Source organism: Rhizobium leguminosarum, assembly GCF_019798305.1.
Taxonomy (GTDB): domain Bacteria; phylum Pseudomonadota; class Alphaproteobacteria; order Rhizobiales; family Rhizobiaceae; genus Rhizobium; species Rhizobium leguminosarum_U.
In genome coordinates this window covers 53,549-164,775 of the sequence record NZ_JAAXDD010000004.1, presented here as the reverse complement: position 1 = coordinate 164,775, position 111,227 = coordinate 53,549, and the positions used below count along the sequence as shown (strand labels likewise).

Genomic DNA, 111,227 nt, shown 5'->3' with positions numbered 1-111,227 from the left:
ATTCGCACGGTGGCCGAGGTCGTCAGCATCCAGACAATCTGGATGTTTTTCATCGCCGTGATCGCCGGTATCGTGCTTGCCTATACGCCGTTCGGGCTGAAGGTCTGCGCGGCCGGCGGCAACGTGCGCGCCGCCGCTTATGCCGGCATCAACACCAACCGCGTACGCTTCATCGCGCTCATGCTGTCGGCGCTCTGCGCCACCATGGCCGGGATCATCAACATTGCCTATTTTCGCAGCTTCAACCCGGTTGCCGGCCAGTTTCGCGAGCTCGATGCGATCGCTTCTGTCATCATCGGCGGCGGATCGATCTTCGGCGGTTACGGCACGATGATCGGTTCGCTTGCCGGTGCCGCCGTCATCACGCTCGTGCGGGCACTGCTTCAACTCAACGTCCAGGGGTTCAGCATGCCGCAGCACTGGATCAACGTCTTTATCGGCGTCATCCTCATCGTCGCGGTGCTGATCGACATATGGGTGCGCCAGGCCAATATTTTCGGGCGCCTGCGCACCCGGCTGAGAAGAGGTGCGCCAACAGGGGACAGCAGTCATGGCTGACGCGACACCATCCGCGCCGATCGTGGAAATGCGGGGCATCGAAAAAGCCTTCGGGGCCGTGCAGGCGCTTCGCAAGGTCGATCTGACACTGTATCCCGGCGAGATTCTCGGCCTGGTCGGCGACAACTCGGCCGGCAAATCGACGCTCATGAAGATCCTGACCGGTGCTTATCAGCGCGATGCGGGCGATATCCTCGTTGCCGGGCAACCGGTGCGATTCAAGAGCCCGCACGAGAGCCGCGACGTCGGCATCGAGATGATCTACCAGGATTTCGCGCTCTGCGGCAATATGGATGTCGGCCAGAACATCTTCCTTGGCCGCTGGCCGCTCAAAGGCCCTTTCGTTAACAGGCGGAAGATGTATGCGGAAGCCGACAGCGTGCTGAAACGGCTCAAGGTCGACGTGAATTCTGTCTATCAGAAGGTCGAAAGCCTGTCGGGCGGCCGCCAGCAGTCCGTCGCGATCGCCCGCGCAATCTCGTTCGAGCCGCGCGTCGTGATCCTCGACGAGCCGACCGCCAACCTTTCCGTGATGGCGACGGAACGACTGCTCGAAACCATGCTGGAACTGAAGAGGCAGGGCGTTGCCCAGATCATCATCTCACACCGCCTTATCGATATTTTCGCCGTGGGCGATCGCGTCATGGTCCTCAAGCGCGGCGAGTATGTCGGCGATCGTTACATCAAGAACACCGACGAGCATGAAGTACTGGAGATTATCGTTTCCGGCACGCGAGAGAATGCGCTGACAGCCGATGAGGCAAGATCCATTTGAATAGCCACTGTGAATCAGAAGCGAAGGTTGACACCGGTCTGGTGAAACGTATCATGTTGATTGTCGATCGTAATTCGACGCGCAGGTGGGGTCACGACCGGCGCCGATGGAGCATCATGTCAGCCCGGAAACGCTCGCGGCCCTGAAGAGTTTCACAGTGCAAAGACCTTCCTGAGCAAGCGCCGGTCAGAAACGGCTTCGGAGAGGCGTGGCTGACGAACGTCGCGAGGAGGATCCTGGAGCTGCACAAGCAGCCGGAATACTGCGGGTTTCGGCGAATGGTGGTGCCAGACTCCCGCCAATTTCCTTGGATTGCCAAGGAGTTTGCTGCGGTGATGGAGCCCCAAACTGAGAGGCTGGTCCAATATCTCGCCCATATGACCAGCCTGGGCATTCTGGATTGCCGCAATCCTTTGCTTGCGGCTCACCAGTTCGTGGGGATGCTGAACGAGCCATCTCTGTGGCCCTGGATGATCGGTCGCGAAGGCCTGCCCTTAGTCTAGCCGCCGAGGACGTTGTAGAGGAGACGCTCCGGACGTTTCTACATCGATATCGCCTCCCACAATCGAAGGGCAACAGTAAGGACGGCGCGCGATAGCGAGTGGGACCACCGCGGCTATCGTCTTTCGCAGTCGGGTCCTCACTTTCGGGAAGGCGCCCGCTTTAGCAGTGTGCTTTTTGTCAGCTCTTGAAATGCAGGGATGTAACCGAGTTGATTGTCCCGCCACGTCGACGACCGGCGCCAACTTGCCGCCTATGCAGGGTTGGCACCGACACCCTGGCAGCAGGAAAGTCGATCACGAGCCGGGAGTGTCAAAATCAGACAACCCGAGGCTGCGCTCGACGCTCGTTCAGATCGCGTCCCCGGCACTCTGCTTTGCTATCTCCCGACCCCTACACCACCTGCCGGGACACGATCCATTCAGGGGCTCAGAACCAGAAAACCCCATCCTCCAGCGCCGTGAACAGACTATCGACGCCGTAAGAGAGCTTGCGGTCGACGATGTGCAGATATTCGGTCCAGCCCGAAATATGCTGCAGTTCGACGGCGCCGTCGGAAATGCCGCGAAGGCCGATCAGCGGCAGCTTGTAGCCCTGGCAGGCCCGCAGTACCGCATAGGTCTCCATATCGACCATGTCGGCGTCGACGCCCGTATAGGCGGCGCCCGAGATGATGTTGCCGCCGGTGGAAAGGCTTGCTTCGGCAATGCCGGGAATGCGCAGCGGCAGCTCGAGCGTTGCCGGCAGGTCGAGAAAGGGTGTCTTGCCCTTTTCGAAGCCGAGCGGCGAGGCGTCCATGTCGCGGTAGGAAACCGAGGTCACCTGATAGATTTCGGTCTGCTCCAGTTTCGCCGAGCCGGCCGAGCCGAGGGAGACGACGAGATCGGGCAGGTCATCGGCTGCATCCAGCCGCGCCAATGTCTTGCTCAGCGCGATGGCCGCCTCGACCGGGCCGACGCCGGTCATCAAAGGTTCGATGCGCGAACGCAGGAAGGGACCGTATTCGGCCTCCGCTGCCATGACGAAAAGGATGGATTTCCCCGCGACCGATTTCAGTTCGAACTTCATCCCGTAATGCCCTCTCTACCGCGGATCACCATCATCGTTCCGGTCATGGAGGCGATGAGTTTCGCCGGCCCGTCGCTGATCGCGTAGCCTCGCCCGTCGGCGACGATGATGGTGGAGCCGGGTTTGGTGATTTCCCCGCGAAACAGGAAACGATCGCCACGCCCCGGCGACATGAGATTGACCTTGAACTCGATCGTCAGGATCGAGGCCTCCGGGCCGATGACGCTGTAGGCGGCAAAGCCGCAGGCCGAATCGAGCGCTGCGGAAATGATGCCCGCATGCAGGATGCCGTGCTGCTGTGTCAGTTTGACGTCGAAGGGAAGCTCGATCTCGACGACGCCGTGCTCGACGCGCGTCAACTCCGCGCCGATCGTCTCCATCGCCGCCTGCCGCGCAAAATTACGGCGGATTCGCGCGCGGAAATCGCCCCTGTCAGTCTCGCTCATGTCTGCCCCTCTTGCAGCCGCGAAAGTGGCATGGCGCGCCGCGTTCGACAAGCTGGACATTGCTGAAATCGGTCCGGGCGCCGATGGAAACCCGGGACCGTGTCGCCGGGGCAACCCTTCACCTTTCCGTCGCCGTACAAGCCGGCACAGCTGGCCGGTACCGCTCGCCAGTATCGCTCGATTATGGCGATCCAATGCGAAGACGATTGCAGCTTCGCGCGGTGCGCGTATTCTTCGCATCGGGTCGCGAAATGATGGAGCGCCGGCATGACGACGATATCGCAATCGGTGCGGAATTTCGAGACTTGGCTGGCCGGCGAACTCGGCGACGATCTCGTCAAGGACGATCTCAGGGAGAAGCACGAGAAGATGCGAAGCGGCGATTTCGTCTTCCTGCGCGCCACCTATTGGCGCTGGTGCGAGATCATCCTCGATATCTGTCCGGAACTCACAGGCGCGCCCGAGGTGCTGGCGATCGGCGATACGCATCTGGAGAATTTCGGCACCTGGCGCGATATCGAGGGCCGGCTTGTCTGGGGCGTCAATGATTTCGACGACGCGGCGGTGATGCCCTATGCATTTGATCTCGTTCGTCTTGCAACAAGCGCCGTCTTGGCGCGCGGTGACGACGGTCCCTCGGTTCGCATGATCGGCGGATTGATCTTGAGCGGCTATCGCAGGGGCCTTGAAAATCCGCTGCCCGTCATCCTCGAGCGCGACCACAAATGGCTGCGCAAGGCGTTGATGCTGCCGAATTCCGGACGCAGGGAATTCTGGGAGAAATACGAAATGTTGCTTCCCGGCGGCAAGCCGCCGCCGCCAGCCTACGCCAAGGCGCTCGCCGCCGCGCTGCCGTCCGGGGCGGAGCCCTTCGTGCCAAAGCCGCGCAGCGGCGGCACCGGCAGTCTCGGCCGGCCGCGTTTCGTCGCCTATGCCGAATGGCAGGGCGGGCCGGTGCTGCGTGAGGCAAAGGCGCTGCTGCCGTCGGCCTGGTCGCTTCGCCACAGGCCACAGGACGTGGCGATCCATGCAAGCGAGATCGCCAATGGGCGGGCGCGCTCAGCCGATCCGCACTACCGGGTTTCCGGCCGCATCCTCGTGCGCCGGCTCTCGCCGAACAGCTGCAAGATCGAAATCGACCGGCGTCCCGAGATCCTGCTTTCGCCGACAATGCTCGAACTGATGGGCTTTGAGATCGCCAATTGCCATTCCGACGATGCGGCAGCGGTTGCGGCGATCCTGAAGGATCTGGCGGTGCGGGGAAACGAATGGCTGCACGAGGCGGCAAGAGCCGCGGCATCGAGCGTCAGCGCCGAGCAGAAAGCCTATTCGCGTTCCGGCTAGAGCGGTTCAGCTTTTAACGGAAGCGCAGGACCGCTCTAGGCTTTTGTTTTTACGCAATTCCGGACGGAAAACCGCTTCACACTTTTCCTGGAATTGCTCTGAAGCTCTGCTTCTGTGATCAGATCCGCACGATGTGCTGATCCCAGGCGACGTCGCTGCTGGTCGACAGGAAATCGCCGTCATAGGAGGAGACGGCAAAGCCGCTCTTTGCCGGCGCGATGCCCGCTGCATCCGGAATGGTCGCTTCGGCCAGCACCTTGCCCCTCCTTGCGTCGATCGTCACCGAGGCGCCGCCCTTCGGTGAGGTGATGCCGACGAGACCTTCGCTGCGATTGACCGCGATCGCTCCGACGTAATTGGCTAGCCGGCGCGTCGTCTCCTCCGGCAGGTCGATGAAGGTAAGGTCCTCCCCCTTGGCGAAATGGCCGACGAGCGGCGGCAAATCCTTGCGGTGGCCTTCATACTGGCAGGCGAACCAGATGCGGCCCTCGCCGCCGAGATCGACGTGGCGGGTGGAGAGTTCCGCCCATTCCGCCGGCAGCACATGTTTTTCGATCAGCGCCCCAGTCGCCGCATCGATCAGCGCCAGCGACGGCTGCATCTCTCCGAGATTGAGCTTGGTGCGGCCGAAATCCGGATGCGTCTCGATGCCGCCATTGGCGACGATGAGCAGGCGTCCGTCGTCGGAAACCGTCATGTCGTGCGGGCCGATGCCGTAGGTCTCGAATTCGCCGATGCGGGTGAAGCGGTTGGTGGCGTCGTAGAGTCCGATCATGCCGCGATTGCCGTCGAAGTCGTTTTCGCTGGCATAGAGCAGACGACCATCGGGAGAGAAAGCGCCATGACCGTAGAAATGCCGGCCCTCTGGCGAACTGATGGCGACCGGCTCGCCCTTGTTCCGGGGATCGAAGATCATCGCAAAGGTGCCCGGCCGGCGCGCGAAGGCGACCGTCTTGCCGGTGCTGGCGCTGAAGGCCATGCCGTGGGCGCGGGCGGGCAGCGCCACCTGATCGACGATCTCGCCGCGCTCGGTCACGGTCGCAATGGCAAAGGAGCCGTCGGCTGCCCGAATGCCCGAGGCATAGACCGCATCAGTCTGCTCCAGCGCCATCAGCGACCTTGGCGTCAAGGTGGCAAGGAAGCCGAGGCCGGCCGCCTTGACGAAGCTGCGTCGGTTGATCGCGGCACTTCGCATCATCGTCTCAATCTCCGTCCGAAAAGGAAAAGCCGGCCGAAAGGCCAATCGCCGCGCCATATTCGTCGCTGATTCGGGTTATCAGGTCGCGGCTGTCGGCAAGCAGCGTATCGAGCTTGGCCTTCTCTGCATCGCTGGTGGCGACGTCGATGTCGGGATTGAGCTTCGGCACGCTGTCGAGCAGCGATTTGAAGTCCTCGTCGATCGCAGCGGCAATCGGCTGTTTGTCCGGCGGCAGAAGCTCGGCCATGCCGGCCTTCTGCCAGAGCGTGCGCAGGCCTTCCAGATTGGCGGCCATCGATTTCCAGGTATTTTTGGAGCGCCAGTAGATCGCCATGCGCGGCCGTGGCGGGGTGTCCTTGCCCTTGTAGAACTGCTCCAGCCGCTGGTCGCGGACATTCTCCGCACCATGGACGAGAATGCCGAGCAGCGCCGTCACCGCTTCCTTGTTGTCCATGAAATCGTTGCTCTGCGGGCCTGGATGTTTCCAGCTCGCCTGCACGCCGTCGGGTTTTTCCCAGGCGGCGACGACTTCGCCGGCTTCACGCTGGATATTGCCGGCGACCGCCTCGCCGTAAAGGCAGCGGAAGCTGCCTTTCTGCCCGACGAGATCGTTGGAGCCATTGCCGTAGAGCACGTATTCCAGCGCCGTCAGGCCTTGCAGCGCAACGCTCTTGCCGGCGATCGCATCGACCGTCGCATCCTTCGGATCGGCCTTGGCGATCAGCGCCTGCACCTGCTTAAGGCCGACGCCCTTGCGGTCGGGATAAAACAGGATGTGCTCGAAGAGATTGTCCTGGATAACCGGTCCGGTCTGGACGACCTCGATGATCGACCAGTAGCGGATCGTATCGTCGAAGGCGGATTTCGCCTTGTCGAGCGTCTGCTGCGTGCCGTCGGCGCAAAGATCCTTCATCGCCGTCGTTAGCCGGGCGGCCGATTGCTGCATGTTGCGATAGCCGGGACGGATCACCTCGTCGACGGCGCGCTGCATGACGGCGGGAACGGCATCCTCGTTCAGCCCTGCCGGGAGCGCTACGGTCTGGGCGGCTGCGGATGTGGCGAGGCCGATCAGAGTCAGGCAGAGCAGGGGGTGCCAAAGGCGCATCAAAGTGACTCCAGGAATGTAATCAGGGCCGCCCTGTCGTCTTTCGGCAGGGAGGAGAAAGCGTTGCGGGCCTTTTCAGCTTCGCCGCCATGCCAGAGGATCGCTTCGGTGAGATCACGCGCACGGCCGTCATGCAGGAAAAAGCTGTGTCCGCTGACAGTCCGGGTCAGTCCTATACCCCATAGCGGCGGCGTGCGCCATTCACGTCCGCTTGCAAGGCCGACCTGCTGTCCGTCGGCAAGCCCGTCACCCATGTCGTGCAGAAGAAAGTCGGAATAGGGCCAGATCAGCTGGAAGGACTGCGCTTTTTCGGGCGTATCCCGCCGGGTGACGAATTTCGGCACATGACAGGAAATGCAGCCGCTTTCGTAGAAGATCCGCTTGCCCCGCAGCGTCTCGGCGAAGCTTGCCTTGCGCCGTGCCGGAACCGCGAGATTTTCGGAATAGAAGGTGACGAGGTCGAGAATGGTACCTGGCGCCTCTTCTGCGCCCAGCCGTTTCTGCACGCCGGTCGGCATATCAATGCATTTCTCTTCGGCCTTGGTGCAATCGCCCTGTGCATCCGGGTGATCGGGCGTCGAGATGCCGATGTCATTGGCGAAGGCATCGGCACTTTGGTCGCGCACCGTGGCGTTCTGCGCCTTCCAGCCGAACCGTCCGAGCGCAATCTTGCCGCTGCCGTGGTCGCGCACCATCGCAGCCTTCCCCGAAATGCCGTCGCCGTCGGCATCATCAGGATCGGCATGGGCCAGGATATCGGCTTCGGGAATGGTCTCGATCAGTCCGAGGCCGATCATCGCCGAGGCGACACGCGGCGAAGTCGTCGTCGCGGGATCGAGCGGTCCATAGGCGGGATTGACAATCGCATAGCTCGGCCGGCGCAGCGACATGGTCTCGCCGTCGCCGAGCGTCACCCTCTCTTCGTGGTAGCTGATCGCCATCTTCCCCTCGGCAGCAAGGCCGGGAACGGCGAGGTCCTGCAGCTGATGGCCGTAGATCGGATCGGGAAAATTGACGACATCAGCACGCGCAACCGCCTTTTCTTCCCCCGGCGTCCTGGCCGCACGGGAAAGCCGCAGCAACATCGAGGTGGCGCTCGGGCCTCCCTCCGGCGGTCTGCCGCGGCCATCATTGACATGGCAGCTCATGCAGGAGCGGGCGTTGAACAGCGGCCCGAGACCATCGGAGGCCTGCGTCGAGGAGGGAGCGGAAACCCAGAGCTTGCGGAAGAGCGCGTTGCCGAGCTTGAAATTCTGCTCTTCCTCGAAGGGGATATTAGCCGAAATATGCGAGAAGCTGTCCTCGGTGACAGGGTCGATCGAGGTCGTCGCCCCTGCCTGCATCGCTTCGTATTGTTCGGCCTTGGAAAAATCCGTCGTCGGCCGGGTGACGCCGGCGACACGTTGCAGATCGGCTTCGGAAAGGTCGGTGCGTTTCGTCGGCAGATCGAAACCGGCGGCGATGCCGGCGGAATAACCGGTAAGTGTGGCGCAGAGCGCTGCGCTGGCGATCAATCGGCGGGCCGGGGCATGCGACATTTCAGCGTCCGGGCCGCTCCGGCTTTCGAAGCGGCCCGCCTTTTTGCTTATTTGAAGACGGCGTTAGGATTATCCAAGCTGTCGGAACCTTCAAGCTGAACCGTGCCGAGATCGAGTGCGGCAATAACGCGCTGCACCGATTTCGTCTGGTCGATCAGCCCGTCGATGGCGGCCTGGACGACGGCGTTGCCGTCCTTGTTGCCCTCGCCGATCATCTGGTCGTATTTCTCGACGGTCTCGCCGCGCTTTGCCATGGCATTCATCGCATCGAGCGTCTTGTTGAGCTTGCCTTCCACTTCGGCATCGAGCGCCTTGTCCTTGGCGGCCACCAGATCGTGCAGCGACGGGCCGCTGAGCTTGGTGCCGTCGGCGCGGGTATAGTTGCCTGTGTAGGCAGCAGCGATACCGATCGCGTCGTTGAGATGCGAGTTGTAGGTATTGTCCGAGAAGCAATCATGTTCTTCTTCCGGATCGTGCAGCAAGAGGCCGAGCTTCATTCGCTCGCCGGCAAGCTCGCCGTAGGAAAGCGAACCCATGCCCGTCAGGATCGCGACGAGGCCGGCCTTCGGATCGGCTTCGATGTTCTTGGTCGCCGCACCGTCCGGCGTCCAGTTGTCGGTCATTTCCTGCAGGTCGGAAACCAGCAGGGTGGAGGCGGACTTCAGATATTCGGCGCGCCGGTCGCAATTGCCGTGCGTGCAATTCTTGAGGTCGTAATCGGTTGCCGGGCGGTCGCCGGCGCCAGGGCCCGTGCCGTTCAGATCCTGACCCCAGAGCAGGAATTCGATGGCGTGATAACCGGTCGCGACATTGGCTTCGATGCCGCCGGCCTCGGCGAGCGTGCCCGAGAGGAATTCCGGCGTCAGCTTGGAGGCGTCAACATCCTTGCCGTCGATCTTGATCGTCTTGTTGGCGATGACATTGGCCACATAGAGAGAGTTTTCGTCGCTCTCGGTGCCGTAGGAGGCATCGACATAGTCGATCAGGCCTTCATCGAGAGGCCATGCGTTGACCTTGCCTTCCCAGTCGTCGACAATCGGATTGCCGAAGCGATAGACTTCCGTCTGCTGGTAGGGAACACGCGCCTTGATCCAGGCCTCCCTGGCGGCCTTGAGCGTCGCGTCGGTCGGCGCCTTCAGGAAGGCGTCGATGGCGGCGTCGAGCGCCTTGGCCGTCGTCAGCGAGTCTTCGTATTTCGCATGCGCCACGTCGGCATAGTGCTTCACGACGCTAGCGGCATCGGTCTCGGCATGCGCGGGAAGGGCGAGCAGGGCGGCGGGGGCGATCGCCAGCACGGCTGCGCGGAATTTGCGGTTGAGCTTCATGATCCTCTCCTGTGACGGATTTTCCGTCTGCCGCATCGGCCCAAAAATCGGAATCGATTTTCGGAAAGCACGATGCGTCGATTCAAAGTGTACAGCGTCCTTTGCGCGTCTGATAAGACGCGCGGCGCTGTCATCGGGCTCCGTCTCTTCGCGCAAAAACAAACTGGTGTCAAACACTCTAGTTTGGAATGATTTTAAGAATGGACAGGCGTAGCTAACCGGTCATTTTTGAACGGCATTTGCTTGAAAAACCGGCAGTTGTGGAGGCCTCCGCTAAGTCGCTTCAGCCGTTCCGCCGCATGCGGCAGAAGAAGAAGCCATCGGTATCGGTGGAGGCGGGGGTCAAAGTCACCGACAGGCCGTCGGAAGAGTGTGGATGCGGGGCGTCCTTGCCGAAGAGTTGATCCCAGGCAGGCAGGGCACTGACGATCTGAAAATCAGGATTATCAGCCGTGAAGCGGCGCGCCTGTTCCTCGTTTTCCCGAGGCAGGACCGAGCAGGTCACATAGATCAGGTCGCCGCCTGATTTGACGAAGCTGCTCGCCTGCGCCAGCGCGTCCTGCTGCTGGGCGGTGCGCTCGTCGAGGTTCTTCGCCGTCAGCCGCCACTTCGTATCGGGGCGGCGGCGCCACGTGCCGGTGCCGGTGCAGGGTGCGTCGACCAGCACCTTGTCGCAGCGTCCGGCAAGGGCGGAGAGCGCCCTGGCGTCGTCATGCACCTGGACATTGCGCGTGCCCGCCCGCTTCAGCCGCTCGATGATCGGCGCCAGCCGTTTGCGATCGGCGTCATAGGCGTGAACCTGTCCCTTGTTCTGCATGGCCGCCGCCATGGCGAGCGTCTTGCCGCCGCCGCCGGCGCAATAGTCGAGAACCTGTTCGCCATCATGGGCGAGCACCAGATCAGCGACGATCTGCGATCCCTCGTCCTGAACTTCGAACCAGCCTTTTTGGAACGAAAGCTCGGCTGTCACGTTGGGGAGACGCGAGGCGCCTTCGCCGGCGGCAATCCGGATGCCGTAGCGGGCGATCTTCGCTGCATGCGCGTCGGCCCTTTCGAGCGCCTTGACGACCTTGTCGCGGGAGGCTTTGAGCAGGTTGGCGCGCAGATCGAGCGTCGGTCGGGCGGCTAGTGCCTGTGCCTCGGCGAGCCAGTCGGCGCCGAAGGCCTGTTCGAAGGAGGATTGCACCCATTCGGGAATATCGCCGCGAATATGCGGCGGCGCATCGTCGAGCGAGCGGCTTTGAAAGGCCGCAACGGCGTCGGCCGAAAGCGGCGCCGGCGCAAACTTGTCATCCGCCAGCTCAGTGGCAAGACTGTCTGGCGTGAAACCCCATTGGCGGAACATGACAGCATGGGCAATGGCCGCAGCACTGTCGTCATCCATCAGCCAGGCATGGGAAAGCCGCATGCGCAGTGCGTCATAGACGATGTTGCCGATCGCCGCACGATCTCCGGAGCCGGCGAAGCGGTGCGCGAGGCCCCAGTCCTTCAGCGCGTCGGCGACGGGCCGCTTGCGGGCGTCAATGTCCGCGAGCACAGAAATCGCCCCTTCGAGGCGGCCGCCCAGACGCATTAAAATGTCTCCTGTTGCCGTGGCGTGTGAACGATCAGCGCAAACGCGAGTGTCACGCAGTCGTTTGTTCACAAGTCTCAACCGGGTGGTAACCGCGATTGACGGCAAGAGCAAGCGCCGCTTCCGGCGCAGTCAATGGCGGCCTCAGCTGACGACCTGGTAGCAGACCTTCGCAGTGCCGGAGCTCACCATGCCGATATTCTGCGCGGCGGCACGCGACAGGTCGATCACGCGACCGCGGATGAACGGACCACGATCGTTGATACGAACGACGACGGTGCGGCCATTGTTGCGGTTGGTGACCTTCACCTTGGTGCCGAAAGCAAGCGAACGATGTGCGGCAGTCAAGATGGCAGGGTTCATACGTTCCCCGGAAGCAGTTTTGGAGCGAAGTGCGTACCATGAAGCACCGCCACAACCATTGCCAGCAAAACCCTCCGCCGGAAGCATGGAAGAACAGGCTGCAATAGTTACAGCGGCGATAATAGAACGACGTATGTTCTTCAAAACAGAGTATCCCTCAACTATTGAACTCACGCCCTTGCAGGCGGCGGGGCTTAAATCTGTGAAAAAGTGGCGAAAAAGTGCCGCAGTTGTTCACGGAATATTACAATCTGTAACATGCGTGAGCGGGATGTCCAGATTCCGGGAATGCACGCCGCGCCAAGGCGTGGAAAAAACCTAATAAAATCAGTTAAAATCTGAACAAATATTCCGGATGGTTAGTTAACGCCTCGGCGTTCACGAAAATCGCGAAAATATTTTTCCGATTTCGCCATATTTGCTGCCACATTTGGGCAAATTCAAAGGCCGTTAACCATAAGATGCGGCGAAAATTGTCCGGCCAAAGCGGGAAAGTAGGAATTTCCTACTCATTTTGGGTGAGTGTATCCGTCGAGACAGGACCGGGTTCTACTCCCGACGCCAGCGTCCGTCCCGCCACAATTGCGCAAGCGACATAGGATAGGTCGGGAAGGAAAATGCGAAGCCGGCGGCCTTCAGTTTCGCATTCGAAACCCGTTTGTTCTCGCCGTAGAAAGTGCGCGCCATCGGCGTCAATTCGGCGGTCTCGAACGCCTGCTCCGGCGGCGGTTCGACGCCCATCAGGCGGGCTGCCTCGACGATCACATCCTGCGGCGGGCCGGGCCGGTCGTCCGTGACATTATAGATGCCGCCGAGGCCGCGCTCCGACAGGAAGCGTGTCGCCGCACCGATATCCTCGACGCGGATGCGGTTGAACACCTGGTCCTTCTTGATCAGCCGTCGCGCCGTGCCCTTGTCCAGATTGCAGAAGGCGTTGCGTCCCGGCCCATAGATGCCGGAAAGGCGCAACACCGCCGCCGGCACGCTGCGCTCCCGGCCCATCGCCAGCCAGCCCTCTTCCGCCTCGAGCCGCTCGGTCGACCGTCCGGAAACGGGCACGCACGGCGTTTCCTCACTCACCCAGGCGCCCTGGTGATCGCCATAGACGCCGACGGTCGAGAGATAACCGATCCATTCGAGCTTCGGCAGCAGGCGTGCGCCGTCTTTACCGAGCAGCCGCAGCAGTGGGTCGGCCTTTCCAGGGGCGATCGACTGCACCAGATGGGTGACGCCTTCCAAGGCTTGGCAGAGCCCCTCTTCCATGCTCTCGCCGTCGAAAAGGAATGCTTCGATGCCGTTCCGGCGGAGCGCTTCCACTTTGTCAGGTGAGCGCGTGGTGCCGGAAACACGCACGCCGTCGCCGGCAAAGGCCCTGGCGATTGCCGTGCCGGAATAACCGCAGCCAAAGATCATCACATGCATCAGCCCACTCCCGCCAATCGCCATTCGTTCAATACGTCGTCATCTCGCTCATCCGCCCTTTGTGCGGCAAAGGCCGCAAATTCGCCAGCCTCCATCAGCCGTGAAAGCGCCCAGACCGCCATGCCGCGCACCACGGGTGAGGGATCCTCCGAAAGCCCGCGACAGCGCCCGATGAGCGCCGTCTCGCCGGAATTGCCGGCGGCGATCAGCACATTGCGGATAAAGCGGTCGCGGCCGATCCGCTTCACCGGCGAGCCGCTGAAAAAGGCACGGAAGGCGGCATCATCGAGTGTCAGCAGAAAGGCGATCGACGGCTCCTTCAGATCATCCCGCGCCTTGAGCTTCATCTCGGAGGCGGAGCTTGCGAACTTGTTCCAGGGACAGGCGGCAAGACAGTCGTCGCACCCATAGATGCGGTTGCCGATCAGCACGCGCAGATCGGCGTCGATCGGCCCCTTGTGCTCGATGGTGAGATAGGAGATGCAGCGCCGCGCGTCGATCTGATAAGGCGCCGGAAAGGCGGCCGTCGGACAGATGTCGAGGCAGGCGCGGCAGGAGCCGCAATGATCGGTCTCGGCTGCGTCGACCACAAGATCGGCGGTGGTGAACATCGTGCCGAGAAACAGCCAGGAACCGTGAACGCGGCTGACGAGATTGGTGTGTTTGCCCTGCCAGCCGAGCCCGGCCGCCTCCGCCAGCGGTTTTTCCATGACCGGCGCCGTATCGACGAAGACTTTCACATCGGCGCCCGCCCGCGCTGCAAAGCGCGTGGCGATCTCCTTCAGCCGGCCCTTGATGACGTCGTGATAATCGCGGTTGCGGGCATAGACCGAAATGGCCGCCTTGTCCGGCTTGTCGAGGATAGAGCTAGGATCTTCATCAGGGGCGTAATTGAGGCCGAAGACAACGACGGAGCGCACCTCGCTCCAGAGTGTGCGGGGATCGCCGCGCCGGTCGCGCGTCTCCGCCATCCAGTCCATCGTCCCGTGGCGTCCGGCATCGATGAACTGACCGAGGCGCTCTTTCGCCTGCGGGATCGCATCCGGACGCGTGATGCGGCAGAGATCGAAGCCCTTGGCGGCAGATTCCGCCCGAACGAACTCGGTCAAATTGTCGCGGCGACGGCGCTCTTTGTCGTCATTGTCAGGTTCGGGCATGAAGAGCCCTCGTCAGAAGTCCAGATCGGCATAGTGTGAAACCGGTGTCAGACCGCGCACGCGCTCGGTCAGCATCGGCCGGAAGGAGGGACGCGACTTCAGCCGCTGGTACCAGTCCTTGACGACCGGCGAATCCGCCCACTCGATTTCGCCGAGATAATCGAGGATCGAGATCGAGGCCGCGGCGGCAAGGTCGGCATAGCTCATCCGCTCGCCCGCCAGCCATTGACGCGAGCCGGCAAGCCAGGTGAGGTAGCGCATATGCTGGCGGATATTCGCGCGAGCCGTGCGCAAAACCTTCGAATCCGGCGCTCCGCCGCCCTGATCGGCGCTCATCTGCAACTTATAGACACGCTCGCGCGCGAGCGGCTTGGTCACGTCGTTTTCCATCTTCTGCATGAACCATTCGGTCAGCCGGCGGATTTCGGCCCGCTGGAAAGGGTCTTCGGCGAGCAGCCGCCGGTCGCGCTTCAAGACGCCGTGCGTCTCGTCCAGATATTCGGAGATGACGCTCGCGCCGCAAAGCGCGCGCATGCTGTCGTCGACATAGACCGGCAGCGTGCCGGCCGGATTGAGCGCCAGGAAATCCCGGCGCTTCTCCCATGTCTGCTCGTCGATCAGATCCGCCTGATAGCCGTATTCCGCCAGGATCAGCCGGACGAAGCGAGATGCGGATGACATGGGATGATGATAAAGCGTGGGCATCGATACTCGGGCGTTGTGATTGCTGTTACAGGACTGTGTGGCAGCTCGAAATAGCGCCCTAGTCATGACTCATTGGTTGAAGCTATAGGAGTTTGACTCCGCCAATACAAGCGAATCGGATTTTTCGGGCCATCTGATAATGGCGAAACACGGTCTAACGAACGAATGGAAGCGGCAGCCTGATCGGCCCAAGCGCTCAGGCACGACCGAACTTTAAACCGGAGACAATGTATGGATTATATAAATGCTGCAATTCTCGGTATCATAGAGGGGATCACCGAGTTCCTGCCGATCTCGAGCACCGGTCATCTGATCATTGCCGAGCAATGGCTTGGACATCGGTCGGACATGTTCAACATCGTCATTCAGGCGGGCGCCATCCTCGCCGTCACCATCATCTACTGGCGTCGTCTGCTGGATCTGGTGCTTGGCTGGCGCGACCCCGCCAACCGCGATTATGCCGCCAAGCTGATCGTCGCCTTTCTCATCACCGCAATTCTCGGACTTATCGTCAAGAAGCTCGGCTTTGAACTGCCGGAGACCGCAACACCGATCGCCTGGGCGCTCATCATCGGCGGTATCTGGATGATCTTTGCCGAGTGGGCCGCCGCCCGCAGGCCGCCGCATAAAGAGATCACCTGGCTTGTCGCCATCCTGGTCGGCATCGCCCAGATCGTTGCCGGCGTCTTCCCGGGAACCTCGCGCTCCGGCGCCACGATTTTCGTCGCCATGCTGGCCGGCACCGGCAACCGCGCTGCGGCGACCGAATTCGCCTTTCTCGTCGGCATACCCACAATGTACGCCGCAAGCGGCTATGAATTGCTGAAGACGTTTAAGGATGGCGGAGCGGCGGGCGAAGACTGGACGGCGCTCGGCATCGCCTTCGTCGTCTCCACGATCGTCGCCTTCATCGCGGTCAAATGGCTGCTGGCCTATATCAGAAGCAACCGGTTTACCCTGTTTGCCATCTACCGCATCATTCTCGGTGTTTTGCTGCTCGGCATGGCCGCGACCGGCTTCATCGCCTGAGACATCCGTCTTGCATTTGCATTCGCGCATCTCCCGGCGCGAATGCAAATGTCCCGTCGGACGGCACAAACGGGCACCCGATTACCGGCAAGCTGCCGATCTCTTAGTTAGTCATTGAGGGGATACACTCCCGTCGCCCTTTTGATGCAGGCGAGACGTAACGTTCACTGTGGAGCGCCCTGTTTCCGGCGTCCGATCGACTGCTTGCTTGGAGCAAGATGCCGGCGCAGGGCCAGGCTTTTCGTCAATGGATGATCGAGGCCGTCGAGCAAGGATCGACGCCGTAGGCCGGCGAGCAATCGCCCTTCACCGCCGCGACCGAACCGGGCGCAACGAAAGAGCCTGCAAGGATAACCAGCGCCGCACACGCAAACAGGAGCGCGATTGACTTGCCCATCGAGAATTGCCTTTCACAGTGATTGCCGCGCGCGACCGCAGGTGTTGAGTCCGTTGGAAGACGCGCGGGTTTGGTAGTCAGTGGAATGGCAAATAGCAATAAACGTTCCTGCTAAATTTGGCGTTAATTCCACAAAATTTCCGATGCGTCTTTTATGCAACGCCGCTGAATATGCCGAGCACCAGAACACTTCAAACTTGCGCCGGGCTTTGCGGGACACGGCAACGCCAAAAGGCCGCCCGCGGGATCCGCAGACGGCCAAATCTCATCGTCTGGAAAAGATGCTCAGGCGGACTTGCCGGTTCCGGTGTACTGGCCGTGCGGACGATAGTGCACCAGATAGGAGCCGAGCACCGATGCCACCATGGTGGGCGCAATGCCCAGACCCTTCAGCGTGCGGCCTTCCTCCTCGGCTTCTCGGGAGACGATATTGTCGCGCTTTAGTAGGCGCACCTGATCCGGCGTGATCGGCGGCGTTATGAGGGGGATCAGCGAGGCGATGCTGCCGATCATCGAAGCGATGCCGAAGGGCAGGGATATCAGCCGGTTCTTGCGGCACGTCACCTTCAGCATTGTCTCGAGACATTCGCGGAAGCTCAGCACCTCAGGCCCGCCAAGCTCATAGACCTTGCCGCCGGCGACCTTGCCGTCAACAGCGCGGGCAACGGCCTCGGCGACATCCTCGACATAGACAGGCTGGAATTTCGTCTTGCCGCCGCCGACGAGCGGCAGGATCGGCGACATGCGTGCCATCTCGGCAAACTTGTTGAAGAAGCTATCTTCCGGTCCGAACACGATCGACGGACGGAAGATTACCGCATCGGGCTTGACCGAGAGGATGGCTGTTTCGGCGCGACCCTTGGTGCGGCCATAGTCGGAATCGGATTTCGCGTCGGCGCCGATCGCCGAAATATGCGTCAGTGTCGCACCTGCGCCGCGCGCCGCCTCAGCAATCGCACGGCCGCCGAATTCCTGCACCGCGTCGAAAGTGTTGCGGCCGGTTTCGTGCAGAATGCCGACGCAGTTGACGACGTGGCTCGCACCGTCGACGGCGCGGTCGATCGAGCTGCGATAGCGCAGGTTCGCCTGGACGAAAGAGATCTGGCCGACATTGCCGAGCGGCTGCAGGAAACCGGCGAGATCGGGACGGCGCACGGCGACGCGGATGCGATAGCCGCGCTTGGCCAGGGCCCGAACCACGTGCCTGCCCACGAAGCCCGACCCTCCGAACACGGTGACGAGCGGCGGCAGGTTGGCAAGGGTCATGGCAGGCTCCTCGAAAGGCTTGGCGGGATGCTTGATTGGCTTCGTCTTAGCCGAATCCCGGCGCGACGGGAAGGCCCATCACGCGGTCAGTTTTTTGCGAATGCGAGGGCGCTCAGACGCCTTCGACGACGACCATTTCCGCGTCTGCCGCTTCCTGGCGGATTTTGGCGGCGATTTGGTATTCCGGCGAATTATAGCAGTCGACGGCATGCTGCATCGACGGGAATTCGATCACCACGTTGCGGACGCGCGCCTTGCCCTCGAGTTCGGTGAAGGCGCCGCCGCGCGCCAGGAAATTCGCCCCATACTTTTCGAAGGCCGGCTTGGCCGCCGTCACGTAATCCTTGTAGCGCTCGGCATCGCGAACGTCGACGCGGGCGATCCAGTATCCTTTGGCCATGGTCTTCTCCCTTTTGTCGTTGAATCTGGTTAGCGATTTGCCGGCCAGAGTGCGCTCACCATTTCGCTGAGGATCGCGCGGGCGGCATCTCGGGGATCCGGCGCCTTGACGACAGGCCGGCCGACGACGAGATGCGTCGCTCCCGCCTTCAGTGCGTCGAAAGGCGTCATCACCCGCTTCTGGTCGCCCTTGTCGCTACCATCAGGGCGAATGCCGGGGGTGACGATCGCCATGTGGGGCCCGACGATCTCGCGCACCGCAGCCGCTTCCTCCGCCGAGCAGACGATACCGCCCATGCCGGCCGCCCGCGCCTGTTCGGCGCGGCGCAGCACCAGGCTGTGCGGATCCTGGCTGTAGCCGGCCTCGGCAAGGTCGTCGGCATCCATCGAGGTCAGCACGGTCACGCCGAGCAGGCAGAGGCCGGAGCCGGCCGCGGCCTCGACCGCCGCCTTCATCGCTTTCGGATAGGCATGCAGCGTCAGCATCGACATGCCCATCTTGGCGATGTTGTCGACGCCCGAGGCCACCGTGTTGTCGATGTCGAGCAGCTTCATGTCGAGAAAGATCTTCTTGCCGCTAGCGGCAAGATCGCGGGCAAATTCCAGGCCGCCGGCAAAGACCAGCTGATAGCCGATCTTGTAGAAGAGAATGTCGTCGCCGAGCGTGGAAACCAGTCTTTCCGCCTCGCCGATCGTTGGAACATCCAGGCCGACGATCAACCGCTCGCGTGCGTCCATCTGAAGTCACCCCTGCCAGTCTTCGATGGGTGTCCAGTCGCATGATAAGCGGCGATCCGCAATACCGAAAGCATAGAGATTGCCGCCGCCGCCGGGCTGGTCGCGGTCGCGCGCGATCGGGCTGCCAGCCAGATGGCATTTGAGCAGCGTGCCGACGCCGCCATGGCCGACAAAGGCGATCGGCGCCGTCGCATCATGCGTGGCAAGAACGGCGTTCACAGCCTCGACGATGCGGGCCTGCGCATCGACGGCACGCTCCCAGCCTTTGAAGCTCTGTTCCGGATGGGCAAAGAACCAGTTTGCTGCTTCTTCGAATTGCGGCGGCGGCAGGAAGCCGGTGGCCGAGCGGTCGTTCTCATGCATCGCGTCGACGATCTCGACGGTCACACCGGAAGCTTCCGCCAGGATTTCGGCCGTTTCGATCGCCTTCGTCTCGTCGCTGCAGACGATGCGCCGCAATTGCCTGGCCCAGCCGCTCTCGGCCGCTTTGCGGGCGCGTGCCGCACCGATATCGGAAAGCCCCCATTTCGGCACCGGCACATTCGGATCGATCCTGACCTGCGGATGGGTGATGTAGATCCCGAACATCTCAGCCGCGCTTGTAGATCCAGAGCTGCGCTGGCGGAATATTGCGCATGACGAAGTCGAAATGCTGGATGTGGTAGCGGTCCGGATTGGCCGCGATCGGCGAGATCGCGCCATAGGAAATCTGCACCATCGGCCGGCCGGTCGGCAGTCGATCGAGCAGACTTTCAAGCAGCGAGATGCGCTTCGTCATTGGAAAATTCAGAAGCGGAATGCCCGAAACGACGGAATCGAAGGTGAGACCGCTGAAATTGCCAAGAGTGGTCTGAAGATCGAAAGCGTCGCCGTTGATGAAGTGCACGCCGGGATAGGTCCGCTGCAGATGTTTATGAAAATCCGTCGAATATTCGATCGCTACGAGATTTTCCGGTCGGACGCCGCGGCCGAGGATGGCCTTGGTGATGGCGCCCGTGCCCGGTCCAAGTTCAAGCACCGGCAGCCCGGAATGGATATCGACGACGCTTGCCATGCGCTTCGCCGTGATCGAGGAGGTCGGCACGATCGAGCCCACCGTCTTCGGCCCCTGCATCATGCCGCGGAAGAAGCGGATCTCGTCGTCGAACCTCTTGCCCAGCCGTTCCTTCACCTTGACCCGTAAGCTCATTCTCCACCCGTCCGCATGTTGATCGAATGCCTTAATATGCCGCTTGTCGCTTAAGGGACAAGGATTTTCGCAACAAGGACATCGACATCAACAGCTCATGCGGCTTTCGGCGCCGAACCCGGCATGAGATCGGCAAGCCTTTCGCTCAAATGATCGGCGTCGACGGGTGCGCGCAGCTTCACGTCGGTATTGTCGAAATAGAGATAGACGTCGCGGCCCTTGTTGCGCGCTGGTACGGGCGCCAGCACCCGCGTCGCATCGTCAGGTTCTTCGCCCGTGGCCCAGGCGCGGATGCGTTGTGCCCATAGGTCGAGCGCTTCGTCCTCGTAGCCGCTGACATAGAGCTTTTCGGAACCATGCAGGCGGCAGTAGATGAAATCGGCGGTGATATCCATCAGCAGCGGCCATTGCACCGTATCGGCGCAGACGAGGGCGACCTTATGGCGCCTGAGCATCTCGATGAAGGCGGGTGAGCGGAAGCTCTCGTGGCGGATTTCGAGCGCATGCCGGATCGGCTGGTGCCCGTCGCATGTAAGCCAGGCCGGTGCCTTGATATGCCAGTCGTGCCGCTTGGCAAGCGCGATCGCTGCGTCGCGGTCGTGCGGCAGCAGCGACAAAAAACTTTCGAAAAGCGATGGGTCGAAGACCATGTTCGGCGGGAATTGCCAGAGGATCGGCCCGAGCTTGGGGCCAAGCCGCAAAACGCCGGAGGCGAGGAAATTGGCGAGCGCCGTCTGGATATCCTGCAGCCGCAGCATATGGGTGATGAAGCGCGGTCCCTTGACTGCGAAGACGAAATCCTCCGGTGTCTCGTCGCGCCAGCGGCCGAAGCTTTCGGGCCGCTGCAATCCGTAGAAGGTGCCATTGATCTCGATCGACCGGAAGTGCCGGGCGGCGTAGGAAAGCTCCTGCTTCTGCGGCAGGTCCTTCGGGTAGAATTGGCCGCGCCAGGGCGCATAGGTCCAGCCGGATATGCCGATGCGCACCGTTCCCGTCTTTTTCACCATGGGATCCTCCATTTTGACAGGAGGAAAAACGGCAATGGGCGGCCTTCGTTCCGCTCAGACGCGCATCGGCATCAGTACGTAGAGCGCATCGTCGCCCGCCGTGTCGCGGATCAGCGTCGGGGAGCCGGCATCGGCCAGCAGGAAGATCGCTTCCTCGCCGGAAAGCTGGGCGGTGATGTCGAGCAGGTATTTGGCATTGAAGCCGATTTCCATCGCATCCGTGTCGTAGCCGACGGCGACTTCCTCAGTCGCGCTGCCGGAATCGGGATTGTTGACTGTCAGCATCAGCTGCCCTTCGGAAAGCGCCAGCTTGACGGCGCGGCCGCGCTCGGAGGAGATGGTCGAGACGCGGTCGACGGCCTGTGCGAAACTCGTGCAGTCGACACGCATTTCCTTGTCGTTGCCTGTCGGGATGACGCGCTGATAGTCCGGGAAGGTGCCGTCGATCAGTTTCGAGGTCATGACGATCGAGCCGATCGTCAGGCGGATCTTGGCGTCCGAGACCTCGACGGTCACCATCACCTCGGGATTGTCGACCAGCTTCTGCAGTTCGCCGACTGTCTTGCGCGGAATGATGATGCCGGGCATGCCCTCGGAGCCGGAGGGCGCATCGACATCGGCGCGCGCCAGCCGGTGGCCGTCGGTCGCAACCGCCCTGAGTTTCAGCTGGCCGTTGCTCTCGATCGTGTGGAAAAAGATGCCGTTCAGATAATAACGCGTCTCTTCCGTCGAGATCGCAAACTGGGTGCGGTCGATCAACATCTTCAGATCGGTCGCCTTCAGCTTGAAGGAATGCGTGAAGGTGCCAGCTGTCAGATCAGGGAAGTCCGATTCCGGCAGGCACTGCAGCGAGAATTTCGAGCGGCCGGACTGCACGGTCATCGCGCCGCCATCGGTGCTGGTGGCAAGCAGCACTTCCGAGCCGTCGGGAAGCTTGCGCACGATATCGTAGAGAAGATGGGCGGGAACGGTGGTGGCGCCGGGCTGCTCGACGCTTGCCGGTGTCGCCTCGGTGATTTCGAGGTCGAGGTCGGTCGCCTTCATGTCGAGCTTCTGGCCGTCGGCCTTGAGCAATACGTTGGACAGGATCGGGATCGTGTTGCGACGTTCGACCACGCGGTGGACGTGGTTCAGCGATTTCAACAGGTTTGACCGCTCAATAGTAATACGCATGGGATGCTACCGCTTTCGACCGTGACTGTCCGGGCGCGTCGAGCACCCGAAGAATGCTGTCCCGGCTTGAGGCCGGGGGAGTGGACGGGCAAAATGGCAGACTTCAGCATTGCTTTGCAAGAGGCATGGACGCACGCGCCCCTGCATTTGCGGTTTTCCAGAGCGATGCTCACAGAAATCCGAACCCTTGCCGAAGCGATGCCGCTCGCCCATAAAGGCTTCGATGCCGGCGACGAGCCGGCGGGACGAAAGCAAATGGCATGAATGAGGAAACGACAGCGGACGCTGCCAGCCGGCGAAGCTTCCGCCTGCACAATATGGCGGTGCCGGCACGGCCGCTGGAGCCGGCGCTCTATCTCGTCGCCACTCCCATCGGCAATCTCGGCGATATCACCCTGCGCGCGCTGGAAACGCTGGCCGGCGCCGATGTGCTCGCCTGCGAAGATACGCGCGTCACCCGCGTGCTGCTCGACCGCTACGGCATCCAGAATCGCCCCTTCGCCTATCATGATCATAATGCCGATGAGGCCGGTCCTAGGCTACTGCAGGCGCTTGAAGCCGGGCGCTCGGTGGCGTTGGTGTCCGATGCCGGCACGCCGCTGGTCTCCGATCCCGGTTATCGGCTGGCGCAGCAGGCAATAACGGCAGGTTACCGCGTCATTCCCATTCCCGGCGCCTCCGCGCCGCTCGCAGCCCTTGTCGGCTCCGGCCTGCCGAACGATGCCTTTCTTTTCGCCGGTTTCCTGCCGGCCAAGGACAAGGCCCGCCGCGACCGCCTCGGTGAACTTGCAACAGTACCCGCGACGCTGATCTTCTTTGAATCGCCGCATCGCATCGGCGCAACGCTTCTGGCTGCCGCCGATGTGCTCGGGGCCACTCGGCTCGCCTCCGTCTGCCGCGAGCTGACCAAGACCTATGAAGAGTTCCGCCGCGGCACGCTTGCCGACCTTGCGGCGCATTATCAGCAGTTGGAAAACGTCAAGGGCGAGATCGTCCTCGTGATCGGTCCGCCGGAGCCGGTCGAGACTGATGAGGCCGATGTCGAAGCCATCCTGGCCGACCTGTCGAAGTCGATGCCGACGGCAGGCGCCGCGACCGAGGCCGCCCGCCTCACCGGCCTGCCGCGCAAGGTGCTCTACCAGCGGCTGCTGGAGATCAAGAACGCCGATGGGCGGTAACGATCTCACCACGATCAGGAGGAAGGCGCTGCGCCGGGGCCGCATGTCGGAATATGTCGCGGCCATCTTCCTGCTGCTGAAGGGCTACCGCATCCTGGCGCTGCGCCACCGCACCCGGCTCGGCGAGATCGACATCATCGCCCGCAAGGGCGATCTCGCCGTCTTCGTCGAGGTCAAGGCCCGCCATGGCGAGGCGGCGGCGGTCGATGCCGTCTCTATCGCCGCGCAAAAGCGGATACGGGCGGCAAGCGATCTCTGGCTCGCCCGCCAGGCCGATCAGGGCCGCCTTTCCCAGCGCTATGATATCGTGGCGATCATGCCGGGCCGGCTGCCGCGGCATTTTATTGATGCTTTCTGACCTCCTTTCGCCCCATCGGATTTCCGGATCGTTAAACTTTTAGTTCCCGCGTGAAACAGATTCTTACGACTCTCTGTTACGTCAAATCTCGGTAGGGATAACAATTGGGGGTTGTTTCATGGCCTGGAAGCTGATGCTTGCAAGTGCGGTCGCCATGGCCGCGCGCTCGGTGCCGCATGTCGTAGCGAAGCCGGCCGGAAAATCCTTCGTCGCGCATGCGAGCGATCTGCTGCCGCTGAAATCCACGCCGATCAATCCGGACTGGATCGTCAGCGGCAATCCGCAGGCCCGCACCGCCGAACATTCGCGCGGCCATGACGAGGCCTCACTGACGGCGATCTGGGACTGCACGGCGGGCGAATTCCGCTGGTATTTCGGCTGGGACGAGACGGTGATGATCCTCGAAGGCGAGGTCCATATCACCGCCGAGGACGGCACCGAACGAACGCTCTGCGGCGGCGACGTCGCCTTTTTTGCCGGCGGAACGTGGGCGAGCTGGCGGGTCGACAATTACGTCCGCAAGGTCGCCTTCCTGCGCAGGCCCTTCCCGAAGCCCTTGGCGATCGCCTACCGCCTCCGCAACATGCTGCGCAACAGTGGCAACCAGGGCATCGCCGCCTGATTTTGCCGCGGGCGCCCGCTGGAAGCCCTTGATTGCCCGTTGCGTTTGATATCTGGCCGACCTACATCTGTCCGGCATTCAGCGAGGGATGGAAATGGCCAAGATCACCAATGTAGCGGTCCAGATGGACCATGTCGAAGGCATCAATATCGCAGGCGATTCCACCTTCGCCATGAGCCTGGAAGCGCAGGCCCGCGGCTACAAGCTGTTCCATTACACCCCCGACCGCCTGAGCTTCCGCGACAACAGGCTCTATGCCAGCGTCGAGCCGATGGCGCTGCGCGACGTCAAGGGCGATCATTTTGAGCTTGGCGCGCCCGAGCGCGTCGATCTCGCGACCATGGACGTCGTGCTGCTGCGCCAGGACCCGCCCTTCGACATGGCCTATATTACCTCGACGCATCTGCTCGAGCGCATCCATCCGAAGACGCTCGTCGTCAACGATCCGGCCTGGGTGCGCAATTCGCCGGAAAAAATCTTCGTCACCGAGTTCTCCGACCTGATGCCGAAGACGTTGATCACCAAGGATGCCGCCGAGATCCGCCGCTTCCGCGATGAGATGGGCGACATCATCCTGAAGCCGCTTTACGGCAATGGCGGCGCTGGCGTCTTCCATTCGACCCGCGACGACCGCAACCTCTCCTCGCTGCTCGAAATGTTCGGCCAGCTTTTCCGCGAGCCCTTCATCGCCCAGCAATATCTGCCCGACGTGCGCAAGGGCGACAAACGTATCATTCTCGTTGACGGCGAATTCGCCGGCGCCATCAACCGCGTGCCGGCCGAACACGACAGCCGCTCCAACATGCATGTCGGCGGCCGCGCCGAGGCGACCGAACTGACGCCGCGCGAACAGGAAATCTGCACCCGCATCGGTCCGGCGCTGAGGGAACGCGGCTTCCTGCTCGTCGGCATCGATGTGATCGGCGATTACATGACCGAGATCAACGTCACTTCGCCCACCGGTATCCGCGAGGTCAAGAAATTCGGCGGCGCCGATATCGCAAGCCTGCTTTGGGATGCGATCGAGCGTAAGCGCGGCTGAGCCTGCCGCTGACCGTTTTGGTCCGGCGAGCGATCGCAACCAAGGTCACAGCGAATGCCTGACTACGTTCTTTGATTGTTCTTGTTTTATTCCTGCGTCCATGCCAGATTGCAACTGTTGGCCTTAATGCATGTCGCCCAAAGTGCGTAGCGGTTCTGGGGACCACGACAAGTATCAAATGAAGGCCGCAGGGCGGTATATAAATTTGCGGCAAGGGATGGGCTTATGGTCGCGCGTGTCAGTACGGTTGCATTTCAGGGCATCGAAGGTGTGCCGGTCGAGGTCCAGGTCATGGTCGCCCCCGGTAAGGTCGGCATGCAGATCGTCGGCCTGCCCGACAAGGCGGTTGCCGAAAGCCGCGAGCGCGTGCAGGCCGCCCTCCACGCCTCCGGTCTGGCGCTGCCGGCCAAGCGGGTGACGGTCAATCTGGCGCCGGCTGACCTGCCGAAGGAAGGTTCGCATTTCGATCTGCCGATCGCGCTCGCCCTGATGGCCGCCCTCGGCGCCATTCCTGCCGATGCGCTGTCGGATTTTGTCGTCGTCGGTGAGCTCAACCTCGACGGCACGATCGCCGCCATATCAGGCGCGCTGCCGGCCGCGATCGGTGCCAATGCGCTCGGCAAGGGGCTGATCTGCCCGGCCGAAAGCGGCGCCGAAGCCGCCTGGGCGGGTGCCGAGGTCGATATCCTCGCACCCCGCAGCTTGATTGCCCTTGCCAATCATTTCCGCGGCACCCAGGTGCTCTCCAGGCCGGAAGCGTCGATCCGCGCCAATGCCGCAAACCTGCCTGACCTTGCCGAAATCAAGGGCCAGGAAAGCGCCAAGCGGGCGCTCGAAGTGGCGGCCGCCGGCGGCCATAATCTGCTGATGGTCGGTCCTCCGGGCTCCGGCAAGTCGATGCTGGCGGCCAGGCTGCCGTCGATTCTGCCGCCGCTTTCGGCCGCCGAGCTGCTTGAGGTGTCGATGGTCCATTCGATCGCCGGCCAGCTCTCCGGCGGCAAGCTTTCCGATCGCCGGCCCTTCCGCACCCCGCATCATTCCGCCACCATGGCAGCCCTCGTCGGCGGCGGCCTGCGCGCCCGTCCGGGCGAAGCCTCGCTTGCCCATCACGGCGTGCTCTTTCTCGACGAATTTCCCGAATTCACGCCGCAGGCGCTGGATGCGCTGCGCCAACCGCTCGAAGGCGGCGAATGCGTCATTGCGCGCGCCAATCACCGCGTCTCCTATCCGGCGAAATTCCAGCTGATCGCGGCGATGAACCCCTGCCGCTGCGGTATGGCCGGCGAACCGGGCCACACCTGCGCCCGCGGCCCGCGCTGCATGAGTGATTACCAGGCCCGCATCTCCGGCCCGCTGATGGATCGCATTGATATCCGCATCGACGTGCCGGCCGTCTCCGCCGCCGATCTGATCCGGCCGATGGCGGCTGAAAGCAGCGCCGAAGTTGCGCGCCGTGTCGCCCGCGCCCGTGAAATCCAGCAGGAGCGCTTTGAAAGCGCAGGCGCAAAGGGCATCGGCACCAATGCCCGCTGCTCCACCGCGATGATCGAAAAACTGGCCGAGCCCGATGCAAGCGGTCTGCAGCTGCTGCGCGACGCCGCCGAAAAGATGAAATTCTCCGCCCGCGGTTACCACCGCGTGCTCAAGGTCGCCCGCACCCTGGCCGATCTCGACGGCAAACCGACCGTCGGCCGCATCCATCTCGCCGAAGCTATCTCCTACCGCATCGCCGGCGAAAGGCTGACAGCGGCGGCGTAGGAAGAGGGGCAATTGTCGGACTGTTTGACAAGGCGGTTGCCGAAAGCCGCGAGCGCGTGCAGGCCGCCCTCCACGCCTCCGGCCTGGCGCTGCCGGCCAAGCGCGTCACGGTCAATCTGGCGCCTGCCGACCTGCCGAAGGAAGGCTCGCATTTCGATCTGCCGATCGCGCTCGCCCTGATGGCTGCCCTCGGCGCCATTCCCGCCGATGCACTGTCGGATTTTGTCGTCGTCGGCGAGCTCAACCTCGACGGAACGATCGCCGCCATATCAGGCGCACTGCCGGCTGCGATCGGCGCCAATGCGCTCGTGGTTGGTTAGCCCAGGACGTGCAGGTCGCCGATCTATCAATTGGAGCGTTCAGAATTTATGGATGTGGGTCGCCGCCACCGGTCGTTTCGCGGCGAGATGATTTGTATGCGGAGATTCAGCGTGGAACCCGAGGAACATGAACTGCTCAAAGCGGCATGCGAAGCCACGGCAGCAAGTCACCCTGATTTACAAAGGAGCCAACGAGAATCCCCAGACGAGAGTGCAAAATCAATTGAAGATGAGATATCGGGTTTCCTCGGAGCGATATGGCAGGATCGTAAAACCGTCTATGATTCCGCTGAACAAGCGCTACAGCCCCTGTGCCTCCTATATGATTTGCAGGTCTGCGACCTCTCACACTTTGGGCTGAAGAATGCACATCATCGAAGCCGAGTGAAATGGCCAGAAGCCCAATTACCAGTCCAGCCATCTCCTAATGCCGTTTTTTATGTTTTGGCCTCTAACCTAGCCCAATCCATGCAGGCCTTTCGCCTATTGGTTCTTCATGGATTCGAAGGGCAGGCCCGAGCAACCTTCAGAGGAGTGATCGAGACTGCGGACTTGCTGATTATGGTCTTGGCAAGTGAAGCGACGTATCGAGAATTCATAAAATCCTTTGAAGACCCTAACGAGAGCTACAAACACTGGAGAAGCCATCTATCTCCATCGAAAATTAGGGCTGCCGTTTCGCTGCTGGAAGACGACGATCCGCTTTCCATCCTAATCGATCAGACGCCGAACGAAGTCAGAAAGGATATGTATCAGTGGCTTTCCAACTTCGTTCATGTGAATTTTGTTGCTCACATTGTTGCAGCTCATCCAGAGGATTTTGCTGGAAACTCTCGACCGCTCGCGATGCTCGGAGACGTAGGTGAGGCGTCGAGAGCGACACTTGCCCACGGCCTGCTATACCTTTGGATTACCTTGCTGAGGATTGAGAAATTGCTTTGGGAACAGCATCGCTGGAAAGGTTTCCGGGGAAAGCGCTCCCGAAAATGGTTCAAATATCGCTGCCGTGCATTGGACGAACTGTTCCTGTCCTATCTGCCGACGTATTGGGAAAAGAACCCTGTAGCTAGCACGCAGTCCATATAGGTGGCCCCTTGAATGTGGGACCCGGTGCTAGTGGTAGTGACCGATTACTGCTTACTTCGTAAGCATCGTTCACTCCGTGCGGGGCCCTCAGCCGGACGATTTCATCGAGAACCCTCCAGGCGAGAGAGACTGACGGCTGCGGCGTAGCAAATAGGGGCGCCAGAGCGCCCCTAGACTCTGCGAAGATGAACGTCCGGGAAACCCCCGGCCAAAGCCAGCCTAGCTCCCGAGCCCCTCGAACAACGCCGTCGAAAGATAGCGCTCGGCGAAGGAGGGGATGATGATGACGATGTTCTTGCCGGCGTTCTCGGGACGGAGGCCGACCTTGATGGCCGCTGTCAGTGCCGCACCCGAGGAGATGCCGACCGGTACGCCTTCGAGCCGGGCGACCAGCCGCGCCTGTTCAAAGGCTTCGTCGTTGGTCACGGTGACGACCTCGTCATAGATGCCGGTATCGAGGATCTTCGGCGCAAAGCCGGCGCCGATGCCCTGGATCTTGTGCGGGCCGGGATTGCCGCCGGAGAGGATCGGCGAATCGGCCGGTTCGACGGCGATGATCTTGATCTCGGGCTTGCGGCTTTTCAACACCTGGCCGACGCCGGTAATCGTGCCGCCGGTGCCGATGCCTGAGACGACGATATCGACGGTGCCTTCGGTGTCGTTCCAGATCTCCTCGGCCGTCGTCTTGCGGTGGATCTCGGGATTGGCCGGGTTTTCAAACTGCTGCGGAATGACGGCATCGGGAAGCGACGACGCCAGTTCCTCGGCCTTGGCGATGGCGCCCTTCATGCCCTTTGGTCCCTCAGTCAGCACCAGCTCGGCGCCGAGCAGCGCCAGCATCTTGCGGCGCTCGACCGACATCGTTTCCGGCATGGTGAGGATCAACCGATAACCCTTGGCGGCGGCGGCAAAGGCGAGCGCGATGCCGGTGTTGCCGGAGGTCGGCTCGATCAACACCGTCTTGCCGGGGGTGATCTTGCCCTGGGCTTCGAGGCTTTCGATCATCGCGACGCCGATGCGGTCCTTGACCGAGGCGATCGGGTTGAAGAATTCGAGCTTGCCGATCAGGTTCGCCACGACGCCCTTTTCCCGCGCCAGCTTGTCGAAGCGCACGAGCGGCGTGTCGCCGATGGTCTCGGTGATCGAGGAATAGATGCGGCCGCGGCCGGGCTTGTGCGACATGGGTGCTCTCCCTTTGAAATCCTGCTCCTGAAATCGATGGGAGAATAGGGTCAAAGGCCCGTCTAGACCAGACCGCGTTCGACCTGGAGAGGCGATCAGGAGAGAAAAAAACCTTTGAAAACCGGTTCTTGTCGAATGTTTATTTCAGGCCGCCCGCGTGGCGATGAAGGCGGCCGTTCCCGCGAGGATGCCGGCCGCAACCCGGTTCAGCGCCTGCAAGGCCCGTGGCTGCTTCAGCATCGTGCGGGCCCGCGAGGCAAGCAGCATATAGGGCACGAGCACGACGATCAGCACCACGAATGTGACGGCGAGCAAGATCGCATAGTCTCGCAGGCCGATATTGCCGATATCGATCAGCGTCGGCACCAGGGCGACATAGAAGAGCATCGTCTTCGGATTGCCGAGCGTCACCAGCAGGCCGGAGAGGAAGGATAGGCCGATATTGGTGGATTTCCGCGCCGCGATATCCTGCGGCAGCAATCCCGCTGTCCAGAGTTTCCAGGCGATGTAGCCGAGATAGAGGGCGCCGGCGATCTTGATGACGATGAAAACCTCGGTGAAGGTCTGCGCCACGAAGGCAAGGCCGAGAATGACCGCTGTGAGATAGGTCATGTCGCCGAGCACCAGGCCGAGGCCCATGAAGAAGGTCTCGCGGAAATTCGAGCCGAGCGCACGCGCGACGATTGCGGTGATTCCGGGTCCCGGAATGGCCGCGGCAATGAACAGCGCTCCGGCATAGGTGATCAGGACGGTGAGGCTCATCTTCTTAACCCTCAGGGGTTCCACCGCCCATCTATAGGCAAGCGCCGCTTCCTCATCAATGCATTGGCGCTGATCGGTCCATGACCATAAGGAATAGGTCTGCTAGACCATGATCTACTTGGAAAGCGACCAGGCCTTGCTATTTCCCTCTCTGCAAATGCGCGATCAGCGCGGCCGCCGCGGTTTCCCGGCCGGTGGCGCTGGAGATTTTCATCACCAAGGAGAGATTAAATGTCCCATACGCCGGCCGAAACCCGCAGACTTTCGCCACTCAAGACGCCGTCCAGCCTGTCGACCAACGCCATTACCGATATTTCGGCAGCGCTGACCGCACTGCTCGCCGATGTCTTTACGCTTTATGTGAAGACCAAGAATTTCCATTGGCACATGTCCGGCCCGCATTTTCGCGACTATCATCTGCTGCTCGACGAACAGGCGGAACAGATCTTCGCCATGACCGACGACATTGCCGAGCGTAGCCGCAAGATCGGCGGCACGACGCTGCGCTCCATCGGCCAGATCGCCCGGCAGCAGCGCCTTTCGGACAATGACGCGGATTTCGTCACGCCCGAAGACATGTTGTCGGAACTGCGCGAGGACAATGCTCAGCTCGTTTCGCTGCTGCGCGAGGTGCATGGCCTCTGCGACGAGCATAATGATGTCGCGAGCGCCAGCCTGATCGAGAACTGGATCGACGAGGGCGAGCGCCGCACCTGGTTCCTGTTCGAAACGACACGCCCGCAGAGGTAATGTCGGCACCGGGCGCCTCAGCCATCCCTATCGGAACGCCCGGTTCAGCTCTCCAGCGCCCGCGGCCGCAGCCAACGCGGCGTCCAGCCGAGATTCATGCCGGCGGCGGCAAGCAGGATGATCGCGGCGCCTGCGATCTGCATCGGCTGCAGCGCATGGCCGAAGGCCAGCCGGTCGACGAGGATCGCAGCGATTGGATAGATGAAGGACAGGGCGCCTGTGAGATGCGTCGGCAGCCTCTGGATCGCGCCGTAGAGCAGCACATACATCAGCCCAGTATGGACGACGCCGACGGTTACCAGGATCGCCCAGGACCCAACATCGCCGGGCGGATGGGAAAAATCCGTCATCGGCGCCAGCATCAGCATGCCGGTTGCGACCTGGATGAGCGCGATCAGATGCGGCGGCGTGCCTTTCAGCCATTTCGCGGCAAGGGCGGCGAGCGCGTAGAAGAAAGCCGCACCGAGTGCCATCAGGATGCCGAGGCCGTAACCGTCAGACGCCGCCCCGCCTGTCCCCGGTTTTGCCTCGACGATGGCAACCATGCCGGCGAAGGCGAGTGTCAGCCAGAACAGCTTGGTGGCGGTGATTTTCTCGCCGAGAAAGAGCGCGCCGAGCACCAGCAGCATGAAGGGCTGGGTGTTATAAACCGTCGTCGCGATCGAGATCGTCGCATGAGAATAGGAGGCAAACAGCAGCAGCCAGTTCAAGACGATGGCGGTGCCGCCTGATATGGCGATGCCGAAGGCGCGCAGCGTGATGATGCCGGGCCGCAGCAGCCCGAGAGCGCCGCAGATGACAAGCAAGGTGAGCCCGCCGAACAGGCAGCGCCAGAAGACCACGCCGCTGACCGGCTGGCCCGACATGACGACGAACCAGCCGATCGTCCCCGAGATCAGCATCGCTGCCGTCATTTCCGCCGTGCCTCTTTTGATGTCGCTGCCCATGATTGCCTCCATTTCGATGGCATAATAATATTGCGACGAGATGCGATTTTATATAAAGATAAGAAGGGAAATGACCGGTATCGCCTAATCGTGCTAGGAGAATAGATCGCTGTGGCTAATGATGTGCAATCGCTCGACGAAATCGATCAGGCCATTCTGGAGGCGCTGGCCGGCAATGCGCGGATCTCGCTGAAGGAACTAGCCCAGCAGGTCGGCCTGTCCTCGCCGAGTGCCGCCGAGCGCCTGCGCCGGCTGGAGGAGCGCGGCGTCATCAAGGCCTTCACCATCGACCTTGATCCGGCCGCCGTCGGTTATCCCCTGCAGGCGATCGTGCGCGTGCGTCCGCTGCCGGGGCAGTTGCACATCGTCGAGCGGATCATCCAGGACATTCCGGAAATCATCGAATGCGACAAGGTGACGGGCGAGGATTGTTTTATCGCCCGCCTGGTCATCCGCTCCATGGCCGACCTCGACGGCATTCTCGACCGGGTCGCCGAAAGGGCGGAGACCAACACGGCGATGATCAAAGCCTCGCCCGTCAAGCGCCGCCTGCCGCCGCTTTCCCGCCGGAAATAGAGAGATCTAGAATTCCGCCATCGGCGACAGCATCGCCGGAAAATCCGGGGTGGCATCGCCGAGCCCGCGCAGCATCAGCCTCGTGCCGTCTCCCAACGGTTGTGGAGCGCCCTCCCAGCCGAGCTTGTCCGGACGGAAAAGCACCTCGACGGAAGCCGGCGTGATCTCCAGCCCGCCGAGGATTACTGCAAGCGGCGGCATCTCCGCCGCCACGATGTCGAGGAGGCTGAAGCGGCCCGCCTCATCGATCTTCCAGGCGATCACCGCCTGCCGGTCTGTCAGGAAGCTGATCCGGACATCGGGATCGAGCTGGGTGTTGATCAGAAACATCGCCGCATTGACTGTGACCGCCAGCGAGGTCGAAACCGGGCTTCGGCCTTTCAGCAGCGATTGCAGCAGCGCAAGATCATCCGCATTCGTCGGTAAAAGCGGCCGGACCGGTGCGGCGGAAGACGAAGGGGCGGGTGCCGCTCCCTCGTATCGGTGCAGCGGTATCGCATGGAAACCATAGGCTTCGTAGAGGGACGGCTTGTCGGTATAGAGGATGACGGCTTCAAAACCCTGCTTCTCGCACCAGTCGAGCGCTTTTACCGTGACGTCGCGATAGAGGCCGCGGCCGCGCCACGGCGGCCGCACGGCGCCCGATTGCAGCCCGGCGGCATGGACGATCCTGCCGTTGAGGGCGAAGGGCAGCGCGAAGGCTGAAATATTGGCCGCAAGCTGACCTTCGGCATCGAACCAGCCGAACGGCATGCTCGTCGGATCGGGTCCGCCAAGCTGTTGCAGCGGCCCGATATCGATGCCGAAAATATCCTTGAGCAGGCAGACCAGCGCCACCCAGCCAGCGGGGTCGCCGAAATAGTCCTGCCGGAAGGTCAGGCCCGCGCTGTCGAGGCGCTGTGCCATCAGACGCCGGTGGAGCCGAAACCGCCTGCGCCGCGCACCGTTTCGCTGGCCGCGGTGATCTCGGCCACCCGCGCCTGGGTTACCGGTGCGATCACCATCTGGGCGATGCGCATGCCGCGCGAGATGATAAAGGGTTCCTCGCCGAGATTGATCAGCAGCACCTTCACCTCGCCGCGGTAGTCGCTGTCGACGGTGCCCGGCGAATTCAGGCAGGTGATGCCGTTTTTGAAGGCGAGGCCCGAGCGCGGCCGTACCTGTCCCTCGAAACCTTCGGGGATCTCGAAGATGAAGCCTGTCGGCACCAACGCCCGTTTGCCGGGCAGAAGCGTCAGTGGTGCTGCCTCGTCGACGGCAGCGCGCAGGTCCATGCCGGCCGCTCCCTTGCTTTCATAAGCGGGCAGGTCGAGGCCTTCGCCATTGGCTAAGCGGATCAGGTTCAGCGTCGGGCGCGTATCGTGATGAATGGTCATGGCCCATTACTTTGCGCCCGAAGGCCCGAGGTCAATTGCATTGCCGGGCTTTAATCGCTAGATACGCGGCAATTCCACAGGATTTACAAGCATGGCCGAAAGTCTCGCCGAGGCGGTCTCCCGCCGCCGCACATTCGCTATTATCGCCCACCCGGACGCGGGTAAGACGACGCTCACCGAAAAGCTGCTGCTGTTCGGCGGCGCCATTCAGCTTGCCGGCGAAGTCAAGGCGAAGAAGGATCGCATGCAGACGCGCTCCGACTGGATGAAGATCGAGCGCGAGCGCGGCATTTCCGTCGTCACTTCGGTGATGACCTTCGAATATAACGATAATGTCTTCAACATCCTCGACACGCCGGGTCACGAGGATTTCGCCGACGACACCTATCGCACGCTGACGGCCGTCGACGCCGCCGTCATGGTCATCGACGCCGCCAAGGGTATCGAGCCGCGCACGCTGAAGCTTTTCGAAGTCTGCCGCATGCGCGATATCCCGATCATCACCTTCATCAACAAGATGGACCGCGAAAGCCGCGATCCCTTCGAGATCCTCGACGAGGTGGAAGAGAAGCTGGCGCTGGATACGGCGCCGATCACCTGGCCGATCGGCCGCTCGAAGACCTTTTGCGGCTCCTACAATATCGCCGCCAACACGGTGCGTGGTTCGGATACCGAAATCGAGGGAACGCCGGTCAACGGCCCGCAAAGCGTGGCCGGCAGGCTGCCGGAAAACGAGCGCCAGGTCTTCGTCGAGGAGACCGAGTTGGCGATCGAGGCCTGCCGTCCCTTCGACCGCGAAGCCTTCCTGGAAGGCCATATGACGCCGGTCTTTTTCGGCTCGGCGCTGCGCAATTACGGCGTTCGCGATCTCATCAACGCGCTCGGCGATTTCGCGCCGCCGCCGCGTGACCAGGTCGCCGATACCAGGACCGTGCATGCGACTGACGACAAGATGACGGCGTTCGTCTTCAAGATCCAGGCCAATATGGACCCCAACCACCGCGACCGCATCGCTTTTGCCCGCATCTGCTCCGGCAAGCTCGAGCGCGGCATGAAGGCAAGGCTCGCCCGCACCGGCAAGCAGCTCGGCCTGACGGCGCCGCAATTCTTCTTCGCCTCGCAGCGCCAGCTCGCCGACACCGCCTATGCCGGCGACGTCGTCGGCATTCCCAACCACGGCACGCTCCGGATCGGCGATACGCTGACCGAGGGTGAATCGCTGGTTTTCCAAGGCGTGCCGAACTTCTCGCCGGAGATCCTGCGCCGCGTGCGCCTGGAAGACGCGATGAAGGCGAAGAAGCTCAAGGAAGCCCTGCAGCAGATGGCCGAGGAAGGCGTCGTCCAGCTGTTTTCGCCGGAAGACGGCTCGCCGGCGATCGTCGGCGTCGTCGGCGCCCTGCAGCTCGACGTCTTGAAGGAGCGGCTGATGGCCGAATACGGCCTGCCGGTCTCCTTCGAAATGTCGCGTTTTTCCGTCTGCCGCTGGATTTCAGCCGATCAGCCGGCCGATCTCGAAAAATTCCTCACCGTCAAACGCGGCGATATCGCCCGCGATCTCGACGGCGACCCGGTCTTCCTCGCCCAGGACGGTTTCTCGCTGCGTTACGAGTCCGAGCGCCATCCGGCGATCAAGATGGTCGCGATTAAGGAATATCACGCCGCCAAGGCGGCGTGATCGGTTGACGGGAGGCGGTCGCGGCGGCGCTGATATTGGCGTGTCAGCAAGCCCGGCCAGATAAAGAGAAGCTCGTTAACCTATGGCTATTTTTCCCGCATCGCTCGGCGGAAGTTCTGCGTGATCGGCTCAGCCAGATAAGAAAGCACGGTGCGAGCGCCCGTCCGGATCATCGTTTCGCTCGACATGCCGGGCATCAGCTTGCGGCCTTTCAGCTTGGCGAGTTCGCTCTTGTCGATCACCACGGTCGCGGCGAAATAAGGTGCACCGCTGCGCTCCTCCGTCATCCGGTCAGCCGACACGACCTCCACGACGCCGTCGAGCGGCGGGAGGTTGTAGCGGGCGAAGGCCGGAAAACTGACGCGCGCGAGCTGTCCGGGGGCGATCGTCTCGACGTCCTCTGGCCTGACCATGGCCTCGACCACGAGTTGCTGTCCGAGCGGCACGACGGTCATCAGTGTCTCGCCAGGTTTTACGACGCCGCCCGCCGTGTGGACCTTCAAATCCATGACGATGCCGTCAACGGGGGCGACGACATTGGTACGGGCAAGCACGTCTTTGGCGGAACGCTCCTCCTGTCTGAGGTCGAACAACTCCGCCTCGACCTTGCTCAACTCCTCGACGGCCTCGTTGAGCCGCACCGTGCCGAGGTTCAAGATCTGCATGTCGATCTCGGCCATGGCGCTTTTGGCGCGAGCGATGGCCGCGACGTTGGTGGCGCGCTCCCCCTCGATCTCCCGCTGTTGTCGTCTGAGCATCAGGTTCCGCTCGCGCGTAACCAGCCCACGCTTGATCAGGCTTTCAAGGTCTTTGGTTTCGCCCTCCAGCGCTTCGATCTGCTTGTCCTCGGTGACGATAAGCCCCTCCAGTCCCGTTATCTCTTCCTCGGTCTGGTGACGGCGCTGGCTGAGAATTTCCCGCTCGTCCTTCAAATTGTCGTGCTTCGCGGCGAACACGTCACGCTGTGAGGCCACCGCGTCATTTGCGGCTTTGGCGGGATTTGCGAGCAATGCCGGATCAAACTCGATCTCGGCCTTGCCGTCACGCTCAGCCCTGAGACGAGCGGCCAGCGACTCACGCGTTGCTATCCGGTTCTGGATCAGATCAAGCCTCGCCTTTGCCGATGTGCTGTCGAGTTGGATAAGGACCTTGCCCGCCTTGACGATATCACCGTTGGCGGCGTGCAGCTCTGCGATGATGCCGCCCTCGAGGTGCTGGATGAGCTTGCGGTCGCCGGCAACCTTGATAACGCCCGGTGCCACGGCGGCGCTATCCAATGGTGCAAGCGTCGCCCAGCCCCCCGCCATGCCGAAGAACAGGAACATGATCGCGAAGCCGGTGAACGTCACGCCGGTGAGACGCAGGGGGACCGGTGCGGCGGGTGGCGAAACGGGTAGCGGAACGACCTTCATATCCGGCATGTCTGCTTTCTTTTCTTGGCTTATTTCGCCACTATGGTCGGCATCTGGCTAACCTTGCGGGCGCGCGCGGCGAGCTCATTGAAGACATAGTCGCGTGGACCGAAGAGGTCCTGTTGGCCCCGGTTGAGGATCAATATCTTGTCAACCGTCTCCATGATGTTCGGTCGGTGCGCGATCAGGATGACAGTCGTGCCTGTCGCCTTGACCGTGCTGAGGGCGGCGATCAATGCCTCCTCACCCTCGCGGTCGAGGTTGGAATTGGGCTCGTCCAGGATAATGAGTGCCGGGTCGCCGTAGAGCGCCCGCGCCAACCCGATGCGTTGGCGCTGCCCGCCTGACAGCACCGCGCCGGATTCGCCGATCTCTGTGAGGTAACCCTTCGGCAATCCTTTGATCAGTTCGTGAACTCCCGCCAGCTGTGCCGCCTTAACCACCTTGTCGAAGACCACCGGGCTGAGCTTTGCGAACCGGCAGATGTTTTCGGAGACGGTACCGGCGAAGAGCTCGATGTCCTGCGGCAGGTAACCGACATAATGACCACGGTCCTCCGCCGCCCATTGGACAACGTCCATGCCATCAAGCAAAGCGCGCCCTCCGGATGGACGCCAGGCACCGGCCAGTATTCGCGCCAGGCTGGTCTTGCCGGCCGCGCTCGGGCCGATCAGCGCCATTGCTTCACCCGGCTCGAGGTGGAAGTTGATCCCTTTCAGGATAGGCTCGCCGCCCTGTCGGGTAAGCACAATATTGTCGGCCTCAAACTTACCTTTCGGCCGCGGGAGTGGCAGAACCGGTGTCGCCTCCGGGTGCTGCCCGGCGACGGCAGTGAGACGCCGGTAAGCGGCACGCGCTCCGACCGTCGCCTTCCATGTGCCGATCGCTTGCTCGACCGGGGACAAGGCGCGACCCATCAGGATAGAGGCGGAGATCATGATCCCGGGTGAAGCCTCGTTGCGCAGGACGAGATAGGCCCCAAGGCCGAGTATCCCCATCTGCAGGGCCAGCCGGTGACAGCGGGCGATGGCGGAGATGATGCCGCCGCGGTTGGCGGCAAGCACCTGGCCCCTGTTTGCCTCGTCCTGCTGCGTCTTCCAGCCCTCCATCAAGGGCTTCAACATCCCCATCGCCTGGACCACCTCGGCGTTGCGGATCGCCGCCTCAGCCTGGACGTATGCCCGTGACTGTGCGCTTGCAGCCTCGGTCAACGGCTTGCGTGTGAGCCATTCGTTGAGCAATGCCAATGCAAACAGGACGATCCCGCCGCAAAGCGCCAGCCAACCCAGCCAAGGGTGCATGAAGAATATCGCGGCAAAAAACAGCGGTGCCCAAGGCGCGTCAAGGATCGGGAAGATGCTCGGGCTGGTGAAGAAATTCCGCACTTGGTCAAGATCCCGAAGCGGACGGGCATTGACCTGGCCGGGCGCTGAGGCGGCATATTCGACTGATGCGGTCAGGAGCACGGGCGCCAGCCGCGCGTTCATCCACGATCCGACGGTTGCCAGAAGACGCCCGCGCACGACCTCCAGCCCCGCCATTGTCGCGAGCGCCGCTGCCGCCATCAGCGACAGCATCACCAACGTCTCCAGGCTGTGGCTGGACAGCACGCGGTGGTAGACTTGGAGCATGTAGAGCGCCCCCGTCAGCATCAGCACGTTGATGCCACCGCTGAACCAGATCATCGGCCGAATGGCGCGTCTGGCTTCTTTCATCACCACCTGAAGAGCCGGAGGCTGTTGGTTTGATTTCATCATCATGTCTCTGGTGTACGAGGTTACACAGCATGCAAAGACAGTCCGGGGGCAGCCTCGGCTGCCCCCGTTTGGTCACGTGTCAGGCGACGTCGACAAGGATGTGCTGCATCGCTGTCTGATCGCCGTCGGCGTCTACTACCTGGAAGGCGAAGTCGAGGTTGGCGTTCGGCGTCTCGGTCACGGTCGAGGTGAAGCCGATGTCGGTGATCTTCAGCACGTCGTTATCGGTGGCGTCGAAGTTCACCAGACCGCCGATCGCATTGCTGCCGCCATTGGCGCCAGTCGCCTTCACCAGGTCGATCGCCGTATTGTTGCCGGTGATCCCGTTGCCCGACTGCATGATCTGCGCGCCCTGCAGCACGTAGTCTTCGCCGGCGGCGTTGTAGTCGTTCTGCTCGACGATCACGAGGCCGTCATTCTGGTCGAGCGTGAACTCGCTGCTGTAGGCGGTCGGGACTTGGCCTGTCTTGTAGATGGCGTCATTCGACACATACATGGCCCGGGTGATCGTCGTGTTGTCGTCCGCGGTGCCGGCGATATTGTCGGCGCCGTTTTTGTCGATCAGATTGAGAATCAGCATCAGGTCCTCGCTGTTGCCGATGCCGTCGAACTTGATGGCCATTGCGCCGGCGGTCGCCGTCGGGGTCGTGGCCTCGCTGGCAATGCCGACATTGCTGCTGAAGAACCGCAAGGTGAGCAGTTCGTCTTTCTGGATGGTGTCGCCGGCAACACCATTGGTGCTCTGCGTCGCAGACACCCATGTTTCATTGGTGTTACTCACCATCTCGTGACCACCGAGGGTGAAGGTGGAGTCGGCGGATGACCCCTGGCCATTGCTCGTCAAGCTGAATGGGTGGGATCTGTCGATCGCGTTGCCCGTGAACTGTACGTAGAAGTCTTCATCATCAGGCGTGTTCGGGTCATCCTTCTGCAGCCCCTCCACCACGATCTGCGGATGGCCGGTATTGCTCGTCGGCTCCTTGGACAGGAGCTCGCTGGTGTGGAGAACGTCGAAGCTGAAGCCTTCCAGCGGGTCGGTCAGGTTGACGGTATAGGTGTCGCCGGCCTTGTCGAAGACAAGGGTGCCGCCCGCCGTGCCCGGCTGGACGCCGGCTGCCGGATCCTTGTCATAGGTGAAGTTGAAGTTGAACGTCGCCGAGGTGAGGCTCTCTGACGCCAGCGTCACATTCGAGGTGACGAGATTGCCGCCGCCACCGCCGGTAATCGCGCCGGTCAGTCCGATCTGGACACCGGCTGTCACGCCATCCTGGTCGACAAAGTCAGAACCGCCGCTCGTGTAGAAAGCCGCCGGGTGGACATCCGCCCCGATATTGTAGCCGAAGGCGCCGCTGGCCGAAGCGTTGAGCACGTTGGCCAGGGTTTCGTGCTGGATGCCTGTGAGAGCCGGGTTGCCGTCAAACGGCACTGTAATCGTCGGCCCATCATCCTTGAAGTAGAGGCTCTGGCCGATATGGGCGGTGGAGGTTGCCTGATCGCCGTCGCCATCGGTGATGGTTGCGGTCAGGGTGATGTCGGCGGCCGCCAGGGTGGTGATGTCGTCCGGGTCGTTGGCATCGGCATGGACGACCGCCCTTGCCTGGTCGAGGGTGATGACGCCGGCAGCGCTGACGCTGACGGTGAAGACGATCGGACCGCCGGCTCCGGCGCGGCCGACCACGCTGCCGCCTTCCAGGAAGAGCAGGACGGACTGGCCGGTTTCGGTATCGGTAAGACCGCTGACATTGTTGTTCGGGTTGATGCCGAGCGCATAGGTGATTCCGTTGCCAACGCCATCGGCCCCGGGGAAGGCGACGAAGGCGGCCCCGAGGGCGCTGACATCGGTCGTCAGGTCGGTCTCGTCGACGATCAGTGGAAGCGGGCCGCCTTTTATCCCGATTATCGGCGCGTCATCCTCGAAGTTGAAATTCTGGCCGATATTGTGGGTGGCTGCGGCGTGATCGCCGTCGCCGTCGGTGATGGTCGCGGTCAGGGTGACGAGGTCGGCGGCGGCCAGAGTGATGCTGTCGTCCGGGTCGCTGGCATCGGCATGGACCACGGCCCGCGCCTGGTCGAGGCTGACGAGGCCGGCAGCGGTGACGCTGACGGTGAAGACGACCGGGCCTCCGGCTCCGGCGCGGCCAACGACACTGCCGCCTTCCAGGAAGAGCAGCACGGACTGGTGGGTTGCGGTGTCGGTGAGGCCGCTGACATTGGTGATTTGGCTGATGCCGAGCGCATAGGTGATGGCGTCGCCGTCGGCCCCCGCATTCGCGGTGAAGGAGGTTGCGAAGTCGCCGCTGGCATTGGTGGTCAGGTTGGTCTCATCGACCGTCAGTACCGGCGGGGTGCCGGTTGCCGTGATCGTCGGCCCGTCGTCGTCGAAGTTGATGAAGGAGCCAACCTCTTCATTGTGAGCGTTGCCGACCTCGCCACCATAATGCACCTCTTTGACATCGAAAAAGTCTTTCTCGGTGTCGATATTCCTAATGGTGAAGCGATCGAAGGTTCCGCCAGCTCCGCCTGCGGTCGTGAAGTCGATCGTCACGCCCTCGCCGACTTTCCCGAGGATCAATCCGGTGCCGGCGAGATTGACCGTGATGCCGAGCTCTGCGGCTGTTTTTGTCACACCGTTCAGCTTGAACGTCACGCCGGTGATGTTGATCTCGGCATCGTTGTCGTCTGTGGGGAAGGCAGCGCCTTCTACGTTGTCGTTATTATTATAGGCGTGGACCTCGATGTCGGCGACGGTGCTGGTCGGCGTCGACTGCGAGATCGAGAAGCCGGCGGTGGAGACGTTCTCGAGGTGCACGCCGTAGTCGGGCGCGGTTGGCGTGTTGGTAAAGTTCTTGCCCGCGCTCTGGGTGCCGCCGGTGATCAGGTCGATCTGGAGCTCGCGGCCGAAGCGCACGTCTTGCGATGCGACACCCAGGCCTTGTGTGCTGACGTTGACTTCCGCCTGCACGCCATTGTCGTGAGCGGTGACGAGGATCTTCTGGGGGCTGGCTGCGTCGGCGTCGAGAATATACCAGTTGTTGTGTCCGGACGGGGCGTCGCCAAGCTGGCTGAAATTGACCACTGAGGTTCCGCTGACCGAGGCGAACACCTTGTTCGTCAGATCGATGCGGTCGTCCGCATTGGTCGCATCGGGATGGAACAACGGCACGTATTGAACTGTGTAGAGGTCGGCATTGGTGGCGGTGGTGCCGACCAGCCCGAGCGAGAAGGCGAGAGCCCCGGTCTCGGCGGGCTCGGCAAGCGGGTCGGAGGTACCAATGACACCGATCACGACTTTTGCATCCGTTGCGCTCTGGAACAGCCAGACATAATTGCCGTCGACCGTGCGGATGCCGCTGTTGACGCCGACCGTGGTGGAATACGGGGTGCCGGATGCGTTTTGCGTGAGAACCACCGACGTGATGGATTCCCCCGCGCTCGCCGAAGCGACGACGAAATTGGACTGGTAGGCGACTTCAGGTGAGGATAGCCCACCCGAGCCATCGAGGCCCAACATGTATTGCAGCGTCGTATTGGTACTATGCGGCGCAAGCAACGGATTGACATCGTCGTCCTGCAAACCGGCGGTTTCGTCAATGATGAGGTCCTGGGTCGTGATGTCGAGTGCCATGGAGATTCTCCCTCGGTTTCAATCGCATTGAGAGGAGGCATCCAGGCCCGATGCCGAAATGCACCCGCCGTGGTCTACCTCCTTGCGCATTGATCTTAAGGCGCTCGATGGACGACTACTGTTTCGTCGATCGAGAGCGCTGGTCCATTCTCAGTTGGAAAGTGGTATTCGGACTAAGGTCGGTAAATGCATTAAGACTAAAGTCCGTACTCACGGCTGAATAATAGCAACCCTGAAGATTATTTTCTCATATTCGCAAGATGGAGTTGGTAAAATCCAGAACAGGTCGTTTCAGACTATGTCGACCTATCGCGCTCCTCACGCGAAGCTCTCCTCAACTACTTCTATACTGCAAATTCGTTTATTATGCACTTAGTCAATTCGAGCTACAATGTGCAGCTGTATTGAAATGCATTAGGATCTTTCTGTCCGCTGGTGGACGAATACATCGAATTTCACACTTTACTGAGTACTGGCGGGGACCTAGGGCGTCGCGGATAGTCACGAAAACGAGGCGGTGGTTGTGATTAGAAGAGGCTAGAGCCGGGCCGGAAGCACGAGCGAGCGCGGCTTGCAGTCTCGCCGGAAGAGCCTCGCCGGTGATCATCGGCCCCCTGCAGCTCGACGTGCTGAAGAAGCGGATCGCCGAATACGGCCCTTCTCCTTCGAAATGTCGTGTTTCTCCGTCTGCTGCGCTATGGGCGGAGCGTTATCCCGCCAGCCGTTCGGCCAGGAAATCGACGACGGCGCGCACCGCCGGCAGCTGGCCGCGCCGGTGCGGCATCAGGATCGTCGTCTCGATACTGCCGGCCGTCCATTCCGGCAGCACCCGCACCAGCCGCCCGTCGGCCAGCGCCTTGCGGCAGACGGATGTCGGCAAGCAGGTGATGCCGAGCCCCGACATGGCCATTTCCATCAAGACATAGGGCTCATCCGCGGCCATGACGGAATGCAGCGTGACGAGGACCTCGTCGCCGCCCGAATAAAGCCGCCACTGGTCCTCTATCAGGCTGGTCATAATCGTCGCATGTTGTGCCAGTTCCTCGGGCCGACGCGGTCGCCCATGGGCATTCACATAATCCGGCGAGGCGAGGATGAAGAAAGGGTGGCTGGCGAGCTTCCGCTGGACTAGCGCCGAATCCGGCAGCGGCGTCCGGTGGCTGCGCAGCGCGATGTCGAAACCTTCCTGAACGATATCGACGAAACGGTCCGTCACATGCACGGAAAGCCGGAGCTTCCGATAGCGCATAGCCAGCGCCGGCAGATGCTCCGTCAAGGTAAACTGCGCCGTCGGCACCGAGGCGGTCAGGCGAACGCCGCCGGTGGGTTCGGCCAGATGCCGCCGCACGATGCCCTCGGCCATCTCCGCCTCGATGATCGAGGCCTGGGCATGCTGAAAGAACTCGCGGCCGAGCTCGGTCAGCGCGAAGCTTCGCGACGTACGCTGGATCAGCCGCACGCCAAGCCGCCCCTCCAGCTCGGCAACCCGCTTGCTCACCGTCGATTTCGGCATGCCGAGATGTCTCGCGGCGGCGGTGAAACTGCCGCTGTCGACGGCCTGCACGAAAAGATGGAGGTCGTTGAGGTTGAAAAGCGCCATCGCCAGCTTCCAGATATGTAGACATTGCGACGCATTTATAGCCTCTACCGCATGATCGTCCACATCTGCACATTCATCGCGTCCAAACGGGTTCAATTCTGAAAGGAACGATTGATGTCACCCATATTATTTTACGGCGTCCCTGAAGGCTGCTCCTTCGGCTCGATCGTCGCGCTGGAATGGTCCGGCCTGCCTTATCGGCTCTGCCGCGTTGAGATGCCGGATATAGTCTCCAGCGAAGAATACAAACGGATCAACGCAGTCGGCGAAACGCCGTCGCTGCTCCTCGAAGATGGCAGGACGATCAGCGAAAGCATGGCGATCCTCCACCATATCGGCGCCCGCACGATCGGCAAAGGTCTGGGTTTTGTGCAGGGGTCGGCGGATTTCGACCGGCTGAACCAGATGCTCGCCTTTCTCAACACCACCTTCTTCAAGGCCTTCGGCCCGCTCTGGTATGCGATCGAGCATCCAATGGAGCCGGAGGAGAAACAGGTCCTCACCGCCTATGGAATCGCCGCGGTCGAAAAGGCGCATCATACGCTGGAGCGTCTACTCGAAGGTCGCGAATGGCTTCTCGGCAGTGGGCCGAGCCTGGCGGACGCCTATTTCGTCGGCATCGCCCGCTGGAACGATTTCCACAAGGTCGTCGACCGCCGGCAGTTTTCCGGCCTGCATCGTCTCTATGAACGCATGCAGCAGGAGCCGGCCGTGCGTTTTGCCCATGCGATCGAGCATCGGCAGGATGCGAAAAGCAGCGGCGGTTTCCGCGGCGAGGTCGATCTGGCCGAGGCGCTCGGCCTGTTGAAACAGGCGGCCTGATCGCCGCAGCCGTCGCATCCCTGCGGATGCGACGGCCAATCTGCCGTCAGCCGGCGGCGATGATTTCGATCTCGACGAGCCAGTCGTCGCGCAGCGTTTCGACGATGATCGCCGTGGTCGGCACGGCGCGGCCGCCAAGCGCCCGAAGACGGGCATTCTGGTTCGCCTCGATAAACGCGCCGTCGCTGAGATAGCTCGTCAGCCGCACGATATTGTCCACCGTCATATCAGCGGAAGCGAGGATGGCGCGCAGATTGGACCAGATGAGGTCCAACTGGCCTTCCAGATCGGCCGCCGCCATTCCCTGTTGATCGAGACCCATGGTGCCGCTGACGAAGAGCAGCCGGGACGGTTGCCTGACCTCCAGCGCATGGATGTAATCAGGGCTGGCCGCATAGATCCCGTTTGCTGGATTGTGCGCGATCATCTCCATGAGATTTCTCTTCCTCCGAATATCCTGTTGAAGAATGCCAGTATCGGCGATTATTCTTCGGCAGAAAGGGGGGTTTGCCGAATGGCGAAAAATACAGACGATCTTCGGCAGAGACGGCCCCAGCAGCCGGTCATCGATGCCTTCGACCGAAGGATATTAGCCGCGCTCGCCGCCGACAGCAGCCAGAGCTATGCCAGGCTTGGCGAAGCGGTCGGCCTGTCGGCGCCGGCCGTGCATGAGCGTGTGCGCCGACTGAGACAATCCGGCGCCATCAAGGGCGTGCATGCCGCGCTGGATGGCGCAGCGCTTGGCAAACCGCTGCTTGCCTTCGTGCATGTGGAGGCGGCCGGCTGGGGCAAGAGCGAGCGGCTGATGCAGCTCCTGCAGTTTCCCGAGGTCGAGGAGATGCATTCGGTCGCAGGCGATGCCAGCGTTCTCTTCAAGGTCCGCACGGCCAGCCCGCAGGCCCTGGAAGCTTTTCTCGCCCAGATCCACGCCGTCCCCGGCGTCACCGGCACCCGCAGCTATATCGTCCTATCCACCTATCTGGAGCGCCCGGTACAGGCCGGCGTCACCGATGGCTGGCCGGACATGCCCCGGCCGGAATAAAGGCGGGATGGTGAGCAGGCGCCAGCCTAGTCCTCGCCCTCGAAACGTGGCAGCGTTTCGATATTCTCCACCCCGGGCAAAGCCGACCGGCACCATATCTGCTTTTTCGGCGCCAGTTCGCGCCGCTGGTCGATGCCGCCGACGCGGATACCGATCGCGCCGCCGTCGCCGTCCGTGCGGTAGAGCGGCGATCCACAATTCGGGCAGAAGAATTGACGGCTGAGACCGCCGCTGTCGCCATATTTCGCGTAGCCTCTTGGCTCGCCTGACGTGAGCGTGAAACTTCCCGGCCGCGCTGGTGCTGTGATGCGATAGGCCGAGCCCGTCAACCGCTGACAATCGGTGCAATGGCAGATCGAGACCCGCTCCGGGTCGATTTCCGCCTGATAGCGGATCGCCCCGCAGTGGCATCCTCCGGTGATATGCATCGGCGATTCCTCAGTCCGCCGGCGGAGCGGCCGGGTGTGTGGCGTAGAAAGCCTTCGCATCCGCCGTGAAGGCGGCGCGCTGATCGGCTTTTGTATAGAACATATGCCCGCCGCGATAAAGTTTCAGGCCGACGCGGCCGCCGGCGAGTGATGGCGGCAGATGGTCGACCACGTAACGGCTGACGCCATAGGGCGTCACCACATCGCTGTAGCCATGCGCAATCAGCAGATGGAAGGCCGGGTTCGCGGCGAGCAGCTGCCGGATGTCGTCGGTGGCGCTGGCCTGGAAGCGCGATCCGCCGCCGCGTCCGCCACCCCATTCCCAGCGTCGGCTGATATCGCCGTCGAGCAGCGAATAGGTCATCTCGGTCTTGAAGCCGAGCTCGTTGCGGGCGTAGTCGGCAAAGGCGCCGCCATAGGCGCGGGTGAAGCCGTCGAGGATGGCGTCGTCGCCGCGATCGTAATCCGATTCCGGATAGGGATCGGGTGCTGCGAAGGAGGCGTCGTAGGTGCTCATCACCTCGCCGCTGCCGGCGTCCGAATGTTTGACGTAGGAATTGCCGAGGAAGCCGCGATTGCGGGTGACGATATCCTCGGGAATGCCGGTCAGCACGGCAATCTTGCCATAGAAAGCGGCGGCGTCGGCACCCGTCGGCGGCGGCCCGGCCAGCGTCGTCAGATAGTCCCCGAGCGCGAAGGTCTCGGCCTCCTTCTGCTTCTCTTCGTCGAAGGCCTTGTGCCGGTCGAGTTCGGCTGCCGCCAGTGACGGCAGCTCCAGCGCCGCGCCGAGCGCGAACTGGTCGGCATTGAACATCAGCTGGCCCTCGAGCAGGGGGGAAAGCATCACCGCGCCGGCGACGATGATGCCCTGGCTCTCCTGCAGCACCGAGGCGACCCTGGCGGCGCGAAAGCCGCCATAACTTTCGCCGAGAAGATATTTCGGCGAGTTGGAACGGTTATTGTGCGCGATATAGAGCGCGATCGCCTTGGCGATGCTCTCAGCATCGGCATTGACGTTATAATAATTGGAGGCGTCGTCGGCCTTCGCCGTCCGGCTCCAGCCGGTGCCGATCGGGTCGATCAGCACGAGGTCGGTGAAATCGAGCCAGCTCTGCGGATTGTCGACGAGTTTCGCATTGGCGCCGTCGCGTCCGTCCGGCCCGAAATCGAGCACCTTCGGCCCGACCAGCCCGAGATGCAGGAAGGCGGACGCAGCACCCGGCCCGCCGTTGAAGGCAAAGGTCAGAGGCCGGTTCGCCCCGCCATCCCGCGCGACATAGGCGGTGTAGAAGATCGCGCCGGTCTGCGCGCCGTCCTGGCCGAAGAGATCCAGCGTGCCGGCGGTTGCGGTATAGGCGAGCTTCCGGTCGCCGATCGTCAGCGCGTGCTCTGTGACGGAATCGGCCGGCAGCAGCTTCAATACGCCGTCGCGCGCGCCGCTCTGGACATTCGCCCTCGGCGGATCGCTTTGCTGTGCATGGGAAAGGGCAGGGGCCAGCGATGCTACAAGCGCGGCGAGCAGAAACAGGGTTCGTATGCGCAAGATGTCTCCTCCGGCGGTGGGGAATGCCAGGCTGAGATAGCGTAGCATCCGCGGCCGACGACCGGCATCAAGAGATGGTGATGGATAGGTGAGCGAAGGGCTCAGCCGTCCTTTTCGACCGCATGGACATTGATCTCGATCGCCCGCCCGGCCTTCCAGCCGTTGATCGCCGCTCCCAGCCCGAGCGCAACGAAGAGAGCCGCGCACCAGGAAAAGCTGCCGGTCCAGCCGCGGATGAGCCCGACGATGAGCGGGCCGATGGCGGCGAGCAGGTAACCGACGCATTGCGCCATGCCGGAAAGATGGGCGGCGACATCGGGATCGCGCGAGCGCAGCACGATCGTCGTCATGGCCGCCGCAATCAGCCCGCCCTGGCCGATGCCCTGCAGCACCGCCCACAGCCAGACCGTCGAAAGCGGCGCAAAGAGCAGGCCGAGCAGGGCAATGACGGCGACGCCGCAGAGGCTCGCATTGATCAGCCGCTGGTCGCGGCCACGCACGGCGATATGCGGCACGATCAGGCAGGATGCTGCCTGCACCATCACCGACAGGGAAACGATCGCCCCGGCGGTGACGCCGTCGAGCCCACGTTCGCGTAAGATCGGAACCAGCCAGCCGAAGACGCAATAGGCAAGCGCCGATTGCAGCCCCATGAACAGCGTCACCTGCCAGGCGAGCCGGTCGCGCCAGAGGCCTTTGACGTGGAAGCCATATCGTCTTGCCTGGGTGCCGCTGCGAAGAACCTCAGGCAGCCAGAGCAGGCTGACGATGAGGGCGGGCAGAGCCCAGACGGCGAGCGCGCCCGCGAGAGAGCCGCCCAATCCATGCTCGATCGGCAGCGTCAGCCCAGCGGCACTTGCGGCCCCGGCGCAGAGCGCCATCGTGTAGAAGCCGGTCATCAGCGCGGCACGCCCGGCGAAATCCCGCTTCACCAGCCCCGGCAGCAGCACATTGCCGACGGCGATGCAGGCGCCTGCAAGGGCCGTGCCGATGAAGAGCAGCGGTATGGAGGAAAGCCCCCGCAATGCAGTGCCGAGGGCCAGAAGCAGGAGAACGCCGAGCAGCGTGCGTTCGGTGCCGAGGCGCTGGGCAAGCCGAGGTGCCAGCGGCGAGAACGCGCCGAGGCAGACGACCGGAAGCGTCGTCAGCAGGCTGGCGCCCAGCGCACTCAGCCCGAGTTCGGAGCGGATTTCCGGCAGCAGCGCCGAGGCGCTGGAGAAGACCGGGCGCAGGTTGAAGGCGATCAGTACCAGGCTTGCGCCGAGCAGAAAACGATCAGCAACTCCCCGCACCGGCGTTGCCTGCGGCGGGGGAAGGCAGCCGGCCTCGGCGTCTACAAGCAGTTCGTCGGCCGCCTCGAGCGTGCTGGCGGCATTGTTGGAAGGCGTGTTCATGACAGGATCATCCGGTCGAGTGCGGCAAGAACCGGTGCCATGAAGCGCCGCACCGCCGCATCCGCCTTGTCGGGATCGCCGGTTTCGATGGCGTCGACGATATCGGCATGCGCCTGCATATCCGGCTCCGGAATATCCTTGCCGAGCGTCGCCGCGATGGTGTCGGCGATCGAGGCCGAGAAGAAATCGTAGATCTCGATCATCGCCCGGTTGCCCGAAGCAGCGATGATGGCTTTGTGAAAGGCGAGGTCGCGTTCGATGAAGGCAGCCTGATTGCCGCCGTTGTAACTGCCGCGTTCGGCAAGCAACCGGCGAAGCCCGGCAACAATCTCCGGCGTCTTGCGGATCGCAGTCAGCCGGGCTGCCTCGACGTCGAGCGCCAAGCGCGCCTCGAACTGGTCGCGCAGGCTGGCGCGCCGCGCCATCGTCAGCGGCCGGCCGGCATCGCTGGTGGCGCGGACATAGGTGCCCGAACCCTGCCTTGTTTCGAGATAACCCTGGGAGACGAGAACCCGCACCGCCTCGCGCACCGTGCCGCGGCTGACGGACAGCATGGCCGACAGCGAGGCTTCATTCGGCAATTTCTCGCCGACCGCCCAGCGTTTGCCGAGAATGTCGCCGCGGATCGCCTCGATCGCCGCGTCCGCGAGATTGGTCTTGCTGAGCGCTCGCATCTCACTACCGATAGTCATCGGATGACTTGATGAATAGTGAGATTTCGATCTTTCGTCAACGCCTGGTCCCCAAGACAATAAAAAAAGGGCCGCCTCAGCGACCCTTTCCATGAGTTTGGCCTGAAACTGGCCTGGACTGTCTATGCAGCCCCAGGAAGGCGGGGATTAGAGCGAGGGCTGCCTCGCCTTCGTCACCTCTTCCATGCCCGTTACGAGGTCCGAAATCTCATTAGACATTGGATCACCTTCCTTTCGTTCTGTTGCTGATGGCTTAAAAGTAGGCCGATTCTTCGCAGATGCAAGAGAGAAATGCGTTCAGTGCGCAGCTTTGATGAAGGTGCCGTTCTGCAGTTCGCGCATCGCCTGCATGATTTCCTCGCGCGAATTCATCACGATCGGGCCGTGCCAGGCAACCGGCTCCTCGATCGGCTTGCCGGAGACAAGCAGGAAACGGATGCCCTGGTCGCCTGCCTGTACCGTCACTTCGTCGCCGCTGTCGAAGACCACGAGCGTGCGGTTGCCGGACATGTCGCGGATATTCAATTCCTCGCCGTCGACTTCCTTCTCGACGCGCACGCCGAAGGGTTTCGATGCATCGCGGAAGGTGCCGGAGCCGGCGAAGATATAGGCGAAGGCATTGCGGTAGGTATCGACCGGCAGGCGCTTCTTCCGGCCGGGCGGCACCGAAACGTCGAGATAGATCGGCTCGGCGGCGACGCCATCGACCGGGCCGGCCTTGCCCCAGAAATCGCCGCAGATCACCCGCACCGCCGTGCCGTCATCATCGACGACGACAGGAATATCGGTGGATTTGACGTCCTGGTAGCGCGGCGCCGTCATCTTCAGCGAGGAGGGCAAGTTCGCCCAGAGCTGGAAGCCGTGCATACGGCCGGCAAAATCGCCCTTCGGCATTTCCTGGTGCATGATGCCGCTGCCGGCTGTCATCCACTGGATGTCGCCGGCGCCGAGCAGGCCGCTATTGCCCAAGCTGTCGCCGTGCTCGACGGTGCCGGCGAGCACATAGGTGATCGTCTCGATGCCGCGATGCGGATGCCAGGGAAAACCGCGGATATATTCCGCCGGATTGTCGTTGCGGAAATCATCCATCATCAGGAAGGGATCGGTCATCGCGGGATCGCCGAAGCCGAAGACGCGGTGCAGCTTGACGCCGGCGCCTTCCATGGTCGGTGTGGCAGTACTTTCATGCTTGACGGGGCGGATCGACATGGCGTCCTCCTAGAGGTTCAACTTGGCGGCGACTATAGCCGCCCGGCTGCCGGGCGCGAAGTCTGCGGGGCAGACAACGCAGTGTTCACAAAAGAACACAGCGTTGCGCCGAATTTGAAGAGGTCGGGCGTCAAGAAATCGTCATGTTTCACTTGCAAATCGGCCGGGCGTTAAGCTGTTATTAGCGACGACATTCGACAATTCAGTTGCGTTTCAGCATTTCCCGCCGATGCTGCGGGTTCCGGAGCAAGAAAGCCATGTGTCGCTGGGCAGCCTATCGCGGAGACCCGCTCTATATCGAGGAGCTGGTATCCTCGCCCGCCCATTCGCTGGTCGAGCAGTCGCATTGCGCCACCCGCGCCAAGACCGCGACGAATGGCGATGGCTTCGGCATCGCCTGGTATGGCGACAGGCCCGAGCCCGGCCGTTACCGCGATATCCTGCCCGCCTGGTCGGACTGCAATCTGAAGAGCCTGGCGAGGCAGATCCGTTCGCCGCTCTTCCTCGCCCATGTGCGCGCTGCCACAGGCGGCGGCACGCGCCGCGACAACTGCCACCCCTTCACCCATGAGAGCTGGTCCTTCATGCACAATGGCCAGGTCTCCGGCTTCGAGCGTCTGCGCCGGCCGATGGAGGCGATGCTCGACGACGACTTGTTCAATGCCCGCGGTGGCACCACCGATTCCGAATTGATGTTCCTGCTGGCGCTGCAGTTCGGCCTGCGCGAGGCGCCGATCGCCGCGATGGCGGAAATGATCGGCTTCATCGAGGACCTGGCGGAAAACACCATCGGCTCGGTGCTGCTGCGCTTTACCGCTGCCTTCTCCGACGGCAAGGCGCTTTATGCCATCCGCTACGCGACCGATCGCAAGGCGCCGACGCTTTATGCCTCGCCGGTCGGCAAGGGCTATTGTCTTGTGTCGGAGCCGCTGAACGACGATGGCGATGCCTGGGCCGAGATCCCGAACGGCAGCGCCGTCACGGTCGGCGAAGGAGGAATCGACGTCGCGGATTTTCGACCGGGCAAACGGGCGGCCGTCAAATCGCAGCGCGTCGTCGTTCCAGCCTGATCTCTCGGCGTTAACTGAACTGCTTGGCGATCAGCGCCGCCAGCCGTTCGGCAACCTCTTCCTTCGCCAGGTCAGGCCATTGCTCGACCCCATCGCGGCGAACGAGTTTGACGCTGTTGCGGCTGCCGCCCATGATGCCGGTCGCGGGAGAAACGTCATTGGCGACGATCATGTCGGCGCCCTTCCTCTCAAGTTTCGCCTTCGCATTGATTTCGACGTCCTGCGTCTCGGCGGCAAAGCCGATCACCAGTTTCGGCCGCATCGTATGATGGCCGACGGTTTTCAGGATGTCCGGATTCTCGGTCAGCGCCAGCGTCGGAATGGATTCGCCGGGATGTTTCTTCAGCTTCTGGTCGGCCGCCGAGGCGACGCGCCAGTCCGCCACCGCTGCGACCATCACGGCGATGTCGGCCGGCAGCGCCGCAAGCACGGCATCACGCATTTCCTCCGCCCGCTCGACATGCACGGTGCTGACGCCGACGGGATCGGCGATCGTCACCGGCCCCGATACTAGCGTCACCTCCGCCCCGAGCTTTGCCAGGGCTGCGGCGATCGCATGCCCCTGCCGGCCGGAGGAGCGGTTGGCGATATAGCGCACCGGATCGATCGGCTCGTGCGTCGGTCCCGACGTGACGATGGCCTTGCGTCCCCTGAGCGGCTTTGCTCCATCATCGAGCATCGTTTCGGCGGCAGCGACAATGTCAAGCGGTTCCGCCATCCGGCCAAGCCCGGCCTCCCGGCTTTCTGCCATCTCACCGGCCATCGGCCCGACGAAGCGGATGCCGTCGGCTCTGAGCATCGCCGCATTCCGCCGCGTCGCCGGGTGCGCCCACATGCCGGGGTTCATCGCTGGTGCGGCCAGCACCGGCCTGTTCGTCGCCAGAAGCACGGTCGAAGCGAGATCGTCGGCAAGCCCGTTCGCCATCTTCGCCATCAGATCGGCGGTGGCAGGGGCGATCAGCACGAGGTCGCAGTCGCGCGCCAGGCGGATATGGCCGATATCCTGTTCGTCCTGCCGCGAAAACAGATCGACGAACACATGGTCCGCCGCCAGTGCACCGACGGCAAGCGGCGTGACGAATTCCTGCGCGCCTTTGGTCATCACAGGGCGCACGCTCGCGCCGCGCTCGCGCAGCCGGCGGATCAGATCCAGGCTCTTATAGGCCGCGATGCCGCCTGAGATGATGAGGAGGATGCGTTTGCCGCTGAGAGCCATGGCCTTCTTCCCGTTGCCTTTTCTGACCGCCCTCGACCCTAAGCCTTTGGCCGAGAACATGCAATCGCGCGGGCGACAGGCATCGGCGCTGCTCTAGTCTCCGCCGCGCTCGTGGGGTCAAAGGTTGCTCATCCCGCCGTCGATGATGAGTTCGCTGCCGACGATATAGGCCGCCTCATCGGAGGCGAGGAAAACGATCGTCTTGGCGACTTCGCTGGGATTTCCGAAGCGGCCGACGGGGATCTGGGCCTGGATCTGCTCGGTCATCGCCTTCGATTGGGCTTCCGAAGCGCCGAGCTTGCTGTAAAGCGGCGTGGCGATCGGACCGGGGCTGACGGCGTTGACGCGGATGCCGCGGCCGATGAGTTCGCCCGACAGTGTCTTGGCAAGCGTCAGCAGCGCGCCCTTCGTCAGCGAATAGACGCTGGAGTTCGGCATGCCGATATGGGCGTTGATCGAGGTGTTGAGCACGATCGCGGCCTGCTTCGAAAAAATCGGCAGCAGCGCCTGAATCAGGAAGAACGGGCCCTTGATGTTGATATCAACCGATTTGTCGAAGGCGGCTTCGCTCCACTGTTCCAGCGGCCCGAATTCGGCGACCCCGGCGTTGACGAAGAGGATGTCGAGCGTGCCGAAAGCCTCTCTCACGCTCTCGGCGACGGCCTTCTGGCCGACCGCATTGCCGGCATCGGCCTGGATGACGGTGGCTTTGCCGCCAAGTTCGGCGCGGGCCGCCTCGACGCTTGCCGCGCTGCTGCCGGTAACGACGACGCGGGCGCCCTCGGCGATGAATTGGCGGGCGGTCTCGAGACCGATGCCGCTGGTGCCGCCGGTGATGAGGGCTGTCTTGTTCTGCAGGCGTGACATGATGACGTTCCTTTGATCGAATGCTGGGCCGCGACCCGTTGTTGTTCAATGCGAGAATGCCCTGAAAAAAGCGGCGCGATAAGCCGGCGCGTTGGAGGATCCTCAACCCGCTGCAGATAATCGCGCCGCCCCGTCTCAGGTGCGGGTGATCGAGGCGCCGCCGTCGACCAGCGAGGCCGTGCCGGTGACGAAGCTCGCATCGTCGGAGGCGAGATAGAGAACCGAGCGGGCAAGTTCTTCGGGTGTCGCGACACGCTTCAGCGCATGCAGGTTGGTGACAAAGGCTTGCTTCTCAGGCGTATCGTTCATGTCCCGATACATGTCGGTATCGACCGCACCCGGCAGGACGGCATTGACGCGCACGCCCTGCTGGCCGAATTCGGCGGCAAGCGCCTGCGTCAGGCCGATCAGGCCGGATTTGCTGGCGGCATAGGCGGCAACGCCCGGAAAGGCGAAGCTGTAACCGACGAAGGTCGAGGTGAAGATCACCGAGCCGCCGCCATTCTCCACCATCGCGCCGATCTGATGCTTGGCGGCGAGGAAGGAGGCCGTCAGATTGATCGCAAGCGCCTCGCTGAAGCCTGCTTCCGAAACGGCGGTGCTCGCACCGGCTTCGCCGAGCGTGCCGGCATTGTTGAAGGCGATGTCGAGCTTGCCGTAATTCGTCACGGCGGCAGCGACCAGCGCCTTGTGATAGTCTTCCGAGCGCACGTCGCCGGCAATGGCGATGGCGTCGCCGCCCTCTGCCTTGATCTCGGCGACAAGACTGTCGAGTTCGCGCTCGCGGCGGGCGCCGACGACGACCTTGGCACCTTCGGCGGCGAAGAGCTTTGCCGTGGCGCGGCCGATACCAGAGCTTGCGCCGGTGACGATTGCGACCTTGTTGTTCAAGCGGTTCATGGTTCCATCTCCTGCGTTTAAGGTGAGGCGGCCCCTGCCGTCCCTTTCGATGAAGGGAAGATGGCATTTTCCTTTCGTTCGGATTAGTCTCCAGATTGAGGAATTCGAATTCGGAAAAGCCGAACGATGATCAGGATCGAAGGTATTGCGGCTTTCGTCGCCGTGGTTGAGGCGGGCTCGGTCAGCGAGGCCGCCCGGCGCTTGCGGCTGTCCAAATCCGTCGTCAGCGAAAGGTTGGTCGAACTGGAGAAGTCGCTCGGCGGCGTGCTGCTGCACCGAACGACGCGCAAGCTCACCTTGACCGAGGATGGCACGGTCTTCCTCGAGCGTGCCGCGCGCATCGTGCGTGAGATCGAGGAAGCCGCCGCCGATATGGCCGAGCGGCGCGGAACGCTGTCCGGCCCGATCCGCATCGCCGCCCCCGTCACCTTCGGCCGCATGCATCTCGGTCCGGCGCTTTATCCCTTTCTTGCCGAACATCCCGAGATCGAACTGACCCTCGATATCGATGACCGGCGCGTCGATGCCGCCTCGGATGGTTATGATGCCATCATCCGCAATGGTCCGATCGCCGATAGCCGGCTGGTCGCCTGGAAGCTCGCTGAGAGCCGCCGTCTTCTCTGCGCCTCGCCGGATTATCTCGCCCGCGAGGGAATTCCGTCCTCGCTGGCTGATCTCAACAGCCATCGCGGCATTTTCTATACCAATCGCGGCGTCGCCGACTGGCGCTTCCAGACACCAGAGGGCGCAATCGTCGTGCGTGCGAAACTGGCGCTCGGCATCAACAATGGCGACATGCTCCGCGACGCAGCGATTGCCGGGCTCGGCATCGCGCTGCTGCCAGCCTTCATCGCCGGCCCGGCCATCCGCGAGGGCCGGCTTGCTGAAATCGATGTCGGGCACAGGCCGGAAGCCGAATTCATCTACATGGCCCATCCCGAAGGCCGCAATCCCTCCGCAAAGCTTCGCGCCATCGCCGATCATCTGAAGAAGAGTTTTGGTGATCCGCCCTATTGGGATCCGGTGGGTTAGAGCATGTCGCGCAAAAGTGTGCAGCGGTTTTGCGGAAACGACATGCGCAAAACAAAGACCTAAAGCGCGAAGAGCGAATCTGAAAGATCGCGACGCGCTTTAGCTAGCTCAGCAGGCTGATCAGGTTCTCGGTGACTGGCGAGCGGTGTGTTTTCAGGATTGCCAGCGCCAGGCGCGCCACGGCCGGCGGCCCCTCGATCGGCCGGTAGGCCACGCCTTCGAGCTTGATCTGCGAAATCGAGGCGGGCACGATCGAGACGCCGAGATCGGCCGCCACCAGATTGACGACCGAGGAAATCTGCGGTGCCTCCTGCGCCACTGTCAGCTCGAATCCCGCCTTGCGGCAGGCAAGCACGACATCGTCATAGAGGCTCAAGCCCACGAGCCGGGGAAAGAGGATGAAGGGTTGGTCCGCCAGCGCAGCGAGCGGCAACTTGCTGCGCCGTGCCAAGGGATGGCTGGCGGGCAGGGCAATCACCATCGGCTCATCCGGCAGCCGCCGCAGCCGGATGCCCATGGGATCGTCGAGGCTGGGGCGCATGAAGGTGGCGTCGAGCTCTCCGCGTTCGAGCTTCTGCATCAGCGCCAGCGTATTCATTTCCGTCAGCGACAGTTGCACCTCCGGCCAGCGCGCGCGAAAGCTGCGGATCGTCGTGCTGACGACGGGATTGAAGGCGGAGGAAGCGGTGAAGCCGAGCGACAGCCGGCCGGTCTCGCCGCGATTGGCGCTTTGCGCCGCAAGCTTCGCTTTTTCCGCAGCCGCCAGCGACGCCTTTGCCTCGCCGAGGAAGGCCGTACCCGCTGCCGTCAATTCGGCGCCGTGCGGCACGCGGTGAAACAGCGCCGCACCCACTTCCCTCTCCAGATCGCGGATCTGCTGGCTGAGCGGCGGCTGCCCGATGCCAAGCTTGCCGGCGGCTCGGGTGAAATTGCCTTCCTCCGCCACCGCCAGGAAATATCTCAAGTGCCGCAACTCCATCACCATCTCCAAAACCTATCGGAATCGCCAGTCTCATATATTGGACAAATGGAGTGGCGTTGACTAGATCGGAGGCTGGAAGGATGAGATATGCCGACGTCAGCGCATGCAATGAAGACCGCCGAGACAGCCGCAATCCCAGGGCAGAAGCAATACCTGACCCGCGGAACCGGCGCCTATCGCCGCGCCAGCCTGGCGCTCTTCCTTTCCGGCTTCTCCACCTTCTCGCTGCTTTATTGCGTCCAGCCGCTACTGCCGATCTTCTCGCAGCAATTCTCCGTCAGTCCGGCCGAAAGCTCGCTGTCGCTGTCGCTCTCCACCGGTTTCCTGGCGGTTGCGATCGTCTGCGCCGCGGCGGTTTCGGAAGGCCTTGGCCGCCGCAGCCTGATGTCGATATCGCTGGTCGGCGCGGCATTGCTGACCATCGCCACCGCCTTTGCCCCGAATTGGCACTTACTGCTCGTCATCCGCGCGCTGCAGGGCCTCGTTCTCGGCGGCGTGCCGGCCGTCGCCATGGCCTATCTCGCCGAGGAAATCGATCCGCGCGGCCTTGGCGCCACCATGGGCCTCTATGTCGGCGGCACGGCCTTCGGCGGCATGTCCGGCCGCGTGCTGACCGGTATCTTCGCCGAATATCTCACCTGGCGTCCGGCGCTTTTTCTCATCGGCGCCATTGGCCTTGCCGCGGCGATCGGCTTCATCGCGCTCTTGCCGCCGTCACGCAATTTCGTCCGCCGGCCGGGTTTCGATCCGCGCTTTCATCGCAGGGCTTGGCTCGGCCATCTCAGCAATCCGGCGCTGCCCTTCATCTTCGCCATCGCCTTCCTAGCGATGGGCTCCTTCGTGACGATCTATAACTATGCCGGCTTCCGCCTGGTGGCGCCGCCCTACGGCCTCAACCAAACCGAACTCGGACTGATCTTCGCCGTCTATCTCTTCGGTATCGGCGCCTCTTCGATCGGCGGTCTGCTCGGAGACCGTATCGGGCATTTTTCCGTGCTTCTCTTCGGTCTGGCGCTCACCGCCGCCGGCAGCGCGTTGACGCTCTTTGCCTCGCTCCCGGTCATCATCCTCGGTATAACAGTGCTGACGACCGGCTTCTTCATGAGCCATTCCATCGCCAGCGGTCTTGTCGGCAAGCTTGCGCACGGCACCAAGGGCCACGCCTCGTCGCTCTATATGCTCGCCTATTATGTCGGTTCCAGCCTCATCGGTTCGGCGGGCGGATGGTTCTTCGCGATTGAAGGCTGGGCCGCCGTCGTTATCTTCACGCTTGCCATGCTGGCATTGGCCTTCGCTTCCGCCTGTTTTGCCCAGCACCGCGCGAGGAGAAAAGCATGATCCGCATAGACCGTCTCGATCATCTCGTGCTGACCGTCGCCGATATCGCCATCACCTGCGGTTTCTATTCCCGCATCCTCGGCATGTCAGTCGAAACCTTCGCGGAAGGCCGCAAGGCACTGAAATTCGACGGGCAGAAGATCAACCTGCATCAGGCCGGCCGCGAATTCGATCCCAAGGCGAGACATCCCACACCCGGCTCCGGCGACCTCTGCTTCATCGCCGAGACGCCGCTTGCCGACGTCATCGCTGATCTACAGGCCGCGGGCGTTACAATCGAAGAAGGCCCGGTCGAACGCACCGGTGCGACCGGGCGTTTGCGCTCGGTCTATTTCAGGGACCCCGACGGCAATCTCATCGAAGTCTCCAATCTGATCGCCTGACGCGCTGCCCCGACGACCGGATCGAAGCTAACCTTCCCAATTCTCGGTTTGTAAATCCGCCGCGCGTTCGAACTCTCGCAGATTGCGGGTGATCAGGATGAGGCCGCGGGCAGCGGCCTGCCCGGCAATCAGGACGTCATAAGGTCCGATCGGCGTTCCCGATGCCTGCAGCGCCGCGCGGATTTCCCCCGCCTTGCGCGCGTCGTCTCGGCCGAACTCCAGGATATTGAATTGCAACGCGTCGATCCGCGCCAGGTTCTCATCGGTGCGGAGGCTTTTGTAAGCGCCGTAGAAGAGTTCATGCGCGACGATTGCCGGGACTCCGAAATCTTGCGGTCTGTGTTTGCGCAGCTCGGCGACGAAGCGCTCATTGCCCTTCATCAGGGCAATGACGGCATTTGCATCGAGCAGATACTTCATTTGAAGAAGTCGAGTTCGGGTCGCTCCTGCCCAGCAGGTTGCTCTTCCGCCGCGGTCGCAAAGTCGGGATCAACCGGACCGGTCACGTCTGCAAGCCATTCCCAATCACCGGAAATCGGCTCAAGAATGATTGCACGGCCCTGGCGGCGAATGGCAACGCTATCGCCATCGAAGCGGAATTCCTTTGGCAATCGGACGGCTTGGGAACGCCCTGACCAGAAGATTTTTGCTGTTTCCATGTCACGATCCTCAATGGGATATGACAATGATATATATCAACTCACGATCCATTTCAACCAAGTCGGATATACGGCACGTCCTTCTTCGCCACTTCGTCCAGCGCCTCCTCATAACCGGCATCGGCGTAACGCATGACGCCAAGCGCCGTGTCATTGGTCAGCGCATGGTCGAGCCGTTCGTCAGCGGCGTCCGTGCCGTCGGCGACGACGGTGACGCCGCAGCTCGTCATGTAGCCGGCATAGCCGCCGCCGCCGGAATGAACGACGACCAGATCGGCCATCGACGAGCAGAGCATCATCGCGTCGATCAGCGGCCAGTCGGCGATCGCATCGGAGCCGTCCTTCATTCGCTCGGTCATGATATTCGGATGCGCCATGGCGCCGGCATCGAGATGGTCGCGGGAGAAGGCGACCGGGCCTTTGAGTTCGCCGCTCGCAACCAGCACGTTGACGCGCCTTGCGAGTGCGGTGCGTTCGCCATGGCCGAGCCAGGCGATGCGGGCCGGCAGCCCCTCGAAAGGCACATGCTCGCGCGCCAGCCGGATCCAGTTGGTGATGATCTTGTTGTCGGGGAACATCTCGAGCAGCAGGTCGTCGATCCGGGCGATATCGCTCTCCTCGCCCGATAGCGCCATCCAGCGGAATGGGCCGATCGCCCGGGCAAACAGCGGCCTGAGATAGGCTTCGGTGAAGATCGGGATGTCGAAGGCATTGGCGACGCCGCCCTCCTTGGCCTGCGTGCGGATCAGATTGCCGTTGTCGAAGACTTCCGAGCCCTTTTTCTGAAACTCCAGCATCGCCGTCACATGCTCGACGATCGAGGCGCGGCTTGCCGCCATCAACTGGCCCTGCCCATCGTCACGCAGGCCCTTGACCTGATCGAGGTTCATGCCCTTCGGCACGTAGCCATAGACGAGGTCATGCGCCGAGGTCTGGTCGGTGACGATATCGGGCACGATGCCCCGCCGGGCGATTTCCGGATAAACCTCCGCCGCATTGCCGACGAGGCCGACGGACAGCGCCCGCCTGTCCTTCACCGCCGCGTCGATCATTTGAAGGGCGGTGTCGAGATCCGGCGCGATCTCCTGGAGATAGCCGATCTGCTGGCGCTTGCGCGCCCGTTCCGGATCGATGTCGATGCAGAGGATCGCAGCGCCTGCCATGCGGCCGGCGAGCGGCTGCGCCCCACCCATGCCGCCGAGGCCGGCCGTCAGCACGAACCGGCCGAGAAGGTCGCCGCCGAAGCGCCGCTCGGCGATGCGCATGAAGATTTCGTACGTGCCCTGGATGACGCCCTGGCTGCCGATATATTGCCAGGCGCCGGCCGTCAGCCCGCCCCAGCAGATCAGTCCCTTGCGCTGCAGCTCGTAGAACACTTCGGCCTTTGCCCATTGCCCGACGATATTGCAGTTCGCCATGATAACAAGCGGCGCCTTGGCATGCGTGCGCACCAGCCCGATCGGCTTGCCGGACTGGATGAGCAGCGTCTGGTCCTCTTCCATCTCGGTCAGCGCCTTGACGATGCCCTTGTGCGCCGCCCAGTTGCGGGCCGCCTTGCCGAGAGCGGCATAGACGATCAGGTTGTCGGGGTCCTCGCCGACGGACAGCACATTTTCGAGCAGCCGCAACAGCGCTTCCTGCCGCCACCCCTTGGCGCGCAGTTCCGGCCCGCCGGGAATCGGAAATTTCGGATAACGTGGATTGGCCTTCGGCATCGTGGGTTCCTCGTTTTGCTCTCTGTTTTTCCCTTCTCCCCTCGGGGAGAAGGTGGCCCGAAGGGTCGGTTGAGGGGGCTGCACGACAGGACCTATATGTTGCCCTTCGCTTGCGCTCAGGCACTCGCGGCCTTGCCGCTCGCCCCCTCATCTGTCCTTCGGACATCTTCTCCCCGCTGGGGAGAAGGGAATGGCATCGTTTGCTATTTGCTCGGCAGCGATTCCACATAGGCGAGCGCCGCATCGAGCAGACGCCGTCTCAGAGCATCGTCGCCGTAAACTTCGGCACCGCCTCGCACCCAGCCATGCATCACCCGTTCGCCCGACAGCATCTGGATCACGCCTGGCAGTGCCAGCGCCCAGCCGTCATTGCCCTTGCCGAGACGGATCAGCATGCCGTCATGGCGCGCGCAGCAAAGAAGATTGCCGTTCAGCATGAAGGCCCAGCCGCCGAACATGGATTTTTCGGCAAGGCCCGGCCGACCGCCGAGTTCCTCACGCATCAGTTCTTCGAGACCGGGATCGCGCGCCATTGCTCAGGCCCTCGTTGCCAGTGCATAACGTGCGATCTCAATCCCCATCGCCTTTTCGACGACAGGATAGACGGTTGGATCGAGCACGCTTGCCGATAGCGGAATGATCTCCATCGGCACATGCAGGACGAAGACATGCATGCCCTCCTTGAGCTGGCCGACGCTGAGCGGCTCGCCCTCCGGTGAAAGCGTGGTGATCACCGCGGGGAAGGTCGCAAGCCTTTTGCCATCCGTATCGTCCACCGCCATATATTCGTTCATCACATGCAGCGTCACCGACTTTTCGCCCGCGCCGACGGTGATCGTGCCGATGTCGAAGGCTTCCTTGGTGTAGACGACGTCCTTGCGGGTAATGATCCCCTCGGCAAGAATATGTCCGCCCGTTGTCTTGCAGATCGCGTCGATGATGGCTGATCCGCCGCGCTTCTCCGCCGCGATAATTGCTTCGCCGAGCGCAAGCGCCATCGAGATGCCGCCGAGTGCTGCATGGCTGCGGACATAGGAGGCCCTCAGCGGATTGCGGCAGCTGGCGATGAAGCCGCCGGATTGATCGGCGGCGGCGCGCAGCACCGGCGAGATCTTCGCCGTCGCCCCCTTCACCACCAGTTCGATGTAACGGTTCTCGGCGCGATTGCCGCCGACGGCGGTCTGGATCATCGGCTCGGGCGAGCCGGCCATGCCGATCGAGCCCATGTCGCCCGTCGGATGCGCGCGGATATCGCCGACCGCGTCGACCACCTTGGTGCCGAGGATTGCTGACGGCAGCCAGCCGTTCAGCGTCGAGGATTTGCCGTTCTGGCCGATGATCAGCCCGGAAAGCTTTTCGCCCAGCGCCTCCTGCAGCAATTGCACCGCCTTCACATAGTCGATGCCCTGCATTTCCCAGGGAGTCGTGGAGGCGGGCGCGCCGATCGCAGCTGCAGTCGCAATCCAGTCCTCGTCCTGCAATTCGTCGATCGAGACCAGCTCCGGCTTGCCGACATTGACAGCGGCAAGCCCAAGCATCCGCCCGTGATCGGCCCAGCCGCCGCCGCCCGCGGCATAGACGGAGCCGCCCTTGACGGCAGCTTCCACGTCCTTCTCAACGAGTATGCGTCCCATTCGCCTTCTCCTGATTCAAGCCCCTGTTAATCAAGCCCTTGTTAATCAAGCCCCTGTTAATCAAGCCCTTGTCCATCTCGCGCACCGCCTCGAAAAGCACAGCGGCGCCGAGCGCGATATCGTCATTCTCAGCCCATTCATCGGCCGAATGGCTGCGGCCTTCCCGGCAGGGCACGAAGATCATCGCCGCCGGTCCCACCTTGGCGATCCAGGCCGTATCGTGCCCTGCGCCGGAGGCCATGCGCCGATGTTTCGCGCCGACCCGTTCGCAGGCAGTCTCCAAGATCGAAAGCAGCCCGGCATCGCCAGGCGTCGGCAGATTGTCGGAAACCCGGTTCGGCGTCTTGATCGTCACGTCGTAGGCGCCTGCCAGCTTTTCGACATGGCCGTCGAGCCACCGGCAGAATGCCTCCATGTCGGCACGGATTTCGGCTCGGCCATCGACCAGCAGCACCACCTTTGACGGCACGACATTGGCGGCATTCGGCTCGATCCTGAATTCCCCGACCGTCGCCGCGAAATGCCCTGGCGTTTTGGCAAGCTCTGCAGCGGCATTGCGGATGTCGAGCACCAGCTGCGATGCCGCCACCAGTGCATCCGCCCGCCGCTCCATCGGCGTCGTGCCGGCATGGTCGGCCCGCCCTTCGACGGTGATCTCGATACGGGTGATGCCTGAGATCGCGGTGACGATGCCGATATCCTCCTTTTCGGCTTCGAGCACCGGACCTTGTTCGATATGAAGTTCCAGAAAGCCTGCTATATCGGGTCTCTTTTGCTGCATCAGCACGTCAGGTCGCCCACCGACCTGCGCGATGCCCTCGGCCAGGTCGCGCCCGTCGCTGACGCGCGAAAGCCAGGCCTCCGGCAGCTGGCCGGTCATGCCGCGGCTGCCGATGCAGGACACGCCGAAGATGCTGACCTCCTCGGCAAGGAAGTCGACGATTTCGAAATCGTGATCGAGTTCGATATTCTGGTCAACAAGCGCCCGCGCCACCTCCAGCGCCGAGATCACCCCGGCAATGCCATCAAAGCGGCCGCCATCCGGCACCGTGTCGGAATGAGAGCCGACCATGATCGTGCCGAGCCACGGTTTCCGGCCCGTCCGCCGGCCGATCAGATTGCCGGCGGCATCGATCCGCGTTTCCAGCCCCGCCGCCTTCATCCGTGCTTCGATATAGGCCCGGCCGTCGCGAAAGAGTGGCGAGAAGGCCCGCCGCGTCCAGGGATGCCCCGGCTCGGTGATCCCGGCCAGCGCCTCGATATCGTCAGCGATCCGACCGGCATTGACGGGTAGATTGCGGCTCATGCTTCGGCTCCCGCAATGACCTGGCGCGGCAACGGCCGCACGAAGCTCCCGGTGCCGGCATCAGCCAGCACCTTCGTGCCCTCGGCAATCTTTTCGCCGCGCAGATAGGTGGCCGAGACGGTCCAGGGCAGGCGGATGCCGTTATAGGGGCTCCAGCCGACGACGTTGTTGCCGCTTGCCGATGCATCATAGACGCTTTCGCGTGGCTCGAGCACGACGATATCGGCATCCTTGCCCGGGGTCAGCGCGCCCTTGATATGGTCGAGCCGGAAATGCTTCGCCGGGTTCTCCGCCATCAGCCTGGCGGCCCATGTCAAAGGAATGCCGCGTTCGGTGGCACCTTTGACGAAAAGCGGCACCATCACCTCGAGGCCGGGAACGCCGGAGGCGTTGGCGAGCATGTCGGGATTGGTCTTGCGGTTTTCCGACCAGCTGACGTGATCGGTCGAGACCAGCCAGACATCGCCCTCGGCCACTTTCCGCCAGAGCCTCTCCACCTCGGCGCGCGGCCGCACCGGCGGATTGATCTTCGCCTTGCCGCCGAGCCGCTTCACGTCGTTTTCCTCGTCGAGCGTCAGGTAGTGAATGCAGCATTCCACAGTCGCCGCAAAGCCGTCGCGGCGATAGGCGCGCGCAATATCGTAGCCGCGCCCGAGCGAGCAGTGCACCACATGCGCCGGGCAGCCGGTATTGGCGCCCGTTTCGAAGATCGTATGCATCGCCAGCAGCTCGGTGATCGGCGGCCGCGACAGGCCATGCGCCCGCCAGTCGGTGATGCCGCTCGTCTTCACCTGTTCCATGTAAGTGCGCACCGCCTCGTCGTCTTCATTGTGCACGCCCGCCGTCAGTCCCGTCGGCGCGATTGCCGCAAAGCTGGCGTCGAGCAGGGCCGGTGGAATGCGCGGAAAGCGCTTCGGGTCGGTACCGAATGTCGAGAATTTGAAGGCTGCAACGCCTGCCTCCACCATTTCGCGGATGCGCGCCGGGCCTTCTTCCGGATCGACGGTGCCGTAAAGCGCGAAATCGACGCGCGCCTGCGGTCCGGCATGGTCGATCTTCCGCTTCACTGCCGCTGCCGAGCAGACGAGATTGCCCTCGTCATAGGGCATGTCGACAATCGTTGTCACGCCGCCGGCTGCCGCCGAGCGCGTCGACCAGATGAAATCCTCCTGGTCTTTCTGGGAAAGCGAATGCACCTGCGCGTCGATCGCACCGGGCAGGATCAGCGCTTTTCCGAGCAGATGCCGTTCGCGGCCCGCCGGCGGCACGCCGAGGCCGACCTCGGCGATCTTGCCGTCGCGCACGGCGACATAGCCCTCTTCGACAATGCGGTCCGGCAGCACCACTGTGCCCTGCAGAACGAGATCGAAGTCCATGCTGCTTCCTCCGTAACTGGAAATCAGACTGCTGCCGGCTCGTGATGGGTTAGCCGTTCCTCGATGCGCTCCAGCGAGCCGAGGGCGAAGAAATCGTCGAAGGAGGCGATCGGAACCTGCTCGGTCAGCTTGGTCACGAATTCGTCCGAACCAAGTTCCTCCTCGATCGCCTCCACTTCAGCCGAAAGCGGCCGGTCGACCGTATAGAAATCCGCATGTTTGCGCACGACCTCGTAGAGCATGGCGGCGACACCTTTCGGTTCATCGCCGAGAATGTCGATCGCCTGGGCAGACAGCAGCGCCTCGAGGGCTGCGAGACGCTTCAGCGCTCGCATCTGCCGGTCGAAGCGTTCGATGACGAGCGGCAGGAAGGCTGCCTCGTCCTCCAGTCCGGCTGCGACGACCAGCGACTGGGCCGACACGGGATTGGACATCGACAGCACGCGCGAGAAAATCTCGCCGGCAAGTTTGATGATCGGTCCGAAACCAGTGGCGATCCGCCCCGGCGGCACGAGATTGACCGGCAGGTCGCGCCGCTGGCCATTGCCGAGAATGACGCAGCGGTTGAAGGCGTTGCGCGCCGCATGCGCCATGCAGAGTGCTGCCGATTCGAGCAGGATCGTCACATCGAGCGGCAGCGAGCCCCCCGACGTCATCACCCGACCTTCGACCACGACGGGATTGTCGTCCGAGCGCCCGGTGGCGGCAAGGATCTTGTGGCCGGTCGATAAGAGGTTCTCGATCACCGCGCCGAACACCTGCGCGATCATCCGCAGGCTGAGCGGGTCCTGCACATGCGTTGCGACGGGCCAGTTCCATTCGTCGGAGGCATTGCAGAGCCAGGCGCCGATCAGCGCTTCGCGCGCCGTTCCGACATGCCGGACCGCCTTCCAGGGATCGCGGGAAGCGCCAAGCGCGCCGGCTGCCATCATCGCCGTCGCCAGCAGGACGCGGATCGAGGCCGCGGCGTTGCGCGTCGTTTCCGCTGCCGAGGCAAAGCTCACCGCATTGATGCTGAGCGAGGCAAGGCTGTCGCGCGGCGCCATCCGCATCGGTTCCAGCCCGGCCGCCTGGAAAGCCTCGGCCGCCTGCATCCGGTTGCCGCGATAGATTGCTTCGCCGACGCCGGTCAGCACCGCGCCGATCTGCCCCATCAACCCGATATCCGCACAGCCGATCGAGCCGGTACGGCGCACGACCGGGATGAGATCGGCCTCGAGCATCCTGATATAGGCCTGGATCAGCTCCGGCGTGCAGCCGACCTGGCCGGTCAGCGCCGTGTTGATACGGATCGCCATGGCATTGCGCACGATATTACAGGAAAACGGGGTGCCGGTGCCGAAATGATGGGCGCGCACCAGGCCGAGATTGAAGGTGTCGAGTTCGTCGGCCGACCACTCCACATCCTTCATGGCGCCGACGCCGGTCGTTGAGCCGTAAACCGGCATGCCGGAAGCAATCGCATCCTCGACGATCTCGCGGGCGATCGCGATGCGGGCCATGCCTGTCGCCGAAGCCGAAACCGCAGCCTTGCCCGCCCCGATCGTCACCATCTCGGCAAAACCGAGCGGTCGTCCGCAAAGTTCGATGCCAGGGCGTTCGTGCTTCATGTGCCGTATCTCCCTAGAATGGGATGATTTTAGGCCGATCGGCCCAAAATCTGAATCCCGTTCTAAATTAAAGAGTCAGAGCATGATGTCGCTCACACTTTTCGGCATCATGCTTTGAAGACGAGACTAAGCGAGCCCTCCGTCACATGGGATATCCCAAATGCCGAACACAGCATGTTTTTGGCAGGCGGATCAGCTCAGCATCCAGGCAATATAGACAAGCGTCAATGCGATGATCCACAGCGCAATCTTGGTCGAACGGTTGTGCCGCGCTTCGGCCTTGCCGATCGCCTCCGCCGTCTCAGCATCGAAACGTAAGCCGTGCTCGCTCATATGCAGCAGCTGATGGTGGAATTTTTCGGTCTTCGCCGCGATTTCCGGCACGGCTTCGGCGAGCTTGACCGCCGCCTTCAGCCCCTCTTTGAGATCGGTGGCGATCCGTTTCGGTCCGAGATTGGTACGGATCCAGTCGCCGACGACAGGCTCGGAGGCCTTCCACATGTTGAAGCGCGGATTGAGCATGCGCGACACGCCCTCGACGACCACCATGGTCTTCTGCAGCATCACCAGCTCCGGCCGCGTCGCCATGTCGAAGAGTTCGGTCACTTCGAAAAGCAGCGTCAGCAGCTTGCCCATCGAGATCGTTTCGGCCGGCTGTCCATGGATCGGCTCGCCGATCGCCCGAATCGCCTGGGCGAAGCTTTCGACATTGTGGTGGCCGGGCACATAGCCGGCCTCGAAATGCACCTCGGCGACGCGGATATAGTCGCGGGTGATGAAGCCATAGAGGATTTCGGCGAGGAACCGCCGTTCCTTCTTGCCCAGCCGCCCGACGATGCCCATGTCGACGGCGACGATCATGCCGCCCTCATCGACGAAGAGATTGCCCGGATGCATGTCGGCATGGAAGAAGCCGTCGCGCAGCGTGTGGCGCAGGAACGACTGGATCAGCGTATCGGCAAGCAGGTTGAGATCGTGGCCCGCTGCGCGCAGGCCCTCGACATCGGACATCCTCGTGCCGTCGATCCATTCCATGGTGATGACGTCGCGCCCGGTGCGCTCCCAGTCGACCTTCGGCACGCGGAAGCCGGGATCCTTTTCGGTATTCTCGGCGATCTCGGAAAGGGCTGCCGCCTCCAGGCGAAGATCCATCTCCACCTTCGTCGTCTGCTCCAGCGTCTTCGTCACCTCGACCGGCCGCAGCCGCCGGCTGGACGCCAGGAAACGCTCCTGCATATGGGCAACGAGATACATCGCCTCGATGTCATGGGCAAAACGCTGGCGCACGCCGGGCCGCACGATCTTGACGGCGACCTTCTTCCGGCCCTCGGCGCTGTCGACCTCGGCCGGATGCACCTGCGCGATCGAGGCGGCGGCGATCGGATCGCCGAAGCTCGCATAGAGCTCGCCGATCGGCCGCCCGAGCGAGCCTTCGATATTGGCCTTGGCGGCTGCCGAGGGAAAGAAGGCCATGCGGTCCTGGAGCTGCGACAGGTCATTGGCGAATTCGACGCCGACGACATCCGGCCGCGTCGCCAGGAACTGCCCGATCTTCACATAGGAGGGACCGAGCCGCTCGACCGCCTGCGCCAACCGGTCGCTGCGCTTCTGATGCCGCGCCTTGCTTCGCTCGAAAATCGTGACGAAGGATTTGGCGAGCGCCACCGGCGGCGGCAGCCCTTCGGAAGGAAGCGCCGACACGACACCCTCACGCACGAGCACCCAACCGACGCGCCAAAGGCGGAAATATGCGCCGAAAGTACTCATGTTCTGTTTGATTCTCGCGCGACGCTATTCGAAAACCGCTCTACACTTTTCGGCGTCATGCGTCAGAGCTTCCAGCCGGAATGGAGTGCGGCGATGCCGCCGGTATAATTGGTGAAGGTGACGCGCGAAAAGCCGGCCTGGCGGATCATTGCCGCGAAATTCTCCTGGTTCGGGAACTTGCGGATCGATTCCACCAGATATTGGTAGGGTTCGGCATCGCCGGTGATCGCCTTGCCGAACTGCGGAATGGCATTGAACGACCAGGCGTCGTAGACCTTGTCGAGAAGCGGTATATCGACTTCGGAAAATTCCAGCACCAGCAGCCGGCCGCCGCGCTTCAAGACGCGATAGGCCTCCGACAGCGCCGCATCGATCCTCGGCACGTTGCGGATGCCGAAGGCGATCGTATAGGCGTCGAAACTGCCTGCCTCGAAGGGCAATTCCTCGGCATTCGCCTCGACGAAGGTGAGATTCCCGGAAAGCTTCTTCTTTTCCGCCCGTTCGGCGCCGACGCCGAGCATCGAGCCGTTGATGTCGAGCACGGTGGCATGCGCCTGTCTGCCCGAAGCCTCGACGATGCGGAAGGCGATGTCGCCGGTGCCGCCGGCCACGTCGAGCACCTTGTAGCCCGGCTCCTTGCGCGGGTTCAGCGCCGAGATCATCGCATCTTTCCAGGCGCGGTGCATGCCCATCGACATGACGTCGTTCATGATGTCGTAGCGCTTGGCGACCTTGTGGAACACCTGGTTGACCAGGCTCTGCTTCTCGCCATCAGGCACCTCGCGGAAGCCGTAGGAGGTCTCCATGCCGCCATCGGCGGAAGTGCGGCTTTCTGACATCAGACTGCTCCGTTCCTGAAGATTCGGGCGTGGCGGCCATAGCGAAAGACCGCGCGCGACGTTATCTATGGGCCGCATTCTCCGCGGCACACTGGCGCTATAGCGCACATCGTCGCCGGTTGAAACACGCTAGATATAGATGGGTTAAGATGCCGGAATTGCCAGAAGTCGAAACGGTGAAACGCGGCCTGACGCCGGCGATGGAGGGCACGCGCGTCACCAAGCTGGAGCTGCGCCGCGGCGATTTGCGCTTTCCTTTTCCCGCCGCTTTCGCGGACAGGGTTTCCGGCCGCACTATCGTCAGCCTTGGCCGCCGCGCCAAATATCTGCTGGTCGATCTCGACGACGGCAACACGCTGATTTCGCATCTCGGCATGTCCGGTTCGTTTCGCATCGAGGAGGGTGCGGCCTCCGGCGTGCCGGGCGAATTCCACCATGCCCGATCGAAGGACGAGAAGCACGATCACGTCGTCTTCCATCTGCAAACCGCAAGCGGCCCGCGTCGTGTCGTCTATAACGATCCGCGCCGTTTCGGTTTCATGGATATGGTGGGACGTGCCGATCTCGCCGCCCATCCCTTCTTCCGCGATCTCGGCCCGGAGCCGACAGGAAACGAGCTCAGCGCCGCCTATCTGGCCGAACGCTTCCGGGACAAGGCGCAGCCGCTGAAGAGCGCGCTGCTTGACCAGAAGAACATTGCCGGTCTCGGCAATATATATGTCTGCGAGGCGCTGTGGCGCGCGCATCTTTCGCCGATCCGCGCCGCCGGCACGCTGGTGACGGCAGGGGGGCGGCCGAAGGCGCAGCTCGACCTGCTCGTCGCCTCGATCCGCGACGTCATCGCCGATGCGATCGCCGCCGGCGGATCGTCGCTGCGCGACCATATCCAGACCGACGGATCGCTTGGCTATTTTCAGCATTCCTTCTCCGTTTATGATCGCGAAAGTCAGGCTTGCCGCACGCCCGGCTGCGGCGCTACGGTCGCCCGCATCGTGCAGGCGGGTCGCTCCACCTTCTATTGCGCCACCTGCCAGAAGTGAGCCTGCCAGAAGTAAGAGCGAGAAACCGGGAGAACAGCATGGCCTATGAGACCCTGATCGTCGAAACCCGAGGCAATGTCGGCCTCGTCACGCTGAACCGCCCGCAGGCGCTGAACGCGCTGAATTCCATCGTCCTGAAAGAGCTGAAGGAGGCCTATGCCGCCTTCCACGCCGACGAGACGGTTGGGGCGATCGTGCTCACCGGTTCCGAGCGCGCCTTTGCCGCCGGCGCCGATATCAAGGAGATGCAGCCGCTCCAGTTCGCCGATATCTATAAGAGTGATTTCATCAGCGGCTGGGATGAGGTCGCCAAGGCGCGCAAGCCGGTGATCGCTGCGGTCAGCGGTTTTGCACTCGGCGGCGGCTGTGAGCTCGCCATGATGTGCGATTTCATCATCGCCTCGGAGACGGCGAAGTTCGGCCAGCCGGAAATCACCCTGGGCGTCATTCCCGGCATGGGCGGTTCGCAGCGACTGACGCGTGCCGTCGGCAAGGCGAAGGCAATGGATCTCATCCTGACCGGCCGCATGATGGATGCGGCGGAAGCCGAACGATCGGGACTCGTTTCGCGTGTGGTCGCGCCCGACCGTCTGCTCGATGAGGCTTTTGCCGCGGCCGAAAAGATCGCTTCGCTCTCGCGTCCCTCGGTCATGATGGCGAAGGAGGCGGTCAACCGCGCATTCGAGACGACGCTGGAGGAGGGCTTGCGTTTCGAGCGCCGCCTGTTTCACAGTCTCTTTGCCACGGACGACCAGAAGGAAGGCATGGCGGCCTTCGTCGAGAAGCGCAAACCTGCTTTTACGCACCGTTGAATGCTTTTCGGCGCTTGCCGGTGGCAAAGCTTGAAAATCCGCGTTGACGTGGGCCGGCTTTAGAGTTATATGCCCGCCCACGGTTCGGAAAGCCGGTTTGGTTTTCCGCGATTGCTCCCGCATTGCTGGATTTTGTGGCCGCAGGGCCCGCGGTAGTGGCGGAGTTTGTTCGAATTCTTGAGAGAGGCATCCATGGCCAATACAACTTCGGCGAAAAAAGCGACCCGCAAGATCGCCCGCCGTACCGACGTCAATAAGGCTCGTCGCTCGCGCGTTCGTACTTTCGTTCGCCAGGTCGAAGAGGCCATCGCATCCGGTGACGCCGCCAAGGCGAAGGAAGCTTTCCTGGCTGCTCAGCCCGAGCTTGCCCGCGCCGCCAGCAAGGGTGTGCTGCATGCCAACACGGCATCGCGCAAGGTCTCGCGCCTGGCCGCTCGTGTGAAGGCTCTTTCGGTCACCACGACCGCGTAATCTTCCATTAACGACTTCTTCTTTATGATTAGCCCGGTAATTTTACCGGGCTTTTTCGATTCCACCGATCAGCCCCTGCGTGGTTAATCTCACGACTGTTTCGTGTCAGCGCCATGACAGGAAAGATTGTTTAAAAACAACGACTTGCGCAAGGATGCTTTCACGCCGCGCGACTCTGCCCCAAGCTTCCGGGACGACAGGCGAGTCAAGAGGATTTTATTTTTTTTCTTTCAATGCGTGTCAAAATAGCCCGAACGGGGGAATCTCTTTGATTCAACTGCGATTCTTTTTTGACGCTGGTGTGACGCCCGAAAAGGGCAGGCGGAGTCAATGGCCGCTTGTTAATTTTGCGTAAAATTCATCGTTGATATTGCCGTTTGATCCTGCCTAAATGGCTTCCAACAAAGGGCGCGGACATCACCTGCAGAGGCTCGGTTTTAACTGCCACGTCGGCAGGGCGATGAGTTTGTGCCTTTTGTTACGGAGCCCTGCGCTTCCGTCTTTTCAAGCACTCGACGGATTTGAGCCGTAACGTGGCTGTTACGGAGCGGGGATGTTTTGTGCCTTCAGTGGCCACACGTCTAAGGCGAGGCCACCGGAGAAGGTAAAGTTATATTGCGTTCGGGCTGGTCGGCCGAATACGAGGTTCGACCGCCAGCCTGGCACGGAAAGTCGATGAAGGTTGCCGCATGAGCGCGGCACCTGCAATGGAGTTCTGCGCCGGTCCCTTATGGGGCAGTGTTTGAGTGAACCGGCAGGCGAGCGGCTCATGAGGATCCGTCAGCCCGCCAAAGCGGGGATGATCGGGCGGCCGTTTTAGCGGATGCCTCCCGGTGGAATTGAAAGGCGGCATTATGCAGATGAATACGATGACGACGAGCGGGCTCGACAATGGGGATGCGGCACCGCAGGCGTTCGGCTCCATTCGCCTGGAAGCGGCGGAAGTAAAAGCGGATATGAAGCAGAACGTATTGTTTGAGCGCGTCAGCGCGCGCTTGAAGGCTCAGGTCGGTCAGGATGTCTACGCCAGCTGGTTCGCCAGACTGAAGCTGCATTCGGTATCGAAGAGCGTCGTTCGCCTTTCGGTCCCCACGACCTTCCTGAAGTCGTGGATCAACAATCGTTATCTCGATCTCATCACCGGTCTGTTCCAGGCCGAAGATCCGGAAATTCTGAAAATCGAAGTCCTGGTGCGGACGGCGACGCGCCATGGCACGAAGGCGCTCGATGAGGCGGTGGCGCCGGAACCAGCCGCCCCCACTCAGATGCGCCGCCCGGCAAGTGCTCAGCCGGCCGGTCAGGCCGTCCAGCAGGCGGTTTCGGCGGTTGCCGCCGCAAGGCCCGCAAGCTTCGGCTCGCCGCTCTTCGGCTCGCCGCTCGATAGCCGCTTTACCTTCGACACATTCGTGGAAGGCAGCTCGAACCGTGTCGCGCTTGCGGCTGCGAAGACGATCGCGGAAGCTGGTCAGGGCGCCGTGCGCTTCAACCCGCTCTTCATCCATTCGGCAGTCGGCCTCGGCAAGACCCACCTGCTGCAGGCGGTCGCCAACGCGGCGGTGCAGAACCCGCGGGCTCTGCGCGTCGTCTATCTGACGGCCGAATATTTCATGTGGCGCTTCGCCACCGCGATCCGCGACAATGATGCGCTGACGCTGAAGGATTCGCTGCGCAACATCGATCTCTTGATCATCGACGACATGCAGTTCCTGCAGGGCAAGATGATCCAGCATGAATTCTGCCATCTCCTGAACATGCTGCTCGACAGCGCCAAACAGGTCGTCGTTGCCGCCGACCGTGCGCCCTGGGAGCTGGAGTCGCTCGACCCCCGCGTTCGCTCGCGCCTGCAGGGCGGTGTCGCGATCGAATTCGACGCGCCGGATTACGAGATGCGTCTCGAAATCCTCAAGCGTCGCCTTGCTGTCGCCCGGCTCGAAGATCCGTCGCTCGAAATTCCAGCCGAACTGCTCCAGCATGTCGCCCGCAACGTCACGGCCAGCGGCCGCGAACTTGAAGGCGCCTTCAACCAGCTGGTCTTCCGCCGCTCGTTCGAGCCGAACCTGTCGATCGAACGCGTCGACGAGTTGCTCGCCCATCTCGTCGGCTCCGGCGAGCCTCGCCGTGTGCGCATCGAGGATATCCAGCGCATCGTCGCAAGGCACTACAATGTCTCGCGCCAGGAACTGGTCTCGAACCGCCGCACCCGCGTCATCGTCAAGCCGCGCCAGATCGCCATGTATCTGTCGAAGACGCTGACGCCGCGCTCCTTCCCCGAGATCGGCCGCCGGTTCGGCGGGCGCGATCACACGACCGTGCTGCATGCCGTGCGCAAGATCGAGGAGCTGATTTCGGGAGACACCAAGCTTTCGCACGAGGTCGAGCTTCTGAAGCGCCTGATCAACGAATAATCGACGGGTTTTCCTAAGGATTCAACGGCTGGAAGCGATTCCGGCCGTTTTCCTTTATAAGTTTTTTATTCTATACCTCCCGCGCATCAACTGCATGTCACAGACCGAAGCGCCAAAACGGCGCGTGGGAGGAATGAATGAGTTTTGAAAAGATCGCCGTTCTCGGCCTGGGCAAGGTCGGACGGCTGGCGGCGACGCTTTTGCATGAAGGTGGCTTCGAGGTCATCGGCGTCGACGCGCAATTGCCGCTGAGCGACGTTCCGTTCAAGTGCCGCACCGGCGATATTTCCGATGCCCAGGTGATCGGCGAACTGCTCTCGAATGTCGAGGCTGTGCTCTCCTGCCTGCCCTATCATTTGAACATCGAGCTGGCGCGCGCCGCCCATCTTGCCGGTATCCACTATTTCGATCTGACCGAAGACGTTCCCACAACCAATTTCATCATCGAACTGTCGAAGACATCCGGCGGCCTGATGGCGCCGCAATGCGGCCTGGCGCCGGGTTTCGTTGGTATCGTCGGCGCAAGCCTGGCCGACGGCTTCGATCGCTGCCGGTCGATCCGCATGCGCGTCGGCGCCTTGCCGCAGCATCCGACCGGACTGCTCGGTTACGCCTTCAATTGGTCGCCCGAAGGCGTCGTCAACGAATATCTGAATGACTGCGAGGTCATCGAGGGCGGTGTGCGCAAGCTCGTCTCGCCGATGGAATGGCACGAGACCGTCTATGTCGGCGGCGTCAAGCTCGAAGCCTTCACGACGTCCGGCGGCCTTGGCACCATGTGCGACACCATGCTCGGCAAGATCGACAATCTCGATTACAAGACCATGCGTTATCCCGGCCATATGGAGCTGATGAATTTCTTCTTCCACGAGCTGTTGATGCGCGACAAGCGCAAGCTCGCCGGCGAGATCCTGACCAATGCCAAGCCGCCGGTTGAAGACGATGTCGTCTATGTCCATGTCGCCGCCGAAGGCACCGAGAATGGCAGCCTGCGCCGCAAGGAGTTCGTGCGCGCCTATTACCCGATCGAGATTGCCGGCGCGCGCCGCACGGCGATCGCCTGGACCACGTCAGCCTCCGTCGTCGCCGTCATCGAGATGGTCCGCGACGGCCTGCTGCCGACGACCGGCTTCCTGCACCAGGAGCATATCCCGTTGGAGATGTTCCTGAAGACGCCGACTGGCAGCCTCTTCAAGGCGGGTGCGACCAGCCACGGCTAAGAAATAGTCTCCGGTGCGGCGGCAAATCAATGCCGCCGCACCGAAAACCAACCCGTTGTATCGGTGTCAGCAGGCGAGATCGGCGACGACCGAATCGAGGATCAGCATGCCTGATGGCGTGCAGCGCAGGCGTGAATTGCCGATCCGCTCGATGAACTTGTGTTCGAGCAGGAATTCCTCGCGTTTCGGATCGAGGTCGCGGCCGGAAAGCTGCTGCCAGCGGGCAAGATCGACGCCTTCCCTGAGCCGCAGCCCCATCAGCAGCAGCTCGTCGGACTGTTCCTCGAAGCCGAGCCGCTCCTCATCGAGAATGCCGTGGCCGTCACGCTCGACCATGTCTAGCCAGGTTTCAGGCTTGCGCTCGGTCGCCGTCGCGAGCTTCTCGGGGCCACGCGTCAGCCGGCCGTGGGCGCCTGGGCCGATGCCGGCATAATCGCCGTAGCGCCAGTAGGTCAGGTTATGCCGGCTTTCAGCACCCGGCCGGGCATGATTGGAGACTTCATAGGCCGGCATGCCCTCGCGGGCGGTGATCTCCTGCGTCGCCTCATAGAGCAATGCCGATTGCTCGCCGTCCGGCACGACCAGCTTGCCGGCCTTGTGCAGGCCGTAGAAGGGCGTGCCCTCCTCGATGGTCAACTGATAGAGCGAAAGATGATCGACCGCATAGGAGATCGCCTCCTTCAGTTCCGTTTCCCATTCCTCGACCGTTTGGTCAGGCCGGGCATAGATCAGGTCGAAGGACATGCGCGGAAAGATATCGCGCGCCAGCCGGATCGCCTTCAGCGCGTCGGCGACATCATGCAACCGGCCGAGGAATTTCAGGTCCCGGTCGTTCAGCGCCTGCACGCCGAGTGAGACGCGATTGACGCCGGCCGCCCGGTAGCCGCGGAACCGTTCGGCCTCGACGCTGGAAGGGTTGGCCTCCATGGTGATCTCGATGCCGGTAGGCACATGCCAGTGCCGCGCAATGCCGTCGAGAATGGCGGAAACCGTTTCCGGCTGCATCAGCGACGGCGTGCCGCCGCCGAGGAAGATGCTCGTCACCGTCTTCGGCCCGCTGAGGGACCGGACCACCGCCATCTCCTTCAGGAAGGCTGATGTAAAACGCTCCTGATCCACCGGCTGGTGGCGCACATGGCTGTTGAAGTCGCAATAGGGACACTTCGCCGCGCAGAAGGGCCAATGCACATAGACGCCGAAGCCTGGCTCGCCGGTATCGGGGAGCAGAGCCGCATCGCGCGAGGTGCTTGGCGTGTCGAAATTGCCCACAGACCGACTCTATGCCTCCAGGCAGGTTTCGACAAAGAGTTTGAAGGCACGGGCACGGTGCGACAGCGCTTGCGACTTGCCGACTTTCCAGCCGTGTTTTTCCTCACCGCTCATTTCACCAAAGGTGATGTCGTAGCCCTCAGGCTGGAAGACCGGATCGTAGCCGAAGCCCTGCGTGCCGCGCGGCGGCCAGACGACACTGCCTTCCACCTCGCCGCGAAACAGCTCCGTATGCCCATCCGGCCAGGCAAGGCAGAGCACACTGATGAAACGCGCCCTGCGCTGTTCCGGCTTTGTCGCGCCCGCATCCTGCAGCGCCTTTTCCACCTTCGCCATCGCCATGTCGAAATCGCGCGTGCCGTTGGATGTCTCCGCCCAATTGGCGGTGTAGACACCAGGATCGCCGCCAAGCGCGTCGATCACCAGCCCGGAATCGTCCGAAAGCGCCGGCATGCCGGCGGCATTGGCCGAGGCGACCGCCTTGATCGTCGCATTCTCTTCGAAGCTCGTGCCCGTCTCATCCGGTTCGACGAAATTCAGCTCCGCCGCCGATTTGGCGGTGAAGCCGAGCGGCCCGATCAAGTCCTGGATCTCGCGAATCTTGCCGGCATTGTGGCTGGCGACGACGATGGTCTTGGTTTCAAGCTTGCGCATTCAGATATCCTGTTCGATGCCCCAGATTTTAGCCTCCGCACATTCCAGGCTGTTGCCGGCCGGATCGCGGAAATAGATCGAGCGGCCGCCGTTCGGCCAGCGCACCTCGGATTCGATCGCAACGCCGGCCGTCGACAGCCGTTCGGCCATGGCATCGATATTGCGGCCGGACACCCGGAAACAGGCGTGGCCCTGGCCGCTCGTGCCGTGCGGCGGCACCTGCAGCGCTTCGAGTGCCGGCGGCTTCACCGTTTCCTCGGGATTGAAGATCAGGAGAACGCCGGGCCCACAGCGGAAGAAGACATGCCGATTGGCGGCGCGGGCGATCTTCTCAAGTCCGAGAACGTCTTCGTAAAACGTCTCGGCCTTATCGAGATCCCGCGCATAGAGCGCCGTTTCCAACATGCCTTCCAGCATGGGGTTCATCCTTCGACGGCCTGCTTCTGCAGTGCCACGAGTTCGCCGATGCCGTTTCTGGCCAACTGCATCAGCGAGGTGAATTCGCTTTCGCTGAACGGCGTGCCTTCGGCGGTGCCCTGGATCTCCACGATCCCGCCGGTGCCCGTCATGACGAAGTTCGCATCGGTCTCTGCCGAGGAGTCTTCCAGGTAATCGAGATCGATCACCGGCTGGCTGGCAAAGATGCCGCAGGAGATGGCGGCGACATGATCCTTCAGGACCCGGTCGACCTTGATCATGTTGCGGCTTTCCATCCATTTCAGGCAATCGTAAAGCGCGATCCAGCCGCCGGTGATCGAGGCGGTCCGCGTGCCGCCATCGGCCTGGATGACGTCGCAATCGAGCGTGATCTGCCGTTCGCCGAGCGCCTGCAGGTCGACGACGGCGCGCAGCGATCGGCCGATCAGCCGCTGGATTTCCTGAGTGCGGCCTCCCTGCTTGCCGGCGGCGGCTTCGCGCTTCATGCGTTCGCCGGTCGCCCGCGGCAGCATGCCGTACTCGGCCGTGACCCAGCCCTTGCCGGTATTACGCAGCCATGGCGGCGTCTTTTCTTCGAGGCTCGCCGTGCAGAGTACATGCGTATCGCCGAACTTCACCAAGCAGGAGCCTTCCGCGTGCTTGGAAAAACTGCGCTCGAACGAGACCTTGCGCATCTGGTCGATTTTTCTGCCTGAAGGCCGCATTCTTATCTCCTGGGGTTTATTTGACCGCTTCTACGATTGGCTGCGCTCATTTGCAAATTCCCTTTTGCCACGGGTGTGAGTTTGACTTACTTTTCGGGAAGTATCATCAGCATGGGTTTGAAAGCTTCATGGGCATCAGGTCGACGTCGGTTTCGGATGCCGTAGCTGCGCTGGACGAGCGCTCCAGGGAAATTTTTCGTCGCATCGTCGAAGGTTATCTGGAAAGCGGCGAGCCGCTCGGTTCGCGTAACCTGTCCCGTATCCTGCCGATGTCGCTGTCGCCGGCCTCGGTGCGCAACGTCATGAGCGATCTCGAAGAGCTCGGCCTGATCTATTCGCCGCATGTCAGTGCCGGCCGGTTGCCGACCCAGATCGGCCTGCGCTTCTTCGTCGATGCCTTCATGCAGGTCGGCGACCTCTCGGCCGAGGAGCGCGCCAGCATCGACCGTCAGGTGCGGGCCGAAAGCGGCGGCAATCCCGTCGAATCGATGATGAACGAGGCAAGCCGAATGTTGTCGGGCATTTCGCGCGGCGCGGGCCTCGTCATCACCTCGAAAAGCGATCCGGTGCTGAAACATGTCGAGTTCATCCGGCTCGAACCGACAAAGGCGCTGGCCGTGCTCGTCGGCGATCATGATCAGGTGGAAAACCGCATTATCGAGCTGCCGGCGGGCGTCACTTCCTCGCAGCTGACGGAGGCGGCGAATTTTCTCAACGCCCATATGTCCGGCCAGACCCTGCCGGAGCTTCGCAAACAATTAAGCCGCCTGAAGGACGACGTCCGTCACGAGCTCGATGCCCTGTCGCGCGATCTGGTCGAGCGCGGCATTGCTGTCTGGGCCGGGAGCCCGGATGAGGGAAAGCCGACGCAGCTGATCATCCGCGGCCGCGCCAACCTGCTCGAAGGCCTCGCCGGCGCCGACGATCTCGACCGGCTGCGGCTGCTGTTTGATGATCTCGAGAAGAAGGATAGCCTGATCGAGATCCTCAATCTCGCCGAAAGCGGTCCGGGTGTGCGCATCTTCATCGGTTCGGAAAACAAGCTCTTCTCGCTGTCCGGCTCATCGCTCATCGTCGCACCCTATCGTGACGACGACGATCGCATCGTCGGTGCCGTCGGCGTCATCGGCCCGACGCGGCTCAATTATTCCCGCATCGTGCCGATGGTGGACTATACGGCCCAGCTCGTTTCCCGCCTTTCGCGCAACCAGCTTTGACGCCGCAGCTGCCAAGGGCGCAGAATTTTCGCTTCTTTGTCACGCAGACTTGATTTTTTTCGGTCAAACCTCGATATCGGGCGCATCTGAAGACACCAACCGGAGACCGTCATGACCGATGACACGACGAAAAACGGACCTGACGCAACTGCGGCGGATGCCGCAGCCGACGCTACCGCCTACGTCGAGAACGAAACTGCGCAGGAAGAGGCCGTCCAGCCGGACCCGATCGAGCTTCTGAAAGCCGAAAACGGCGAACTGCGCGACCGCTATCTGCGCCTTGCTGCCGAGATGGACAATCTGCGCCGGCGCACCGAGCGCGAGGTGAAGGATGCCAAGTCCTATTCCGTCGCCGGCTTTGCACGCGACATGCTCGCCGTCTCGGACAATCTGCGCCGCGCACTTGATGCCATCTCTCCGGAGACCAAGGCTGCAGCCGATGCCGGCCTTAGCACTCTGATCGAGGGTGTCGAGATGACCGAGCGCGCCATGCTGTCGGCTCTCGAGCGCCACGGCGTTCGCAAGCTGGAGCCGGTTGGCCAGAAGTTCGATCCGAATTTCCATCAGGCAATGTTCGAAGTGCCGAACCCCGACGTGCCGAACAATACGGTCGTGCAGGTCGTGCAGGCAGGCTTCTCCATCGGCGAGCGCGTGCTGCGCCCGGCCATGGTCGGTGTCGCCAAGGGCGGCCCGAAGCCGGCGGAAGCCGAAACCAACTCCGTCTTCGATGAGAAGGACGCCTGAGATCATTTCCCTTCCTCCCGGGGAAGAAGAGAAAGCCGAAGCGTTAGATGCGGGCGAAGCGTTCGATCAGCAGATCGAAAAAGTCATCCGCATCGACATGGCGCATAACCTTGGCGTTGCGCTTGCGCTCGGTCACATGCCACCAGTCGACGACCGTCATGCCGGCGGTGAGTTGGGACCGGACCTCGATCTCGACATTGCAGTCCCGGCCCTGGAAAAGCTCCGGCTTCAGCAGATAGGCGACGACGGTCGGGTCGTGCAGCGGCCCGCCGTCGGAACCGTATTTCTCGATGTCGAAGCGTTCGAAGAATTCCAGCATCTCGACCATGGCCTTTGCCGGCGCCGTGCCGATCTCAGCCATGCGTTTCACCCGGTCCTTGCGGGTCAGCAACTGATGCGTCACATCAAGCGGCATCATCACGATCGGAACGCCTGAGCGGAAGACGATATCGGCCGCTTCGGGGTCGACATAGATGTTGAATTCGGCGGCCGGCGTGATGTTGCCGCCCTCGAAGAAGCCACCGCCCATCATCACCAGTTCGCGGATGCGGGGGATGATGTCGGGCGCCTTCTGGAAGGCCATGCCGATATTGGTGAGTGGCCCGAGCGTGCACAGCGTCACTGCGCCCTCCGGCTCGCGGCGCAGCGCCTCGATGATGAAGTCGACGGCATGGCCGGGCTGCAGCGCCATCGTCGGCTCGTCGAGATCCGGACCGTCGAGGCCGGTCTTGCCGTGCACATGTTCGGCCGTCACCAGCTTGCGGGCGATCGGCGCGTCGGCGCCGGCGAAAACCTTGGTCTCCGCCCGGCCGCAGAGCTCGCAGACGATGCGCGCATTGCGGCTGGTGAGCGAAAGCGGCACATTGCCGGCGACCGTCGTGATCCCCAGCACCTCCAGCTCATCGGGACTGCCGAAGGCCAGCATGATGGCGGCCGCGTCGTCCTGGCCGGGATCCGTGTCGATGATGATCTTTCTTGCGCTTGCCATTCCGATCGTTCCATCCTCGCACTGCGTGTTATCGGGCATGCACCGTTTCTTCACGTCCCGTCACAAATCAGCACAATCCGCGCGGGCATGTTTTGATGAGAGGCAGCAGGCGCTTTGTCAAGGAAAGAGCCTGACGCCATCTTAAAATTGAGAAGGTGGCGCCGACACGTCGCGCCCCACGCCTTGCAGCGCCGGGCTCCTGCCCCCATATTAGCGGCATCCGGATGCTGCACTTAAGGTCCGGGATGGTCGCTTGCGCCAAGGACTTGAAAAGAGATGAGCCGCATTACCCCTTTCGCCAGCCCGCTGCTTCTGGGCTTCGATGCCATGGAAAAGACGCTGGAGCGCATTTCCAAGACGAGCGACGGATATCCGCCTTACAATATCGAACGCATCGGCGCCGACAGCGGTGCGCCGGAACGTCTGCGCATCACCCTTGCCGTGGCTGGCTTCAGCGAGGAGGAACTCGATGTCTCCATTGAGGAGAACCAGCTTGTGATCCGCGGCCGCCAGGTCGAACAGGGCGAGCGGGACTATCTCTATCGCGGCATCGCCGCCCGGCAGTTCCAGCGTACCTTCGTTCTTGCCGATGGCATGCAGGTGCTCGGCGCCGGGCTGAAGAACGGCCTGCTCTCCGTCGATCTAATTCGCCCGGAACCGGCGCGCATGGTCAAGAAAATTAACATTTCGGTCTCACAGTAGCACAACGGTTTGTCGAACCGTTGGTCCCTTCTCCCGGAGGAACAGGAATGTTGATGAAAGAAGCCACGTCTCACTTGACCAAATCCGAACTTGCCCACATCGGCAACGGCGAGGTCGCCTATATCAGAAAGATGCGGACCGATGAGGTCGCCAAGTGCTTTCCCGAGGCGCCTGATATCGATCCGACCGTCGATCTCTGGGCGCTCTTCGGCGCCGACGGCACGCCGATCTTGCTGACGGATAATCGCTCCAGCACCTTCTTCAAGGCTGCCGAGGACGAATTGAAGACGGTCAGCCTGCACTGACCGTCAACTACCGTCTGTCGCGTTTCACCGCTCTTTCGGTGCGCGGCCGCTTACTCGATTTCGCCGCGGTCTGGGACGGATGTCGCGGCATTGCACCTGCAGCGCCGCGCGTCTTTTCAGACGCGCAAAGGATGCTGAGCACTTTCAGTTTGCGGTGGGCTCAGATCTTCCTGAACGTCAGATAGGCCGAAGACCGGCCTTCGCGGCGCGCCTTGGCCTCGTAGCGTGTGCTCGGCCAGCCCTCATAGGGGGTCAGCCAATCCGCTGCATTGTCGGCTATCCAGTCGAAGCCGCCATGGTCGCGGCATTTGATCAGCGTCCAGTTCACATAGGTATCGATGTCGGAGGCGAAGCAGAACAGGCCGCCGGGCTTCAGCACGCGATGAAAGCGGCCGAGATTGGTTTTCGAGACGAAGCGCCGTTTCCAGTGCTTCCGCTTCGGCCAGGGATCGGGATAGAGCAGATCGATCTGATCGAGTGAACGGTCCGGCAGCCACTCGAGCAGTTGCGTCGCGTCGTCATTATAGACGCGGATATTGGAGGCGCTGGTCTCGCCGATGCGCGTCAGAAGCTTCTGCATGGAATTGACGAAGGGTTCGACGCCGATGAAGCCGGTCGAAGGCGTCTCCAGCGCGCGGTGGATCAGGTGCTCGCCGCCGCCGAAACCGATTTCCAGCCGCAATCTCTCGACCGGAACCGGGAAGAGGGATGTCAGCGGCTCCGGAGGAGCCGCTGTAAGATCGATCAGGAATGCCGGCAGAAGACTATTCAGCGTCTCGGCCTGCTGTTCGCGCAGGGCCTTGCCCTTGCGACGACCGAAGAAGGCTTCGGTCGACCGGCCGCGGCGTTCCATATCCGTCATGCAGCGGCTTTGGCCTTAACGGATTCCTTGAGCGCCTTCACGAGGTCGGTGCGCTCCCAGGAGAACGAGCCGTCGCGGCCGGCCTTGCGGCCGAAATGGCCGTAAGCCGAGGTCTTGGCGTAGATCGGCTTGTTGAGGTCGAGATGACGGCGGATACCCGACGGCGACAGGTCCATGTTCTGGCGGATCGCGGCTTCGACCTGATCCTCGAAAACACCCTTGCCGGTGCCGTGCAGGTCGACATAGATCGACAGCGGCTGAGCGACACCGATGGCGTAAGAGAGCTGGATCGTGCAACGGTCGGCAAGGCCGGCAGCGACGACGTTCTTGGCGAGGTAGCGGGCAGCATAGGCAGCCGAACGGTCGACCTTCGTCGTGTCCTTGCCGGAGAATGCGCCGCCGCCATGCGGAGCGGCACCGCCGTAGGTGTCGACGATGATCTTGCGGCCGGTGAGGCCCGCATCGCCGTCCGGTCCGCCGATGACGAACTTGCCGGTCGGGTTGATGTACCACTTGCAATCGTCGGCGATCTTCAGTTCGCCGAGCGCTTCGCGGATATAGGGCTCGACGACGGCGCGGACCTTGTTCGAATCCCAGCTCTCGTCGAAATGCTGGGTCGAGAGCACGATCGAGGTTGCTTCCGACGGCTTGCCGTCGACGTAACGCACGGTGACCTGGCTCTTGGCGTCGGGGCCGAGCTTGGCGACTTCGCCGTCGCCCTTCTTGCGGGCAACTGCGAGCAGTTGCAGGATCTTGTGGGAATAATAGATCGGGGCCGGCATCAGGTCCGGCGTTTCACGGCAGGCGTAACCGAACATGATGCCCTGGTCGCCGGCGCCCTCGTCGCCCTGCTGGTCGGCAGCGCTGTCGACGCCTTGCGCGATATCGGCCGACTGCGAGTGCAAGAGCACGTCGATCTTGGCCTTCTTCCAGTGGAAGCCGTCCTGCTCGTAGCCGATATCCTTGATGGCGCGGCGGGCGGCGGCCTTGAACTTGGACGGGTTGATGACGTCCCTGCCGTCCTTGTCCTTCTTCATCAGGCTCGGCGGCAGGCGAACTTCGCCGGCGATGACGACGCGGTTGGTCGTCGCCAGCGTTTCGCAGGCAATGCGCACGCCCCATGGGTTGACACCGGTCTTGGCCGCTTCGCGGTAGACCAGATCGACGATCTCGTCGGAGATGCGGTCACAGACTTTGTCCGGATGACCTTCGGCAACAGATTCGCTGGTAAAGAAATAATTCGCGCGCATTTCGGGATTCCCCTCAAAGAATAAAAGCCAGCTAGTAGGTACTCAGTTCGAGGGCTGATGACAAGCGCAGAAGGACATAAATATATCTTTATATCTGTGGCAAAGTGACAAATTTTGCCCCAAAAACGCAAAAAAGGCGGCCTTTCGACCGCCTTTCGAATTCTGCACTGGTCTTGGTTCAGTCGGCGTCGGCTTCAGCCGCCAGGGCTTTCACCAGCTCCACGACCTTGCGGCGAACCTTGGGATCGGAAATTTTGACGAAGGCGCGATTGAGCTGCAGTCCTTCCGAGGAGGAGAGGAAATCGACGACGTAATTCGAGCTGGAGGCTTCCATGCCGCCGCCGCCGGCAGAATGTTCGCCGGGCGCGTCCTCGAAGAAAAAGGACACCGGAACATTGAGGATGTTCGAGATGTTCTGCAGACGGCTTGCGCCGACGCGGTTGGTGCCCTTTTCGTATTTCTGGATCTGCTGAAAGGTGATGCCAAGGCTTTCGCCAAGCTTTTCCTGGCTCATGCCCAGCATCGTACGACGGAGGCGGATACGGCTGCCAACATGGATGTCGATCGGATTCGGCTTCTTTTTGTTTTCAATCATGGTCGTGCCCTAGTTAAGAATTTCAACCTGTTTCTAACCGGCATGCCCCTGATCCATCCCAAAACGCCACGTTGCAAGAGGTGAAAAACCCACCTTCGAACATACGTTAAGAACGCCGATTGTCATCACTATGCAATTTTAGGGGTTTTTGGTCAATTCAACCCGGAAATAAAACCCCTGCGAGAAATTAGCGCAATCAGAATCAGCAGCGCCTCGGTCAACCAGAAGTATGTTTGCTGGGGGTGTGTAGTTCCGAGTCCCGTGCTGATGCTATCGAGCGTTGCATCGATGAAGCCGGTTTCCTCAAGATCGAGGCCCGCAATAATTTCCCCGTGGGCGTTCACCAGCGCTGAAATGCCGCTATTGGCATCACGAATCAGCGGCAGACCGGTTTCAACAGCCCGTACCCGTGCCTGCTGGAAATGCTGGTAGGGGCCGGGCGTCGCGCCGAACCAGGCGTCATTGGTGATATTGAGGATCGCGTTGGCGTCTTTTATGTCGCCGGTCATTTCGTCGGGGAAAATGATCTCGTAGCAGATCAGCGGATAGAGATCGAGGCCGCCGGGCAGCGTCAGCAGGTGCCGGCTTGCCGCGGCCGAAAACCCTCCTGGTATTTCGACGACGTTCTGGATGCCGAATTCGGTGAGCACGTCCTCGAAGGGCAGGTATTCGCCGAAAGGCACCAGATGCACCTTGTCGGAGGCGCCGATGATCTGGCCGCGGCCGTCGATCACGTAGATGGAATTATAATAGCGCGTCGGAGTGCCCGGTCCCATCTCCTCGGCGCGGACGGCGCCGGCGATCAGCACCTGGTTGTCATCAAGCGTATCGGCGATCCGCGTCAGCGCATCCTGGTTGTCGGTCAGGATGAAGGGGATCGAGGTTTCCGGCCAGACGATGATATCGGGTTTGCGTCCGCCATTCTTCGGCGCTTCAGCCGAAAGCTTCAGATGCGTCTCGAAGATCGCGGCGCGGTCGGCGTCGTTGTCCATCTTCGCCGCCTGGTCGATCGCCGGCTGCACCAACCGCACCACCGGCCGCTTGCCCTCCGGCAACGTGTCCGGCCGAGGCGCGAGATAGAGAGCATAAGCGCCATAACCCAGATGGGCGGCAAAGAGCAGGACGGCGAGCACGATGCCCGGCCGCGCGCCTTGGCGCGTCCCAGCAAGCGCAGGCGCAGAAAAGACGAAGACGGCAAGGGCCGTCACCCCCATCGCCCCGATCACATGCGCCGACTGCATCATCAGCGGAACCGGCATCATGCCGTAGCCGATGGCGTTCCAGGGAAAGCCGGTGAGGATCACGCTTCGAAGCCACTCCATCAGCCCGAAGCCAGCTGCAAGCGCGGCGATCCGCCCCATGCCATCAGACCAGACGATGCGGGCAAGGGCCGCCGCCAGCCCGTAGAAGATCGCGAGACAGGCCGGCAGCCCGAGGATTGCCAGCGGCAGCGCCCAGGCAAACTCCTCCTGATCGACCAGCAGCGCATGGCCGAGCCACCAGAGGCCGGCGACGAAATAGCCGAAGCCGAACAGCCAGCCGGTGGTGAACGCCGGCCACAGCCTGCCGATCAGGCCGCTCTCAGGCGAAGCCGCCGCCCCGTCGATCAGCCAGACGAGCAGCGTGAAGGAAACGAACATTGCCGCGAAAAAGCCGAAGGGCGGCAGCGCCAGAACCGCGAATGCCCCGGCGGCGATGGCCAGCAGCGACCGATTGAAACCCCAGACGAGGATAACCCTGTCCGCAAGCCGCTCCATGCACACTCCCATCAAACCGCGAATCAACCCATCCGCAGTCTTTCAAAAAAGCGGCTCTTTGTCCCATCAGTTGGGTCCCGTCAGTTGGGCCCTGTCAGTTGGCGGTCGATTCCGCCGGCCGGTCGTCGCCGGCCTCGGAGCCGGGAGCGATGTCGCCATCCGTCTTGGCGCGGCGGCGAACCGCGTGGCGCTTGCGGGTAATGCGCAGCCGTTTGATGCGGCGCGGATCGGCGTCGAGGATGTGGAATTCGAAGCCTGGGAGCGCCTGCACGACTTCGCCGCGCACCGGAATGCGGCCGAGCGCCGAGAAGATCAGGCCGCCCAGCGTATCGACCTCGTCGACCTGCTCGCTGATGTCGAAATCCGGCCCGATCGCTTGGGCGATCTCTTCCAGCTCGACCCGGGCGTCGGCGATGAACATGTCCTCGGCGACGCGCTTGAACATCACCTCTTCGTCGTCATGTTCGTCGTCGATATCGCCGACCACCATCTCGACGATGTCTTCATGCGAGGCAAGCCCGTCGGTGCCGCCATATTCGTCGATGACGAGCGCCATCTGCGTGCGGTTTACTTGCATCCGGCGCAACAGGTCGGACGCCAGCATCGACGGCGGCACGAACAGGATCTTGCGGATGATGCCGGCCTCGGCCAGCGTCTTTTGCAGGTCGACGCGGGCGAGATCGAAATTCTGCTTGGCCGAACGCGTGGTCTTCTGGATGTTTTCGGGCGCAACCTCGATCGCCGGCACGACAGCGGCCGGTTTCGTCGGGCCGCGGCGTTTGTTTCGCGCCTGCTTGGCGACATAGGAGAGCAGATCGCGGATATGAACCATGCCGCGCGGATCGTCGAGCGTATCGGCATAGACAGGCATGCGCGAACGGCCTGATTCTTCGAAGAGGATCATCAACTGGCCGATGGTGATGTTCTGGTCGACCGCCTCGATATCGGCGCGCGGCACCATCACGTCGGCGACGCGCACTTCGCGAAAGCGCAGGATGTTGTTGAGCATCGCCCGTTCGTCGGGCGAAAAGGCGTCGTCGCCGGCCGCATCGGTCATCAGCGCGTCGGCGAGATCCTCGCGCAGTCGCGAGCCCTGCTGCGGGCGAAGGATGCGCGCGGCGCGCGACCAGAAGGATTGGGATCGGCCGGATGGCCGACTACTACTGCCTGCCTCGTCCGAAGAGGAGGATGGCTCGGAGTCCTTGGCGTCTGCCGCCGGCTTCGTCGTAAAGTCGCTCATGGTTCCATTTTAAGGTCTTGACCCTCGTAAGGATCAGATAGGCCGAGCTGCGCTAAAATGCGAGTCTCCAGCCCCTCCATAATTTCGGCTTCGGCACTATTCATATGATCGTAGCCGAGAAGATGCAAGAAACCGTGCACCAGAAGATGGGTCAGGTGGTCGTCGAAGCTCTTTTCCAGCTCGGTCGCTTCCCGCTCCACCGTCTCCCGGGCGATGATGATGTCGCCGAGCATCGGACCAGGCATCTTGCCGGGCTGAACCGGAAAGGCGGGAAAGGAGAGCACGTTGGTCGCCTTGTCCTTGCCGCGCCATTCGGCGTTGATGTCCTGGATCGAGGCATCGTCGGTAAAGACAAGCGAAACCTCGGGCGGCATCGTCGGGAAGGGCTGCTTCTCGCTGTCGCGGAGATAGATTGCCGCGGCACTGAGCACGCGTTCGCAAAACGACTGCAGCGTTTCCTCGCCGGGCCAGCCGATGTCCTCGACGCTGATCTGGATGTCGAGTTCGGCCATTAGCCCTGCCGGCTGACGTCTTCGGCGACGGCATAGGTGGAATCATAGGCCCTGACGATGCGCCCGACCAGCGGATGGCGGACCACGTCGGTATCCTTGAAGCGCACGATCGAGATGCCCTCGACGCCGTTCAGAAGCTGCAAGGCCTCGACGAGGCCGGATTTGACGCCGCGTGGCAGGTCGATCTGGCTCGGGTCGCCGGTGACGATCATGCGCGCATTCTCGCCGAGACGCGTCAGGAACATCTTCATCTGCATCGATGTCGTGTTCTGCGCTTCGTCGAGGATGATGGCGGCGTTGGCGAGCGTGCGGCCACGCATGAAGGCGAGCGGCGCGATTTCGATGACGCCGGCAGTGATCGCCCGGTCGACCTTGTCGGCGGGGATCATGTCGTAGAGTGCGTCATAGAGCGGACGAAGATAGGGATCGACCTTTTCCTTCATGTCGCCGGGCAGGAAGCCGAGGCGCTCGCCGGCCTCGACCGCCGGACGCGACAGGATGATCTTTTCGACCGCGCCTCGCTCCAGCAGCTGAGCGGCATGGGCGACGGCGAGATAGGTCTTGCCGGTGCCGGCCGGGCCGACGCCGAAGACGAGCTCGGCGCGTTCCAGCGCCCTGATATAGGCGTCCTGCGTCGGCGTGCGGGCGATGATCGTCTTCTTGCGTGTCGAAACCTGCGCCATCGTCAGCTTGGCCTTGCGTTCCATTGTGGGAAGGCTGAGCTGATCGTCGGCGGCGACCGCCATGCGAATTGCGCCCTCGACGTCGGATCGTTCCACGCTGCCGCCTTTCTGAAGTTTTTCATAGAGATAGTCGAGCGTGCGCCGCGCCTGATTGGTGGTCACGACATCGCCTGTGATGACGACAGAATTGCCGCGTGCCCGCGCATCGATATTGAGCCGTTGCTCGAGCAGCTTGAGGTTCTGGTCGAATTGACCGAAGAGCTCGCTGGCGAATCGGTTGTTCTCGAACGTCAGGACGAAGTGATTGGTGTCGCTCGGCGTGCGGGGGTGGCGCGGTGAAGAAGAAACCAATTCTTGTCCGTTCAAGCGGTCGGGCTCCTTAGGTTAAACCGCAGCCTCTGCGCGTTCGGCAAACAGGCTGTTTGTTCCGGTTCCGGTGATTCGCACTTTGATAATGTCACCGATTTGCGATGCTTTTGCATCAACATTCACTGATTGAAGCCAGGGAGAACGTCCGATTAGTTGTTCCGGCATGCGACCGGGCTTTTCGAGCAACAGGTCGATCTCCTTGCCGATGCAGGATTCGGCAAATTCCTGCTGCTGCTTCAGGAGAAGCATTTGCAGGCGTTCCAGCCGTTCTGCCTTGATTTCTTCCGGCACCTGGTCCTTCAGCTCCGCGCCGGGCGTGCCCGGCCGTGTCGAGTATTTGAACGAGAAGGCCTGTGCATAACGTACCTCCTCTACAAGCCTCAGTGTATCCTCAAAATCCTGATCTGTCTCCCCCGGAAAGCCGGTGATGAAATCGCCCGACAGGGCGATGTCAGGCCGCACCGTGCGGATGCGCTCGATCAGCGCCAGATATTCGGCCGCCGTGTGACGCCGGTTCATTGCTTTCAGGATGCGGTCCGAGCCCGATTGCACCGGCAGATGCAGGTAGGGCATCAGCGCCCGGAGGTCGCGATGAGCGTTGATCAGCCGGTCGTCCATGTCGCGCGGGTGGCTTGTGGTATAGCGCAGCCGCGCAAGGCCGGGGATCTCGGCCAGGCGATAGAGCAGGTCGCCGAGGCTCCATGCCTCGCCTTGGCTCCCGGCGCCGTGCCAGGCATTGACGTTCTGCCCGAGCAGGGTGATCTCGCGCACCCCGCTGTCGGCGAGCTTTTCGGCTTCCTCGACGATCTGGGAAACCGGCCGCGACACTTCCGAGCCGCGTGTATAGGGCACGACGCAGAAGGTGCAGAACTTGTCGCAGCCCTCCTGCACCGTCAGGAAGGCGGTGACGCCACGGGCGCGGATCTTTCGGCTCTCGGCGATCGGCAGATGCTCGAACTTGTCCTCGATCGCATATTCCGTATCGACGACGCGCTGGCCTTGTTTGGCCCGGCGCAGCGCCTCCGGCAGGCGGTGGTAGGTCTGCGGGCCGATGACGACGTCGACGGCGGGTGCGCGGCGCAGGATCTCCTCGCCTTCGGCCTGGGCGACACAGCCGGCAACGCCGATCATCATCTCCCGGCCGTCCGCCGCCTTCTTCTTTTTCATCTCGCGCAGCCGTCCGAGCGCCGAATAGACCTTCTCGGCCGCCTTTTCGCGAATATGGCAGGTGTTGAGCAGAACGAGGTCAGCCTCTTCCATATCTTCCGTCGGCTCGTAGCCGTCGCGGGCGAGCGCGTCGCTCATGCGCATGGAATCGTAGACGTTCATCTGGCAACCATAGGTCTTGATGAAGACCTTGCGGCTGTTGCTGCCATCGCGGGGTGTCGATTCCGGGGCCTGGAGAAGGGCGCTGTCCTGTGTCATGGCGCGCTATTTAGTGGTTTTTGCCGCCGGAGAAAATCGAAATCTTGTTTTAGTAGCCTGCTAGGAGATTTCTCGCCCGCGCAAGCGGCTGTTCAGGAGGTTGCGGATGCGCAAGGCGATCGTCGCGCTCACCTCCTTGCGGCTGGTCTCGGCGCGATAATCGACCGCCTCGCCGAAGGAAACCTCGGCGTCGATGGCGCCGCAGCGCACGATGTCGAGGAGGTGTGGCAGCAGCTCGATATCACCCGGCCAGGCGGCGAGCGGCCGGTGATAGCGCCCCATGGCGATGCCGTGCACCCTGGTATAGGCAACCGCCACCGGCTGCACCACGACGGTTCCCGTCGGCGAATAAGGCACCGCCATCGCCGCGGCGCCGAACAGCGAGGACTTGACCTCGAGCAACCGGTTGCCGTCCGAGGTCGTGCCTTCCGGGAAGAGCACGACGATCTCACCGTCTGCCATGCGCCCGGCGATCTCGTTTGCCTGATGACCGGTCTTGCGCCGCTCCTCGCGCACGACGAAGACGCTCTTCTGCAGCTTGGCGAGCGTGCCGAAGATCGGCCAGTCACGCACCTCGATCTTGGCGATGAAGACGACGTCGGCAACGGCCGACATCACCATGATATCCAACCAGGAGGAATGGTTGGAGCAGAGCATCAGCGGCCGGCGATCTTCCAGCTTGCCGCTCACGCGGACGCGGATGCCGAGGCAATAGCAGACGATCCGGTGCCAGACGCGCGGAAGTCGGCGCCGCAGCCGCCAGTCGAACCGCAGCGCCACCAACTGCAGCGGTATGAGCACGATGCTGACGGCAAGGATGATGACGGCGGCGAAGGCGATGCGCAGCCAGGCGATCAAATGCTGGTCTCCCGGGCGGCCATTGCTTCAGAGATCTTCTTTCTTCAGCGGGACGCCGTAGAGTTCCAGCCGGTGGTCGACCAGCCGGAAGCCGTGCTCGCGGGCGATGCGCTCCTGCAGCGCCTCGATCTCGGGCGAGCGGAATTCGATGACCGTGCCGGTCTTCAGGTCGATGAGATGGTCGTGGTGTTCTTCCGGCACCGTTTCGTAGCGCGAGCGCCCGTCGCGGAAGTCGTGGCGGGCGATAATGCCCGCATCCTCGAACAGTTTCACGGTGCGATAGACGGTCGAGATCGAGATCTTCGCATCGACTTTCACCGAGCGGCGGTAGAGTTCTTCGACGTCGGGATGGTCTTCCGAATCTTCCAGGATGCGCGCGATCACGCGGCGCTGCTCGGTCATGCGCATGCCGCGTTCGGTGCAAAGCTCCTCAAGGGTCTTGGCTACATCAGTCATCGCCGGCCTATAGGGATATTCGTGTTTCGACAACGCCGCACGGCATTTGCGCCGGCCTACATGTGATCTCGCTGCCAGGGAACTACCGAAGAACGCGCTTCATGACAAGCGCCGTGGAGAGGGCGCCGTTTTCTTGTTTGTAGTAACCCTGACGTTCGCCGACCTTTTCGAAGCTGAGCTTGCGGTAGAGGCCAAGCGCTGCGGTATTGCCGTTGTCGACTTCAAGAAACATGCTCTCGCCGCCGCGCGAGCGCGCTTCCCGCATCGCCGCCTGCATCAGCCGCCAACCAAGTCCGGCACGGGCGACCTTCGCCTGCACGGCAATCGTCAGGATCTCCGCCTCGCCGGCGACATGGCGGGCGAGAATGAACCCCGGAAGCGGCTTTTTCAGGATGGCATTGGTCTGGCGCGCGACGAAGCCGAAAACAGTATCCTGCATCAGCAGGCCGTGAAATTCACCGTCGCCCCAGGGCCGGGCGAACCGCTCGCCGTGCAGGGCGGCAACATCGCGGCAATCCTCGGGCTCCATGGCGATAATCTCGAATTCCGGTTTCAGCGTCAGATAGGCTTCCAGCATCGTCATACTCGTCGCGCAATCGCGTACCCGGCCTGCGGCTTGGCATCGGGTCCGCGCAGATAAAGGGGCTTCGGCTTTCCGGCATCGAGGGAGGCGGCAGCGCCCAGGCGCGCCACGACGCAGATCGGGAATCTGTTGGTGTGATCGCCGCCGGCGTCAGCCTTGAGGAGGGGCGTCGCCGAACCGGTAATCTCGCCGTCGAAGCCGGCGGCAAAAGCCTGCGCTTCTGCAACGCTGACCGCCCTTGGAGCGTCGAGGGACGAACCATCAGCTGCAAAGGACTGGAGGTAGATCTCGTCGCGCTTGGCATCCATCGCCGCCAGCACGGCGCGATGAGGCGTCTTGTCGCGCTGGGCTGATGCCATGACTTCGAGCGTCGTGACGCCGACGGCGGGAACATTGAGGGAGAGCGCAAAACCACGGGCTGCGGCAACGCCGACGCGAATACCGGTAAAGGACCCGGGACCGATGGTGACGGCTAGGCGGTCGATATGAGAAAGCGCCAGTCCCGCCTGATCGAGTGCGCGATCGACGATACCAATCAGATGTTCAGCATGCCCCTTGCCGATCATGTCCGATGCCTCCCCCAGCACCGTATTCCTGCCGCTGTCATAGACGGCGGCAGCGCAGTCCACACCTGCCGTGTCCAGCGCCAGAATGATCATGCCATCAATTTCCGAATAAACCAGTGTCGCCTATCGATAAATCCGTTCGGCCGAACCTGAGATGAACGGCCGGACGAATTCAAGATTTTTAAGCGGCAATCACTTCCTGCACTTCCGGAACGAAATGGCGCAGCAGGTTCTGCACGCCGTGCTTCAGCGTTGCCGTCGAAGACGGGCAGCCGGCGCAGGAACCCTTCATGTTCAGATAGACCTTGCCGTCCCTGAAGCCGCGGAAGGTGATGTCGCCGCCATCCTGGGCAACGGCCGGACGCACGCGGGTTTCCAGAAGCTCCTTGATGGTCAGGACGATCGATTCATCGCCTTCGTCGAAGAATTCGTCGCCGGCATCGGCGTCTTCGGAGAGGATGGAGGCATCGCCCATGACCGGCTTGCCGGACATGAAGTGCTCCATGATCGAGCCTAATATAGCCGGCTTAAGATGCTGCCAGTCGGCATTGTCCTTGGAGACCGAAATGAAATCATAGCCGAAATAGACGCCGGTGACGCCTGATATTTCGAACAGGCGGGCGGCGAGCGGCGAGGCTTGAGCCTCCTCAGTGCTGCGGAACTCGGCCGTGCCGTTTTCCATCACCACCTTGCCCGGCAGGAACTTCTGCGTGGCGGGGTTCGGCGTGGCTTCGGTCTGAATGAACATCTGGTTCTCCATGCGGCCGGCCCAGGGTCTCGGCCGTCTTTAGAATTCTTCAAAAGAAGATAGGCCGATTGACGGCTCTAATCAAGAGACTTGTACTCAAGAAATGCGGGGACGGGACGATTTCAGGCCCGGTCGGCCTGAAACTAGAATCCTGTTCTAACTTAACGAGTTAGCGCATGATGTCGTCCGAAAACCGCTCGCATGTTTCGTTAGCAGAGGGCGTCGATTTCCTCGTTGGTCAGCGTATCCGGCAGCACGGTGACCGGGATCGGAAACGCCGCCGCGCGACCGGCGACCGACGAGACCAGCGGCCCTGGACCTTCCTTCGCCGAACCGGCGGCCAGAACCAGGATCGCCACATCGCGGTCTTCCTCGATCACGGCGTTGATCTGCTCGGCAGCACCGCCCTCGCGGATGACGACCTCAGGCTCGATGCCGATGGTCTCGCGCACGATCTGGGCGATCTTGGCAACCACCGCCTCGGCCTCTTCGCGCGCTTCGGCCCGCATGATCTCTTCGACGCCGAGCCATTGTTGGAAATCCCCATCGGGGATCACGTAGAGCAGCACCAGCCCGCCATTGGAATTCTTCGCGCGCCGGCCGGCATAATGAACGGCGCGCTGGCATTCCGGTGTGCCGTCGATTACCGCCATGAATTTGCGGCGGTGACCTTCGAGCCGTGAGAGTCGCTTCGATACCATGGCGCGGACTCTGACACCCGAAGCGGAAAATTTGCAAGTCCAGTTTTTCCGCTTCCCCCCGCGACAGGGAGAAGGGGGATCACTCTCAATAGAGGAAGCCGATGACGTCGCGCACTTGGCGCATCGTCACCTCGGCACGCGCCCTTGCGCGCTCGCCACCCTTGCGCAGGATCGCGTCGATATGGCTGGTATCGTCCATCAGCCGGCGCATCTCGCCGGTGATCGGCGCGAGTACGTTGATCGCCAAATCGACCAGCGCCGGCTTGAAGACGGAGAATTGCTGGCCGCCGAATTCGGCAAGCACCTCCGCCTTCGACTTGTCGGCGAGTGCGGCATAGATCGCCACCAGATTGTCGGCTTCCGGACGGCCCTGCAGCCCGTCGATCTCGCTCGGCAAGCCGTCCGGATCGGTCTTGGCTTTGCGGATCTTCTTCGAGATCGCGTCCTCGTCGTCCATCAGGTTGATGCGCGAGAGGTCGGAAGGGTCCGACTTCGACATTTTCTTGGTGCCGTCGCGCAGCGACATGACACGCGGCGCCGGTCCGCCGATCAGCGGCTCGACCATCGGGAAATAGGCATGCACCGGCTCGTTGCCGACGGTGATGTCGACGCCGTAGCCGGTCCTGCTGATATGCTCGGCATAGTCGAGGTTGAACTTCATCGCGATGTCGCGGGCAAGCTCCAGATGCTGCTTCTGGTCCTCACCAACAGGCACATGGGTGGCGCGATAGACGAGAATGTCGGCAGCCATCAGGCTCGGATAGGCGTAAAGACCGAGCGAGGCCTGTTCACGGTCCTTGCCGGCCTTGTCCTTGAACTGCGTCATCCGGTTCATCCAGCCCATGCGGGCGACGCAGTTGAAGATCCAGGCGAGTTCGGCATGCTGCGGCACGGCCGACTGATTGAAGACGATATGCTTTTCCGGATCGATGCCGGCGGCGATGAAGGCAGCCGCGATCGAGCGCGTCTGGCTCGGCATGTCCTCGTGCACGAGTTGGGCGGTGAGCGCATGCATGTCGACGACGCAATAGATGCAGTCGTTGCCTTCCTGCAGCGCCACGAACCGGCGGATCGCGCCGAGATAATTGCCGAGATGCAGATTGCCGGTCGGCTGTACGCCGGAGAATACGAGTTTCTTGAATTCGTTCATGTTGTCCTCAATAGGCTGGTGGAGGGCCCACGCTGTCACAGTTTAAATTGCTGCAGAATGCAGCAGGGCTTTTCGCCCATATTGCTAACGCCGCGGCTTATGCACGGGCAATCGGTCGCAATCAAGGGGTTCAGGCGGCAGTGTGCTGGATCAGATCGAAAGTGTTGCCGTAGGGATCCGCAAAGACCGCCACCGTGCCGTAAACCTCGTGACGCGGCTCTTCCAGAAAGCGCACGCCGGCCGCCAGCATGGCGGCATGGTCGCGGGCGAAATCGTCGGTCTTCAGAAAGAAGCCGACACGCCCGCCGGTCTGATTGCCGATGGCCGCCCGCTGCGTCTCGTCTGCCGCCTGCGCCAGCAGAAAGGCGGCTCCATCCCCACCCCTCGGCTTCACCACCACCCAGCGCTTGCCCTCCGGCCGCGGCTCGTCCTGAAGGCAATCGAAACCGAGGCCGTCGCAATAGAAGGCCTTGGCGCGGTCGTAGTCGTCGACGACGAGAGTGACGAGGAAAAGAGACTGGGTCATCATGTGTTGCCTCGCGTTTGAGATGTCTATTCCAGTTTTGAGCTGGGATATCCCTGGCTTTAAGCCGAATTGATCAACCGTCTTACTCACAATGGAGTATAAAATTTCACAAAAAAGCTTTTTTTGAACTGAGAATCCGCCGCGTGGCACCGGCGCCGATGGGGTTGCTGCGATAGCCGATCGGAGGGACCATGCAGAACGCAACCTTGCTCGCCATGGCAGGCCTTTTTGCCCTACAATCAGCAACCGGTGCCGTCGGTCAAGACACGAAAAGCCATGCCGTTCATCTTCCAAAACATCAGGCACGTCTCGCCTACACGGTGCAGACCGTCAGCGTTCGTGCCGGCTGCTTTCCCGAGCGCCTGCGAGCGGTCCTGTCGTATATTGCTGCGAAGACCGGCCGCCGCCCGGTGATAACCTCGGGCCACAGGCCGCATCCCCGCCGCCACGGGTCCCTGCACGGGAAATGTCTGGCGGCCGATTTCAGAATGCCCGGCCTGTCGGAGCGCACGATCATATCAGCCGCTAGGAGCGCGCCGGGCATCGGCGGCATCGGCAGCTATTGCAACGGCATCATCCATGTCGACGTCGGACCGCAAAGGCGATGGGTCGATTGCTAGAGGATCCATCCGGCCGCCTCTTCCCATTCCGGCTTATCCTATCCCTTGCAGCCATCATGATATCGGCCAATTGACGCACCGAAACTCCCCTCACCAACAAAATCTAAGACTTAGCCTTCGGCTAAGATCTTGATTTTGTATCCTCTCCCGCAGGGGGAGAGGTATTTCGAGGCGAGCGCCGCGTCAACATCTTAGCTTCAGCTAAGTGTTAGAAATTGCAGGTGAGGGGATCATACCCTATCGTCGAGCGCGATGCAGGGAGGGACGCGATGCGCCACATGCCGCCGCCGGTCAATCGAAGCCGTGCCAAGGCGATGCGGAAGGATTCGACGCGCGCGGAAAATATGTTGTGGCAGGTCATTCGAGATCGGAAACTCGAAGGTTTCAAGTTCAGACGACAGGTGCCTCTGGGGCGCTACATTCTCGACTTTGTTTGCTTCGAAGCTAAGATCATTATCGAAGTCGACGACTCGCAGCACGCGGAGAACGCAGCCGACACAGTTCGCGACGATCATTTCAAGGCCGAAGGCTTCCGTACCCTTCGCTTTTGGAACGATGAAGTCGAAAACAGCCCCGATTTCGTCTGCGCTTCCATCCTGACGCAACTTCGAAATCGAGGCGAATAAGCTCACCCTTCCGTCTTCGCCGGCTTGCGGTTGAGATTGCGTCGGATCATGCCGAGATTTGCCCCGCCGACCAGGAAAGCGGCGGCGAAATAGATCAGCATCGCGATCGCAATCAGCAGTCCGAGCGTGCCGATCTTGGTGAGAAGCGGCGCGCCGGAGGCAAGCCAGGGCGCCCAGTGCTGTTTGAGGAAGACGATGGCAGCGCCCATGACGGCCGCAGCGACGATCAGCAGGGCGGTGCGCTTTGCCAGCGCCCATTCCCATGTCAGGTGGCCACGGCGCAAAAGCGTGATGAACAGCAGCACGGTGCTGATCCAGCCGGCAGTGGCTTCGGCAACCGCGATGCCGGGCGCGCCCATATAGGGGAAGAGGGTGAGCGCCGTGGCGCAGTTGGTCGCAACCGCGATGGCCGAAAAGCGCATCGGCGTCTTGGTGTCCTCGCGGGCATAGAAGCCGGGCTGCAGCGCCTTGATCAGCACGAAGGCCGGCAGGCCGATGCCGTAAATCGCCAGGATCGAGCCGACGACGGCGGTGTTTTCCTGATGGAAGGCGCCGCGCTCGTAGAGCACGCGGATGATCTCGTCGGACAGGATCCAGAGCGCGAAGGCGGCGGGGATCGTCAGGAACAGCACGAATTCGATCGAGCGGTTCTGCAGGTTTCCAGCCTCGCGCAGGTTGCCGCCCTTCAGCGAACGCGCCAGTTCCGGCAGAAGCACCACGCCGACGGCGACGCCGACGACGCCGAGCGGCAGCTGATAGATGCGGTCGGCATATTGCAGCGCTGCGATCGCGCCGTCACGGGACGACGCAATCGCCTGGCCGATCAGCTGGTTGATCTGGGTGATGCCGCCCGTCACCGCAGCCGGCACCGCCAGGATCAGCAGCCGCTTGACGTTCGCAGTCATCTTCGGGAAACGGAAGCCGATGCTCATGCCGGCCGCAAGCACGCCGACATAGACGACGACGAGCTGCAGGACGCCGGCGGCAAGAACGCCCCAGGAGAGATACCAGGCCGTCGCCAGCGGATCGGCGCCGGTATAAAGCGCATAAAACAGCGCCCCGATCATCACGACGTTGAGGAAGACCGGCGCGATGGCGGCGGCAAAGAAATGGTGCAGCGAATTCAGCATGCCGCTCATCATTGCCGTCAGCGACATGCACATCAGATAGGGAAACATCACCGCCGCCATGCGGATGGTGATCGAGAACTTGTCGGGATCATCGGCAAAACCCGGCGCGATGACGAAGCGCACCAAGAGCGGCATGGCAAGCTCCATCACGATGGTGATGAGGAGCAGCACCGAAAACAACACGCCGAAGACTTCTTCCGAAAAGCGCTTGGCGCCGTCCGTGCCGTTCGCCTCGATCTCCTTGGCAAAGAGCGGCACGAAGGCGGCGTTGAAGGCACCCTCGGCAAACAGCCGGCGGAAAAGGTTCGGAAAGCGGAAGGCGGCGTAGAAGACGTCGGCCATCGGTCCGGTGCCGAGGGCGGCGGCCATCAGCGTTTCGCGGGCGAAGCCGAAGATGCGGCTCCCGAGGGTTGCGCCGCCAACGGTCGCGAATTTCTTGACGAGGCTCATGCGTTTGGGCTCATGCGTGTTGGTTCATACGGGGGAACCGGCTTTCTTGTCGGTGGAGGGCGATGTCCGGGCGGTGGCGGCGGGCGCGATGATGCCGGAGGGCATGCGCTCGCGCAGTTCGTCCTCCTCCTCGGCCATGACGGCCTTCATCCGGGCGGTGATGTTGGCGCGCTTGCTGTCGCCGGATATTTTCTGGCCGACCAGATCGGTGACGTAGAAGGTGTCGATCACCTTCTCGCCGAAGGTGGTGATGCGGGCCGACTGGATGTCGAGCGACAGATCGGACAGCACGGCGGTGATCTCGGACAGCAGTCCCGGCCGGTCGAGGCATTCGACTTCGATGACGGTGAACTTGTTCGACAGGCTGTTGGTGATGTTGACCGACGGCGGAATGACGAAAGCCTTGCTTTTCTTGCGGTTGCGCGCGCGCGTGGCGATGACCTCGGGCAGCCGCTTGCGGCCGGACAGCACGTCCTCGATCATCCGTCCGATCGTCGCCGCCCGCCGCAGCTCGTCGGCATCGTCTGTAAATTCGCGGCTGACATGGATGGTGTCGAGCGCCCGCCCGTCCGATGTGGTGAAGATCTGGGCGTCGACGATGTTGGCGCCGGCCGCGGCACAGGCGCCGGCAATAACGGCGAGCAGCCGCGGATGGTCGGGCGACAGCACGGTGATCTCGGTAATCGCGTGGAAACTGTCGGTGCGCACCGTGGTGGCGAGCGCCTGGCCCGCTTTATCCGTCTGGCGGATGAAATGGGCGTGGCGGATCTGGTCCTCCAGCGGCACAGAGAGCAGATAGGGCTGGTAGTGCAGCTTGGCATAGGTGTTGCGGTCCTTCTGGCTCCAGTCCGCGAGTGCGGCCCGCAGCGCGTCGGCCGCGGCATTGGCCCGCTCCTTGCGGGAGACCTCCGAAAAGCCGCCGGCGAGCAGCAGCTCGGTTTCATAATAGAGCGTGCGCAGCAGCTGGCCCTTCCAGCCGTTCCACACACCCGGACCGACGGCGCGGATATCGCAGATCGTCAGGATCAAGAGCATCTTCAGCCGGTCGAGCGACTGCACGCGGTCGGCGAAATCGGTGATCGTCTTGCGGTCGGTGAGGTCGCGGGTCTGCGCCACCATCGACATGGTCAGATGTTCTTCGATCAGCCAGACGACGATCTCGGTCTGCTTTTGCGACAGGCCGAAGCGGGCGCAGAGCTTGCGGGCGACGCGGGCGCCGGCGATCGAATGATCCTCCTGCCGGCCCTTGGCGATGTCGTGGAGGAGAACGGCGACATACAGCGCCTCGCGATCCTCGATGCCGGGCATCAGCTTGTTGGCGAGCGGATGCAGATCCTCGGCGCGTCCCTTGTCGATCTCGGAGAGAATGTCGACCGTGCGGATCAGATGTTCGTCGACCGTATAGTGATGATACATGTTGAACTGCATCATCGCGACGATCTTGCCGAATTCCGGGATGAAACGGCCGAGCACGCCGGCCTCGTTCATCCGTCGCAGGATGAGCGCCGGATCACGTTTCGACGTCAGGATCGACATGAACAGGCGGTTCGCCTCATCGTTTTCCCGCAGGCTGCTGTCGATCAAGGCGAGGGAACGGGTGACGCGTTTCAGCGCGTCCGGATGGAATTCCAGCCCGTTGATGTCGGCGACATGGAAGAGCCGGATGATGTTGACCGGATCGCGCTTGAAGACCTCGGGGTCGGCGAGCGCGATACGGCCGCGGTCTTCGACGAATTCGACACTGCCGGCGATCTTGCGATTGCGATGGGTGAAGCGGCTGATGACGCCGGTCAGGCCCGGGATCGACTTCGCCTGCTGGTCTTCAAGCGCAGCGCAGAGGATGCGCGTGAGATCGCCGACATCCTTGGCGACAAGGAAATAGTGCTTCATGAAGCGCTCGACGGCCGAAAGGCCCGGGCGCGTATGATAGCCGAAGGCTTCGGCGATCTCGCGCTGGATGTCGAAGGACAGCCGCTCCTCGGCCTTGCCGGTCAGGAAGTGCATATGGCAGCGCACCGCCCAGAGAAAATCGTCCGCTTTCTCAAGCAGACGGTATTCGTGCTTGGACAGCACGCCGAGCTTGACCAGTTCCGCCTGGTCGCGCACGTGATAATAATATTTCGAGATCCAGAACAGCGTGTGCAGGTCGCGAAGCCCGCCCTTGCCTTCCTTGACGTTCGGTTCGACCAGATAACGTGTGTCGCCCGCCTTGCGGTGGCGTTCGTCGCGCTCGGCAAGCTTGGCGGCGATGAATTCGGGACCGGTGCCGGTGACGATTTCCTTGTCGAAGCGGGTCTCGAGCTCGGTTCCCAGCCGCTGCAGCCCGCAGATGTAGCGCATCTCCAGAATGGCGGTGCGGATCGTCATGTCGGACTTGGAAAGCGCAATGCATTCCTCCACCGTACGGGTGGCATGACCGACCTTGAAGCCCATGTCCCAGAGCACGTAGAGCATGAATTCGACCGCCTTGTGCGTCTCTTCCGCCGGCCGCGGCAGGAAGAGGAACAGCAGGTCGATATCCGAGCCGGGCGCCAGCGTGTCGCGGCCGTAGCCGCCGACGGCGGTCACCGCGAACTTGTTTTTCTGATGCGGAAAGATATGGGCGGTGGCGAAATTGTAGAGGACGGTGGTGATCTGGTCCTGCAGCCAGGAAATCCGGTAGGCGCAGTTCAGCCCGCCGCCGTCGGCCATCAGTGCCTCGCGCGCCTTTTGCCGGCCCTCCGTGCTCGCCTTCTTCAGCACGGCCAGAAGATCGGCGCGCAGGATGTCGGGCCGGTTGCGGTTGGCCTCGGCAACGGCGTCACACTGCTTCTGCAAGAGCTCGACGTCGAGGATACTGGAGAAATCGAGGTCGCGCATCGCTGTCGCCGGGGCGGTTTCCTGTTCATGCCGGACTGCCGGTTCACGGCCTGCCGCTGGTTTCGTCTGCATGCGCTATAGCCCCTTTGCCCGGCGATTGACACGGGCTTTGATACTGCAAGAACCTTTAAATTTGGCGAAATGGTGTTGGTTCGCTGCAAGAGGCAGGGCGCTTTGACGCAAGGCCGGCTTTCCCGAAATCCTTAGGCTTTCCCGAAATCCTCAGCCGGCGGCTCGCGCATTCAGCAAATGCAGCACCTGCCGTGTTTCGCGCATGATCTCCTCAAGCGCCTGCCTGTCGCATTCGCGATAGCCCGCCTTGGCGATCGACGTTCCGAGCTCTGAGATCACAGCGCAGCAGCGGGTGATTTTCAGCATGCCGATTGGCGACGTCCAGCCGCGCGCGTTGCGGTCCTTATCGGCGCGCCGCATCGTGTCGAGCATGGAGCAGATGAGCGAGAGGCGCTCGGTTTCGCGAACCAGTTTTTCCATGAACATGGCGCGCTCCTATTTCAGCTTCTTCTTGAGATCGTAAAGCGCATCCATTGCCTCGCGCGGCGTCATGTCGTCAAGGCTCATCGCCTTCAGCGCCTCCTCGACCTTGGAGGCCCCACGGACTGTTTCCTCGCGGCGCACCGCCACCTGGAAAAGCGGCAGGTCGTCGATCAGCTGGCTCGCCGGGTTCTTGCGGTCGGCATCCTCCAGACGGGTCAGCACGTCGCGGGCCCGCGCCACGACCGAGGCCGGAAGCCCGGCAAGGCGCGCGACCTGGATGCCGTAGGAGCGGTCCGCCGCACCTGGCCCGACTTCGTGCAGGAAGATGACGTCGCCGTCCCATTCCTTGACGCGCATCGTCGCGTTCGATAGCCGGCCAAGCTTTTCCGAAAGCACGGTCAGCTCGTGGAAATGCGTGGCGAACAGCCCGCGGCAGCGGTTGGCCTCATGCAGGTGCTCGACGGCGGCCCAGGCGATCGAAAGACCATCGAACGTGGCGGTGCCGCGGCCGATCTCGTCGAGGATGACGAGCGAACGGTCACTCGCCTGGTTGAGGATCGCCGCCGTTTCCACCATTTCGACCATGAAGGTCGAGCGCCCGCGCGCCAGGTCGTCGGAGGCGCCGACACGCGAGAAAAGCCGGTCGACGATGCCGATATGGGCCGATGTCGCCGGCACGAAGGATCCCATCTGAGCCAGGATTGATATCAGCGCGTTCTGGCGCAGGAAGGTCGACTTGCCGCCCATATTAGGGCCGGTCAGCAGCCAGATCGCGCCGTCCCGGTCGCCGGTCTTGGGCGAGAGATCGCAATGATTGGCGACGAAGGGACCCCCCGCCTGCCGCCGCAGCGCCTGCTCGACGACCGGATGGCGCCCGCCTTCGATGGCAAACATCTTCGAGCCGTCGACCTGCGGGCGGCAATAGGCCTGCTCCTCGGCGAGAAGCGCCAAGCCTGCGGCGACGTCGATGACGGCAAGCGCCCGGGCGCCCAATTTAATCGCCTCGGCTTCCGCAACGACGGCCGCCGTCATCCTGTCGAAGGCTTCGAGCTCGATGGTCAGCGCCTGGTCGGCGGCATTGGCGATGCGGCTTTCGAGGTCGGCAAGTTCGGTCGTGGTGAAGCGCATCGCGTTCGCCATCGTCTGGCGGTGGATGAAGCGGGCCTTCGCGTCCGCCGTCTCCGTCATCGGGGAGGCATTGCCGGCGGTGACTTCGATGAAATAACCAAGGACGTTGTTGTGCTTGATCTTCAGCGACCGGATGCCGGTCTCCTCGGCATATTGCAATTGCAGGCCCGCAATGACGCGGCGCGACTGGTCGCGTAGCGCCCGGACCTCGTCGAGCTCGGCGCTGGCGCCGGCGCGGAGAAAACCGCCATCGCGTTTCAACAGCGGCAATTCGTCGGCGAGCGTCTCGGCAAGCAGCTTCTCCACTGCCGCGGGAAGGGCCTGCAGCCCGGACAGCGCCTGACTGAGCTCTTCGGGCAGCATCGCCTTGCCGAGCATGGCCGCAACTCCGCCCGCCGCGTCAAGACCCTGGCGGATCGCCCAGAGATCGCGCGGGCCGCCGCGATCGAGCGCCAGGCGAGACAGCGCGCGCGGCATGTCGGGCACATGTTTCAGCGTGTCGCGCAGATTGCCGCAGAGCAGGGGCTCGTCGATCAGGAAGCCGATCGAGTCGAGCCGCGCATTGATGCGGGCGGGATCGGTCAGCGGCGACATCAGCCGTTCGGCGAGAAGCCTGGCGCCGCCGCCGGTGACAGTGCGGTCGATCGCCTTCAGCAGCGAACCGTTGCGATCGCCGGAAAGCGTGCGGGCAAGCTCGAGATTGGCGCGGGTAGCGGGGTCGATGAACAGCGTCGAGGCGGCACTTTCCCGTTCCGGCTTTCCAAGCGGCGGCCGCTCGGCAATCTGCGTCTTTTCGACATAGGCGACGGCGGCAGCCGCCGCCGCAAGCTCGGCGCGCGAAAAGGTGCCGAAGCCGTCGAGCGTCGCGACGCCGAAATACCGAGCGATCCGGCCTTCGGCGCTGGCGCTGTCGAAGAGCACGGCCGGCTGCGGCACCGCTGTCCGGCCGAGCACGTCGAAGACCGGCTTGAGTTCGGGATCGTGGAAGATGGTGTCGGGCAGGATAAGTTCGCGCGGATCGATGCGCAGGATATCGGCAAGCAGGCGCGAGGCTTCGGTCTCGGCAAGCCGGAAGACGCCGGTGGAAATATCGATCCAGGCAAGCGCCAGCAGGGCCTCGCCGCTGGCGCGAATGCGGGTCAGCGCCATCAGATAGTTGGATTCCGAGGGCGAAAGCAGCTTTTCCTCGGTGATCGTTCCGGGAGTGACGAGGCGGACGACGTCGCGCCTGACGACGGATTTCGCGCCGCGTTTTTTTGCTTCCGCCGGATCCTCGATCTGCTCGCAGACGGCGACGCGGAAGCCGAGCGAAATCAGCTTCTGCAGATAGTCGTCGGCCGCATGCACCGGAACGCCGCACATGGGGATATCCTGGCCCATGTGCTGGCCGCGCTTGGTCAGCGTGATACCGAGCGCGCGTGAGGCTTCCAGCGCATCCTCGAAGAACAGCTCATAGAAATCGCCCATCCGATAGAAGAGCAGCGAACCCGGATTGTTCGCCTTGATCTCGATAAATTGCTCAATCATCGGCGTCGCCGAGGCACGGCTTTCCGCCGTGGCGAGCTCGGCCGCCGAAAAGGCTTCATTTCCTGTGTCTATTCGTGCGTTCACGGAGGTGGAGTTTTTCCCAAAAAAACAGGTGCCAACCCTATCCGCGCGCCGCTATAGATGACAACAGCATTTGAGGAAGAGCAAAGCGTCGCCCACAGGACGTTGGAGGATTTATGCCCGATATCGATAAGAAGGACCGGCCGGTGACCTCGGTTACCGACCAGGAGGCGCTCGATTTTCACGCAATGGGCCGGCCCGGCAAGCTGGAGATCAACCCGACCAAGCCGATGGCGACGCAGCGCGACCTCTCGCTTGCCTATTCGCCGGGCGTTGCCGTGCCCGTCAAGGCGATCGCCGCCGATCCGCAAACCGCCTATGATTACACGGCGCGCGGCAATATGGTTGCCGTTATTTCCAACGGCACGGCAATCCTCGGTCTCGGCAATCTCGGCGCGCTGGCTTCGAAGCCCGTCATGGAAGGCAAGGCGGTGCTGTTCAAGCGCTTCGCCGACGTTGATTCCATCGACCTCGAGATCGATACGGAAAATGTCGACGAGTTCATCAACTGCGTGCGCTTCCTCGGTCCTTCCTTCGGCGGCATCAACCTTGAGGATATCAAGGCTCCGGATTGTTTCGTCATCGAAAGCCGGCTGCGCGAACTGATGGACATTCCCGTCTTCCATGACGACCAGCATGGAACGGCAATCATTGCCGCTGCCGGCCTGATCAATGCGCTGGAGCTGACCGGCCGCGACCTGAAGACGACGAAGCTCGTCTGCAACGGCGCGGGTGCTGCGGCGATCGCCTGCGTCGAACTCATCAAGGCGATGGGTTTTGCGCCTGAAAACGTCATCCTCTGCGACACCAAGGGCGTCATCTACCAGGGCCGCACCGAGGGCATGAACCAATGGAAATCGGCGCATGCGGCAAAAACCGACACGCGCACGCTGGAAGAGGCGATGAAGGGTGCCGACGTCATTTTCGGCCTGTCGCAGAAGGGCGCGTTTTCGGCCAAGATGATCCGCTCGATGGCGGAGCGGCCGATCATCTTCGCCATGGCCAACCCCGATCCCGAGATCACGCCGGAAGAGGTGGCCCGTATCCGCGACGACGCCATCATGGCGACGGGCCGTTCGGACTATCCGAACCAGGTCAACAACGTCCTCGGCTTTCCCTATATTTTCCGCGGCGCTCTCGATGTCCGCGCCTCCACAATCAACGATGCGATGAAGATCGCCGCCGTCAACGCGCTGGCAAACCTTGCCCGCGAGGATGTGCCCGATGACGTTGTCGCCGCCTATCAGGGCAACCGGCCGCGTTTCGGCTCGCAATACATCATCCCCGTTCCCTTTGATCCGCGCCTGATCTCGGCAATCCCGGTGGCGGTCGCGCAAGCCGCGATCGAAAGCGGCGTCGCCCGCAAGGTCATCACCGACATGGAGGGTTATGCCCGCGAGCTTTCGGCGCGCCGCGATCCGATCGCCTCGACGCTTGCCAGCCTTTACGAGCGCGTCCGCCGTCGTCCGAAGCGGATCGTCTTTGCCGAGGCCGAGGAAGAGCAGGTCCTGCGCGCCGCCATGTCCTACGCCAACCAGCAGCTCGGCACCGCCATCCTGCTCGGCCGCGAGGATCTGATCCGGGCGACGGCGGAACGCGCCGGCATCGATCTCAACCGGCCCGGTCTCGAAATCGTCAATGCCCGGCTTTCGACCCGGGTCGAGGCCTATATCGACTATCTCTATGCCCGGCTGCAGCGGCACGGTTATCTCCACCGCGACGCCCAGCGGCTGATCCATAACGACCGCAACCACTTCGCCGCCACCATGGTGGCGCTCGGCGATGCCGACGGCATGGTGACGGGCATCACCCGAAACTACTCGACGGCGCTCGAAGATGTGCGCCGCTGCATCGACGAGAAGCCAGGCCACCGCGTCATCGGCGTGTCGCTGGCGCTCTGCCGCGGCCGCACAGTCTTCGTCGCCGATACCGCGGTGCACGACATGCCGACGGCCGTAGAGCTTGCCGATATCGCCGAAGAGGCCGCCGGTCTGGCGCGACGCATGGGTTATCCGCCGCGTGTCGCCATGCTGGCCTATTCCACCTTCGGCCATCCCTCGGGTGAACGCTCCGAGCGGGTGCGCGAGGCGGTGAAGATCCTCGACAAGCGCCGCGTCGATTTCGAATATGACGGCGAGATGGCGGCCGACGTCGCCCTGAACCGCAAGGTTATGGAGCAATACCCCTTCTGCCGGCTCTCCGGGCCGGCAAACGTGCTCGTCATGCCGGCTTTCCACTCGGCCTCGATCTCGACCAAGATGCTGCAGGAGCTCGGCGGTTCCACGGTGATCGGCCCGATCCTCGTCGGCCTCGACAAGCCGGTGCAGATCACCTCGATGGGCGCCAAGGACAGCGACATCGTCAACATGGCGGCGATCGCCGCCTACTGGGGGTCGTAAACTCGCTTGCGTTTCTGAGACGCCTTCCGGTGCTCGGCCGACAGCGCGTCGGCCGGGCAATTATATGGCTTTAGACTGGCGCCGAACGGTGAAGCATCATGATCGCCAACGCCTGCTGACGTTGCCGCCGATGGTGCCCAGCCTCGAGCGCACATCCTGAAGATGAGATCATGTTGAGAAACAAGCTTGTTGTTTTAGCCATCGTGGTCGCCAGCTGTTTCGCTTATACGAAATTGATGGCCAGGGTCGGCTCAGGCTCGCCGCCTCCAGATGCGCCGTTGGAACAACGGGCTGACCTCATTCGCGTTTATAAATCCGAACGCCGCATGGTCCTTTTGAGAGGCGATGCTCCCATCTCTACATACCGGATTTCTCTCGGCACGGCTGCCGACGCCGGGCCAAAGCAACGAGAAGGAGACGAGAAAACACCTGAAGGGCGTTATGAAATAGACTGGCGAAATCCAAAGTCGATGGACTATCTGAGCCTGCACATTTCCTATCCAAACACGGATGATCGGCGCAACGCTGAAGCCGGCGGTTTTCCTGCCGGGGGCGATATCATGATCCACGGGCTTCCCAATGGCTGGGGCTTGTTCGGAAACGTCCATTACCTTTGGGATTGGACGGATGGGTGTGTTGCAGTAACCAACGCGGAGATGCGCGATATCTGGGCCCGCGTCCCCAACCATACCCCGATAGAGATCATGCCCTGAAGCATTGCCCGGGCCTGGCGACTAGGAACTCTAGCTCGCGAAGCGGCCGGCGTCGGCGCCGTAGTAATTCAGGTAACGGTCCGAAATGCTGGTGATCGGCAGCACGATCAGCACGTCGGTCGTGTTGAAGGCATGATCGACGACCGCGCTGGAGCCGACCATTGCACCGAGGCGCAGATAGCCCTTGATCAGCGGCGGCAGCGCCATCAGCGCCCGCTTCGGGTTGATGGCCTCGACCGGCATCAGGTCCATGTTGCGGGCCAGATGCGGCAAGGCGCCGACAGCCCATTCGTTCTTCGCCAGCACATTGTGATAGAGGAAGGACAGCGCCAGCGCGTGGCTTTCGAGATAGACGCCGGGGAAAGAGGCGCAGCCGAACATGGCGCTGACGCCATGCTTCAGCGCATAGGCCCAGTTGCCCTGCCACAGCAGCTCGACGGTGCGCTTGGTGCGGTATTCCGGCAGCACGCAGGAGCGGCCGAGCTCCATGAAGCGCTTGTCCGGATGTTTGGCGATGAGGCCGTCGATCTCGAATTCGGAAGCCGAGTAAAAACCGCCATTAGCGATCGCGACATCTTGACGCAACAGCCGGTAGGTGCCGACGATCTGGTCTTCCGGGTCGCCCTCGATCGAGCGGTCGAGAACGAGAAGATGATCGCAGACAGCGTCATAGGCGTCGACATCTCGCTGGCGGCGCATGGCATCCAGCGGCAGCTGCGCCTTCATTTCGTCGACGAAGACGCGGTAGCGCACGGCCTGGGCGGCATCGATCTCGCGCGCCGTGCGGGCAAGGCGGGTCTCCAGATTGCCGATGCGGCCGAGGATATCGCCGTCCTTCTGTACAGCAGCCGTCGAGGGCCGTGCGGGCTCCGCGGTAGTGTCACGATTCAGGATGTCGATGGCGGACATGACGATTCTCCCGTTGCCGGCTTATCGACGCCATAAAACACTTCTCTGCGACAGGAAAGTGACATTTTGAGTTTCCAGGCGCAAGAAGCGTGCCGGTTTTTGAGGCGCTCACCGCGCCTCTGCCCGGCGGGCGGAAAGGGCGGCAACCGCCTGAACTTCGGTCAGCAGCCGCACCGGATCGACCGGCTTTACCATGACGCGGTTGGCGCCGTTGAGCAAGACCTGGCGGCGCGATTCGTCGCTCTTGTCGGCGGTCAGCACGATCACCGGCACCGAGGCAAGATCGAGCCGCCGTTCATGGCCGCGCAGGCGTCCCAGCATTTCGATGCCGTTACCACCAGGCATCGAGAGGTCGCTGATGATGATATCGGGCCGGGCATTCGCCTCGCAGAGCGCGCAGTCGAGCAGGGCCTCGAAATCTTCGACATGGCGCACCTTATGCCCGCCCTTTTCCAGGACGACGCGCACCAGCATGGCATTGATCGGGTCGTCCTCGCCGAGCAGGATGCTGAGCCCGCTGGCGGCAACAAGCGTCTCCGCCACCGAAAGGCCGAAGCCCGGCTGGTTGTCGTTCAGCGCGTCGCGCTTCTCCATGCCGCGCATGCGCCCGCGCAGCACGTCGATCAGCGACTGCTCGCGCAGCGGGCGGATGAGCCAGGCGTCGAAAAGGTCGAGCGGATGGGCGCTGCGCTCTTCCGGATTGACGAGCAGCACCTTGCGCAGGCCAAGCGCGGCGATTTCGGCGCGATCGGCAAGATGGGCGGAAAATTCCGCCGACATCCGGTGGTCGATGATGATATCGGTCGGCCGGCGTCCGCCCTTTGCCAAGCCGAGCAGCGTCGTCCGCGCCGTCTCGCCGTCGCCGACGAGATGGCAGAGGCCGCCGAGCGCGGTGATCGTCTCGGCAATGGCTG

At 62.3% G+C, this 111,227-nt stretch carries 109 protein-coding genes and 2 pseudogenes (2 of these 111 running past the window's edge); 36 read left to right on the top strand and 75 right to left on the bottom strand.

Translation table 11 applies throughout. From position 1 onward, the window contains the following. The 4 genes and pseudogenes from HFO99_RS08875 to HFO99_RS08860 form a co-directional block, all read left to right on the top strand. A protein-coding gene (locus HFO99_RS08875; protein ID WP_222360645.1) for an ABC transporter permease crosses the window boundary here: on the top strand, nt 1-558 show its 3' end. 1,698 nt of this gene lie to the left of the window's left edge; 558 of the gene's 2,256 nt are visible here — the last part of the coding sequence; its start codon lies off the left edge, out of view; the stop codon is at nt 556-558. Next, a complete protein-coding gene (locus HFO99_RS08870) occupies nt 551-1,333 on the top strand; it encodes an ATP-binding cassette domain-containing protein (protein WP_222360642.1) in 783 nt (260 codons plus the stop codon). The genes HFO99_RS08875 and HFO99_RS08870 overlap by 8 nt, the downstream gene beginning before the upstream one ends. 212 nt (nt 1,334-1,545) lie before the next feature. Continuing rightward, a complete protein-coding gene (locus tag HFO99_RS08865) occupies nt 1,546-1,836 on the top strand; it encodes a TetR/AcrR family transcriptional regulator C-terminal domain-containing protein (protein ID WP_315860476.1) in 291 nt (96 codons plus the stop codon). 213 nt (nt 1,837-2,049) lie between these two features. Next, nucleotides 2,050-2,194, top strand: a pseudogene (locus HFO99_RS08860) (transposase); the annotation flags it as partial. 69 nt (nt 2,195-2,263) lie between these two features. Here HFO99_RS08860 and HFO99_RS08855 read toward each other — a convergent pair. Next, the gene (locus HFO99_RS08855; protein ID WP_017966649.1) at nt 2,264-2,902 is read right to left on the bottom strand and encodes a 5'-methylthioadenosine/S-adenosylhomocysteine nucleosidase; all 639 of its coding nucleotides are present in this window, start codon (nt 2,900-2,902) and stop codon (nt 2,264-2,266) included. Next, a complete protein-coding gene (locus tag HFO99_RS08850; RefSeq protein ID WP_222360640.1) occupies nt 2,899-3,348 on the bottom strand; it encodes a PaaI family thioesterase in 450 nt (149 codons plus the stop codon). The genes HFO99_RS08855 and HFO99_RS08850 overlap by 4 nt, the downstream gene beginning before the upstream one ends. A gap of 267 nt (nt 3,349-3,615) precedes the next feature. Between HFO99_RS08850 and HFO99_RS08845 the strand changes: the two genes are divergently transcribed. Beyond that, on the top strand, nt 3,616-4,692 hold the full coding sequence (locus HFO99_RS08845) for a DUF2252 family protein (RefSeq protein ID WP_222360637.1): 1,077 nt from the start codon (nt 3,616-3,618) through the stop codon (nt 4,690-4,692). A gap of 118 nt (nt 4,693-4,810) precedes the next feature. Here HFO99_RS08845 and HFO99_RS08840 read toward each other — a convergent pair whose 3' ends face one another. The 9 genes from HFO99_RS08840 to HFO99_RS08800 all read right to left on the bottom strand — a co-directional run bounded on the left by HFO99_RS08840 (nt 4,811) and on the right by HFO99_RS08800 (nt 15,078). Next, nucleotides 4,811-5,890 (bottom strand): DUF1513 domain-containing protein, encoded by a 1,080-nt coding sequence (locus tag HFO99_RS08840; protein WP_222360634.1) that lies wholly within the window; start codon nt 5,888-5,890, stop codon nt 4,811-4,813. Between the two features lie 4 nt (nt 5,891-5,894). Then, nucleotides 5,895-6,995 carry an imelysin family protein gene (locus HFO99_RS08835; RefSeq protein WP_222332497.1) on the bottom strand — a complete coding sequence of 367 codons (1,101 nt, stop codon included), beginning with the start codon at nt 6,993-6,995 and terminating at the stop codon, nt 5,895-5,897. Then, nucleotides 6,995-8,533, bottom strand: a complete 1,539-nt coding sequence (locus HFO99_RS08830) for a di-heme oxidoredictase family protein (RefSeq protein ID WP_222332496.1) — start codon at nt 8,531-8,533, stop codon at nt 6,995-6,997. The genes HFO99_RS08835 and HFO99_RS08830 overlap by 1 nt, the downstream gene beginning before the upstream one ends. A 47-nt stretch (nt 8,534-8,580) precedes the next feature. Then, nucleotides 8,581-9,858, bottom strand: coding sequence for an imelysin family protein (locus tag HFO99_RS08825; RefSeq protein WP_162115463.1), 1,278 nt, complete (start codon nt 9,856-9,858; stop codon nt 8,581-8,583). A gap of 283 nt (nt 9,859-10,141) precedes the next feature. Further along, nucleotides 10,142-11,431 carry an RsmB/NOP family class I SAM-dependent RNA methyltransferase gene (locus HFO99_RS08820; RefSeq protein WP_222360632.1) on the bottom strand — a complete coding sequence of 430 codons (1,290 nt, stop codon included), beginning with the start codon at nt 11,429-11,431 and terminating at the stop codon, nt 10,142-10,144. A 144-nt stretch (nt 11,432-11,575) separates the two neighbouring features. After that, entirely contained in the window at nt 11,576-11,938 is a 363-nt protein-coding gene (locus tag HFO99_RS08815) for a septal ring lytic transglycosylase RlpA family protein (protein WP_011650128.1), read from the bottom strand. 405 nt (nt 11,939-12,343) lie between these two features. Next, entirely contained in the window at nt 12,344-13,216 is an 873-nt protein-coding gene (locus HFO99_RS08810) for an SDR family oxidoreductase (protein WP_222360629.1), read from the bottom strand. Then, on the bottom strand, nt 13,216-14,373 hold the full coding sequence (queG, locus tag HFO99_RS08805; protein ID WP_222360626.1) for a tRNA epoxyqueuosine(34) reductase QueG: 1,158 nt from the start codon (nt 14,371-14,373) through the stop codon (nt 13,216-13,218). Before queG ends, HFO99_RS08810 begins: the two co-directional genes overlap by 1 nt. A 12-nt stretch (nt 14,374-14,385) precedes the next feature. Beyond that, complete coding sequence (locus HFO99_RS08800; protein ID WP_017966660.1) at nt 14,386-15,078, bottom strand: glutathione S-transferase family protein; 693 nt, start codon at nt 15,076-15,078, stop codon at nt 14,386-14,388. 231 nt (nt 15,079-15,309) lie between these two features. Between HFO99_RS08800 and HFO99_RS08795 the strand changes: the two genes are divergently transcribed. Continuing rightward, nucleotides 15,310-16,107 (top strand): undecaprenyl-diphosphate phosphatase, encoded by a 798-nt coding sequence (locus tag HFO99_RS08795; RefSeq protein ID WP_222360623.1) that lies wholly within the window; start codon nt 15,310-15,312, stop codon nt 16,105-16,107. Nucleotides 16,108-16,351: 244 nt separating this feature from the next. On the opposite strand, the gene HFO99_RS08790 is transcribed toward HFO99_RS08795, so the two are convergent. From HFO99_RS08790 to dnaN, 8 genes are all read right to left on the bottom strand, one after another. Beyond that, the gene (locus HFO99_RS08790) at nt 16,352-16,504 is read right to left on the bottom strand and encodes a hypothetical protein (RefSeq protein WP_003544729.1); all 153 of its coding nucleotides are present in this window, start codon (nt 16,502-16,504) and stop codon (nt 16,352-16,354) included. A gap of 285 nt (nt 16,505-16,789) precedes the next feature. Continuing rightward, nucleotides 16,790-17,770: a complex I NDUFA9 subunit family protein gene (locus HFO99_RS08785; protein ID WP_222360620.1), complete on the bottom strand. Its 981-nt coding sequence runs from the start codon at nt 17,768-17,770 to the stop codon at nt 16,790-16,792. A 112-nt stretch (nt 17,771-17,882) separates the two neighbouring features. Beyond that, a complete protein-coding gene (locus HFO99_RS08780) occupies nt 17,883-18,170 on the bottom strand; it encodes a DUF1330 domain-containing protein (protein ID WP_094086884.1) in 288 nt (95 codons plus the stop codon). A 29-nt stretch (nt 18,171-18,199) separates the two neighbouring features. Then, on the bottom strand, nt 18,200-18,907 hold the full coding sequence (gene pyrF, locus HFO99_RS08775; RefSeq protein ID WP_222332489.1) for an orotidine-5'-phosphate decarboxylase: 708 nt from the start codon (nt 18,905-18,907) through the stop codon (nt 18,200-18,202). 6 nt (nt 18,908-18,913) lie between these two features. Then, nucleotides 18,914-19,495 carry a histidine phosphatase family protein gene (locus HFO99_RS08770; RefSeq protein ID WP_222360617.1) on the bottom strand — a complete coding sequence of 194 codons (582 nt, stop codon included), beginning with the start codon at nt 19,493-19,495 and terminating at the stop codon, nt 18,914-18,916. A gap of 1 nt (nt 19,496) precedes the next feature. Next, the gene (gene pmtA, locus HFO99_RS08765) at nt 19,497-20,096 is read right to left on the bottom strand and encodes a phospholipid N-methyltransferase PmtA (protein WP_222360615.1); all 600 of its coding nucleotides are present in this window, start codon (nt 20,094-20,096) and stop codon (nt 19,497-19,499) included. A 95-nt stretch (nt 20,097-20,191) separates the two neighbouring features. Next, a complete protein-coding gene (locus tag HFO99_RS08760; RefSeq protein WP_222300901.1) occupies nt 20,192-21,103 on the bottom strand; it encodes a DUF72 domain-containing protein in 912 nt (303 codons plus the stop codon). 54 nt (nt 21,104-21,157) lie between these two features. Then, nucleotides 21,158-22,276 carry a DNA polymerase III subunit beta gene (gene dnaN / locus HFO99_RS08755; protein ID WP_129417632.1) on the bottom strand — a complete coding sequence of 373 codons (1,119 nt, stop codon included), beginning with the start codon at nt 22,274-22,276 and terminating at the stop codon, nt 21,158-21,160. A 93-nt stretch (nt 22,277-22,369) separates the two neighbouring features. Between dnaN and HFO99_RS08750 the strand changes: the two genes are divergently transcribed. The 8 genes and pseudogenes from HFO99_RS08750 (at nt 22,370) to HFO99_RS08715 (ending at nt 28,640) form a co-directional block, all read left to right on the top strand. Continuing rightward, nucleotides 22,370-22,540: a hypothetical protein gene (locus HFO99_RS08750; protein WP_222332487.1), complete on the top strand. Its 171-nt coding sequence runs from the start codon at nt 22,370-22,372 to the stop codon at nt 22,538-22,540. Next, nucleotides 22,537-23,454: a 16S rRNA (cytidine(1402)-2'-O)-methyltransferase gene (rsmI, locus tag HFO99_RS08745; protein WP_222360612.1), complete on the top strand. Its 918-nt coding sequence runs from the start codon at nt 22,537-22,539 to the stop codon at nt 23,452-23,454. Before HFO99_RS08750 ends, rsmI begins: the two co-directional genes overlap by 4 nt. Beyond that, on the top strand, nt 23,444-23,812 hold the full coding sequence (locus tag HFO99_RS08740) for a YraN family protein (RefSeq protein WP_222300893.1): 369 nt from the start codon (nt 23,444-23,446) through the stop codon (nt 23,810-23,812). Before rsmI ends, HFO99_RS08740 begins: the two co-directional genes overlap by 11 nt. A 118-nt stretch (nt 23,813-23,930) precedes the next feature. Further along, the gene (locus HFO99_RS08735) at nt 23,931-24,434 is read left to right on the top strand and encodes a cupin domain-containing protein (protein ID WP_222360611.1); all 504 of its coding nucleotides are present in this window, start codon (nt 23,931-23,933) and stop codon (nt 24,432-24,434) included. A 94-nt stretch (nt 24,435-24,528) separates the two neighbouring features. Next, entirely contained in the window at nt 24,529-25,476 is a 948-nt protein-coding gene (gene gshB / locus HFO99_RS08730) for a glutathione synthase (protein ID WP_222300889.1), read from the top strand. 225 nt (nt 25,477-25,701) lie between these two features. Continuing rightward, nucleotides 25,702-27,234 (top strand): YifB family Mg chelatase-like AAA ATPase, encoded by a 1,533-nt coding sequence (locus tag HFO99_RS08725; protein ID WP_222300887.1) that lies wholly within the window; start codon nt 25,702-25,704, stop codon nt 27,232-27,234. Between the two features lie 11 nt (nt 27,235-27,245). Then, nucleotides 27,246-27,551 (top strand): annotated as a pseudogene (locus HFO99_RS08720) (magnesium chelatase domain-containing protein); the annotation flags it as partial. Between the two features lie 114 nt (nt 27,552-27,665). Continuing rightward, nucleotides 27,666-28,640, top strand: a complete 975-nt coding sequence (locus HFO99_RS08715; RefSeq protein ID WP_315860473.1) for a hypothetical protein — start codon at nt 27,666-27,668, stop codon at nt 28,638-28,640. Between the two features lie 219 nt (nt 28,641-28,859). Here HFO99_RS08715 and cysK read toward each other — a convergent pair whose 3' ends face one another. Both cysK and HFO99_RS08705 read right to left on the bottom strand, forming a co-directional pair. After that, nucleotides 28,860-29,822, bottom strand: coding sequence for a cysteine synthase A (gene cysK, locus HFO99_RS08710; protein WP_222360608.1), 963 nt, complete (start codon nt 29,820-29,822; stop codon nt 28,860-28,862). 144 nt (nt 29,823-29,966) lie between these two features. Next, nucleotides 29,967-30,584, bottom strand: coding sequence for a LysE family translocator (locus HFO99_RS08705; RefSeq protein ID WP_170280263.1), 618 nt, complete (start codon nt 30,582-30,584; stop codon nt 29,967-29,969). 231 nt (nt 30,585-30,815) lie between these two features. Between HFO99_RS08705 and HFO99_RS08700 the strand changes: the two genes are divergently transcribed. Next, nucleotides 30,816-31,334 carry a Dps family protein gene (locus tag HFO99_RS08700; protein ID WP_222360606.1) on the top strand — a complete coding sequence of 173 codons (519 nt, stop codon included), beginning with the start codon at nt 30,816-30,818 and terminating at the stop codon, nt 31,332-31,334. 44 nt (nt 31,335-31,378) lie between these two features. Here the strand turns inward: HFO99_RS08700 and HFO99_RS08695 are convergent, their stop codons facing one another. Then, nucleotides 31,379-32,293, bottom strand: a complete 915-nt coding sequence (locus tag HFO99_RS08695) for a DMT family transporter (RefSeq protein WP_222360604.1) — start codon at nt 32,291-32,293, stop codon at nt 31,379-31,381. A 99-nt stretch (nt 32,294-32,392) separates the two neighbouring features. Between HFO99_RS08695 and HFO99_RS08690 the strand changes: the two genes are divergently transcribed. Continuing rightward, the gene (locus tag HFO99_RS08690) at nt 32,393-32,857 is read left to right on the top strand and encodes an Lrp/AsnC family transcriptional regulator (RefSeq protein ID WP_130787920.1); all 465 of its coding nucleotides are present in this window, start codon (nt 32,393-32,395) and stop codon (nt 32,855-32,857) included. Nucleotides 32,858-32,863: 6 nt separating this feature from the next. On the opposite strand, the gene HFO99_RS08685 is transcribed toward HFO99_RS08690, so the two are convergent. Together HFO99_RS08685 and dut are read right to left on the bottom strand one after the other, a co-directional pair. Further along, a complete protein-coding gene (locus HFO99_RS08685; protein WP_222360601.1) occupies nt 32,864-33,763 on the bottom strand; it encodes a GNAT family N-acetyltransferase in 900 nt (299 codons plus the stop codon). Next, on the bottom strand, nt 33,763-34,233 hold the full coding sequence (dut, locus tag HFO99_RS08680; protein WP_222332477.1) for a dUTP diphosphatase: 471 nt from the start codon (nt 34,231-34,233) through the stop codon (nt 33,763-33,765). The genes HFO99_RS08685 and dut overlap by 1 nt, the downstream gene beginning before the upstream one ends. A 91-nt stretch (nt 34,234-34,324) precedes the next feature. Between dut and HFO99_RS08675 the strand changes: the two genes are divergently transcribed. Further along, nucleotides 34,325-35,908, top strand: a complete 1,584-nt coding sequence (locus HFO99_RS08675) for a peptide chain release factor 3 (protein WP_222332476.1) — start codon at nt 34,325-34,327, stop codon at nt 35,906-35,908. Between the two features lie 86 nt (nt 35,909-35,994). On the opposite strand, the gene HFO99_RS08670 is transcribed toward HFO99_RS08675, so the two are convergent. From HFO99_RS08670 to HFO99_RS08655, 4 genes are all read right to left on the bottom strand, one after another. Beyond that, nucleotides 35,995-37,329, bottom strand: a complete 1,335-nt coding sequence (locus HFO99_RS08670) for an HlyD family type I secretion periplasmic adaptor subunit (protein WP_222360598.1) — start codon at nt 37,327-37,329, stop codon at nt 35,995-35,997. A gap of 20 nt (nt 37,330-37,349) precedes the next feature. Further along, the gene (locus HFO99_RS08665; protein ID WP_222360596.1) at nt 37,350-39,074 is read right to left on the bottom strand and encodes a type I secretion system permease/ATPase; all 1,725 of its coding nucleotides are present in this window, start codon (nt 39,072-39,074) and stop codon (nt 37,350-37,352) included. Between the two features lie 82 nt (nt 39,075-39,156). Beyond that, nucleotides 39,157-42,702 (bottom strand): DUF5801 repeats-in-toxin domain-containing protein, encoded by a 3,546-nt coding sequence (locus tag HFO99_RS08660; RefSeq protein ID WP_222360593.1) that lies wholly within the window; start codon nt 42,700-42,702, stop codon nt 39,157-39,159. 709 nt (nt 42,703-43,411) lie between these two features. Then, nucleotides 43,412-44,302, bottom strand: a complete 891-nt coding sequence (locus tag HFO99_RS08655; RefSeq protein WP_222360590.1) for a LysR substrate-binding domain-containing protein — start codon at nt 44,300-44,302, stop codon at nt 43,412-43,414. Nucleotides 44,303-44,416: 114 nt separating this feature from the next. Here HFO99_RS08655 and HFO99_RS08650 point away from each other — a divergent pair, with 114 nt between their 5' ends. After that, complete coding sequence (locus tag HFO99_RS08650; RefSeq protein WP_222248375.1) at nt 44,417-45,124, top strand: glutathione S-transferase family protein; 708 nt, start codon at nt 44,417-44,419, stop codon at nt 45,122-45,124. Between the two features lie 46 nt (nt 45,125-45,170). Here the strand turns inward: HFO99_RS08650 and HFO99_RS08645 are convergent, their stop codons facing one another. Beyond that, nucleotides 45,171-45,557: a RidA family protein gene (locus HFO99_RS08645; RefSeq protein ID WP_222360587.1), complete on the bottom strand. Its 387-nt coding sequence runs from the start codon at nt 45,555-45,557 to the stop codon at nt 45,171-45,173. Nucleotides 45,558-45,584: 27 nt separating this feature from the next. Here HFO99_RS08645 and HFO99_RS08640 point away from each other — a divergent pair, with 27 nt between their 5' ends. After that, complete coding sequence (locus HFO99_RS08640; protein WP_222360585.1) at nt 45,585-46,166, top strand: Lrp/AsnC family transcriptional regulator; 582 nt, start codon at nt 45,585-45,587, stop codon at nt 46,164-46,166. Nucleotides 46,167-46,192: 26 nt separating this feature from the next. Here HFO99_RS08640 and HFO99_RS08635 read toward each other — a convergent pair whose 3' ends face one another. The 5 genes from HFO99_RS08635 to HFO99_RS08615 form a co-directional block, all read right to left on the bottom strand. Beyond that, nucleotides 46,193-46,594 (bottom strand): GFA family protein, encoded by a 402-nt coding sequence (locus tag HFO99_RS08635; RefSeq protein WP_164576606.1) that lies wholly within the window; start codon nt 46,592-46,594, stop codon nt 46,193-46,195. A gap of 10 nt (nt 46,595-46,604) precedes the next feature. Then, complete coding sequence (locus HFO99_RS08630; RefSeq protein WP_222360583.1) at nt 46,605-48,137, bottom strand: S10 family peptidase; 1,533 nt, start codon at nt 48,135-48,137, stop codon at nt 46,605-46,607. Between the two features lie 101 nt (nt 48,138-48,238). Then, a complete protein-coding gene (locus HFO99_RS08625; protein WP_222360581.1) occupies nt 48,239-49,531 on the bottom strand; it encodes a CynX/NimT family MFS transporter in 1,293 nt (430 codons plus the stop codon). Continuing rightward, a complete protein-coding gene (locus HFO99_RS08620; protein WP_222360947.1) occupies nt 49,528-50,205 on the bottom strand; it encodes a FadR/GntR family transcriptional regulator in 678 nt (225 codons plus the stop codon). Before HFO99_RS08620 ends, HFO99_RS08625 begins: the two co-directional genes overlap by 4 nt. Before the next feature lie 315 nt (nt 50,206-50,520). Then, on the bottom strand, nt 50,521-51,432 hold the full coding sequence (locus tag HFO99_RS08615; protein ID WP_003544775.1) for a pirin family protein: 912 nt from the start codon (nt 51,430-51,432) through the stop codon (nt 50,521-50,523). Between the two features lie 257 nt (nt 51,433-51,689). On the opposite strand from HFO99_RS08615, the gene HFO99_RS08610 reads away from it, so the two are divergent. Then, the gene (locus HFO99_RS08610) at nt 51,690-52,502 is read left to right on the top strand and encodes a class II glutamine amidotransferase (protein ID WP_222360579.1); all 813 of its coding nucleotides are present in this window, start codon (nt 51,690-51,692) and stop codon (nt 52,500-52,502) included. Nucleotides 52,503-52,512: 10 nt separating this feature from the next. Here the strand turns inward: HFO99_RS08610 and coaBC are convergent, their stop codons facing one another. The 3 genes from coaBC to HFO99_RS08595 form a co-directional block, all read right to left on the bottom strand. Then, the gene (gene coaBC / locus HFO99_RS08605) at nt 52,513-53,718 is read right to left on the bottom strand and encodes a bifunctional phosphopantothenoylcysteine decarboxylase/phosphopantothenate--cysteine ligase CoaBC (protein WP_222360576.1); all 1,206 of its coding nucleotides are present in this window, start codon (nt 53,716-53,718) and stop codon (nt 52,513-52,515) included. Nucleotides 53,719-53,835: 117 nt separating this feature from the next. Then, nucleotides 53,836-54,585 (bottom strand): SDR family oxidoreductase, encoded by a 750-nt coding sequence (locus tag HFO99_RS08600; RefSeq protein WP_222360573.1) that lies wholly within the window; start codon nt 54,583-54,585, stop codon nt 53,836-53,838. 135 nt (nt 54,586-54,720) lie between these two features. Then, nucleotides 54,721-55,485, bottom strand: coding sequence for an SDR family oxidoreductase (locus HFO99_RS08595; RefSeq protein WP_222360570.1), 765 nt, complete (start codon nt 55,483-55,485; stop codon nt 54,721-54,723). 126 nt (nt 55,486-55,611) lie between these two features. Between HFO99_RS08595 and HFO99_RS08590 the strand changes: the two genes are divergently transcribed. After that, nucleotides 55,612-56,517 carry a LysR family transcriptional regulator gene (locus HFO99_RS08590; protein WP_222360567.1) on the top strand — a complete coding sequence of 302 codons (906 nt, stop codon included), beginning with the start codon at nt 55,612-55,614 and terminating at the stop codon, nt 56,515-56,517. Nucleotides 56,518-56,620: 103 nt separating this feature from the next. Here HFO99_RS08590 and HFO99_RS08585 read toward each other — a convergent pair whose 3' ends face one another. Next, nucleotides 56,621-57,496, bottom strand: coding sequence for a LysR family transcriptional regulator (locus HFO99_RS08585; protein ID WP_222360565.1), 876 nt, complete (start codon nt 57,494-57,496; stop codon nt 56,621-56,623). A 90-nt stretch (nt 57,497-57,586) separates the two neighbouring features. On the opposite strand from HFO99_RS08585, the gene HFO99_RS08580 reads away from it, so the two are divergent. After that, nucleotides 57,587-58,837: an MFS transporter gene (locus tag HFO99_RS08580; protein ID WP_222360562.1), complete on the top strand. Its 1,251-nt coding sequence runs from the start codon at nt 57,587-57,589 to the stop codon at nt 58,835-58,837. Further along, nucleotides 58,834-59,220, top strand: coding sequence for a VOC family protein (locus tag HFO99_RS08575; RefSeq protein WP_222360559.1), 387 nt, complete (start codon nt 58,834-58,836; stop codon nt 59,218-59,220). Before HFO99_RS08580 ends, HFO99_RS08575 begins: the two co-directional genes overlap by 4 nt. Before the next feature lie 27 nt (nt 59,221-59,247). Here HFO99_RS08575 and HFO99_RS08570 read toward each other — a convergent pair whose 3' ends face one another. The 10 genes from HFO99_RS08570 to ubiE all read right to left on the bottom strand — a co-directional run bounded on the left by HFO99_RS08570 (nt 59,248) and on the right by ubiE (nt 70,126). Further along, entirely contained in the window at nt 59,248-59,640 is a 393-nt protein-coding gene (locus HFO99_RS08570; RefSeq protein ID WP_222360557.1) for a type II toxin-antitoxin system VapC family toxin, read from the bottom strand. Next, complete coding sequence (locus HFO99_RS08565; protein WP_020052605.1) at nt 59,637-59,879, bottom strand: AbrB/MazE/SpoVT family DNA-binding domain-containing protein; 243 nt, start codon at nt 59,877-59,879, stop codon at nt 59,637-59,639. The genes HFO99_RS08570 and HFO99_RS08565 overlap by 4 nt, the downstream gene beginning before the upstream one ends. 53 nt (nt 59,880-59,932) lie before the next feature. Then, nucleotides 59,933-61,594 carry a urocanate hydratase gene (locus tag HFO99_RS08560; RefSeq protein ID WP_222360555.1) on the bottom strand — a complete coding sequence of 554 codons (1,662 nt, stop codon included), beginning with the start codon at nt 61,592-61,594 and terminating at the stop codon, nt 59,933-59,935. 203 nt (nt 61,595-61,797) lie between these two features. Then, nucleotides 61,798-62,127, bottom strand: a complete 330-nt coding sequence (locus HFO99_RS08555) for a TfoX/Sxy family protein (RefSeq protein ID WP_222313111.1) — start codon at nt 62,125-62,127, stop codon at nt 61,798-61,800. Between the two features lie 3 nt (nt 62,128-62,130). Then, entirely contained in the window at nt 62,131-63,228 is a 1,098-nt protein-coding gene (locus HFO99_RS08550; protein ID WP_222360553.1) for a DUF917 domain-containing protein, read from the bottom strand. Then, nucleotides 63,209-64,534, bottom strand: a complete 1,326-nt coding sequence (locus tag HFO99_RS08545) for a Zn-dependent hydrolase (protein ID WP_222360551.1) — start codon at nt 64,532-64,534, stop codon at nt 63,209-63,211. Before HFO99_RS08545 ends, HFO99_RS08550 begins: the two co-directional genes overlap by 20 nt. Further along, a complete protein-coding gene (locus tag HFO99_RS08540) occupies nt 64,531-65,910 on the bottom strand; it encodes a dihydroorotase (RefSeq protein WP_222360549.1) in 1,380 nt (459 codons plus the stop codon). The genes HFO99_RS08545 and HFO99_RS08540 overlap by 4 nt, the downstream gene beginning before the upstream one ends. A 23-nt stretch (nt 65,911-65,933) precedes the next feature. Beyond that, entirely contained in the window at nt 65,934-67,520 is a 1,587-nt protein-coding gene (locus HFO99_RS08535; protein WP_222360547.1) for an aromatic amino acid lyase, read from the bottom strand. A gap of 192 nt (nt 67,521-67,712) precedes the next feature. Next, nucleotides 67,713-69,287: a 2-polyprenylphenol 6-hydroxylase gene (ubiB, locus tag HFO99_RS08530; protein ID WP_222360544.1), complete on the bottom strand. Its 1,575-nt coding sequence runs from the start codon at nt 69,285-69,287 to the stop codon at nt 67,713-67,715. A 62-nt stretch (nt 69,288-69,349) separates the two neighbouring features. Further along, nucleotides 69,350-70,126, bottom strand: a complete 777-nt coding sequence (gene ubiE, locus HFO99_RS08525; RefSeq protein WP_222360542.1) for a bifunctional demethylmenaquinone methyltransferase/2-methoxy-6-polyprenyl-1,4-benzoquinol methylase UbiE — start codon at nt 70,124-70,126, stop codon at nt 69,350-69,352. Between the two features lie 149 nt (nt 70,127-70,275). Here ubiE and mutM point away from each other — a divergent pair, with 149 nt between their 5' ends. The 5 genes from mutM to HFO99_RS08500 all read left to right on the top strand — a co-directional run bounded on the left by mutM (nt 70,276) and on the right by HFO99_RS08500 (nt 76,074). Then, nucleotides 70,276-71,166: a bifunctional DNA-formamidopyrimidine glycosylase/DNA-(apurinic or apyrimidinic site) lyase gene (gene mutM, locus HFO99_RS08520; protein ID WP_222360540.1), complete on the top strand. Its 891-nt coding sequence runs from the start codon at nt 70,276-70,278 to the stop codon at nt 71,164-71,166. Nucleotides 71,167-71,204: 38 nt separating this feature from the next. Next, the gene (locus tag HFO99_RS08515; protein WP_222360538.1) at nt 71,205-71,978 is read left to right on the top strand and encodes an enoyl-CoA hydratase; all 774 of its coding nucleotides are present in this window, start codon (nt 71,205-71,207) and stop codon (nt 71,976-71,978) included. Between the two features lie 192 nt (nt 71,979-72,170). Then, nucleotides 72,171-72,449, top strand: a complete 279-nt coding sequence (rpsT, locus tag HFO99_RS08510) for a 30S ribosomal protein S20 (protein WP_003556028.1) — start codon at nt 72,171-72,173, stop codon at nt 72,447-72,449. Between the two features lie 854 nt (nt 72,450-73,303). Beyond that, nucleotides 73,304-74,854, top strand: coding sequence for a chromosomal replication initiator protein DnaA (gene dnaA, locus HFO99_RS08505; protein WP_222332448.1), 1,551 nt, complete (start codon nt 73,304-73,306; stop codon nt 74,852-74,854). Between the two features lie 137 nt (nt 74,855-74,991). Further along, entirely contained in the window at nt 74,992-76,074 is a 1,083-nt protein-coding gene (locus HFO99_RS08500; protein ID WP_222360537.1) for a saccharopine dehydrogenase family protein, read from the top strand. Between the two features lie 66 nt (nt 76,075-76,140). Here the strand turns inward: HFO99_RS08500 and hemW are convergent, their stop codons facing one another. From hemW to rph, 4 genes are read right to left on the bottom strand one after another with little or no spacing between them, the layout of a single operon-like run. Next, nucleotides 76,141-77,343 carry a radical SAM family heme chaperone HemW gene (gene hemW, locus HFO99_RS08495; protein WP_222360535.1) on the bottom strand — a complete coding sequence of 401 codons (1,203 nt, stop codon included), beginning with the start codon at nt 77,341-77,343 and terminating at the stop codon, nt 76,141-76,143. Nucleotides 77,344-77,352: 9 nt separating this feature from the next. Then, the gene (gene rdgB / locus HFO99_RS08490; RefSeq protein WP_222360533.1) at nt 77,353-77,997 is read right to left on the bottom strand and encodes an RdgB/HAM1 family non-canonical purine NTP pyrophosphatase; all 645 of its coding nucleotides are present in this window, start codon (nt 77,995-77,997) and stop codon (nt 77,353-77,355) included. Next, complete coding sequence (locus tag HFO99_RS08485; protein ID WP_222360531.1) at nt 77,998-78,423, bottom strand: VOC family protein; 426 nt, start codon at nt 78,421-78,423, stop codon at nt 77,998-78,000. Continuing rightward, a complete protein-coding gene (rph, locus tag HFO99_RS08480; RefSeq protein WP_064245081.1) occupies nt 78,420-79,139 on the bottom strand; it encodes a ribonuclease PH in 720 nt (239 codons plus the stop codon). Before rph ends, HFO99_RS08485 begins: the two co-directional genes overlap by 4 nt. A gap of 128 nt (nt 79,140-79,267) precedes the next feature. Between rph and hrcA the strand changes: the two genes are divergently transcribed. Together hrcA and grpE are read left to right on the top strand one after the other, a co-directional pair. Beyond that, entirely contained in the window at nt 79,268-80,356 is a 1,089-nt protein-coding gene (gene hrcA / locus HFO99_RS08475) for a heat-inducible transcriptional repressor HrcA (protein ID WP_222360529.1), read from the top strand. A 111-nt stretch (nt 80,357-80,467) separates the two neighbouring features. Beyond that, a complete protein-coding gene (gene grpE / locus HFO99_RS08470; RefSeq protein ID WP_222332442.1) occupies nt 80,468-81,100 on the top strand; it encodes a nucleotide exchange factor GrpE in 633 nt (210 codons plus the stop codon). A 43-nt stretch (nt 81,101-81,143) separates the two neighbouring features. Here grpE and HFO99_RS08465 read toward each other — a convergent pair whose 3' ends face one another. Further along, nucleotides 81,144-82,088 (bottom strand): nucleoside hydrolase, encoded by a 945-nt coding sequence (locus tag HFO99_RS08465; protein ID WP_222360526.1) that lies wholly within the window; start codon nt 82,086-82,088, stop codon nt 81,144-81,146. Between the two features lie 276 nt (nt 82,089-82,364). On the opposite strand from HFO99_RS08465, the gene HFO99_RS08460 reads away from it, so the two are divergent. Beyond that, nucleotides 82,365-82,790: an Hsp20 family protein gene (locus HFO99_RS08460; protein ID WP_222360524.1), complete on the top strand. Its 426-nt coding sequence runs from the start codon at nt 82,365-82,367 to the stop codon at nt 82,788-82,790. A gap of 47 nt (nt 82,791-82,837) precedes the next feature. Further along, nucleotides 82,838-83,095, top strand: coding sequence for a DUF1150 family protein (locus tag HFO99_RS08455; protein ID WP_003556039.1), 258 nt, complete (start codon nt 82,838-82,840; stop codon nt 83,093-83,095). A gap of 160 nt (nt 83,096-83,255) precedes the next feature. Here HFO99_RS08455 and HFO99_RS08450 read toward each other — a convergent pair whose 3' ends face one another. The 16 genes from HFO99_RS08450 to HFO99_RS08375 all read right to left on the bottom strand — a co-directional run bounded on the left by HFO99_RS08450 (nt 83,256) and on the right by HFO99_RS08375 (nt 97,379). Continuing rightward, complete coding sequence (locus HFO99_RS08450; protein ID WP_222360521.1) at nt 83,256-83,957, bottom strand: tRNA (guanine(46)-N(7))-methyltransferase TrmB; 702 nt, start codon at nt 83,955-83,957, stop codon at nt 83,256-83,258. Then, the gene (gene metK / locus HFO99_RS08445) at nt 83,954-85,207 is read right to left on the bottom strand and encodes a methionine adenosyltransferase (RefSeq protein WP_222360518.1); all 1,254 of its coding nucleotides are present in this window, start codon (nt 85,205-85,207) and stop codon (nt 83,954-83,956) included. Before metK ends, HFO99_RS08450 begins: the two co-directional genes overlap by 4 nt. A 178-nt stretch (nt 85,208-85,385) precedes the next feature. Then, nucleotides 85,386-85,802, bottom strand: a complete 417-nt coding sequence (locus HFO99_RS08440) for a helix-turn-helix domain-containing protein (RefSeq protein ID WP_017966725.1) — start codon at nt 85,800-85,802, stop codon at nt 85,386-85,388. A gap of 152 nt (nt 85,803-85,954) precedes the next feature. Further along, entirely contained in the window at nt 85,955-87,559 is a 1,605-nt protein-coding gene (lnt, locus tag HFO99_RS08435; RefSeq protein ID WP_222360514.1) for an apolipoprotein N-acyltransferase, read from the bottom strand. A gap of 94 nt (nt 87,560-87,653) precedes the next feature. Continuing rightward, nucleotides 87,654-88,799 carry a hemolysin family protein gene (locus HFO99_RS08430; protein ID WP_222332437.1) on the bottom strand — a complete coding sequence of 382 codons (1,146 nt, stop codon included), beginning with the start codon at nt 88,797-88,799 and terminating at the stop codon, nt 87,654-87,656. Continuing rightward, a complete protein-coding gene (ybeY, locus tag HFO99_RS08425) occupies nt 88,796-89,311 on the bottom strand; it encodes an rRNA maturation RNase YbeY (RefSeq protein ID WP_018070056.1) in 516 nt (171 codons plus the stop codon). Before ybeY ends, HFO99_RS08430 begins: the two co-directional genes overlap by 4 nt. Continuing rightward, nucleotides 89,311-90,360, bottom strand: coding sequence for a PhoH family protein (locus HFO99_RS08420; RefSeq protein WP_222332436.1), 1,050 nt, complete (start codon nt 90,358-90,360; stop codon nt 89,311-89,313). Before HFO99_RS08420 ends, ybeY begins: the two co-directional genes overlap by 1 nt. 18 nt (nt 90,361-90,378) lie before the next feature. Next, nucleotides 90,379-91,788 (bottom strand): tRNA (N6-isopentenyl adenosine(37)-C2)-methylthiotransferase MiaB, encoded by a 1,410-nt coding sequence (gene miaB, locus HFO99_RS08415; protein WP_222332435.1) that lies wholly within the window; start codon nt 91,786-91,788, stop codon nt 90,379-90,381. A 60-nt stretch (nt 91,789-91,848) separates the two neighbouring features. After that, the gene (locus HFO99_RS08410; protein ID WP_222360510.1) at nt 91,849-92,646 is read right to left on the bottom strand and encodes a lysophospholipid acyltransferase family protein; all 798 of its coding nucleotides are present in this window, start codon (nt 92,644-92,646) and stop codon (nt 91,849-91,851) included. Between the two features lie 27 nt (nt 92,647-92,673). Further along, nucleotides 92,674-93,102, bottom strand: a complete 429-nt coding sequence (locus tag HFO99_RS08405) for a Fur family transcriptional regulator (protein ID WP_003544875.1) — start codon at nt 93,100-93,102, stop codon at nt 92,674-92,676. Nucleotides 93,103-93,184: 82 nt separating this feature from the next. Continuing rightward, nucleotides 93,185-93,685, bottom strand: a complete 501-nt coding sequence (locus tag HFO99_RS08400) for a GNAT family N-acetyltransferase (protein WP_222248323.1) — start codon at nt 93,683-93,685, stop codon at nt 93,185-93,187. After that, nucleotides 93,682-94,344: a tRNA (adenosine(37)-N6)-threonylcarbamoyltransferase complex dimerization subunit type 1 TsaB gene (gene tsaB, locus HFO99_RS08395; protein ID WP_222360507.1), complete on the bottom strand. Its 663-nt coding sequence runs from the start codon at nt 94,342-94,344 to the stop codon at nt 93,682-93,684. Before tsaB ends, HFO99_RS08400 begins: the two co-directional genes overlap by 4 nt. A gap of 88 nt (nt 94,345-94,432) precedes the next feature. Next, nucleotides 94,433-94,999 (bottom strand): NifU family protein, encoded by a 567-nt coding sequence (locus tag HFO99_RS08390; protein WP_003544881.1) that lies wholly within the window; start codon nt 94,997-94,999, stop codon nt 94,433-94,435. Nucleotides 95,000-95,208: 209 nt separating this feature from the next. Next, nucleotides 95,209-95,700 carry a universal stress protein gene (locus HFO99_RS08385; RefSeq protein ID WP_003544884.1) on the bottom strand — a complete coding sequence of 164 codons (492 nt, stop codon included), beginning with the start codon at nt 95,698-95,700 and terminating at the stop codon, nt 95,209-95,211. 85 nt (nt 95,701-95,785) lie between these two features. Continuing rightward, nucleotides 95,786-96,850, bottom strand: a complete 1,065-nt coding sequence (gene trpS / locus HFO99_RS08380) for a tryptophan--tRNA ligase (protein ID WP_222248319.1) — start codon at nt 96,848-96,850, stop codon at nt 95,786-95,788. 130 nt (nt 96,851-96,980) lie between these two features. Further along, nucleotides 96,981-97,379, bottom strand: coding sequence for a VOC family protein (locus HFO99_RS08375; protein ID WP_222360504.1), 399 nt, complete (start codon nt 97,377-97,379; stop codon nt 96,981-96,983). Nucleotides 97,380-97,567: 188 nt separating this feature from the next. Here HFO99_RS08375 and HFO99_RS08370 point away from each other — a divergent pair, with 188 nt between their 5' ends. Then, nucleotides 97,568-97,996 (top strand): YcbK family protein, encoded by a 429-nt coding sequence (locus tag HFO99_RS08370; protein ID WP_222360503.1) that lies wholly within the window; start codon nt 97,568-97,570, stop codon nt 97,994-97,996. A 269-nt stretch (nt 97,997-98,265) separates the two neighbouring features. Then, nucleotides 98,266-98,622 (top strand): endonuclease domain-containing protein, encoded by a 357-nt coding sequence (locus tag HFO99_RS08365; RefSeq protein ID WP_222360499.1) that lies wholly within the window; start codon nt 98,266-98,268, stop codon nt 98,620-98,622. Between the two features lie 2 nt (nt 98,623-98,624). Here HFO99_RS08365 and murJ read toward each other — a convergent pair whose 3' ends face one another. From murJ to mutS, 4 genes are all read right to left on the bottom strand, one after another. Beyond that, entirely contained in the window at nt 98,625-100,202 is a 1,578-nt protein-coding gene (gene murJ / locus HFO99_RS08360; RefSeq protein WP_222360498.1) for a murein biosynthesis integral membrane protein MurJ, read from the bottom strand. 24 nt (nt 100,203-100,226) lie between these two features. Beyond that, the gene (locus HFO99_RS08355; protein ID WP_222345734.1) at nt 100,227-103,133 is read right to left on the bottom strand and encodes a [protein-PII] uridylyltransferase; all 2,907 of its coding nucleotides are present in this window, start codon (nt 103,131-103,133) and stop codon (nt 100,227-100,229) included. A gap of 150 nt (nt 103,134-103,283) precedes the next feature. After that, the gene (locus HFO99_RS08350; protein ID WP_003544896.1) at nt 103,284-103,559 is read right to left on the bottom strand and encodes a hypothetical protein; all 276 of its coding nucleotides are present in this window, start codon (nt 103,557-103,559) and stop codon (nt 103,284-103,286) included. Nucleotides 103,560-103,568: 9 nt separating this feature from the next. Then, nucleotides 103,569-106,295: a DNA mismatch repair protein MutS gene (mutS, locus tag HFO99_RS08345; protein WP_222345735.1), complete on the bottom strand. Its 2,727-nt coding sequence runs from the start codon at nt 106,293-106,295 to the stop codon at nt 103,569-103,571. A 113-nt stretch (nt 106,296-106,408) separates the two neighbouring features. On the opposite strand from mutS, the gene HFO99_RS08340 reads away from it, so the two are divergent. Both HFO99_RS08340 and HFO99_RS08335 read left to right on the top strand, forming a co-directional pair. Beyond that, nucleotides 106,409-108,691: an NADP-dependent malic enzyme gene (locus HFO99_RS08340; protein ID WP_222345736.1), complete on the top strand. Its 2,283-nt coding sequence runs from the start codon at nt 106,409-106,411 to the stop codon at nt 108,689-108,691. A gap of 173 nt (nt 108,692-108,864) precedes the next feature. Further along, on the top strand, nt 108,865-109,404 hold the full coding sequence (locus HFO99_RS08335) for a murein L,D-transpeptidase family protein (RefSeq protein WP_222345800.1): 540 nt from the start codon (nt 108,865-108,867) through the stop codon (nt 109,402-109,404). 30 nt (nt 109,405-109,434) lie between these two features. Here the strand turns inward: HFO99_RS08335 and HFO99_RS08330 are convergent, their stop codons facing one another. Further along, nucleotides 109,435-110,313, bottom strand: coding sequence for a GNAT family N-acetyltransferase (locus HFO99_RS08330; protein ID WP_222345737.1), 879 nt, complete (start codon nt 110,311-110,313; stop codon nt 109,435-109,437). A gap of 108 nt (nt 110,314-110,421) precedes the next feature. After that, nucleotides 110,422-111,227: the 3' end of an ATP-binding protein gene (locus HFO99_RS08325; RefSeq protein WP_222360497.1), read on the bottom strand. 1,477 nt of this gene lie beyond the right edge of the window; the window shows 806 of its 2,283 coding nt (coding positions 1,478-2,283); its start codon lies beyond the right edge, outside the window — the gene reads right to left on this strand; its stop codon occupies nt 110,422-110,424.

What these genes read in the sequence shown, in the direction of transcription:
- HFO99_RS08870 (WP_222360642.1), top strand. Translation starts at nt 551, where the DNA reads ATGGCTGACGCGACACCATCCGCGCCGATCGTGGAAATGCGGGGCATC.
- HFO99_RS08855 (WP_017966649.1), bottom strand. Translation starts at nt 2,902, where the DNA reads ATGAAGTTCGAACTGAAATCGGTCGCGGGGAAATCCATCCTTTTCGTC.
- HFO99_RS08850 (WP_222360640.1), bottom strand. Translation starts at nt 3,348, where the DNA reads ATGAGCGAGACTGACAGGGGCGATTTCCGCGCGCGAATCCGCCGTAAT.
- HFO99_RS08845 (WP_222360637.1), top strand. Translation starts at nt 3,616, where the DNA reads ATGACGACGATATCGCAATCGGTGCGGAATTTCGAGACTTGGCTGGCC.
- HFO99_RS08840 (WP_222360634.1), bottom strand. Translation starts at nt 5,890, where the DNA reads ATGATGCGAAGTGCCGCGATCAACCGACGCAGCTTCGTCAAGGCGGCC.
- HFO99_RS08835 (WP_222332497.1), bottom strand. Translation starts at nt 6,995, where the DNA reads ATGCGCCTTTGGCACCCCCTGCTCTGCCTGACTCTGATCGGCCTCGCC.
- HFO99_RS08830 (WP_222332496.1), bottom strand. Translation starts at nt 8,533, where the DNA reads ATGTCGCATGCCCCGGCCCGCCGATTGATCGCCAGCGCAGCGCTCTGC.
- HFO99_RS08825 (WP_162115463.1), bottom strand. Translation starts at nt 9,858, where the DNA reads ATGAAGCTCAACCGCAAATTCCGCGCAGCCGTGCTGGCGATCGCCCCC.
- HFO99_RS08820 (WP_222360632.1), bottom strand. Translation starts at nt 11,431, where the DNA reads ATGCGTCTGGGCGGCCGCCTCGAAGGGGCGATTTCTGTGCTCGCGGAC.
- HFO99_RS08810 (WP_222360629.1), bottom strand. Translation starts at nt 13,216, where the DNA reads ATGCATGTGATGATCTTTGGCTGCGGTTATTCCGGCACGGCAATCGCC.
- queG (WP_222360626.1), bottom strand. Translation starts at nt 14,373, where the DNA reads ATGCCCGAACCTGACAATGACGACAAAGAGCGCCGTCGCCGCGACAAT.
- HFO99_RS08800 (WP_017966660.1), bottom strand. Translation starts at nt 15,078, where the DNA reads ATGCCCACGCTTTATCATCATCCCATGTCATCCGCATCTCGCTTCGTC.
- HFO99_RS08795 (WP_222360623.1), top strand. Translation starts at nt 15,310, where the DNA reads ATGGATTATATAAATGCTGCAATTCTCGGTATCATAGAGGGGATCACC.
- HFO99_RS08790 (WP_003544729.1), bottom strand. Translation starts at nt 16,504, where the DNA reads ATGGGCAAGTCAATCGCGCTCCTGTTTGCGTGTGCGGCGCTGGTTATC.
- HFO99_RS08785 (WP_222360620.1), bottom strand. Translation starts at nt 17,770, where the DNA reads ATGACCCTTGCCAACCTGCCGCCGCTCGTCACCGTGTTCGGAGGGTCG.
- HFO99_RS08780 (WP_094086884.1), bottom strand. Translation starts at nt 18,170, where the DNA reads ATGGCCAAAGGATACTGGATCGCCCGCGTCGACGTTCGCGATGCCGAG.
- pyrF (WP_222332489.1), bottom strand. Translation starts at nt 18,907, where the DNA reads ATGGACGCACGCGAGCGGTTGATCGTCGGCCTGGATGTTCCAACGATC.
- HFO99_RS08770 (WP_222360617.1), bottom strand. Translation starts at nt 19,495, where the DNA reads ATGTTCGGGATCTACATCACCCATCCGCAGGTCAGGATCGATCCGAAT.
- pmtA (WP_222360615.1), bottom strand. Translation starts at nt 20,096, where the DNA reads ATGAGCTTACGGGTCAAGGTGAAGGAACGGCTGGGCAAGAGGTTCGAC.
- HFO99_RS08760 (WP_222300901.1), bottom strand. Translation starts at nt 21,103, where the DNA reads ATGGTGAAAAAGACGGGAACGGTGCGCATCGGCATATCCGGCTGGACC.
- dnaN (WP_129417632.1), bottom strand. Translation starts at nt 22,276, where the DNA reads ATGCGTATTACTATTGAGCGGTCAAACCTGTTGAAATCGCTGAACCAC.
- HFO99_RS08750 (WP_222332487.1), top strand. Translation starts at nt 22,370, where the DNA reads ATGGCAGACTTCAGCATTGCTTTGCAAGAGGCATGGACGCACGCGCCC.
- rsmI (WP_222360612.1), top strand. Translation starts at nt 22,537, where the DNA reads ATGAATGAGGAAACGACAGCGGACGCTGCCAGCCGGCGAAGCTTCCGC.
- HFO99_RS08740 (WP_222300893.1), top strand. Translation starts at nt 23,444, where the DNA reads ATGGGCGGTAACGATCTCACCACGATCAGGAGGAAGGCGCTGCGCCGG.
- HFO99_RS08735 (WP_222360611.1), top strand. Translation starts at nt 23,931, where the DNA reads ATGGCCTGGAAGCTGATGCTTGCAAGTGCGGTCGCCATGGCCGCGCGC.
- gshB (WP_222300889.1), top strand. Translation starts at nt 24,529, where the DNA reads ATGGCCAAGATCACCAATGTAGCGGTCCAGATGGACCATGTCGAAGGC.
- HFO99_RS08725 (WP_222300887.1), top strand. Translation starts at nt 25,702, where the DNA reads ATGGTCGCGCGTGTCAGTACGGTTGCATTTCAGGGCATCGAAGGTGTG.
- cysK (WP_222360608.1), bottom strand. Translation starts at nt 29,822, where the DNA reads ATGTCGCACAAGCCCGGCCGCGGCCGCATCTATTCCTCGATCACCGAG.
- HFO99_RS08705 (WP_170280263.1), bottom strand. Translation starts at nt 30,584, where the DNA reads ATGAGCCTCACCGTCCTGATCACCTATGCCGGAGCGCTGTTCATTGCC.
- HFO99_RS08700 (WP_222360606.1), top strand. Translation starts at nt 30,816, where the DNA reads ATGTCCCATACGCCGGCCGAAACCCGCAGACTTTCGCCACTCAAGACG.
- HFO99_RS08695 (WP_222360604.1), bottom strand. Translation starts at nt 32,293, where the DNA reads ATGGAGGCAATCATGGGCAGCGACATCAAAAGAGGCACGGCGGAAATG.
- HFO99_RS08685 (WP_222360601.1), bottom strand. Translation starts at nt 33,763, where the DNA reads ATGGCACAGCGCCTCGACAGCGCGGGCCTGACCTTCCGGCAGGACTAT.
- dut (WP_222332477.1), bottom strand. Translation starts at nt 34,233, where the DNA reads ATGACCATTCATCACGATACGCGCCCGACGCTGAACCTGATCCGCTTA.
- HFO99_RS08675 (WP_222332476.1), top strand. Translation starts at nt 34,325, where the DNA reads ATGGCCGAAAGTCTCGCCGAGGCGGTCTCCCGCCGCCGCACATTCGCT.
- HFO99_RS08670 (WP_222360598.1), bottom strand. Translation starts at nt 37,329, where the DNA reads ATGCCGGATATGAAGGTCGTTCCGCTACCCGTTTCGCCACCCGCCGCA.
- HFO99_RS08665 (WP_222360596.1), bottom strand. Translation starts at nt 39,074, where the DNA reads ATGAAATCAAACCAACAGCCTCCGGCTCTTCAGGTGGTGATGAAAGAA.
- HFO99_RS08660 (WP_222360593.1), bottom strand. Translation starts at nt 42,702, where the DNA reads ATGGCACTCGACATCACGACCCAGGACCTCATCATTGACGAAACCGCC.
- HFO99_RS08655 (WP_222360590.1), bottom strand. Translation starts at nt 44,302, where the DNA reads ATGGCGCTTTTCAACCTCAACGACCTCCATCTTTTCGTGCAGGCCGTC.
- HFO99_RS08650 (WP_222248375.1), top strand. Translation starts at nt 44,417, where the DNA reads ATGTCACCCATATTATTTTACGGCGTCCCTGAAGGCTGCTCCTTCGGC.
- HFO99_RS08645 (WP_222360587.1), bottom strand. Translation starts at nt 45,557, where the DNA reads ATGGAGATGATCGCGCACAATCCAGCAAACGGGATCTATGCGGCCAGC.
- HFO99_RS08635 (WP_164576606.1), bottom strand. Translation starts at nt 46,594, where the DNA reads ATGCATATCACCGGAGGATGCCACTGCGGGGCGATCCGCTATCAGGCG.
- HFO99_RS08625 (WP_222360581.1), bottom strand. Translation starts at nt 49,531, where the DNA reads ATGAACACGCCTTCCAACAATGCCGCCAGCACGCTCGAGGCGGCCGAC.
- HFO99_RS08620 (WP_222360947.1), bottom strand. Translation starts at nt 50,205, where the DNA reads ATGCGAGCGCTCAGCAAGACCAATCTCGCGGACGCGGCGATCGAGGCG.
- HFO99_RS08615 (WP_003544775.1), bottom strand. Translation starts at nt 51,432, where the DNA reads ATGTCGATCCGCCCCGTCAAGCATGAAAGTACTGCCACACCGACCATG.
- HFO99_RS08610 (WP_222360579.1), top strand. Translation starts at nt 51,690, where the DNA reads ATGTGTCGCTGGGCAGCCTATCGCGGAGACCCGCTCTATATCGAGGAG.
- coaBC (WP_222360576.1), bottom strand. Translation starts at nt 53,718, where the DNA reads ATGGCTCTCAGCGGCAAACGCATCCTCCTCATCATCTCAGGCGGCATC.
- HFO99_RS08600 (WP_222360573.1), bottom strand. Translation starts at nt 54,585, where the DNA reads ATGTCACGCCTGCAGAACAAGACAGCCCTCATCACCGGCGGCACCAGC.
- HFO99_RS08595 (WP_222360570.1), bottom strand. Translation starts at nt 55,485, where the DNA reads ATGAACCGCTTGAACAACAAGGTCGCAATCGTCACCGGCGCAAGCTCT.
- HFO99_RS08590 (WP_222360567.1), top strand. Translation starts at nt 55,612, where the DNA reads ATGATCAGGATCGAAGGTATTGCGGCTTTCGTCGCCGTGGTTGAGGCG.
- HFO99_RS08585 (WP_222360565.1), bottom strand. Translation starts at nt 57,496, where the DNA reads ATGGAGTTGCGGCACTTGAGATATTTCCTGGCGGTGGCGGAGGAAGGC.
- HFO99_RS08580 (WP_222360562.1), top strand. Translation starts at nt 57,587, where the DNA reads ATGCCGACGTCAGCGCATGCAATGAAGACCGCCGAGACAGCCGCAATC.
- HFO99_RS08575 (WP_222360559.1), top strand. Translation starts at nt 58,834, where the DNA reads ATGATCCGCATAGACCGTCTCGATCATCTCGTGCTGACCGTCGCCGAT.
- HFO99_RS08570 (WP_222360557.1), bottom strand. Translation starts at nt 59,640, where the DNA reads ATGAAGTATCTGCTCGATGCAAATGCCGTCATTGCCCTGATGAAGGGC.
- HFO99_RS08565 (WP_020052605.1), bottom strand. Translation starts at nt 59,879, where the DNA reads ATGGAAACAGCAAAAATCTTCTGGTCAGGGCGTTCCCAAGCCGTCCGA.
- HFO99_RS08560 (WP_222360555.1), bottom strand. Translation starts at nt 61,594, where the DNA reads ATGCCGAAGGCCAATCCACGTTATCCGAAATTTCCGATTCCCGGCGGG.
- HFO99_RS08555 (WP_222313111.1), bottom strand. Translation starts at nt 62,127, where the DNA reads ATGGCGCGCGATCCCGGTCTCGAAGAACTGATGCGTGAGGAACTCGGC.
- HFO99_RS08550 (WP_222360553.1), bottom strand. Translation starts at nt 63,228, where the DNA reads ATGGGACGCATACTCGTTGAGAAGGACGTGGAAGCTGCCGTCAAGGGC.
- HFO99_RS08545 (WP_222360551.1), bottom strand. Translation starts at nt 64,534, where the DNA reads ATGAGCCGCAATCTACCCGTCAATGCCGGTCGGATCGCTGACGATATC.
- HFO99_RS08540 (WP_222360549.1), bottom strand. Translation starts at nt 65,910, where the DNA reads ATGGACTTCGATCTCGTTCTGCAGGGCACAGTGGTGCTGCCGGACCGC.
- HFO99_RS08535 (WP_222360547.1), bottom strand. Translation starts at nt 67,520, where the DNA reads ATGAAGCACGAACGCCCTGGCATCGAACTTTGCGGACGACCGCTCGGT.
- ubiB (WP_222360544.1), bottom strand. Translation starts at nt 69,287, where the DNA reads ATGAGTACTTTCGGCGCATATTTCCGCCTTTGGCGCGTCGGTTGGGTG.
- ubiE (WP_222360542.1), bottom strand. Translation starts at nt 70,126, where the DNA reads ATGTCAGAAAGCCGCACTTCCGCCGATGGCGGCATGGAGACCTCCTAC.
- mutM (WP_222360540.1), top strand. Translation starts at nt 70,276, where the DNA reads ATGCCGGAATTGCCAGAAGTCGAAACGGTGAAACGCGGCCTGACGCCG.
- HFO99_RS08515 (WP_222360538.1), top strand. Translation starts at nt 71,205, where the DNA reads ATGGCCTATGAGACCCTGATCGTCGAAACCCGAGGCAATGTCGGCCTC.
- rpsT (WP_003556028.1), top strand. Translation starts at nt 72,171, where the DNA reads ATGGCCAATACAACTTCGGCGAAAAAAGCGACCCGCAAGATCGCCCGC.
- dnaA (WP_222332448.1), top strand. Translation starts at nt 73,304, where the DNA reads ATGCAGATGAATACGATGACGACGAGCGGGCTCGACAATGGGGATGCG.
- HFO99_RS08500 (WP_222360537.1), top strand. Translation starts at nt 74,992, where the DNA reads ATGAGTTTTGAAAAGATCGCCGTTCTCGGCCTGGGCAAGGTCGGACGG.
- rdgB (WP_222360533.1), bottom strand. Translation starts at nt 77,997, where the DNA reads ATGCGCAAGCTTGAAACCAAGACCATCGTCGTCGCCAGCCACAATGCC.
- HFO99_RS08485 (WP_222360531.1), bottom strand. Translation starts at nt 78,423, where the DNA reads ATGAACCCCATGCTGGAAGGCATGTTGGAAACGGCGCTCTATGCGCGG.
- rph (WP_064245081.1), bottom strand. Translation starts at nt 79,139, where the DNA reads ATGCGGCCTTCAGGCAGAAAAATCGACCAGATGCGCAAGGTCTCGTTC.
- hrcA (WP_222360529.1), top strand. Translation starts at nt 79,268, where the DNA reads ATGGGCATCAGGTCGACGTCGGTTTCGGATGCCGTAGCTGCGCTGGAC.
- grpE (WP_222332442.1), top strand. Translation starts at nt 80,468, where the DNA reads ATGACCGATGACACGACGAAAAACGGACCTGACGCAACTGCGGCGGAT.
- HFO99_RS08465 (WP_222360526.1), bottom strand. Translation starts at nt 82,088, where the DNA reads ATGGCAAGCGCAAGAAAGATCATCATCGACACGGATCCCGGCCAGGAC.
- HFO99_RS08460 (WP_222360524.1), top strand. Translation starts at nt 82,365, where the DNA reads ATGAGCCGCATTACCCCTTTCGCCAGCCCGCTGCTTCTGGGCTTCGAT.
- HFO99_RS08455 (WP_003556039.1), top strand. Translation starts at nt 82,838, where the DNA reads ATGTTGATGAAAGAAGCCACGTCTCACTTGACCAAATCCGAACTTGCC.
- HFO99_RS08450 (WP_222360521.1), bottom strand. Translation starts at nt 83,957, where the DNA reads ATGACGGATATGGAACGCCGCGGCCGGTCGACCGAAGCCTTCTTCGGT.
- metK (WP_222360518.1), bottom strand. Translation starts at nt 85,207, where the DNA reads ATGCGCGCGAATTATTTCTTTACCAGCGAATCTGTTGCCGAAGGTCAT.
- HFO99_RS08440 (WP_017966725.1), bottom strand. Translation starts at nt 85,802, where the DNA reads ATGATTGAAAACAAAAAGAAGCCGAATCCGATCGACATCCATGTTGGC.
- lnt (WP_222360514.1), bottom strand. Translation starts at nt 87,559, where the DNA reads ATGGAGCGGCTTGCGGACAGGGTTATCCTCGTCTGGGGTTTCAATCGG.
- HFO99_RS08430 (WP_222332437.1), bottom strand. Translation starts at nt 88,799, where the DNA reads ATGAGCGACTTTACGACGAAGCCGGCGGCAGACGCCAAGGACTCCGAG.
- ybeY (WP_018070056.1), bottom strand. Translation starts at nt 89,311, where the DNA reads ATGGCCGAACTCGACATCCAGATCAGCGTCGAGGACATCGGCTGGCCC.
- miaB (WP_222332435.1), bottom strand. Translation starts at nt 91,788, where the DNA reads ATGACACAGGACAGCGCCCTTCTCCAGGCCCCGGAATCGACACCCCGC.
- HFO99_RS08405 (WP_003544875.1), bottom strand. Translation starts at nt 93,102, where the DNA reads ATGACTGATGTAGCCAAGACCCTTGAGGAGCTTTGCACCGAACGCGGC.
- HFO99_RS08400 (WP_222248323.1), bottom strand. Translation starts at nt 93,685, where the DNA reads ATGACGATGCTGGAAGCCTATCTGACGCTGAAACCGGAATTCGAGATT.
- tsaB (WP_222360507.1), bottom strand. Translation starts at nt 94,344, where the DNA reads ATGATCATTCTGGCGCTGGACACGGCAGGTGTGGACTGCGCTGCCGCC.
- HFO99_RS08390 (WP_003544881.1), bottom strand. Translation starts at nt 94,999, where the DNA reads ATGTTCATTCAGACCGAAGCCACGCCGAACCCCGCCACGCAGAAGTTC.
- HFO99_RS08385 (WP_003544884.1), bottom strand. Translation starts at nt 95,700, where the DNA reads ATGGTATCGAAGCGACTCTCACGGCTCGAAGGTCACCGCCGCAAATTC.
- trpS (WP_222248319.1), bottom strand. Translation starts at nt 96,850, where the DNA reads ATGAACGAATTCAAGAAACTCGTATTCTCCGGCGTACAGCCGACCGGC.
- HFO99_RS08375 (WP_222360504.1), bottom strand. Translation starts at nt 97,379, where the DNA reads ATGATGACCCAGTCTCTTTTCCTCGTCACTCTCGTCGTCGACGACTAC.
- HFO99_RS08370 (WP_222360503.1), top strand. Translation starts at nt 97,568, where the DNA reads ATGCAGAACGCAACCTTGCTCGCCATGGCAGGCCTTTTTGCCCTACAA.
- HFO99_RS08365 (WP_222360499.1), top strand. Translation starts at nt 98,266, where the DNA reads ATGCGCCACATGCCGCCGCCGGTCAATCGAAGCCGTGCCAAGGCGATG.
- murJ (WP_222360498.1), bottom strand. Translation starts at nt 100,202, where the DNA reads ATGAGCCTCGTCAAGAAATTCGCGACCGTTGGCGGCGCAACCCTCGGG.
- HFO99_RS08355 (WP_222345734.1), bottom strand. Translation starts at nt 103,133, where the DNA reads ATGCAGACGAAACCAGCGGCAGGCCGTGAACCGGCAGTCCGGCATGAA.
- HFO99_RS08350 (WP_003544896.1), bottom strand. Translation starts at nt 103,559, where the DNA reads ATGTTCATGGAAAAACTGGTTCGCGAAACCGAGCGCCTCTCGCTCATC.
- HFO99_RS08340 (WP_222345736.1), top strand. Translation starts at nt 106,409, where the DNA reads ATGCCCGATATCGATAAGAAGGACCGGCCGGTGACCTCGGTTACCGAC.
- HFO99_RS08330 (WP_222345737.1), bottom strand. Translation starts at nt 110,313, where the DNA reads ATGTCCGCCATCGACATCCTGAATCGTGACACTACCGCGGAGCCCGCA.